This window comes from Arthrobacter sp. TmT3-37 (assembly GCF_054510835.1).
Genome location: NZ_JBTNDU010000014.1, coordinates 1 through 103,913, shown reverse-complemented (window position 1 = coordinate 103,913; position 103,913 = coordinate 1). Strand labels below are relative to the sequence as shown.

General features: G+C 69.2%; 104 protein-coding genes and 1 pseudogene. 42 read left to right on the top strand and 63 right to left on the bottom strand.

Going from position 1 to position 103,913, the window contains the following annotated elements:
• Window positions 1–68: 68 nt before the first annotated feature.
• Entirely contained in the window at window positions 69–893 is an 825-nt protein-coding gene (locus tag ACX80U_RS15430) for a DUF4397 domain-containing protein (RefSeq protein WP_459269066.1), read from the bottom strand.
• A gap of 104 nt (window positions 894–997) precedes the next feature.
• Window positions 998–1,846, bottom strand: a complete 849-nt coding sequence (locus tag ACX80U_RS15425; protein WP_133081475.1) for an HpcH/HpaI aldolase/citrate lyase family protein — start codon at window positions 1,844–1,846, stop codon at window positions 998–1,000.
• 262 nt (window positions 1,847–2,108) lie between these two features.
• Here ACX80U_RS15425 and ACX80U_RS15420 point away from each other — a divergent pair, with 262 nt between their 5' ends.
• Both ACX80U_RS15420 and ACX80U_RS15415 read left to right on the top strand, forming a co-directional pair.
• Window positions 2,109–3,467 carry an MFS transporter gene (locus ACX80U_RS15420; RefSeq protein ID WP_459269065.1) on the top strand — a complete coding sequence of 453 codons (1,359 nt, stop codon included), beginning with the start codon at window positions 2,109–2,111 and terminating at the stop codon, window positions 3,465–3,467.
• Between the two features lie 210 nt (window positions 3,468–3,677).
• A complete protein-coding gene (locus ACX80U_RS15415) occupies window positions 3,678–5,324 on the top strand; it encodes a thiamine pyrophosphate-binding protein (RefSeq protein WP_459269064.1) in 1,647 nt (548 codons plus the stop codon).
• Between the two features lie 19 nt (window positions 5,325–5,343).
• On the opposite strand, the gene ACX80U_RS15410 is transcribed toward ACX80U_RS15415, so the two are convergent.
• From ACX80U_RS15410 to ACX80U_RS15395, 4 genes are all read right to left on the bottom strand, one after another.
• Window positions 5,344–5,964, bottom strand: coding sequence for an alpha/beta fold hydrolase (locus tag ACX80U_RS15410; RefSeq protein WP_459269063.1), 621 nt, complete (start codon window positions 5,962–5,964; stop codon window positions 5,344–5,346).
• A 163-nt stretch (window positions 5,965–6,127) separates the two neighbouring features.
• A complete protein-coding gene (gene paaK / locus ACX80U_RS15405; protein WP_459269062.1) occupies window positions 6,128–7,456 on the bottom strand; it encodes a phenylacetate--CoA ligase PaaK in 1,329 nt (442 codons plus the stop codon).
• A gap of 37 nt (window positions 7,457–7,493) precedes the next feature.
• Window positions 7,494–8,222: an IclR family transcriptional regulator gene (locus tag ACX80U_RS15400; protein ID WP_208739298.1), complete on the bottom strand. Its 729-nt coding sequence runs from the start codon at window positions 8,220–8,222 to the stop codon at window positions 7,494–7,496.
• A gap of 1 nt (window position 8,223) precedes the next feature.
• On the bottom strand, window positions 8,224–10,140 hold the full coding sequence (locus ACX80U_RS15395; RefSeq protein ID WP_459269061.1) for an FAD-binding monooxygenase: 1,917 nt from the start codon (window positions 10,138–10,140) through the stop codon (window positions 8,224–8,226).
• Between the two features lie 179 nt (window positions 10,141–10,319).
• Between ACX80U_RS15395 and ACX80U_RS15390 the strand changes: the two genes are divergently transcribed.
• The 8 genes from ACX80U_RS15390 to ACX80U_RS15355 all read left to right on the top strand — a co-directional run bounded on the left by ACX80U_RS15390 (window position 10,320) and on the right by ACX80U_RS15355 (window position 18,355).
• Window positions 10,320–11,783, top strand: a complete 1,464-nt coding sequence (locus ACX80U_RS15390) for a fumarylacetoacetate hydrolase family protein (RefSeq protein ID WP_459269060.1) — start codon at window positions 10,320–10,322, stop codon at window positions 11,781–11,783.
• The gene (locus ACX80U_RS15385; RefSeq protein ID WP_133081482.1) at window positions 11,780–12,463 is read left to right on the top strand and encodes an FCD domain-containing protein; all 684 of its coding nucleotides are present in this window, start codon (window positions 11,780–11,782) and stop codon (window positions 12,461–12,463) included. The genes ACX80U_RS15390 and ACX80U_RS15385 overlap by 4 nt, the downstream gene beginning before the upstream one ends.
• The gene (gene hpaE / locus ACX80U_RS15380; protein ID WP_459269059.1) at window positions 12,460–14,001 is read left to right on the top strand and encodes a 5-carboxymethyl-2-hydroxymuconate semialdehyde dehydrogenase; all 1,542 of its coding nucleotides are present in this window, start codon (window positions 12,460–12,462) and stop codon (window positions 13,999–14,001) included. Before ACX80U_RS15385 ends, hpaE begins: the two co-directional genes overlap by 4 nt.
• A 36-nt stretch (window positions 14,002–14,037) precedes the next feature.
• Complete coding sequence (gene hpaD, locus ACX80U_RS15375) at window positions 14,038–15,114, top strand: 3,4-dihydroxyphenylacetate 2,3-dioxygenase (RefSeq protein ID WP_459269058.1); 1,077 nt, start codon at window positions 14,038–14,040, stop codon at window positions 15,112–15,114.
• Window positions 15,115–15,116: 2 nt separating this feature from the next.
• On the top strand, window positions 15,117–15,902 hold the full coding sequence (hpaH, locus tag ACX80U_RS15370) for a 2-oxo-hept-4-ene-1,7-dioate hydratase (protein ID WP_133081485.1): 786 nt from the start codon (window positions 15,117–15,119) through the stop codon (window positions 15,900–15,902).
• A complete protein-coding gene (locus ACX80U_RS15365; RefSeq protein ID WP_459269057.1) occupies window positions 15,887–16,690 on the top strand; it encodes an HpcH/HpaI aldolase family protein in 804 nt (267 codons plus the stop codon). The genes hpaH and ACX80U_RS15365 overlap by 16 nt, the downstream gene beginning before the upstream one ends.
• Before the next feature lie 158 nt (window positions 16,691–16,848).
• On the top strand, window positions 16,849–17,190 hold the full coding sequence (locus tag ACX80U_RS15360; protein WP_208739304.1) for an ANTAR domain-containing protein: 342 nt from the start codon (window positions 16,849–16,851) through the stop codon (window positions 17,188–17,190).
• 388 nt (window positions 17,191–17,578) lie between these two features.
• Entirely contained in the window at window positions 17,579–18,355 is a 777-nt protein-coding gene (locus ACX80U_RS15355; protein WP_459269056.1) for an ANTAR domain-containing protein, read from the top strand.
• A 78-nt stretch (window positions 18,356–18,433) separates the two neighbouring features.
• On the opposite strand, the gene ACX80U_RS15350 is transcribed toward ACX80U_RS15355, so the two are convergent.
• Together ACX80U_RS15350 and ACX80U_RS15345 are read right to left on the bottom strand one after the other, a co-directional pair.
• Window positions 18,434–18,703, bottom strand: a complete 270-nt coding sequence (locus ACX80U_RS15350; RefSeq protein ID WP_459269055.1) for a hypothetical protein — start codon at window positions 18,701–18,703, stop codon at window positions 18,434–18,436.
• Window positions 18,704–18,932: 229 nt separating this feature from the next.
• Window positions 18,933–19,196: an HPr family phosphocarrier protein gene (locus ACX80U_RS15345; protein WP_459269054.1), complete on the bottom strand. Its 264-nt coding sequence runs from the start codon at window positions 19,194–19,196 to the stop codon at window positions 18,933–18,935.
• A 172-nt stretch (window positions 19,197–19,368) separates the two neighbouring features.
• On the opposite strand from ACX80U_RS15345, the gene ACX80U_RS15340 reads away from it, so the two are divergent.
• The gene (locus ACX80U_RS15340) at window positions 19,369–20,064 is read left to right on the top strand and encodes an LmeA family phospholipid-binding protein (protein WP_459269053.1); all 696 of its coding nucleotides are present in this window, start codon (window positions 19,369–19,371) and stop codon (window positions 20,062–20,064) included.
• Window positions 20,065–20,202: 138 nt separating this feature from the next.
• Entirely contained in the window at window positions 20,203–21,090 is an 888-nt protein-coding gene (locus ACX80U_RS15335) for a GAF domain-containing protein (RefSeq protein ID WP_459269052.1), read from the top strand.
• Window positions 21,091–21,147: 57 nt separating this feature from the next.
• Here the strand turns inward: ACX80U_RS15335 and ACX80U_RS15330 are convergent, their stop codons facing one another.
• The 4 genes from ACX80U_RS15330 to ACX80U_RS15315 are packed head-to-tail and all read right to left on the bottom strand — an operon-like array spanning window position 21,148 to window position 23,397.
• On the bottom strand, window positions 21,148–21,909 hold the full coding sequence (locus ACX80U_RS15330; protein WP_459269051.1) for an ABC transporter permease: 762 nt from the start codon (window positions 21,907–21,909) through the stop codon (window positions 21,148–21,150).
• The gene (locus ACX80U_RS15325) at window positions 21,906–22,709 is read right to left on the bottom strand and encodes an ABC transporter ATP-binding protein (protein ID WP_459269050.1); all 804 of its coding nucleotides are present in this window, start codon (window positions 22,707–22,709) and stop codon (window positions 21,906–21,908) included. The genes ACX80U_RS15330 and ACX80U_RS15325 overlap by 4 nt, the downstream gene beginning before the upstream one ends.
• Window positions 22,706–23,065 carry a DUF1048 domain-containing protein gene (locus ACX80U_RS15320; protein ID WP_208741789.1) on the bottom strand — a complete coding sequence of 120 codons (360 nt, stop codon included), beginning with the start codon at window positions 23,063–23,065 and terminating at the stop codon, window positions 22,706–22,708. The genes ACX80U_RS15325 and ACX80U_RS15320 overlap by 4 nt, the downstream gene beginning before the upstream one ends.
• A gap of 2 nt (window positions 23,066–23,067) precedes the next feature.
• The gene (locus ACX80U_RS15315) at window positions 23,068–23,397 is read right to left on the bottom strand and encodes a PadR family transcriptional regulator (protein ID WP_208739312.1); all 330 of its coding nucleotides are present in this window, start codon (window positions 23,395–23,397) and stop codon (window positions 23,068–23,070) included.
• 200 nt (window positions 23,398–23,597) lie between these two features.
• Between ACX80U_RS15315 and ACX80U_RS15310 the strand changes: the two genes are divergently transcribed.
• Genes ACX80U_RS15310 through ACX80U_RS15300 form a run of 3 tightly spaced genes read left to right on the top strand, consistent with a single transcriptional unit; the run spans window position 23,598 to window position 25,666 of the window.
• Window positions 23,598–24,017 carry a hypothetical protein gene (locus ACX80U_RS15310; RefSeq protein WP_459269049.1) on the top strand — a complete coding sequence of 140 codons (420 nt, stop codon included), beginning with the start codon at window positions 23,598–23,600 and terminating at the stop codon, window positions 24,015–24,017.
• A 60-nt stretch (window positions 24,018–24,077) separates the two neighbouring features.
• On the top strand, window positions 24,078–24,875 hold the full coding sequence (locus tag ACX80U_RS15305) for a hypothetical protein (RefSeq protein ID WP_459269048.1): 798 nt from the start codon (window positions 24,078–24,080) through the stop codon (window positions 24,873–24,875).
• The gene (locus tag ACX80U_RS15300; protein WP_459269047.1) at window positions 24,875–25,666 is read left to right on the top strand and encodes a hypothetical protein; all 792 of its coding nucleotides are present in this window, start codon (window positions 24,875–24,877) and stop codon (window positions 25,664–25,666) included. Before ACX80U_RS15305 ends, ACX80U_RS15300 begins: the two co-directional genes overlap by 1 nt.
• A 162-nt stretch (window positions 25,667–25,828) precedes the next feature.
• On the opposite strand, the gene ACX80U_RS15295 is transcribed toward ACX80U_RS15300, so the two are convergent.
• Complete coding sequence (locus tag ACX80U_RS15295) at window positions 25,829–26,200, bottom strand: VOC family protein (RefSeq protein WP_459269046.1); 372 nt, start codon at window positions 26,198–26,200, stop codon at window positions 25,829–25,831.
• Between the two features lie 4 nt (window positions 26,201–26,204).
• Window positions 26,205–26,921: an EAL domain-containing protein gene (locus tag ACX80U_RS15290; RefSeq protein WP_459269045.1), complete on the bottom strand. Its 717-nt coding sequence runs from the start codon at window positions 26,919–26,921 to the stop codon at window positions 26,205–26,207.
• Window positions 26,922–27,126: 205 nt separating this feature from the next.
• Here ACX80U_RS15290 and ACX80U_RS15285 point away from each other — a divergent pair, with 205 nt between their 5' ends.
• Window positions 27,127–27,453 carry a DUF1905 domain-containing protein gene (locus tag ACX80U_RS15285; RefSeq protein WP_459269044.1) on the top strand — a complete coding sequence of 109 codons (327 nt, stop codon included), beginning with the start codon at window positions 27,127–27,129 and terminating at the stop codon, window positions 27,451–27,453.
• A 26-nt stretch (window positions 27,454–27,479) separates the two neighbouring features.
• On the opposite strand, the gene ACX80U_RS15280 is transcribed toward ACX80U_RS15285, so the two are convergent.
• Window positions 27,480–28,454, bottom strand: coding sequence for a glycoside hydrolase family protein (locus ACX80U_RS15280; RefSeq protein ID WP_459269043.1), 975 nt, complete (start codon window positions 28,452–28,454; stop codon window positions 27,480–27,482).
• Window positions 28,455–28,486: 32 nt separating this feature from the next.
• Window positions 28,487–29,095: a hypothetical protein gene (locus tag ACX80U_RS15275; RefSeq protein ID WP_459269042.1), complete on the bottom strand. Its 609-nt coding sequence runs from the start codon at window positions 29,093–29,095 to the stop codon at window positions 28,487–28,489.
• A gap of 199 nt (window positions 29,096–29,294) precedes the next feature.
• On the opposite strand from ACX80U_RS15275, the gene ACX80U_RS15270 reads away from it, so the two are divergent.
• Entirely contained in the window at window positions 29,295–29,570 is a 276-nt protein-coding gene (locus ACX80U_RS15270) for a hypothetical protein (RefSeq protein ID WP_459269041.1), read from the top strand.
• 13 nt (window positions 29,571–29,583) lie between these two features.
• On the opposite strand, the gene ACX80U_RS15265 is transcribed toward ACX80U_RS15270, so the two are convergent.
• From ACX80U_RS15265 to ACX80U_RS15250, 4 genes are all read right to left on the bottom strand, one after another.
• Window positions 29,584–29,943, bottom strand: coding sequence for a hypothetical protein (locus ACX80U_RS15265; protein WP_459269040.1), 360 nt, complete (start codon window positions 29,941–29,943; stop codon window positions 29,584–29,586).
• 156 nt (window positions 29,944–30,099) lie between these two features.
• A complete protein-coding gene (locus tag ACX80U_RS15260) occupies window positions 30,100–30,381 on the bottom strand; it encodes a hypothetical protein (RefSeq protein ID WP_459269039.1) in 282 nt (93 codons plus the stop codon).
• A gap of 140 nt (window positions 30,382–30,521) precedes the next feature.
• Window positions 30,522–31,226 carry a Type 1 glutamine amidotransferase-like domain-containing protein gene (locus tag ACX80U_RS15255; RefSeq protein WP_459269038.1) on the bottom strand — a complete coding sequence of 235 codons (705 nt, stop codon included), beginning with the start codon at window positions 31,224–31,226 and terminating at the stop codon, window positions 30,522–30,524.
• 143 nt (window positions 31,227–31,369) lie between these two features.
• Window positions 31,370–31,870, bottom strand: a complete 501-nt coding sequence (locus tag ACX80U_RS15250) for a tetratricopeptide repeat protein (protein ID WP_459269037.1) — start codon at window positions 31,868–31,870, stop codon at window positions 31,370–31,372.
• A gap of 113 nt (window positions 31,871–31,983) precedes the next feature.
• Between ACX80U_RS15250 and ACX80U_RS15245 the strand changes: the two genes are divergently transcribed.
• The gene (locus tag ACX80U_RS15245) at window positions 31,984–32,502 is read left to right on the top strand and encodes a nuclear transport factor 2 family protein (protein WP_133081507.1); all 519 of its coding nucleotides are present in this window, start codon (window positions 31,984–31,986) and stop codon (window positions 32,500–32,502) included.
• Here the strand turns inward: ACX80U_RS15245 and ACX80U_RS15240 are convergent.
• Window positions 32,471–32,650, bottom strand: a pseudogene (locus ACX80U_RS15240) (dihydrofolate reductase family protein); the annotation flags it as partial. The gene ACX80U_RS15245 and the pseudogene ACX80U_RS15240 overlap by 32 nt on opposite strands.
• 144 nt (window positions 32,651–32,794) lie before the next feature.
• Between ACX80U_RS15240 and ACX80U_RS15235 the strand changes: the two are divergent.
• Together ACX80U_RS15235 and ACX80U_RS15230 are read left to right on the top strand one after the other, a co-directional pair.
• The gene (locus ACX80U_RS15235) at window positions 32,795–33,019 is read left to right on the top strand and encodes a hypothetical protein (RefSeq protein ID WP_459269036.1); all 225 of its coding nucleotides are present in this window, start codon (window positions 32,795–32,797) and stop codon (window positions 33,017–33,019) included.
• Window positions 33,016–33,306, top strand: coding sequence for a putative immunity protein (locus ACX80U_RS15230; RefSeq protein ID WP_459269035.1), 291 nt, complete (start codon window positions 33,016–33,018; stop codon window positions 33,304–33,306). Before ACX80U_RS15235 ends, ACX80U_RS15230 begins: the two co-directional genes overlap by 4 nt.
• Before the next feature lie 50 nt (window positions 33,307–33,356).
• On the opposite strand, the gene ACX80U_RS15225 is transcribed toward ACX80U_RS15230, so the two are convergent.
• From ACX80U_RS15225 to ACX80U_RS15195, 7 genes are all read right to left on the bottom strand, one after another.
• Window positions 33,357–33,683: an L-rhamnose mutarotase gene (locus ACX80U_RS15225; RefSeq protein ID WP_459269034.1), complete on the bottom strand. Its 327-nt coding sequence runs from the start codon at window positions 33,681–33,683 to the stop codon at window positions 33,357–33,359.
• 34 nt (window positions 33,684–33,717) lie between these two features.
• A complete protein-coding gene (locus ACX80U_RS15220) occupies window positions 33,718–35,187 on the bottom strand; it encodes an arabinose isomerase (protein WP_459269033.1) in 1,470 nt (489 codons plus the stop codon).
• A 143-nt stretch (window positions 35,188–35,330) separates the two neighbouring features.
• A complete protein-coding gene (gene rhaS / locus ACX80U_RS15215; protein WP_133081511.1) occupies window positions 35,331–36,395 on the bottom strand; it encodes a rhamnose ABC transporter substrate-binding protein in 1,065 nt (354 codons plus the stop codon).
• A 61-nt stretch (window positions 36,396–36,456) separates the two neighbouring features.
• On the bottom strand, window positions 36,457–37,548 hold the full coding sequence (locus ACX80U_RS15210; RefSeq protein WP_459269032.1) for an ABC transporter permease: 1,092 nt from the start codon (window positions 37,546–37,548) through the stop codon (window positions 36,457–36,459).
• 76 nt (window positions 37,549–37,624) lie between these two features.
• The gene (locus ACX80U_RS15205) at window positions 37,625–38,674 is read right to left on the bottom strand and encodes an ABC transporter permease subunit (RefSeq protein WP_133081513.1); all 1,050 of its coding nucleotides are present in this window, start codon (window positions 38,672–38,674) and stop codon (window positions 37,625–37,627) included.
• Complete coding sequence (locus ACX80U_RS15200; RefSeq protein WP_459269031.1) at window positions 38,671–40,224, bottom strand: sugar ABC transporter ATP-binding protein; 1,554 nt, start codon at window positions 40,222–40,224, stop codon at window positions 38,671–38,673. Before ACX80U_RS15200 ends, ACX80U_RS15205 begins: the two co-directional genes overlap by 4 nt.
• 102 nt (window positions 40,225–40,326) lie before the next feature.
• Entirely contained in the window at window positions 40,327–41,379 is a 1,053-nt protein-coding gene (locus tag ACX80U_RS15195) for a substrate-binding domain-containing protein (RefSeq protein WP_133081515.1), read from the bottom strand.
• A gap of 222 nt (window positions 41,380–41,601) precedes the next feature.
• On the opposite strand from ACX80U_RS15195, the gene rhaI reads away from it, so the two are divergent.
• The 3 genes from rhaI to ACX80U_RS15180 are packed head-to-tail and all read left to right on the top strand — an operon-like array spanning window position 41,602 to window position 46,329.
• The gene (gene rhaI, locus ACX80U_RS15190; protein WP_208739169.1) at window positions 41,602–42,768 is read left to right on the top strand and encodes an L-rhamnose isomerase; all 1,167 of its coding nucleotides are present in this window, start codon (window positions 41,602–41,604) and stop codon (window positions 42,766–42,768) included.
• A 2-nt stretch (window positions 42,769–42,770) separates the two neighbouring features.
• Complete coding sequence (locus ACX80U_RS15185; protein ID WP_459269030.1) at window positions 42,771–44,852, top strand: bifunctional aldolase/short-chain dehydrogenase; 2,082 nt, start codon at window positions 42,771–42,773, stop codon at window positions 44,850–44,852.
• 1 nt (window position 44,853) lies between these two features.
• Window positions 44,854–46,329: a rhamnulokinase gene (locus ACX80U_RS15180; RefSeq protein ID WP_459269029.1), complete on the top strand. Its 1,476-nt coding sequence runs from the start codon at window positions 44,854–44,856 to the stop codon at window positions 46,327–46,329.
• A 19-nt stretch (window positions 46,330–46,348) separates the two neighbouring features.
• On the opposite strand, the gene ACX80U_RS15175 is transcribed toward ACX80U_RS15180, so the two are convergent.
• The gene (locus tag ACX80U_RS15175; protein WP_459269028.1) at window positions 46,349–47,191 is read right to left on the bottom strand and encodes a DUF1206 domain-containing protein; all 843 of its coding nucleotides are present in this window, start codon (window positions 47,189–47,191) and stop codon (window positions 46,349–46,351) included.
• Between the two features lie 279 nt (window positions 47,192–47,470).
• Between ACX80U_RS15175 and ACX80U_RS15170 the strand changes: the two genes are divergently transcribed.
• Entirely contained in the window at window positions 47,471–49,030 is a 1,560-nt protein-coding gene (locus ACX80U_RS15170) for a GGDEF domain-containing protein (protein ID WP_459269027.1), read from the top strand.
• Window positions 49,031–49,035: 5 nt separating this feature from the next.
• On the opposite strand, the gene ACX80U_RS15165 is transcribed toward ACX80U_RS15170, so the two are convergent.
• A complete protein-coding gene (locus tag ACX80U_RS15165; protein WP_459269026.1) occupies window positions 49,036–49,800 on the bottom strand; it encodes a MerR family transcriptional regulator in 765 nt (254 codons plus the stop codon).
• Window positions 49,801–49,965: 165 nt separating this feature from the next.
• Window positions 49,966–50,229, bottom strand: coding sequence for a hypothetical protein (locus tag ACX80U_RS15160; RefSeq protein ID WP_133081522.1), 264 nt, complete (start codon window positions 50,227–50,229; stop codon window positions 49,966–49,968).
• 152 nt (window positions 50,230–50,381) lie between these two features.
• Between ACX80U_RS15160 and ACX80U_RS15155 the strand changes: the two genes are divergently transcribed.
• Window positions 50,382–50,837 carry a helix-turn-helix domain-containing protein gene (locus tag ACX80U_RS15155; RefSeq protein WP_459269025.1) on the top strand — a complete coding sequence of 152 codons (456 nt, stop codon included), beginning with the start codon at window positions 50,382–50,384 and terminating at the stop codon, window positions 50,835–50,837.
• A 31-nt stretch (window positions 50,838–50,868) separates the two neighbouring features.
• Here the strand turns inward: ACX80U_RS15155 and ACX80U_RS15150 are convergent, their stop codons facing one another.
• Complete coding sequence (locus ACX80U_RS15150; RefSeq protein ID WP_133081524.1) at window positions 50,869–52,086, bottom strand: PucR family transcriptional regulator; 1,218 nt, start codon at window positions 52,084–52,086, stop codon at window positions 50,869–50,871.
• Between the two features lie 268 nt (window positions 52,087–52,354).
• Here ACX80U_RS15150 and ald point away from each other — a divergent pair, with 268 nt between their 5' ends.
• The gene (gene ald / locus ACX80U_RS15145) at window positions 52,355–53,467 is read left to right on the top strand and encodes an alanine dehydrogenase (RefSeq protein WP_459269024.1); all 1,113 of its coding nucleotides are present in this window, start codon (window positions 52,355–52,357) and stop codon (window positions 53,465–53,467) included.
• A 104-nt stretch (window positions 53,468–53,571) separates the two neighbouring features.
• Here the strand turns inward: ald and ACX80U_RS15140 are convergent, their stop codons facing one another.
• On the bottom strand, window positions 53,572–54,618 hold the full coding sequence (locus tag ACX80U_RS15140; RefSeq protein WP_459269023.1) for a Gfo/Idh/MocA family protein: 1,047 nt from the start codon (window positions 54,616–54,618) through the stop codon (window positions 53,572–53,574).
• A gap of 46 nt (window positions 54,619–54,664) precedes the next feature.
• Window positions 54,665–55,297: a TetR family transcriptional regulator gene (locus tag ACX80U_RS15135; protein ID WP_133081527.1), complete on the bottom strand. Its 633-nt coding sequence runs from the start codon at window positions 55,295–55,297 to the stop codon at window positions 54,665–54,667.
• A gap of 105 nt (window positions 55,298–55,402) precedes the next feature.
• On the opposite strand from ACX80U_RS15135, the gene ACX80U_RS15130 reads away from it, so the two are divergent.
• Window positions 55,403–55,963: an NAD(P)H-dependent oxidoreductase gene (locus ACX80U_RS15130; protein WP_459269022.1), complete on the top strand. Its 561-nt coding sequence runs from the start codon at window positions 55,403–55,405 to the stop codon at window positions 55,961–55,963.
• Window positions 55,964–56,036: 73 nt separating this feature from the next.
• Here ACX80U_RS15130 and ACX80U_RS15125 read toward each other — a convergent pair whose 3' ends face one another.
• From ACX80U_RS15125 to ACX80U_RS15115, 3 genes are all read right to left on the bottom strand, one after another.
• Window positions 56,037–56,207 carry a hypothetical protein gene (locus ACX80U_RS15125; RefSeq protein WP_459269021.1) on the bottom strand — a complete coding sequence of 57 codons (171 nt, stop codon included), beginning with the start codon at window positions 56,205–56,207 and terminating at the stop codon, window positions 56,037–56,039.
• A gap of 61 nt (window positions 56,208–56,268) precedes the next feature.
• Window positions 56,269–57,243 (bottom strand): lantibiotic dehydratase C-terminal domain-containing protein, encoded by a 975-nt coding sequence (locus ACX80U_RS15120; RefSeq protein ID WP_133081529.1) that lies wholly within the window; start codon window positions 57,241–57,243, stop codon window positions 56,269–56,271.
• 83 nt (window positions 57,244–57,326) lie between these two features.
• Complete coding sequence (locus tag ACX80U_RS15115) at window positions 57,327–57,467, bottom strand: hypothetical protein (RefSeq protein ID WP_208739899.1); 141 nt, start codon at window positions 57,465–57,467, stop codon at window positions 57,327–57,329.
• Between the two features lie 372 nt (window positions 57,468–57,839).
• On the opposite strand from ACX80U_RS15115, the gene ACX80U_RS15110 reads away from it, so the two are divergent.
• Together ACX80U_RS15110 and ACX80U_RS15105 are read left to right on the top strand one after the other, a co-directional pair.
• Window positions 57,840–58,808: a LuxR C-terminal-related transcriptional regulator gene (locus ACX80U_RS15110; protein ID WP_133081530.1), complete on the top strand. Its 969-nt coding sequence runs from the start codon at window positions 57,840–57,842 to the stop codon at window positions 58,806–58,808.
• An 88-nt stretch (window positions 58,809–58,896) separates the two neighbouring features.
• Window positions 58,897–60,192, top strand: coding sequence for an aminotransferase-like domain-containing protein (locus tag ACX80U_RS15105; RefSeq protein WP_459269020.1), 1,296 nt, complete (start codon window positions 58,897–58,899; stop codon window positions 60,190–60,192).
• 73 nt (window positions 60,193–60,265) lie between these two features.
• Here the strand turns inward: ACX80U_RS15105 and ACX80U_RS15100 are convergent, their stop codons facing one another.
• The 7 genes from ACX80U_RS15100 to ACX80U_RS15070 all read right to left on the bottom strand — a co-directional run bounded on the left by ACX80U_RS15100 (window position 60,266) and on the right by ACX80U_RS15070 (window position 67,153).
• Window positions 60,266–60,490: a hypothetical protein gene (locus ACX80U_RS15100; RefSeq protein WP_133081532.1), complete on the bottom strand. Its 225-nt coding sequence runs from the start codon at window positions 60,488–60,490 to the stop codon at window positions 60,266–60,268.
• 9 nt (window positions 60,491–60,499) lie between these two features.
• Window positions 60,500–62,074, bottom strand: coding sequence for a dihydrolipoamide acetyltransferase family protein (locus ACX80U_RS15095; RefSeq protein WP_459269019.1), 1,575 nt, complete (start codon window positions 62,072–62,074; stop codon window positions 60,500–60,502).
• Between the two features lie 9 nt (window positions 62,075–62,083).
• Complete coding sequence (locus ACX80U_RS15090; protein WP_133081534.1) at window positions 62,084–63,058, bottom strand: transketolase C-terminal domain-containing protein; 975 nt, start codon at window positions 63,056–63,058, stop codon at window positions 62,084–62,086.
• On the bottom strand, window positions 63,058–64,278 hold the full coding sequence (pdhA, locus tag ACX80U_RS15085) for a pyruvate dehydrogenase (acetyl-transferring) E1 component subunit alpha (protein ID WP_459269018.1): 1,221 nt from the start codon (window positions 64,276–64,278) through the stop codon (window positions 63,058–63,060). The genes ACX80U_RS15090 and pdhA overlap by 1 nt, the downstream gene beginning before the upstream one ends.
• Before the next feature lie 134 nt (window positions 64,279–64,412).
• Window positions 64,413–65,573, bottom strand: a complete 1,161-nt coding sequence (locus tag ACX80U_RS15080) for a histidinol-phosphate transaminase (RefSeq protein ID WP_459269017.1) — start codon at window positions 65,571–65,573, stop codon at window positions 64,413–64,415.
• Between the two features lie 9 nt (window positions 65,574–65,582).
• On the bottom strand, window positions 65,583–66,851 hold the full coding sequence (locus ACX80U_RS15075) for a hypothetical protein (protein ID WP_459269016.1): 1,269 nt from the start codon (window positions 66,849–66,851) through the stop codon (window positions 65,583–65,585).
• Window positions 66,848–67,153, bottom strand: coding sequence for a hypothetical protein (locus ACX80U_RS15070; protein WP_459269015.1), 306 nt, complete (start codon window positions 67,151–67,153; stop codon window positions 66,848–66,850). Before ACX80U_RS15070 ends, ACX80U_RS15075 begins: the two co-directional genes overlap by 4 nt.
• A gap of 134 nt (window positions 67,154–67,287) precedes the next feature.
• On the opposite strand from ACX80U_RS15070, the gene purB reads away from it, so the two are divergent.
• From purB to ACX80U_RS15055, 3 genes are all read left to right on the top strand, one after another.
• Window positions 67,288–68,718, top strand: a complete 1,431-nt coding sequence (purB, locus tag ACX80U_RS15065; RefSeq protein ID WP_133081538.1) for an adenylosuccinate lyase — start codon at window positions 67,288–67,290, stop codon at window positions 68,716–68,718.
• A gap of 61 nt (window positions 68,719–68,779) precedes the next feature.
• Complete coding sequence (locus ACX80U_RS15060; protein WP_459269014.1) at window positions 68,780–69,655, top strand: endonuclease/exonuclease/phosphatase family protein; 876 nt, start codon at window positions 68,780–68,782, stop codon at window positions 69,653–69,655.
• 71 nt (window positions 69,656–69,726) lie between these two features.
• Window positions 69,727–71,169 (top strand): lipase maturation factor family protein, encoded by a 1,443-nt coding sequence (locus ACX80U_RS15055; protein WP_459269013.1) that lies wholly within the window; start codon window positions 69,727–69,729, stop codon window positions 71,167–71,169.
• Here the strand turns inward: ACX80U_RS15055 and ACX80U_RS15050 are convergent.
• From ACX80U_RS15050 to ACX80U_RS15030, 5 genes are all read right to left on the bottom strand, one after another.
• A complete protein-coding gene (locus tag ACX80U_RS15050; protein ID WP_459269012.1) occupies window positions 71,146–71,712 on the bottom strand; it encodes a 2'-5' RNA ligase family protein in 567 nt (188 codons plus the stop codon). The two genes, ACX80U_RS15055 and ACX80U_RS15050, sit on opposite strands and share 24 nt — an antisense overlap.
• A gap of 54 nt (window positions 71,713–71,766) precedes the next feature.
• The gene (locus tag ACX80U_RS15045; RefSeq protein ID WP_459269011.1) at window positions 71,767–72,681 is read right to left on the bottom strand and encodes an FHA domain-containing protein; all 915 of its coding nucleotides are present in this window, start codon (window positions 72,679–72,681) and stop codon (window positions 71,767–71,769) included.
• 15 nt (window positions 72,682–72,696) lie between these two features.
• Window positions 72,697–72,945 (bottom strand): hypothetical protein, encoded by a 249-nt coding sequence (locus ACX80U_RS15040; RefSeq protein ID WP_133081543.1) that lies wholly within the window; start codon window positions 72,943–72,945, stop codon window positions 72,697–72,699.
• A 129-nt stretch (window positions 72,946–73,074) separates the two neighbouring features.
• Window positions 73,075–74,058 (bottom strand): aldo/keto reductase, encoded by a 984-nt coding sequence (locus ACX80U_RS15035; protein WP_459269010.1) that lies wholly within the window; start codon window positions 74,056–74,058, stop codon window positions 73,075–73,077.
• A gap of 8 nt (window positions 74,059–74,066) precedes the next feature.
• Window positions 74,067–75,680 (bottom strand): cryptochrome/photolyase family protein, encoded by a 1,614-nt coding sequence (locus ACX80U_RS15030; protein WP_459269009.1) that lies wholly within the window; start codon window positions 75,678–75,680, stop codon window positions 74,067–74,069.
• Window positions 75,681–75,810: 130 nt separating this feature from the next.
• Here ACX80U_RS15030 and ACX80U_RS15025 point away from each other — a divergent pair, with 130 nt between their 5' ends.
• Window positions 75,811–77,298 (top strand): FAD-dependent oxidoreductase, encoded by a 1,488-nt coding sequence (locus tag ACX80U_RS15025; RefSeq protein ID WP_459269008.1) that lies wholly within the window; start codon window positions 75,811–75,813, stop codon window positions 77,296–77,298.
• Between the two features lie 702 nt (window positions 77,299–78,000).
• Window positions 78,001–78,474, top strand: a complete 474-nt coding sequence (locus ACX80U_RS15020; protein ID WP_133081547.1) for a hypothetical protein — start codon at window positions 78,001–78,003, stop codon at window positions 78,472–78,474.
• An 8-nt stretch (window positions 78,475–78,482) separates the two neighbouring features.
• Here ACX80U_RS15020 and ACX80U_RS15015 read toward each other — a convergent pair whose 3' ends face one another.
• Window positions 78,483–80,084, bottom strand: coding sequence for an esterase/lipase family protein (locus ACX80U_RS15015; protein WP_459269007.1), 1,602 nt, complete (start codon window positions 80,082–80,084; stop codon window positions 78,483–78,485).
• A gap of 642 nt (window positions 80,085–80,726) precedes the next feature.
• A complete protein-coding gene (locus ACX80U_RS15010; protein WP_459269006.1) occupies window positions 80,727–81,521 on the bottom strand; it encodes an AfsR/SARP family transcriptional regulator in 795 nt (264 codons plus the stop codon).
• A 580-nt stretch (window positions 81,522–82,101) separates the two neighbouring features.
• On the opposite strand from ACX80U_RS15010, the gene ACX80U_RS15005 reads away from it, so the two are divergent.
• The 3 genes from ACX80U_RS15005 to ACX80U_RS14995 all read left to right on the top strand — a co-directional run bounded on the left by ACX80U_RS15005 (window position 82,102) and on the right by ACX80U_RS14995 (window position 86,019).
• Window positions 82,102–83,967 carry a M12 family metallopeptidase gene (locus tag ACX80U_RS15005; protein WP_459269005.1) on the top strand — a complete coding sequence of 622 codons (1,866 nt, stop codon included), beginning with the start codon at window positions 82,102–82,104 and terminating at the stop codon, window positions 83,965–83,967.
• Between the two features lie 529 nt (window positions 83,968–84,496).
• Window positions 84,497–84,853 (top strand): YbaY family lipoprotein, encoded by a 357-nt coding sequence (locus ACX80U_RS15000; protein WP_459269004.1) that lies wholly within the window; start codon window positions 84,497–84,499, stop codon window positions 84,851–84,853.
• 236 nt (window positions 84,854–85,089) lie between these two features.
• Entirely contained in the window at window positions 85,090–86,019 is a 930-nt protein-coding gene (locus tag ACX80U_RS14995; protein WP_459269003.1) for a hypothetical protein, read from the top strand.
• Between the two features lie 828 nt (window positions 86,020–86,847).
• On the opposite strand, the gene mscL is transcribed toward ACX80U_RS14995, so the two are convergent.
• Together mscL and ACX80U_RS14985 are read right to left on the bottom strand one after the other, a co-directional pair.
• Window positions 86,848–87,264 (bottom strand): large conductance mechanosensitive channel protein MscL, encoded by a 417-nt coding sequence (gene mscL, locus ACX80U_RS14990; RefSeq protein WP_133081553.1) that lies wholly within the window; start codon window positions 87,262–87,264, stop codon window positions 86,848–86,850.
• 94 nt (window positions 87,265–87,358) lie between these two features.
• Window positions 87,359–87,916 (bottom strand): TetR family transcriptional regulator, encoded by a 558-nt coding sequence (locus ACX80U_RS14985; protein WP_133081554.1) that lies wholly within the window; start codon window positions 87,914–87,916, stop codon window positions 87,359–87,361.
• Window positions 87,917–87,977: 61 nt separating this feature from the next.
• Here ACX80U_RS14985 and ACX80U_RS14980 point away from each other — a divergent pair, with 61 nt between their 5' ends.
• Complete coding sequence (locus ACX80U_RS14980) at window positions 87,978–89,561, top strand: MFS transporter (protein ID WP_459269002.1); 1,584 nt, start codon at window positions 87,978–87,980, stop codon at window positions 89,559–89,561.
• Window positions 89,562–89,613: 52 nt separating this feature from the next.
• Here the strand turns inward: ACX80U_RS14980 and ACX80U_RS14975 are convergent, their stop codons facing one another.
• The 4 genes from ACX80U_RS14975 to ACX80U_RS14960 form a co-directional block, all read right to left on the bottom strand.
• Entirely contained in the window at window positions 89,614–91,329 is a 1,716-nt protein-coding gene (locus ACX80U_RS14975) for an amidase (RefSeq protein ID WP_459269067.1), read from the bottom strand.
• Window positions 91,329–92,354: an agmatine deiminase family protein gene (locus ACX80U_RS14970; RefSeq protein WP_208741641.1), complete on the bottom strand. Its 1,026-nt coding sequence runs from the start codon at window positions 92,352–92,354 to the stop codon at window positions 91,329–91,331. Before ACX80U_RS14970 ends, ACX80U_RS14975 begins: the two co-directional genes overlap by 1 nt.
• 187 nt (window positions 92,355–92,541) lie before the next feature.
• Window positions 92,542–93,132, bottom strand: a complete 591-nt coding sequence (locus ACX80U_RS14965) for a hypothetical protein (RefSeq protein ID WP_208740286.1) — start codon at window positions 93,130–93,132, stop codon at window positions 92,542–92,544.
• Between the two features lie 113 nt (window positions 93,133–93,245).
• Entirely contained in the window at window positions 93,246–94,505 is a 1,260-nt protein-coding gene (locus ACX80U_RS14960) for a GAF domain-containing sensor histidine kinase (RefSeq protein WP_133081558.1), read from the bottom strand.
• A gap of 128 nt (window positions 94,506–94,633) precedes the next feature.
• Between ACX80U_RS14960 and ACX80U_RS14955 the strand changes: the two genes are divergently transcribed.
• Complete coding sequence (locus ACX80U_RS14955) at window positions 94,634–96,247, top strand: peptide chain release factor 3 (RefSeq protein ID WP_459269001.1); 1,614 nt, start codon at window positions 94,634–94,636, stop codon at window positions 96,245–96,247.
• An 8-nt stretch (window positions 96,248–96,255) separates the two neighbouring features.
• Here the strand turns inward: ACX80U_RS14955 and ACX80U_RS14950 are convergent, their stop codons facing one another.
• The 6 genes from ACX80U_RS14950 to ACX80U_RS14925 form a co-directional block, all read right to left on the bottom strand.
• Window positions 96,256–97,131 carry a TPM domain-containing protein gene (locus tag ACX80U_RS14950; RefSeq protein ID WP_459269000.1) on the bottom strand — a complete coding sequence of 292 codons (876 nt, stop codon included), beginning with the start codon at window positions 97,129–97,131 and terminating at the stop codon, window positions 96,256–96,258.
• A 55-nt stretch (window positions 97,132–97,186) separates the two neighbouring features.
• Window positions 97,187–97,309, bottom strand: coding sequence for a hypothetical protein (locus tag ACX80U_RS14945; protein ID WP_459268999.1), 123 nt, complete (start codon window positions 97,307–97,309; stop codon window positions 97,187–97,189).
• Between the two features lie 50 nt (window positions 97,310–97,359).
• Window positions 97,360–98,472, bottom strand: a complete 1,113-nt coding sequence (locus ACX80U_RS14940) for an alanine racemase (protein WP_459268998.1) — start codon at window positions 98,470–98,472, stop codon at window positions 97,360–97,362.
• Window positions 98,469–99,209, bottom strand: coding sequence for an ANTAR domain-containing protein (locus ACX80U_RS14935; protein WP_459268997.1), 741 nt, complete (start codon window positions 99,207–99,209; stop codon window positions 98,469–98,471). Before ACX80U_RS14935 ends, ACX80U_RS14940 begins: the two co-directional genes overlap by 4 nt.
• Window positions 99,210–99,439: 230 nt before the next feature.
• Window positions 99,440–100,093, bottom strand: coding sequence for a DUF3105 domain-containing protein (locus ACX80U_RS14930; protein ID WP_133081560.1), 654 nt, complete (start codon window positions 100,091–100,093; stop codon window positions 99,440–99,442).
• 129 nt (window positions 100,094–100,222) lie between these two features.
• Entirely contained in the window at window positions 100,223–100,882 is a 660-nt protein-coding gene (locus ACX80U_RS14925; protein WP_208741644.1) for a DUF305 domain-containing protein, read from the bottom strand.
• Between the two features lie 141 nt (window positions 100,883–101,023).
• Here ACX80U_RS14925 and ACX80U_RS14920 point away from each other — a divergent pair, with 141 nt between their 5' ends.
• From ACX80U_RS14920 to ACX80U_RS14910, 3 genes are read left to right on the top strand one after another with little or no spacing between them, the layout of a single operon-like run.
• Window positions 101,024–101,353: a metal-sensitive transcriptional regulator gene (locus ACX80U_RS14920; RefSeq protein ID WP_208740288.1), complete on the top strand. Its 330-nt coding sequence runs from the start codon at window positions 101,024–101,026 to the stop codon at window positions 101,351–101,353.
• A 35-nt stretch (window positions 101,354–101,388) separates the two neighbouring features.
• A complete protein-coding gene (locus tag ACX80U_RS14915; RefSeq protein WP_208740289.1) occupies window positions 101,389–101,613 on the top strand; it encodes a heavy-metal-associated domain-containing protein in 225 nt (74 codons plus the stop codon).
• Between the two features lies 1 nt (window position 101,614).
• Window positions 101,615–103,864, top strand: a complete 2,250-nt coding sequence (locus tag ACX80U_RS14910) for a heavy metal translocating P-type ATPase (protein WP_208740290.1) — start codon at window positions 101,615–101,617, stop codon at window positions 103,862–103,864.
• Window positions 103,865–103,913: the final 49 nt, after the last annotated feature.

The window sequence follows — 103,913 nt, the reverse complement described above, 5'->3', positions numbered from 1 at the left end:
TGTTTTTTTTTTGGGAGAGGTGTTTGCGGGGGGGGGGGGGCCCCCCCCCCCCCCCCCACCCCGCACGGCTAGCTGGAGACCCGGACGGCCCGCCGGCGGGAGGCCGCTGCCGCACCGCCGAGCAGCACCAGCAGGAAGGCACCGATGCCGACGGCGGCTCCGTTGTCGTCCTCTGCCGCGAGGCCGGACTGACCGCCGGGGACGGCACCGGGAGCGGAGTGGAGGCCCTCGATGACCTGTGTGGCCAGCGCGAGGTTCCCCGCCTCGAGGCTTCCCCAGGCGTAGACGATCGTCGATGTGCCTTCGGGGAGGGTGAGGTCCGCAGGGCCGATCACCGGAGCGGTGGTGCCCGTGGCAGCCACCGATGCCGACACCGTGCCGGCGTCCGTGGTCAGGGATGCCTCACCCGGATTGCTGAGGTTCTGGAGGATCGGCGCTCCCCCTGCGAGGACGTCGACGGCGGGGGCGGCTGCGACATGGCGGACCGTGACCCTCGTCCTGCCGGCCTCGACGGCGGAGAGGTCGTTGGTGTAGAAATTCGCGGTGGGGTTCCCCTCGGCATCGAGATTGGCCGTCGCGGTGTAGTTCCCGCCCGCCGCCAGGTCGACGTCGACAGGACCGATGAGCGGCGCGCTCGCGTCGGCTGCATCCGCCGCCGTGACGGCCAGCTGGTAGGCCCCCGCCGGCAACTCCAGCGGACCGGCGAGCTCGCCGGGAGCGAAGTCGTCCAGCGTGAGGGCACCGTTGACGTACACATCGACGGTGAGATCAGGAACGCCGTGAAGCACCGACAGCGATGCGACGGCTGGTGTTTCTGCGGCCGTTGCCGGAGCAGCGATGGACGCTGCTCCCACGACTGCGGCGGCTCCTACGGCGTACAGGCTTCTTTGCATGACATCTCCTCGATCCGGCCCCTTCGGGGGCTGTTTCCACTGACATCCGGTAATACCCGGAGGCGCAGCCGTTTGGATGCAGGAGGACGAGGAATCTTTCCGGCTCAGGCGTTCCAGAGACCGTAGGAGTCGGCGAGCGAGGAGATCTTCTGCGCCCGTGCGAGGCGGGGGAGGTAGGAGCCGTCGCCAACCACGGCACCCGCGGCGTGCTCACGCAGCAGTTCAGCAGCCCAGTTGATCTCTGATTCGCTGGGCGACAGTCCCCGGTTGATGGTGTCGGTCGCGTCCGTGAGCAGGCACAGCTTGCCGGTCATGCCCATGGAAGCCGTGACCTTGCAGGCCTCGAGCAGCTCCTCTCCCAGGGCGCCGACCGTCGGGCCGTCGATCGGGCCGGGCAACTGCCCGACGCGCGAGGCGACCACGAGCTTGGAACGCGCATAGGCGAGCGCCATCGGATCATCGGACGCACCGGTGTCGCGACGGAAGTCGCCGACGCCGAAGGCCAGGCGGAAGGTACCGGGCGCGCTGGCGATCGCCGTCGCGTTCTCGATGCCGAGCGCGGACTCGATCAGGGCGAGGACGGGCGTACCCGCCTGGAGGCGCATGGCCGTGTGGGTCACCTGCTCGGGCTTCTCCGTCATGGCCAGCATGACGCCGCGGAGACCCGGTGCCTTCGAGAGGGCCGCGAGGTCCTCGGCCCAGTACTCGGTCTCGATGCCGTTGACGCGCACCCAGGCCGTCATGCCGGTGGACAGCGCCTCGACCACGCGCTCGCGGGCCTCGGCCTTGCCCGCCGCGGGAACGGCGTCCTCCATGTCGAACACCACGGAATCGGCCTCGGACGTGAGAGCCGGGATGAACGTGTCCTCGGAAGCAGCGGACGCCAGCAGCCAGGATCGGGAGAGCTTCGCGGGAAGCGCGGCTGCGCGGCTGTTTCTGAGGGAGGTGGCCATGCTCAAACAGTACTGAGGACTGTGGGGCATTATCCACCGGAGACAGGGTGCGGTCCGTGAACACTACGACCAAAAGGGCTCTCCGGAGCGGCGTCCGGGTTCCCGGCGTCCCGGCGAGCGCGGGGAGGGACCCTTGACCGCTCCCTGCACGGAGCCTACCATTCGTATACGATTTCGTACTCGATGGCGCCCCAGCGCCTCCTCCGGACGTCGACCGCCCGGGAGGATCAGCAGCACGCACCGAAAGACAAAGGGGTTTTTCATGGCATTGGCTTCAGAACGGGCAGAGCCCACCGGACGGCGGGGCATGAGCGCTGCCGACCGCAAGGTCCTCGCGGGGACGATGGTCGGCACCACCATCGAGTGGTACGACTTCTTCATCTTCGCCCAGGCGGCGGGACTCGTCTTCGCGACCGTCTATTTCGGCCCCCTGGAGACGGAGAGCCCCGGGCTCGCACAGCTCGTCGCGTGGGCCACGATCGGTATCAGTTTCTTCTTCCGTCCCCTGGGCGCGGTCATCGCGGGCCGACTGGGCGACAGGATGGGCCGCAAGGCGATGCTCGTCTTCACGCTCATCATGATGGGCGCATCCACGGCCCTGATCGGGCTGCTGCCCACCTACGCGCAGATCGGCGTCTGGGCGCCGATCCTCCTCATGCTGCTGCGCATCCTGCAGGGCTTCTCCGCCGGCGGGGAGTGGGGCGGCGCGGCCCTCATGGCCGTCGAGCACGCACCCGTGGCCAAGCGCGGCTTCTGGGGGGCCTACCCGCAGATCGGCGTCCCGGTCGGCATGATCCTGGCCACCCTGGTCCTGTTCCTGCTGCGCAGCTCCCTGTCCCCCGAGGCGTTCCTCGAATGGGGCTGGCGCATCCCGTTCCTGCTCTCCGTCGTCCTGATCGTCGTCGGCTACTTCATCCGCGCCGCCGTCGCCGAGTCTCCCGTGTTCAAGCGGATGATCGAGCGCAAGCGTGACACCGCCACTCCCCTGCGGAGCCTGCTGAGGACCAACAAGAAGCAGGTCGTCCTCGCCGCGGTCATCTTCATCGGCAACAACGCCGCCGGCTACCTCGTCATCGCCTTCCTCTCCTCGTACGCCCAGAAGAGCCTCGGGATGCCGGCCGCGCCCGTGCTCCTGGCGACGCTGCTCGCCTCCTTCGGCTGGCTCATCTTCACCCTCTACGGCGGCATCCTCTCGGACCGGATCGGACGCGTCCGCACGTTCCAGATCGGGTATGCACTCATCTTCGTCTGGATGATCCCGATGTTCATGATGATCGACACCCGCAACATCTGGGCCTACGGCATCGCCATCTTCATCCTGACCATCGGGCTCGGCCTGTCCTACGGCCCCATGTCCGCGATGTACGCCGAGATGTTCCCCGCGAACGTCCGCTACTCCGGTATCGGCATCGGCTACGCACTCGGCGCCATCCTCGGCGGGGCCTTCGCGCCACTCATCGCCCAGGCACTGCTCGGGAGCACGGGCTGGTCCGGGTCGATCGGCATCTACATCATGGTGCTCTGCGTGATCTCGTTCATCGGGGCGAGCATGGTGAGGGAGACGAAGGGTGCACCGCTCGAGGCGGAGACGGAGGATGCGGACGCCCGCGTCACCCCGTAGCCGATCCACGGGTACGCGGAAGAACGGGTGGGTGCCACCCGTCCTTCCGCTATAGTGGCGAGCGTCGGGCGCCACGGGCGCCGTGCCTGAAAAAGAGGCAATAAGGGCGCCGTCGCCCGAGGCACATACGGAACTCACCCACCAAGTCCTCCGGGTTGACCGTGTGCCTGCACCATCGCCGCTCGGGGACTTCGCCCTGAAGGATTCCCGATGGCCACCGTCTCCGCGAGCATCGTCTCCGCCCTCCTGCCCGTCACCTCCGAGGTCTTCGGCGTCATGGGCAATGGCAACGCCCACTTCCTCGACGCCGTCCTGGCCGCACCGGCCCTGCACTACACCGCCGTCCGGCACGAGGCCGGCGCCGTCGCCGCAGCCGATGCCTACTTCCGTGCCAGTGGGCGGCTCGCCGTCGCGACCACCACCTACGGTGCCGGATTCACCAACGCCCTGACCCCTCTCGCCGAGGCGGTCCAGGCCGGCATCCCGCTGGTGCTCGTGGTCGGGGATGCGCCCACGGCAGGGATGCGCCCGTGGGACGTCGACCAGTCCCAGGTGGCCAAGGGCCTCGGCGCCACCACGTTCACCGTCTCGGCAGGTCGTCCCCGGGCCGTCGCGGCGGCCGCCGTCGACCATGCCCTGCGTCACCGGGAGGCCGTGGTCCTCGCGATCCCCTACGATCTCGCGGCCGTCGAGGCCCTGGAGGAGGACGCCGCTCCCGCACCTGCCGCCGCGCCCCTCGACCCGCCGACCGGGGAGGATGTCGAACGCGTCGCGGCGATCCTCGCGTCGGCCGAGCGCCCCCTCGTCCTGGCCGGCCGGGGTGCGTGGGTGAGCGGAGCCGGAGAGGCGGTACGTGCCCTCGCCTCGAGCCTCGGTGCACTGACCGCGACCTCCGGTCTCGGCGCCGGGTTGTTCGGCGACGACGCGGGGGCGCTGGGTATCGCCGGTGGCTGGGCGTCGGAGCGCACCGCGCACCTCATCGAACAGGCCGACGTCGTGCTGGTGCTCGGCGCGCACCTCAACCAGTTCACGACGCGCTTCGGGCATTCCTTCGGTCCGACCGCCCGGATCGTCCAGGTGGATGTCGCCGCGGGCCCCACCTCACCGGCCGTCACCGATTTCGTCCGGGGTGACGCGAGGCTCACCGCCGAGGCGCTCCTCGCCGCCGTCGAACCCCGGGACGCAGCCCACCGCTGGAGCACCATCGCAGCCGATGCCGCACTGCGCGCCCACGACGCGCGCGACGACGGTGCGCCGACGGCCCCCGACGGCCGCCTCGACCCCCGGAGCCTGTGCCGCATGCTGGACCGGATGCTGCCGGCCGACCGCACGATCGTGCAGGACGGCGGCCACTTCATCGGCTGGGCGCCGGGCTACCTGCACGTTCCCGCGCCGAACCGCCTGATCATGGTGGGCACCGCGTATCAGACCATCGGGCTCGGCTTCCCCAGCGCGGTCGGGGCGGCCCGGGCCCTGCCGGACTCCACGATCGTCCTGTGCACGGGCGACGGCGGCGCCCTCATGGCGCTCGCGGACCTCGACTCGTTCATCCGCACCGCTCGACGCGCGGTCATCGTGGTCTTCAACGACGCCGCCTACGGAGCCGAGATCCACCAGTATGCCGTCCGCGGCATCGACTCGCGGCCCATGATGATCGAGGAGGTGGACTTCGCCGCCGTCGCCGCCGCCTTCGGGGCCCGGTCCGCCACCATCGCCTCCCTCGGCGACCTCACCGCCGTCGAGGACTGGCTCGCCTCCGACGACGACGGCGTCCTCCTGCTCGACTGCAAGATCTCGCAGCAGGTCGTGGCGCCGTACATGCAGGAGATCGTCGCCGTCGCCACCGGGAGCCGCTGAGGCCCAGCGGCGGTGCAGCTCATCCGGTGGGTGCCGGGGCGATCCGGCGGGCGAAGCCGTCGAGCGCCGATGCGACAGCCCGGGGATTGCCGAGGGCCGCGTAGTGCCCGCCGGGGATCTCCACCGGTTCGATCCCGAGGCGCTCGCGCACCTGCCGTCGCATGAAGGGGGCGGGGAAGAGACGGTCGTCCTGGCACAGGATCGCCATCGTGGGGACCTCGGGGTGCCGGCCCGGCCACGGCAGCGACAGCCAGGCGCCCTGCTGGTCACGCTCCCGGGCCCGTGCCTCGCGGGCGAGCTCGTCCGGCACTCCGTTGTAGTACAGCACCTCCGGGTCGTCGGCGATCTCCTCGGAATCGTGCCCGGTCTTCGTCCACCAGTCGGCGAACGACTCACCCGGCAGCGGGATCATCGCGGCGAGGTACACGAGGCCGGCGGCGCCCAGTGCGTCACACACCAACGGTGCGGTGAATCCGCCCAGGGAATGCCCGACGACGACGGCGGCCCGGCTCCCGCCGGCAGCGGAGCCGACAGCGGAGCCGACAGCGGTGGTGTAGTCCCCGAGGGTCGCGCCGGCGTCCTCGGTCGGCAGGTCCACTGCCACCACGTCGTGACCGGACTCCTGCAGCACCGCGCTCACGAGGTGTCAGTCCCAGGCGGTCGAGCCTCCTCCATGGATCAGTACGAACGTCGTCATGGTGTCCACTCCCATCGGCCGGGACGCCCCGGACCGGCGTCGTCACCTGTAGACGTACCGGGGCCCCGGAAACCATCGGTCGGGGTCCCGCATGGAACCGGTGGGATCAGCGGGGCCGGAGATCGTAGATCCGCCTGAGCTTCCCGCTGGACCGCACGAGGGACCCCTGCTCGACGACGGCGACGGCGCACGTGGAGCCGATGTGCGTCTTGATCCGGTGCCGCAGCTCCTCCGCCGCCGCGGTGGCGTCGGCAGCACTGACGCCCTCACGTGGTTCCACCTTGACGGTCAGCTGGTCCATCCGCTGGCCCTCGGGACGCGTGAGCTCGAGCTGGAAGTGCGGGCTCAGGGCCGGGATGGCCAGGGCCAGTTCTTCGACCTGCGTGGGGAAGAGGTTCACGCCACGCACGATCACCATGTCGTCGCTCCGACCCGTGATGCGCTCCATCCGGCGCATCCCCGGTCGTGCGGTGCCGGGCAGCAGGCGGGTGAGGTCGTGGGTGCGGTAGCGGATGATCGGCAGCGCCTCCTTCGTCAGGGAGGTGAAGACGAGCTCGCCCGCCGAACCGTCGTCGAGCACCTTCTCCGTGAACGGATCGATGATCTCGGGGCGGAAGTGGTCCTCCCACACGTGCGAGCCGTCCTTGGACTCCACGCATTCACCGGCGACGCCGGGGCCCATGACCTCGGACAGGCCGTAGATGTCACAGGCGTCGAAGCCCATGCGTCCCTCGAGTTCCTGGCGCATGCCCTCCGTCCACGGCTCGGCCCCGAGCACCGCGGTCTTCAGCGACGTCGTGCGCGGGTCGATGCCCGCGGCGGCCATCGTGTCGAGGATCGTCAGGAGGTAGGTGGGCGTGGCGAGGATCGCGTCCGGTTCGAAGTCCCGGATGAGTTGCACCTGCCGCTCGGTCTGCCCGCCGGAGATGGGGATGACGGTGCAGCCGAGCCGCTCGGCTCCTGCGTGGGCGCCCAGCCCGCCGGTGAACAGCCCGTAGCCGTAGGCATTGTGGACCTTCCAGCCTGCCTTCACACCGGAGGCGCGCAGCGAGCGGGCCACCAGCGAGGCCCAGCGGTCCAGGTCCCCGGCGGTGTACCCGACGACCGTCGGCCGGCCGGTCGTGCCCGACGACGCGTGGACGCGCGCGATGCGCTCCTGCGGCACGGCGAACATGCCGAACGGGTACGTGCTGCGCAGGTCCTCCTTGGTGGTGAAGGGGAAGGCCGCGAGGTCCGCCAACTCGCGGAGGTCGTCCGGGTGCACGCCGGCGTCGTCGAACTTCCGCCGGTACAGGGGCACGTTCGCGTACGCGTGGGCGAGGGTGGACTTCAGCCGTTGAAGCTGGACGGTCTCCAGGTGGTCGCGCGACCACGTCTCCTCGACGTCGAGGGTGGCAGGATCCGCTGCACTCGCGCGGAGTGGGAGGGTGGTCATGGCTGCTCCTTCGCAGATCAGGTCAGGGGGGCGGGCATCAGAGGACGGACTCGACGGCGTTCGCCGCCGCAGCGACGCGGGAACCGATGTCCTCGAGGGGTCGGTCGCCGGCCAGGAAGACGACGGCGAGCGCCGCGGGAAGCTGGCCGCGGACCCGGATGGGGGCCGCGACGCTGCTGACACCCGGGATGACTTCGTCCCGGCTCGTGGCGTACCCGACGGTGGCGGCGGTCCTCGACTCCGCCCGGTACGGTTCGCCCGGCGCCAGGCGCTCCCAGGAGGCCTCGGTGAGCGCCGACTGGATGGCGATGCCGGGCGCCCCCGCGTCGAAGGGGTGGCGTGAGCCGGGGCGCTGGACAAGGGTGCCTTCGCCGTGCGGCGGCTCCACGGCCACGAGCGTGACGCAGTGGCGCCGGTCCCACACGGCGATGAACGCGGTCATCTGCAGCTCGCCCGCGACGGCCGTGAGCTCCGGCAGTGCGGCCGTCTGCAGCCGGGGCGCGACTCCCCGGGCCAGGTTCGCGAGTCCCGGGCCGGCCCGGAACCGTCCACCCGCGTCCCTGACCACCAGGGAGTGTTCCTCGAGCGTCCTCAGGATCCGGTAGGCGATGGAGCGGTGGACGCCGAGTGCCCCGGCGACTTCCGCCGTCGTCCGTCCGTCCGGCGCGTCGGCCAGGAGCTCGAGTGCCCGGATCCCCCGTGACAGCGTCTGGGATGCCGGCGGGGCCGCCGTCGTGGTTCCGTGCTCCGCGTCCGCCGTACGCATGTCAGGCGAACGCCCGTCCTGCGCGCCGGTCCGAGCGGGCCACCAGCAGCGGGGCGAAGAACTCCGCGAGGCCGGCGGTGCCGGCCAGCGGCAGCACGTGCGCGACGTACTGGTCGGGGCGGACCACGACGACGACGCCGGAGCGGTCGAGCCCCCGCAGGTCGAAGATGTCCGCGTGCGGGTCGGCGGCGTACACCCGTTCGTAGTCGGTGAGTCCGAAGGGTCCCACGGCGGGCTTGAATCCCGACGGTACGCGCCCGATGTCCACGCGGGTGTGGTCCTGCTGGTAGACGACCTTCACGTCGAACCACGCATCCGGATCCGCGCCCGGCGGGGTGGCCGCGAGCGGCGAGTCCGGAGCCGTGCGGATCCAGTCGGCGAATCCCGACACCAGGGAATCGGTGCCCGCTTCCGCGCCGTCGGCGAAGACGTAGATGCGCCAGCGGCCGTCCTCCGTGGCGTGGTGGCCCAGGTGCACGGGGACGCCGTCGCAGACCCGGACGACCGGGGCCGATTTGAAGCGCTTGCCGATCGGGAAGCCGGCAGCGAGGTCCTGGTGTGCGGGCTCCGCGACGAGGATGGACGGCGCGTACTGGGTCATGAAGCCGGCGGGGAACTCCGCGGTCCGCACGTAGAAGTCCTCCAGCTCGGAGGGGTCGGCGAACTCCTCCGGCTTCCTCGCCATGAGGGTGGACCACTGCCTGTCGAACGCGATGAGCTCCTGCGCGACGACCTGCCGCTCCGCGGAGTACGTCGCCAGCAGGTCCTCGGGGCTGCGGCCTTCGAGCACGTGGCCGAGCTTCCACCCGAGGTTGAAGCCGTCCTGCATGGAGACGTTCATGCCCTGGCCCGCCTTGGCGCTGTGCGTGTGGCACGCATCCCCGGTGATGAAGACACGCGGTGTGCGGGTTCCCAGCTCCTCCGGCAGGACGTCGTCGAACCGGTCGGTGAGGCGGTGGCCCACCTCGTAGACGCTGTGCCAGGCGACGTCGCGCACGTCCAGTGTGTAGGGGCTGAGGATCTGGTTGGCCTTCGCGATGATCTGCTCCACCGTCGTGGCGCGGACCGCGCCCTTGTCGGCCGGGTCCACCTCCCCGAGGTCCACGTACATCCGGAACAGATGTCCACCCTCGCGCGGGATCAGGAGGATGCTGCCGCCCGCCCCGGACTGGATGGCGCACTTGCGGCGGATGTCGGGGAAGTCGCTGACGGCAAGGGCGTCCATGACGCCCCATGCATGGTTGGCCTGGTCCCCTGCGAGGGTGCAGCCGATCGCCTGGCGGACCCTGCTGCGGGCGCCGTCGGCCCCCACGACGTACCTGGCCCGGACGGTGCGCGCAGCGCCCTCGTGCTCACCCGCGGTGTGCACGAGCGTGACCCGGACGGGGTACTCGGCGTCGTCGTCGACCTCGAGGTCCGCGAACTCGTAGCCGTAGTCGGGCACCATGCGCGTGGGCGCGTTCTTCATGACCTCGGCGAAGTAGTCGAGGACGCGGGCCTGGTTGACGATGAGGTGGGGGAATTCGCTGATCCCGGCAGGATCGTCCTCGGGGCGTGCCGTACGGACGATGCGCGAGGCGTCCTCGGGGTCCGGCTTCCAGAAGGCCATCTCCACGATCCGGTAGGCCTCCTCCGTGATGCGCTGGGCGAACCCGAAGGCCTGGAACGTCTCGACGCTGCGGGCCTGGATGCCGTCGGCCTGCCCGATCGCCAACCGCTCCGGCCGGCGCTCCACGATCCGCGTGGAGATGCCGGGGAACTGGGAGAGCTGGGCGGCGGTGATCATGCCTGCCGGGCCGGTGCCGATGATGAGGACGTCGACCTCGTCGGGGAGTTCCTCCGGCCGGTCGAGCCCGGTGCCGGCGGCAGGCTGGACGCGGGGATCACCCGACACGTAACCGTGGTGGTGGAATTGCACGGGCTGTCCTCACTTCGTCGTGATGGTTGCCAAGCGGCCGGTTCGATAATCGAACGGGCGGTTCTTCTTTCGTGAAGCGATGCTAGCCCCCGATGGCGGGCCCAACAACTCCCCTTGACGCTTCCGCCACGTCCTGCCTAATCTTCGTATACGATTTCGTACTCGATGAGGAGCCACGGGTGGAACTGGTAGACGACGGCGTCCTGGCCGCAGCCCGCAAGGTCATCGCCGTGCACATCAACTACCCCAGCAGGGCGGCGCAGCGCGGTCGTACACCCGACCAGCCGTCGTACTTCCTCAAGCCGTCCTCCTCGCTCTCGCTGTCCGGTGCAGCGGTGGAACGCCCCGCCGGGTGCGAACTCCTCGGTTTCGAGGGCGAGATCGCCCTGGTCATCGGCCGTCCCGCCCGCCGCGTATCCCTCGAGCAGGCCTGGGACCATGTGGCCTGGGTGACGGCGAGCAACGACCTCGGGGTCTACGACCTCCGCTACGCGGACAAGGGCTCGAACCTCCGGTCCAAGGGCGGTGACGGCTTCACACCCGTGGGCCCGGGCCTGATCCCGGCCGGCGATCTCGACCCTGCCGCCCTGCGCATCCGCACCTGGCACAACGGGGAGCTCGTGCAGGACGACACCACCGCGGACCTCCTCTTCCCCTTCGCTCGCCTCGTCGCCGACCTGTCGCAGCTCCTGACCCTCGAGACCGGGGACATCATCCTCACCGGCACACCGGCCGGCGCCTCGGTCGCACAGCCGGGCGACACGCTCGAGGTCGAGGTCTCGGCGTCCGGCGGCACCCTCTCGACCGGCCGGCTGGCCACCCGCGTGGAGGAGGGCACGACGCCGCTCGCAGGCTTCGGCGCCGGCCCCAGGGCCGACGACGTCCAGCGGGAGGAGGCCTACGGCTCCCGGGAAGCCGCCGACCTCCCGGAACCGGCGTCGGTCCTGAGCGCCGGACTCCGCGCCAAGCTCGGGAGCGTGGCCACCGCCACCCTGTCCTCGCAGCTGCGCAAGCGCGGGCTGAACAACGTGAGCATCGACGGCCTGCAGTCGACCCGGCCGGACCGCCGCGTCGTCGGTCTCGCCCGCACGCTGCGCTACGTCCCGAACCGCGAGGATCTCTTCGCGGCGCACGGCGGTGGGTTCAACGCCCAGAAGCGTGCCATCGACTCCGTCAACGAGGGCGAAATCCTCGTCATGGAGGCACGCGGCGAGACCGGCACGGGAACCATCGGCGACATCCTCGCCCTGCGGGCACAGGTCCGTGGAGCCGCAGCCATCATCACCGACGGCGGTGTCCGCGACTTCTCCACCGTCGCCGGCATGGACATCCCGACGTACTACGCCAATCCGCATCCCGCCGTCCTCGGGCGCCGGCACATCCCGTGGGACACCGACATCACCATCGCCTGCGGCGGCACGACCGTGCAGCCCGGCGACATCATCGTCGCCGATGCGGACGGCATCCTCGTGATCCCTCCCGCGCTCGCCGAGGACCTGGCGGACGACTCCCTGCAGCAGGAGCGCGAGGAGGCTTTCATCGCGGAGATGGTCCGGCAGGGTCACGGCGTGGACGGCCTCTATCCGATGAACGCGCAGTGGCGGGCGCGCTTCGAGGAACAGGACGCGGGGAAGCGGGCATGAGCAGGACGGGCACGGCCTCCGGCAGCAAATCCGAACAGGCGTACTCCGCGGTCAAGGCCCGCATCGTCGACGGCACCTACTCCCCCGGTTTCCGCCTGGTGCTCGCGAAGATCGCCGACGACCTCGGGGTGAGCGTGGTCCCGGTGCGCGAGGCCATCCGGCGGCTCGAGGCCGAGGGACTGGTGACCTTCGAGCGCAATGTCGGTGCGACCGTCGCGGGCATCGATCCCACCGAGTACCTCTACACGATGCAGACCCTGAGCATCGTCGAGGGAGCCGCGACCGCGCTCTCCTCGCCGCTCATCGGGCCGGCGGACATCGCACGGGCCCGCGCCGTCAACGAGGAGATGCGCGCCTGCCTCGACCATTTCGACCCCGTGCGCTTCACCCGGCTCAACCAGGACTTCCACTCCGTCCTGTTCGAGAACTGTCCCAATCCGCACATCCTGGACCTCGTCCACCGCGGCTGGAACCGCCTCGCGTCGCTGCGCTCCTCCACGTTCCGGTTCGTCCCCGGCCGGGCCCACGAGTCGGTCGAGGAACACGACGCCCTCCTCCGGCTCATCGAGGGCGGAGCGGAGGCTGACGCCATCGAACGCGCGGCGAGACTCCATCGCAGCGCCACCCTCGACGCCTATCTCGCGCAGACCGGCGCACACACCAGTGAGGAAATGCCATGACCAGCCCCATCGACGCGGCCACGACACACTACGTGCCGGAGGACCTGCCGACCTCCATCCAGCACTACATCGACGGACGCTTCGTCGATTCGGTGGGCGGCGCGACCTTCGAGGTCCTCGACCCGGTGTCCAACACCACCTACGCCACGGCCGCGGCGGGGCAGAAGGAGGACATCGACCTCGCGGTGGCGGCCGCACGGGAGGCCTTCACCAACGGGCCATGGCCCCGCATGAAGCCCCGCGAACGTGCCCGGGTCCTCAACCGGATCGCCGACGCCGTCGAGGCCCAGGAGTCCCGGCTCGCCGAACTCGAGACCTTCGACACGGGCCTGCCCATCACCCAGGCCAAGGGCCAGGCGCTGCGCGCCGCGGAGAACTTCCGCTTCTTCGCGGACCTGATCGTGGCCCAGTTCGACGACGCCATGAAGGTCCCCGGCTCCCAGATCAACTACGTGAACCGCAAGCCCATCGGCGTCGCCGGGCTCATCACCCCGTGGAACACACCCTTCATGCTGGAGTCCTGGAAACTCGCTCCCGCCCTCGCCACCGGGAACACGGTGGTCCTCAAGCCCGCCGAGTTCACGCCCCTCTCCGCCTCCCTGTGGGCGGAGATCTTTCGGGACGCCGGCCTGCCCGACGGCGTGTTCAACCTCGTCAACGGGCTCGGCGAGGAAGCCGGCGACGCCCTCGTCAAGCACCCGGACGTCCCCTTGATCTCCTTCACCGGCGAGACCACCACCGGCCAGACGATCTTCCGGAACGCCGCCGCGAACCTCAAGGGCCTGTCGATGGAGCTCGGCGGGAAGTCACCCTGCGTCGTCTTCGCCGACGCGGACCTCGACGCCGCCATCGACTCGGCCCTGTTCGGGGTCTTCTCCCTCAACGGCGAACGGTGCACCGCAGGCTCCCGGATCCTCGTCGAACGCCCGGTCTACGACGCGTTCTGCGAGAAGTACGCGGCGCGCGCGAAGGCCATCGTCGTCGGGGATCCCCACGACCCGAAGACCGAGGTCGGGGCCCTCGTGCATCCCGTGCACTTCGACAAGGTGGCCTCCTACGTGGAGATCGGGAAGACCGAGGGCCGGCTGCTCGCCGGCGGCGGACGCCCTGAGCACCTCCCGGAGGGCAACTACATCGCCCCCACCGTGTTCGCGGACGTGGCCCCCGACGCGCGGATCTTCCAGGAGGAGATTTTCGGTCCCGTGGTGGCCATCACCCCCTTCGACACCGACGACGAGGCCCTGGCACTCGCGAACAACACCCGGTACGGGCTCGCAGCCTACATCTGGACGAAGGACCTCACCCGCGCCCACACCTTCTCCTCGAACGTCGAAGCGGGCATGGTGTGGCTCAACAGCCACAACGTCCGCGACCTCCGCACCCCGTTCGGCGGCGTCAAGGCCTCGGGTCTCGGGCACGAGGGCGGCTACCGCTCCATCGACTTCTACACCGACCAGCAGGCCGTCCACATCACCCTCGGTACCGTCCACACCCCCAGGTTCGGCAGCATCGACGCCGCCGCCGCCGACGAAGGCTGAGCCCCCACCCCGTTCGCTCGACGAAGAGAGAATCCCATGACGAATCCCGTACCCACGCCCTCGGTTCCCGCTCCGGACATCGTGCGCTGCGCCTACATGGAGATCGTGGTCACCGACCTCGCCCGCTCCCGCGCGTTCTATGTCGACGTCCTCGGCCTGCACGTCACCGAGGAAGATGAGAACGCGATCTACCTGCGGTCCCTCGAGGAGTTCATCCACCACAACCTGGTGCTCCGCAAGGGACCTATCGCCGCCGTCGCCGCTTTCGCCTACCGCGTGAAGTCACCGGCCGAGGTCGACGCCGCCGAGGCCTACTACAGGGAACTGGGCTGCCGCACCGAACGCCGTGCGGACGGCTTCACGAAGGGCGTCGGGGACTCCGTGCGGGTCGAGGACCCGCTGGGCTTCCCCTACGAGTTCTTCTACGACGTCGAGCACGTCGAGCGCCTCACCCAGCGCTACGACCTCTACTCCGCGGGCGAACTGGTCCGTTTGGACCACTTCAACCAGGTCACCCCCGACGTGCCACGCGGCCGGGCGTACCTCGAGGACCTCGGCTTCCGCGTCTCGGAAGACATCCAGGACTCCGACGGCGTGACCTACGCGGTGTGGATGCACCGCAAGCAGACGGTGCACGACACCGCGCTGACCGGCGGCAACGGACCGCGCATGCACCACGTCGCGTTCGCCACCCACGAGAAGCACAACATCATCCAGATCTGCGACAAGATGGGCGCCCTGCGGATCAGCGACCGCATCGAGCGCGGCCCCGGACGGCACGGCGTCTCCAACGCCTTCTACCTCTACATCCTCGACCCGGACGATCACCGCATCGAGATCTACTGCCAGGACTACTACACCGGGGACCCGGACAACCCGACGATCACCTGGGACGTGCACGACAACCAGCGCCGCGACTGGTGGGGCAACGCCGTCGTGCCGTCCTGGTACTCGGAGGCGTCCCTCGTCCTGGACCTCGACGGAAACCCGCAGCCCGTCACCGAGCGCGACGAGCGCAGCGAGATGGCGGTCACCGTCGGCGCCGACGGCTTCTCCTACACCCGCAAGGACGGCGCCGAGGCCGAGGGCTTCAAACTCGGCGCCCAGCTGTAGCCATGCTGGACGACGCGACGATCGAGGCCATCGCCGATGAGCTGCTGGAGGCCGGCCGGAGCCGGGTTCCCGTCCCGCTGCTGACGGCGCGCTACCCGGGGATGACGGTGGAGGACTCCTACGCCGTGCAGCGGTTGTGGCGGCAGCGCAACGAGGACGCCGGACGTACGCTCGTGGGCCGGAAGATCGGGCTCACGAGCAGGGCCATGCAGGCCGCGACGGGCATCACCGAACCCGACTACGGGGCGATCTTCGACGACATGGTCCTCGAGACGGGGTGCTCCGTGGAGTGGGACCGGTACACACACCCCCGGGTCGAGGTCGAGCTGGCCTTCGTGCTCAAGGACGACCTCAGCGGACCGGGCTGCACCATCTTCGACGTCCTGAATGCGACCGACCATGTGGTGCCTGCGCTGGAGATCCTCGACTCGAGGATCGAGATGGAGGGCCGGACCATCGTGGACACCATCTCCGACAACGCGGCCATGGGCGCCATGGTCGTCGGCGGGCGCCCGGTGCGGCCCGACGCCGTCGACCTGCGCTGGGTATCCGCCATCCTCTACAAGAACCAGGTCGTCGAGGAGACCGGGGTCGCCGCCGGGGTCCTGGACCATCCGGCCGCCGGCGTGCACTGGCTCGCCAACAAGATCGCCGCCCACGGGGACGGCCTGAAGGCCGGCGACATCATCCTCGCCGGATCCTTCACCCGACCCATGTGGGTGGACCGGGGGGACACCGTCCACGCCGACTACGGAGCACTGGGAGCCGTGACATGCCGCTTCGTCTAGGACCCACCTTCGCCGAGGCACTGGTTGCTGCAGACCGCCCGCTGGCCGGGATGTGGGTGTGTTCGGGCAGCCCCTTGGTCGCCGAGATCTGTGCCGGGTCCGGGCTCGACTGGCTGCTCGTCGACGCCGAGCACAGCCCGAACGGCCTCGAATCGATCCTCGCCCAGCTGCAGGCCGTCTCCGGGTACCCGGTGCAGGTACTCGTCCGTCCTCCGGTCAACGACACCGTGCTCATCAAGCAGTACCTCGACCTCGGCGTGCAGAATCTGCTGATCCCCATGGTGAACACCGTGGCAGACGCGCGGGCCGCCGTCGCCGCCACCCGCTACCCGCCCGAGGGCGTCCGCGGCGTCGGCTCCGCACTGGCCCGCGCCGCCCGCTGGAACAGGATCCCCGACTACCTGGCCACGGCCGGCGGGACCGTCAGCGTCACGGTCCAGATCGAATCCACGGCCGCCGTCGAGGCGGTGGAGGACATCCTCGCCGTCGACGGCGTCGACGCCATCTTCCTCGGGCCCTCCGATCTCGCCGCATCCATGGTACTGCTCGGCCAGCAGGAACACGCGCAGGTCCGCACCGCCGTCGGGAACTGCCTGCACGCTGCAGCGCTGGCCGGGAAACCGGCCGGCGTCAACGCGTTCACCCCGACCACCGCCCGGCACTACCTGGAATCCGGGGCATCCTTCGTCCTCGTCGGCGCCGACGTCTCCCTCCTCGCCCGCGGCTCCGAAGCCCTCGCCACCGCCTATCTTCCGGCGCCGGAGGACGACTCCCCGTCCAGTTATTGAGCGCCTCCGGACACGTCGGCGCCACGGCCGTCTTGACGGCGGAGCGTAGTGTGAGGGGTACGCGGTCCAGACATAGGCCGTACTCCTGGTTTCTTCTTGACGGTGCCGTAGCAACCGCATCCATGGCAGAGCACGATCCCCGATAGGGGCAGTGCAGCATGAACGACGACGTAGAACCGCACCACCAGATCCCCCACCGCACCGCTCCGGATTCCGGATCCGACGACGCACCTGCAGCACGCGCGAGGCATCTGGTCGATGACTGGGCCCGGCTGATCCACGCCACCCTGTGCCCCGAGCAGGCTCTGCCCCTTCCCCGACCCGTGCAGATCGCGACGGGCATCATCATGGGCAACCAGCACTGCACCGTGCACCAGGCCCATGCCCTGCTGCTCAGCGCGGCGTGCGCACGTCAGGTCCCCGCGGGCCGGATCGCCGAGGACATCATCTCGACCACCCGAAACCCCGTCCTGCCCGGCACCCGCAGCACATCCCCCTGATCGGCCCCGGACTCCGCTCCCCTCCTTCTCCTCCCGGCAGCCAGGTCGTGCGCGTTCGTGCGGGACAGTCCTTCCTATGCCGCACTGCTGCCCCGTACTGCAGGGCGCTCGTAGCCCTGGAGCCCTCACCGCGGACGAGCGTGCGGAACCCGACTTGATCGAAAACTGAGGATTCGTTCCGGGTTGTGGCGAGGGTGGTCCATGAGACTGGAGGAACGCAGCAGGAAGACCCGGAGACGTCCGTCTCCATGCCGTGGATACAGGGATGCTCGTGCGGAGGTGGCATTCTCCTCCTCGGTCAGGATGCCTGCCTCGGCGGACATCGACCCATCGGTAATGCCGCGCCCTACCGCAGGGCCGGCACTGTTCTCACAGGAGTTCGACACGCATGGCCGGGACCACCGACCCTCAGGACTACACCAGCGACATCTACGACCTGATGCTCGCGCACCAGAGTGTGCAGGAGTTCCTCGACGCCGTGGTCCGGCTCTCGGCCACGATCATGGCTCCTGCCGACGTGGTCTCGGGCATCACCTACCGGAACCGCCGGCGCATGGTGACGCTGGTGAGCAGCATCCCCGAGGTCGGCGTCCTGGACGAACTGCAGTACGACGCCGGCGACGGGCCCTGCCTCACCGCCCTGAACACCGGAACCACCACCGTCGTGGATGACACCGATGCCGACCAGCGGTGGCGCGGATACCTGCGAGCGGTCGCCGATCACGGCTATCTCTCGATGATGGGGATGCCTCTTCCCCTGCGTGCCAGGAACGACGGCACGGACGACGGCAGGAGTGAGGGTGCGGCGAGCATCAACTTCTACGGCGCCGAACGCGCGGTGTTCACGCCCGAGCGGCAGCGGGCCGCCGAAGCCTTCGCGACCTCGGCCGGTGCCGCATTGAGCCTGATCGTGAAGGTCGACGACGCCAGGGACCAGACCGCGCACATGGTCGCAGCCACGGAGACCCGTTCTGCCATCGATGTCGCTGTGGGAATCATCATGGCCCAGAACCGCTGCAGCCAGGAGGAGGCATTCCGGATCCTGCGGAGCTCCTCGAACAATCAGAACGTCAAGGTCCACACCCTGGCCCAGCTCATCCTCGAACGGGCCTCGAACCCTGCCCCGGTGGTCCCGCACACCGGGAACACCGCCCCGAACCCCTGACCCCCCTCCTGGCACTGCGCGACAGGTCCAGCACGTCCTGCCGGGATGTCGCAGCAGGACCCGTTGGACCGGGAGCTGTCAGCCGGCGCTCGGGACGCTTGCCGGCGGAACCGCCGGCGTGATGTCGTCGAGGCTGAGCAGGGGCGGCTGGTCGACGGATTCCTTCAGCTCGATAATCTCCTCCGGATCGAGGTCCACCACCTCCGCGATGACCTCCGGGGCCTCGCCGTGCTCGAGAGCGACGACGATGGCCTCCTTGAGGTTCAGCTCAGCATGGTCCAGTTCGAACGCCGCTGCTTCCTTGTCCGCCGCTGCGACGGCGAGTTGATGACGATCCTCTGCTGACATCTGTACACAGTCCTTCTTGAACCTCGGTCGGTGGACACGGCCGCGCCGTCGGATCCGATCTCTCGATCCGCCGTCGCCACGGGTGTCCGGTTGTATCCCCCATTGTGCCTGCACGGCACCGTCACCGCACCGACCTCGCCCGCGACGTCGCGCTCGAACTCACGACGACCGGAGAACCACCCACCTGCACACCCTGGCCGGTCCTCTCGGGCACTCCGTCCCGATGCCGTCAGTCGACATCCGTGAGTACGGCGACCAGGGCGGCCACTGTCTTCTCGGCACCCGGCCCCTCGCAGGTGATGGTCACGACTTCCTCGGTACCGGCACCGAGGCTGAGGACCGACGTGACCTGCGATGCATCGACCGAGTAGTCCGGGTCGGACGCGAGACGGAGGAACACCCTCCCGCTGAAGCTGTCGGCGATGGCGGCGATACGGACTGCGAGCATGGCATGTACGCCGCGCGGATTGGCGACGACGACGCTTCGTTCCACGGCTGTTCCTCCTCCCGCCCGGGATCCTGGCCCCTCGACACTGTTCATCTAATCACCACCGTTCGTGTTCCTCGCGGAATTTCCCCTTCCCGTCTCGAGTGCTGGGTCCGCCGCAGGATGCAGGGTGACAGGATCCACCCCTTCCGGGCCCACCAGCCATCAGACTGTCCCTATGGACTGGACGCGTGCAAGGGATTGGCTGATCGGTGCTACGGGGATGGCACTCGTCCTGGGGGTCGCGCTCGTGATCCTCTGGTGGGGGCTGAGCGAACCGGCGGACGCAGGCGGGCCGGGACCTGCGCCGACAGCGTCGGCGGGAGCTGAGGACCCGTCGACGACGGCAGCACCCCCCGCCACCCTGCTCGAGGACGAGACGTGGTTCGCCGACCTCGTGCTGGAGGCCGGGACGGTCGTGACCCCGGACTCGACGCTCCGCGATGTCCGGGCCGTCGGGCAGGACGTGGTCGTGGGGCCGGACCGGTCGGTGGCCGCGCGGCTGGTCGTGGACGCGACCGTGCCGTTCGAAGTCGTGGCAGACGAGCTCGGCGACGATTCCGTGGTCCGCGCTGCCGGAGGCGGCCAGGCCACGGTGGTCCGCACCGTGAACGCCCTGGGGCGCGAGGTGCGCGTCACGGCGACCGGCACCGTCGACGTCCAGGCCGGCAGGCTCGTGCTGGAGCCGCGCTCGATCGACATCGGTGGCCCGGGTTTCCTCTCCGATGCCACCGCCGCCGTCGTCAGGCGGTTCGTGACCATCGAGCACGATATCGACGGCCTGCCCGTTGGCCTCGTGCTGGAGGGGGTCACCGTCCAGACCGACGGCTTCCGCGCGAACCTCCGGGGCGAGGATGTCAGGCTTGCACCCTAGTCCTGGTCGGCGGCACTCTGCCATCGGCTGTCGAGTACAGGCGCGGGCGACGCCGATGAGCATAGTCTTGGTGGGCGAGGTCGACCCGTCCGGGGTCGACCTGCGATGGCCGAACGGATCAGTGGACGGAGGACGGGCATGCTGGATGGGTACCTTCAGCAGTGGAGCGCCATCCAGACGGTGCGGGCCGCCGGCCTGAACCTCCCTGACGTCTTCCGGACGTATGTCGACCGGGCCGGGGACTCCGACCAGCTCGAGGTCCGGGGCTACCTCTCCGGCCTGGTGATGCTCGAGGTGGAGCAGCGCGACCTGCTCGCCCAGGCCGTCAACGAATGCCTGGACAGCGAGGGATCCACGGCCGATGGTGCGCACTACAGCAACGAGGAGGCCGCCTCCTTCTCCGGCTACGGCGACTACCTCCGCCCCCTCGACCTCTCCCCCGACGGGTACGACTTCAACGCCCCACCCGCCGGGGATCACAGCACCAGCGCTACCTTCGGCAGCGGTTCCTCGTTCGATGCAGTGGCTGCTGCAGGTGGCATCGGAGGTGGATCCGACGCCGACGAGACCGAGTTCCGACGCCTGCAGGCCTTGCACGAGTCCGGCTTGCTGGAGGGTGGTGCGGAGGACCGCTTCGATCGGATCACCCGGCAGGCGCGGGACCATTTCGGTGTCAGCTCGGCCTCCATCGCCCTGATCACCGGCGATTCGCAGATCATCAAATCCGTCGTCGGACCGTTGGGCCAGGATCTTCCGCGGGACCTCTCGCTCTGTGCGACGACCATCGAACAGGACCGCACGCTGGTCATCGCGGATGCACGCGTGCATCCTGAGTGGCGCGATCACCCCCTCGTCACCGGCGCGCCCGGAGTCCGCTTCTACGCCGGTCACCCCGTCTGCACCGTGGACGGCTGGCGTATCGGCACGCTGTGCCTGATGGATGACCAGCCGCGGATCTTCACCGATGACGATGTGCAGGTACTCAGGCGGCTGGCCGGGCAGGTACAGATCGAGATGTGGGTCTGACGAAGGCCCCAGCCGCGCAGGCTTCCCTCCTGCCGGACCGCGCGCTCACGGCCCTGCCTAGCCGGTCCTGCGCCGATAGGTCATGATGGCGACGGCGTAGGCAGCCACCAGGCCCCCGACGCACCAGGCGAGCGCTGTCCAGATGTCGCTGCCGACCGGCTGCTGCGCGAACAGGTTCCGGATCGTCTCGACGATGGAGGTGACGGGCTGGTGCTCCGCGAACCAGCGCACCGGACCCGGCATGGACTCGGTGGGCGCGAAGGCGGAGCTGATGAACGGCAGGAAGATCAGCGGGTAGGAGAACGCTGCGGCGCCGTCCACCGACTTCGCCGAGAGTCCGGCGATCACCGCGATCCAGGTCAGGGCGAGTGTGAACAGCACCAGCATGCCGGCGACGGCGAGCCAGGCCGCAATCCCTGCGCCCGAGCGGAAACCCATGGCGACGGCGGCGAGGACGACGATCACGAGGGAGACCAGATTGGCGACCAGTGATGTCAGGACATGCGCCCAGAGCATGCTGGACCGGGCGACGGGCATGGACTGGAAGCGCTCGAAGATACCGCTCTGCAGGTCGAGGAAGAGCCGGTAGGAGGTGTACGCGACGCCCGAGGCGACCGTGATGAGCAGGACGCCGGGCAGCAGGTAGTTCACGTAGGAGGACGAGCCGGTATCGATCGCACCACCGAGCACGAAGACGAAGAGAAGCATGATGGCGACGGGCATGACCGCCGTCGTGACGATCGTGTCCGCACTGCGCGTGATGTGGCGCAGGGATCGCCCTGTCAGCACGGCGGTGTCGCCGAGGAGGTGGGTGGTCACCGGGAGTCCTTCCGGGTGGGTCCGGACGGGGTGTCCGTCGCGGTGTCGACGCCGATGATCGCGAGGAAGACGTCCTCGAGGGTCGGTTGCTTCTCGATGTACTCGACCTGGGCGGGTGGAAGGAGCTGCTTGAGTTCCGCCAGGGTGCCGTTCGCGATGATATGGCCCTGATGGAGGACGGCGATGCGGTCGGCGAGGTGCTCGGCCTCCTCGAGGTACTGGGTGGTGAGCAGGATCGTGGTGCCCTGCACGGCGAGTTCCTTCACCGCCTGCCACACCTCGATGCGCGCCTCGGGATCGAGCCCTGTGGTCGGCTCGTCGAGGAAGATGACGGGCGGGTGCCCGATCAGGCTCATCGCGATGTCGAGGCGACGGCGCATCCCACCCGAGTAGGTCGAGACCTTCCGCCCTCCCGCGTCCGTCAGCGAGAAGCGGCGCAGCAGGTCATCGGCGATGCCGCCCGGGTCGCTGAGGTGCCGCAGCCGTGCGATGAGCACGAGGTTCTCGCGTCCACTGAGCACCTCGTCGACAGCCGCGAACTGACCCGTGAGGCTGATCGATCCACGCACCTGCGCCGGCTGCGCAGCGACGTCGAACCCGCTGACCGACGCCGTGCCGGCATCCGCGGAGAGCAGGGTCGAGAGGATCTTCACGACAGTCGTCTTGCCGGCACCGTTGGACCCCAGCAACGCGAAGATGCTGCCGCCGGCGACGTCGAAGTCGATGCCGCGGAGCACGTGGAGATCCTTGTAGGACTTCTCCAGTCCCGACACCCGGATGGGGGACGCCACGGCGCTCATCGCCGCTCGTCCCTTTCGGCGTCGTCGATCGCGGAGGCGAGGCGGTTGCGCTCCTTGCGGATCCAGCTTCCACCGCCATAGTTCTGCATGAACTCCTCGGCGAACTCGGCAGGGTCCGCACCGACGACGTCCCGGATGGGCGTTCCTGCGGCGACGCTCTGCTCGAGCAGGTCGGCGAGATCGTTGAGCATGGCGATGAGGCTCTTGCCGTCGTCACTCGGGCCGAGGTTCATGAGGTACCGCTCGAGCGCCGCAGCGGCCTGGCGGTAGCCCTCCGGCAACTGCCGGATGCGCTCCTTGTACTCCCTGTACCTCTTCTTGTCGCCGAGATCCCCGACGATCTTCTCGATCCACATGGTCACACCCCTCCTTGTCGGAGCTGTTCGAGCCGTTCCGAGAGGAAGCTCCATGTCCTCCAGAACTCGTTGAGGTATTCCTGCCCCTGCGCGTTGAGCGAGTACACCTTGCGCGGGGGGCCCTTCTCGGACGGGACCTTCTCCACGTCCACGAGCCCCCGTTGCTCCACCCGCACGAGAAGCGCGTAGATGGTGCCCTCCGCGATGTCCGAGAAGCCCTGCTCACGCAGCCACGTCGTGATCTCGTACCCGTACGCAGCCCTTCCGGCGAGAAGTGCGAGGACGATGCCCTCGAGGGTGCCCTTGAGCATCTCTGTCGCCTGCCTGCCCATGACTCTCCTCTCGCTACTCAGTGTTACTTGATACCGGTACAAAGTAACACTGACTACCAGTACATAGCAAGAGGGAGTAGCAGGATTTTCCGGCCAGCAGTGGTGATCATCCCGGCAGGCGCTTCCCCCGGCGCAGCCGGACCGCGATGTACCCGACCGCATCCCGGGTGGAGCCCTGCAATCCGCGCTAGGCTCCGAGCATGACCCTCAGAACGCCTCCCCCTTCGGCTGCGCACCACGGGCCCGTCGGGCTCGCGACCGCCCTCCTCGCCGTCGTCGCGGCATTCCAGGCCGCCCTGGCCGCCGGAGCGCCATGGGGCGCGGCCGCCTACGGCGGTTACACCCCGGGCACCTTGCCTGCCAGGTTCCGGGTGGCCAGCGCGGTCTCGTCCCTGGCCTACCTCGGGCTCGCCCTGGTCACGACGGACCGAGGACCCGGCACGACGACGAAGCGCCGGATCCTCACGGGCGCTGCGTGCCTGATTGGGGTCGGCACCCTGATGAATCTCGCCTCGCGGTCCGTGATCGAGCGGCTGCTCTGGACCCCTGTTGCGGGAGCCCTCACCGTCGCGCTCCTGCGCATCGCCCGGAAGCTCCCCCCGCACGCGGACCGGCCATGACGTCGACCCACGTGGAAGCACCCGTGGACTCGCCTCGACCTCCAGGTGTACCTTTCAGCTGTGGAAGGCATCGCGCATCCTTCGGACGCCGACCGCGAGTTCGATGAACTGCGTACGAGGGCGTACGGGCCGGACCCCGACATCGGGATCGACCCGCCGGCCCTCGCGAGGTTGCATGAACTCGAGGCTGCGCACCGCGCTGACCTCGAGCGTCGACGTGTCGCCACCACGACGGGAAGCGTGACCGGCGCGGCTGGTGAGCCGACGGCTGCTCCCGCCTCCACTGCCTCAGCTGGACGACAGGTGGCTCGGCAGTCGAACGGTCCGGAAGGGGTCGCGTCGTCCCGGCCGGCAGGGAGGGACGACCTGCCGCGGTCGTTCGTGCACCGCATGATGGCAACGCGGCGCAGTCGCCTCGCGTGGACAGCCGGCGCGCTGGTCGTGGCGGGCGGAGCCGTCGCGACAACACTCCTCGGACAAGCGCCGCGCCCCGATGCCACCCTGCTCCCCACCGGAGCCGCAGCCGGCGACCGGGTCCGCACGCTGGTGGCGATGGAGGGACCCATGTTCGCGATCGACACCACGACCCTCCGCGCGCACGGTTCCTTCCGCGGTCTCACGATCTGGTCCGGCGTGAACGCGTACGACTCGCCCTGTCTCGTGGCCATGCACGAAGCCAGTGGCAGCATGTCGGAAGCGCGCTGCGCTCCGTCTCCGGCAGACCTCGTCATGGACGTCTCGTCGTCCGGCGACGGGTTCGAAGGATTCGAAGGGCTGCCCGGCGTCGGCATCATCCGGTTCATTCTTCACGGCGACGCAGTGGATGCCTACGTCCACCTCATGCCGGAGGCCGGCTGATGGACGGATCCTCGCCCGTGTCGGATCCTGCAGCCGAACTGGACGCGCTGCGCAGGAGGGCCTACGGTCCGCATCCCGATATCCAGGCCGATCCCGCTGCACTGGCACGGCTGACGGAACTCGAAGCGGCACGCACCGCGAGCCGGTCCGGCAGGGCCCGCACTCCGACCCCCGCATCCGGCGCCACCACCGAAGGTGCGCCGGTGGCCGACCCGCCCCCGGCCGCCCCCGAAGCCGAGGAGTCGGACGAAGCCGCCGGCAGGTCGCCCGGGGTGGAGCCCGCCGAATGCCCGCCACGGTCGCGATGGCAGCACCGCTGGCATCGAGCCACCGCCACACGGGCCCGCCGCAGTTGGTTCGTAGCCGGCACCCTGGCGGTCCTCTTCGCCCTCGCGTACATCGTGGGGTGGTTCCTCGGGCCCCGCCCCGATGCCGTCCTGCATCAAAGCGCCGGCGGAGGAGACGAGGTGGTGTTCTCGATGCTGGACTTCCTGGGAGCCGACGTCGACCGTTCGAGCATCCGCGGCTATGAACCGTATCGAGGAGTCGAACCGTGGTTCGCCGTGGACAGGCAAGGTCTGCAGTGCTTCATGATCATCGACCGCTCGGGTCCCATGGTCGACGGCGCCAACTGCGTCCCGCCCGGGGTCGGTCTCTTCGCGGACATCGGCACTCTGCACCTGTCGCGGGACGACACCGGCGCAAGCCTCCCGGACGGGAGTATCATCCGGTTCCACCACCGCGGGGACTCGGTGGACGTCGTCGTCTATCCTGCGTCGAAGGCCGGCTGAGCCCCGACCCCGGAGAACACGACGACGGGCCCTGCCGGGAACACGAGGAGGCGTGCCGCAACCTCGTGTGTGCTCGATGAGTGCCGGGGTGAGGATGTCCGTGCCACGATCACCCTGCTTTGATGCCGGCACGCCCGACGGGTTCCGGCGGGCCGGGTGGGCTCAGGAGTCTGCTCCTGCTGGTTGCCACAGCTGGATACTGTTCCCTTCGGGGTCCAGGAGCGAAGCGAACAGTCCGTTGGGGTAGGCCTCATCGTCACGGTCCACGGTGATTCCTGCTGCTTCGAGCTGCCGGACCATGGCGGCGAGGTCGGCAACGCGGAACGTGACAGCCCACGATTTCCCGGCCGGGATGTGCCCGGAGTCCGCCGACAGACCGGAGAAGACCGTCGCTCCCCCGTTCTGCCGCCATGACGAGGTGTTATAGGACGCCGGCGGTGGATCGATGCCCAGATGCTCGGCGTACCAGCGGGACAGCGCCCCTGGATCCTCAGAGCGGAAGAAAAGCCCTCCGATGCCTTGAACCCGTTCCATGGAGTTACGCGACAGCGGGAACGCCAGGAGCGGACCAGCGATGGATCTGCGGGAGTTCCTCGAAGGCCGGCCTCGCGAACCAATACCCCTGGAACAGGCGGATGCCGGCCGCTTTCAGGACCAGGAACTCCGCCTCGGTCTCGATGCCTTCCGCGAGGAGCGTGATGCCGAGAGCCTCGCTGATGCTCACGATGCCGGCGACGACGGCCCGGCGAGCCGGGCTGGTGTCGATTCCCCGGATGAGCTTCATATCGATCTTGACGAGGTCCGGCTGGAACTCGACGAGGAGCCCCAGACCCGCATGACCGGCACCGAAGTCATCGATGGCGGTGGTGAAGTCGTGCTTGCGATATTCGGTGATGATGTTCGTGAGATGGGCCGTGTCCGACACTTCCTCGTTCTCCGTGAATTCGAACATGATGGCCGACGTCGGGAAATCGAATTGCCGGGCAGCCCGGAGCGTCGCCCGGAGGCATGCGGCCGGCTCGTAGACCGCGTTGGGCATGAAGTTGATCGACAGCTTCAGGTCCTCGCCGGCAGGAAAGAGGCGCGAGGCCAACTCGATGGCTTTGACGCGGCAGTCCTGGTCGAACCGGTACATCTGCTCCGGCGAGATCTTCGACAGGACCTCAGGGGCGCCCTCGCCCGACAGTCCCCTGACCAGCGCTTCGTAGCCCCAGACGCGGTCGTCGATCGCGTCATAGATGGGCTGGAAGGCCATGCTGAAATCGAAGTCGAGCTTCGAAGAAGTCGTGCACCCATCGCAGGCCATGCCTGATTCCCCCTCACCGATTACTTCCACCATAACCACATACGCCGTGGGCGCGCCGCAAGTTCTCATCCCGCATGGAAGGCCAGGGGTCGGCTGGAGAATCGGGTAGGAACGAGGGTTGACGCTTCGGCGCGGGCCCGGGACTCTGGCCCGTATGGAGCAGACCTTCACCGCGGAATTGTTCGAGTGGCGTGGCCCCGCCCCGTTCTACTGGCTCACGGTGCCCGAGGAGGTGTGCGAGTACGTTCGCATCGAGGCCGGGCGGGCGACCTACGGCTGGGGAGTGATTCCGGTATCGGTGCGCATCGGAGGAACCGGATGGGAGACCTCACTGCTCCCCCGCGACGGCGGCTACGTGCTGCCGGTGAAGAAGGTGGTCCGCCTCCAGGAGCGCATCGACGAAGGACGAGCGGTCGCGGTAGCGCTGCAGGTGGCGTCACGCGGCGGTCGAGCCGCCAACGGGACCGGCTCCACGATGTGACACTCCGTCGTCTGGAGGGTCGGTGATCAGCGACCCGCGCTGCTGGGCACGAGGTCGCCGGCGAGGTCGACCTCGAACCAGGCGGCCCGGACATGACTCCTGCGATGTGCCATGCCGGCACCCTCGCCTTCCATGTCTCCCAGGTCCGTACCGGGCCACTGCGGATGGGTGAAGTACACGATGGCAGCGCGGTTCTCCTGGATGACTACGTCGGCATGCCGGGCCGCGACAGGGCGACCCTCGAAGGTCTCCGGTGCGGTGAGGATCAGCCCGTCATCGCGCTTCTGCCGTTCCCATCCGCCTGCACCATCCCTCGACCGGTGGACGGCCAGGCCCCGCCACTCGTCGGTGACCATCCAGTACCACCGGCCGAGCGCGAAGACCTTGGGACCCTCGTGCGGCCTGCCGCCGATCACCAGACCTTCGACACGCCAGGTGGACGCCAGGAGTGGGGTGGCTGTCACCGCGGCGTAGGTGCGTGATCCCCGCGCCTCGTCCTTGTACCAGAGGCGGTACAGGCCATCACCGCACCGGGCCACGGCAGCGTCGATGACCCGTTCGGAATCGAGGTCGAGATAGCCCTGGAAGTCCCACACGTGGAGATCGGCGCTGGTGTACTGGGCGATCCTCGCCGGACCGGTCCAATCCGTCCTCCTACCTCCGAGCACTGTCAGGAACATGACCCATCGGTCACCGATCCGGACGACGTCGGGCGCCCACCGGGTGACGGGCTGCGCCAGGCCCGGTGCGTCGAGTCCCTCGACGACGCCCTGGTACGTCCACGTCGACCCTCCGTCGTTCGACCGGGCGACACCGATCTCGGACTCGTGCACCCAGGCCACGCCGTCGAGCCCGATCTCCGCCGCACGGCGCTGCGTGTAGAACATGGACCAGCCCCCTGTCACTGGATCGGACACGAGGACCGGGTCGGCCGCACCGTCGTGAACAGGGTCGCGGTAGGGACTGGCAAGAAGCCGGCGCGAGAGGATGGGATGGATCATCGTGTCGCCGATCGGGAGCCGCGCCCTCTCGCCTAGGCGGGGAGGACGTCGACGAGTGCGTGCTGCTTGCTCGCCTCGATGTCCTCGGGCCGCATGCCGTCCCGGACCAGGGTGGAGACCCCGTAGGTCGTCGGCGTGACGTCCGGAGCGAGCGTGATCGTGAAGCTGAAGCTACCCGAGGCGTCGGCGATCATGGATTGCTCATCGATCTCTGTCATGTCGGTCTGGTAGATCCCCATGAACATGGAGATGTTCTGGCCGGGCTGGTAACCGGTCCCCGTGAGGACGAACGTCGAGCCCTGGGTGACGGTGATCCGGGGCGCGGCTTCCCAGGTGGTAGCAGTCCCGACGACGATCGGCGCGGGGGCTGGTGCTTCGACGACGGGCTCGGGGGCCGGTGGTTCGACCGGCGTCTCGATGACCGCGGGCGGTGTCTCTACTGGCGCGGCGTCCTCCTGCGTCGGCGCCGGCCCTGCCTCGCTGGATGCGGTGACAGACGCAACCGGAGACGGCGTCGGGGAGGCCGTGGCCGAGGCGGTCGAGGCGGGCTGGGCCGCAGGCTGGTCGGCGGGCGAGCCTGCGCAACCTGCGAGGAGTGCAGCGGCGGCCATGAGGGCGAGGACAGAGGGCGGCTTGACCATGGCGTGGCGCTCCTGATGCAGAGGTTGATTGGACGACGAGGGATCCCTGGCAAGAACCTGCACTGCTTCATCCCCCACCTCGGACGTTATCGGCTGACCGAGGAGAGGAAATACCCGGAAGGCCGTCCTGGCGCGAACTGTGGCCAAGTCGAGACGTACCGTCGACTGCACCGTGACCTTACCGCCGGAGACTTGGAGCATGGCACTCCTGGGGATCGAAACAGCACGGCCGTTCCGATGGATCAAGAACCATCTCGGCGCCTTGCCGTCCATCCTCGCGCTGGTCGTCGTCGCCGCCTCCTGGGTGGTCGGTGCTGCCACCGCCCACGCCTACCTGACCGACGCCGACTCCCCCCTGGCGATGCTCGGCGGCCTCTACGTCGGTCTCGCAGCGGGGGCCGTTTCCATCATCGTCACCACTCTGGCGCTCAATGATCTTGTCAGCCGGTACTCGCGGCCGCGCAGGCGCCGGTGAGGGGTACGGGACCCTACAGGGCTCCGCGACGGAACGCACGGTACGACCGTGTGAAGTGTCGTGCCTGGTCTGTGAGCTGCAGGACGAGTTCGTCCGCGAAACCCCGAGATACACCCGAGCAACGAATGGTCGTCAGAGCTTTGGCGGTGCTGTGCTGCAGTGCGCACGCACCAGCCATGGCCGCGCTGGCGTGAAGGCTGAGCAAGGCCGTCGTCGTTTCCTCACCCTCCCCGCATTCCAGGGCATCACCGATCCTGGATATCCGGCGGGTCAGCATCGCGTCGAAGTCCGCAAGGAATCGAAGTGCTTCGGGGTAGGACCTGAGGTCCTGGGCAAAGGTTGCAAAGACGGCTTCATCGAGTGCAGGCAGCATGCTCTTCCATCATCATCGGAACCGGTGTCAGCGATCGATCGGCGAACAGCCGTCAGGCCGGCGGGGTGAAGAAGAGCGTCCCCAGTGGCCCGGGTCGGTCTTCGGCTGATCGCCATACTGTGCAGGGCAGCACGCGCGCGTGCCGCGCCGGCAGCGCTAGACGTAGGGGCGTGAGGCCAGGCGCTTCCGGATGAGCGCAGTGCGGACCGCTCCGCGGCGCGACGGACCGGTTCTGCCCGCGAGGGGGATCCTTCTGCCGGCGCCCCGGTGGTCGAGTTCGTCGCGGAGCTCCGCGTACCGGCAAGCGACTCCCTCGACGGGTTCATCGGTGTCGAGGTCCTCGTAGAGGCGATCGATCATCCGGTGCAGCGCCCTTGTGGGAAGGTTCGCCATGTCGCCCGTCAGAATGCCCATTCTGGCCGTGGGTGATGTGAGCATGAGCCCGCACTCCAGTTTTCTTGCTGAGAAGAAGAGGCCTGCTTCTGGACCACATCCACAGACTACTGATTACCCCTCGAGGTCACAAACGCCTGGTCGCCGAAGTGGATCGTACGGATCCGTTCAGGTCGCCCGGGCTGTCAGGGCTTCCCGGCCGTGACGTCGGCGGCTGCCTGTCCAGGGAAGTACCGCCAGAGGCCCTCCGTGATGACGTCCACCGCATCATCGGTCACGCTGATGGCCGTCTGGTCGTCGATGGCGTAGGACGGGTGAGGTATACCGGCGGCCCATCTCTCTGCTGCAGCCAGCGAGTTACCGGGTGCACCGTCGGGCGCGAGGTGCGGGCAGATCGAGAAGTGGACCATTCCCAGTGCGCTGTCATCGCCCGTCGGCGAGTTCCAGCCGACGAACTCCCGGCCGATCTGCGGAGTCATCACCATGCTGCCCGCGCTCATCCCGACCCACACGGTGCGTGCCAGCGACGGGAACATGTCGGCCAGTCCCGACTGCCGTATCCAATGGTCGAGGTAGAGGGCGTCACCGCCTGCCGCCAGCAACACGTCGGTCTCGCGCACGAGCGGCTTCCACCGCTCCTCATCGATGCTCGGCAGCGCGGTCAGCTCCAGCACCCCGACGGATTTCCATCCCAGGTCCACCATGGGGTTCTCGGATCTGCCACTGATGAATCTCCACGCCTCGATGCCGGGGCCGAGCCAGGGGTGACCGTACTGGGCGGTGGGGATGCACAGCGCGGTGGACGCGGTGATCGGCTTCCCGAGAAGCGCTTCGAGAGCGCCGAGGATCGTCGGATTGGTGACCCCGGCCGAGGTGAGAAGAAGCTTCACGGTGTGATCCTAACGGCTGCGGCTCATCCTGCCTGTCGCGCGAAAGCGGACGGAGAGAAGTCCGTCACTGGTGTGCCTCCTTCGCTCGGGAGCCTTCACGGCTGATCATCGCAGGCGGACCGGTCGAGCATCGGTACGGTCCACTAGGAGTTCTCGTCGTCGAGCGCACGGATGTGGGCCGCGTTGCCGCTGATGGCTTCCTTGTACCGCTCGATGTCGGGAGCGTGAACGAAGGTCACCACCAGATCGAGCAACGAGGCGACAGATTCATCCGATCGGCCCGCCGCATGGAGGGTGATGGCCTCGAAGGCCCCTAGCGCCGGGGAGCCGGGAAACACAGCGCGAGCTGCCCTGAAGACCTCCAGCGACGCCTCGTACTCGCCGAGGTTCCTGAGCGTCGACCCGTACTGGACATAGCACCGGCGCAGCAGATCACCTTCGAGGCCTGCAGCAAGAGCCTTCTCGTAGAACCCTCGCGCGATGTCTTCCTGTCCCGCCGTGTCGTAGGCCCCGCCGATCTCGTAGAGCACCCGCGCGTTCTCCGGATGGGCAGCGTAGTAGGGCAGCAGGGCATCGATGGTCGGCTGCATGGTGCCGCGGTCTCGACGCTCGAAGATCAGGTCGAGCTCATCACCCAGGGTCATGTCGCCATTCTCGCTCATGACGCACCGAGGCCCGTTCCGTGGATCCGGGGACAGGGTCGGCCTTCCGGCCCGGCGCATCCACCCCGGCACCTGGACGCCCGGCACCTGGCTCGATGCCACCCGGGCTCCCACCGCCGTCCGGTCCTGGCTACGATCTGGGAATGACGAGCTTCCTGGACCAGCCCGAGTGGCACAACACCCCGGTGCCGTCGGAGCGGATCACGAGGGCATCGGCGCAGGAGTGGCTCGATGCGTACGTGACGGCCTGGAAGACGTACGACGAGCAGGCGATCGCGGATCTTTGGTCCGAAGCTGCCGTGTGGCACTACCCCTTCCAGCTGCGGGCGTCCGGACGTCGGGAGATCGTCGCAGAGTGGATGAGCGAGCGCGAGGCATTCATCGGCGAGTCCTTCGACGCCCGGTACCATCCGGTCGCCATCGAGGGTGACCGGGTCGTAGCCCATGGCCGGACGGTGTTCTACGAGCCGGAGAGTGATCGCGTCGTCACGGCGTACGACAACATCTGGTTCCTGCGGTTCGACAGCTCTGGACGGTGCTCCGAGTTCCACGAGTGGTACGCCGGCCGTCCCGAGGATGAGCCGGATCGAGCGGTCCCCGAGCGAGCCGGGTGATCTCGGTGACCGCGTCGCCGGCGACCAGGCCGGTGTTCCGGTCGACCGTGCTGATCGTCGAGGAGAACACCACTTTCGGCATCTCACGCCAGCGGCGGGCGTACTCGATGTGCGCCGGCGTGGCATCGGGCTGCTGGTCGGCGGTCGGTGAGAAAGGCCCCGAGTACCGCGTTGTCCCCGGACGCCGGATGGACGGACACTGTCGGGGCTGACGGGAGCCGGTCGACGCACTGATCCGGGAACGGCCCGCCACGAGGCAGTTCGGTGCTCCTGGCTGTGATTGGGTGGACGGGTGGATGACTACGTAGGTTCAGGCTTCTTCTGGTTCACCGTCGCCCTCATCAACGCCGGTCTCGCCGAGCAGAAGAATCGCTCCCGGTGGGCGTGGTTCCTCATCTCGCTGCTGGTGGGACCGATCGCGACGGCGCTGATCGTCGTCTGGCCGGCACCGGTTGCTCCGTCCATGACCCGCAGCGGCGGACGGAAGGATCCCGAGGAGCAGGAACCGGTCCCATGATCCTTCCGGCTGTTCGCGATGTTCGCCTCGTGTCCGTCCGGCGCGGAGGAACCCTCACCGAGATCGATCACCAGCTCCTGGCACTGTGGGCGGCTACCTGCGCTGAGCATGTCCTGGCCCTGTTCGAGGAATCGAACCGCGGGGACAGCCGGCCTCGGGACGCGATCGAAGCTGCGCGGGCCGAGCGCGACTGGCAGCGCCGGCAGATCCCCGAGCACCTCCGTGCCCTTGTCCTCGAGGACCAGGTCCGCCGCACCAGCATCTGCTGGTCCGTCTTCGACGACTGAGGCGTCCTACGCGAGGAGCGCACGCGACGGCCCGCACGGTGCCCTCCTGATCAGAGCTGGTCCTCCAGGTGGAAGACCTCCTCGAGTCGGAGGAATTCCTCGTCGGGACGCCCCTCGAGCGCCACGAAGAATGGGCCCATCTCCTGCTGCCACCGCGCATTGACCTCGGTGTCGGCCATCGCCGCCTGGGAAGCCGCGAAGTCCTCGCACTCCACGTACCCGATCAGGAGCCCGTCCGGGCGCAGGAACAGGGAGTAGTTGTTCCATCCGGTGTCCTTGAGCGCCCGCGCCATGTCGGGCCAGATCGCCGCGTGGCGCTGCCGGTACTCGGGGATGCGCTCGGGCCGGACCTGCAACTGGAAGCACACGCGTTCCATCGATATCTGTTCCTTTGCTGGTGGTCGATGTGGTTCAGAGAGAGACGTGGCGGTGTTCGACGCCGAGGAGGGACGCCGCGGCCTTCACGTCGGCGGCCCGGTGGCCCACGCACAAAGCCCAGTGGTGGCCGATGCCGGTCTGGCTCCACTCGTCGACCCAGAGCCCGGGGTCTCCCCCGAAGTCCACGCGCGACGTCGTGTTGCCGATGGCCAGCAGTGGGCCGGGCACCACGGTACCTTCCGAGGTGATGAAGACGTACGAGCCGTCGGGATCCTGTCCGATGCCGAAGGTCGTGACCGGCCCGTGCCGCACGTCGAACTCCACCGAGACGCCCCACCCGCGCTTGCCGTGGTAGACCCCGAGCCCGCGCAGCAGTGGCTCGGCGGCGCTGACGGCGAGATGGGCCGGCCCGTCGTGGCCCATCTCCACCACATTGTCGAAGAAGTTCAGCGCCTGGATCTCGGTGAAGGACCCACCGGCCCCCATGGCCTGCGCCGCGAGCATGGCGATCGACGTCCTCAGCTCGTACTCGCCCGCCATCGGGACACCGCGGGCGGTGAGGATGGAGGCGCCGAGGATCATCCCCGCGCCGAGGCGCTCGTGCTGCTCGCCGGCGAGGCCGCGGTGGTAGTACGCCAGGGAGTCGAGGTCGAACTCGGTGACGAGTCGGTCGAGGCCCACGGAGACCTTCGCGCCCCAGGCGAAGTCCTCGTCGAGGACGGACCCGTCCACGGTGAACAGGCTCCGGGCCAGGGCTACGCGCTCGCGCACCTGCTCATCGGTCACCTCGCCGACGAACTCGCGGAGGTCGTCGAACTCGACGACCTCGACGTGCGAGCCGAACGTCGTCGACACCGTGGTGAGGTCGGTGGAGACGTCGAGCATCCCCGGGTAGACATGGCCCATGAGCCCGTGGCGGGCGTGCCGCAGCCGGCCACGGACCCCGGCCGCGTGGACCCACTGGTCGATGCGCTGCCACGCCGATTCCTGCTTCAGGTGTCCGGAGACGGAGCGGAAGGGGATGCCGGCCCGCCGGAAGACGTTGGCGACCTCGGGCACGGGGCACTGGCCGCAGTAGGCGAGCCACTTCCCGGTGTCGAAGTTCGCATGGTCCATGGCCTCGGTGGGCTGCAGGTCGATCACGAGGACCGGCGTCCCGGACCGTTGGGCGATCGGGAGCACCATCGAGGACGTCAGGTACGTGGTCAGGAAGATGACGATCAGATCGCAGTCCGCGCGTCGCAGCTGCTCCGCGGCGAGCGCCGCCTCGCGTGCATCGGAGACGAAGCCGACGTCGGTCACCTCGGCGTCGAGCTCGCCGAACCGGGCGGTGACGTAGCGCGCCGACTCCTGCAGCTGCGGCAGCAGGTCGGGGAACTGCGGCCAGTACGCGCCGAGGCCACCCGAGACGAGACCGAGGCGGGTCGGACGACGACGGACCGGCTCGAGCAGCCCCGAGAGGGCCAGTGGGGCGGTGGGCCCGACCGCGGGATCGGTGGTCATGGTGCTCCTGGGACGACGGGTAGGACGACGGGTGGGACGACGGGTGGGACAACCGGAAGGTCGGCGGGTGCGACGACGGGACGTGGAGAGGACGGGACGGGAATGGGCGGGGCGCCCGCGAAGGCACCCCGCCCGACGGACGACTAGAAGTCGTAGTCGTCGATGTTCTCCGCGTTGAACTGCGTGGGCGGTCCGACGAGGACCACTCCGCCCTCACCGATCTCACGCTCGCCGAGCTCGCCGGCCTCGAAGGTGTCACCGGTCTTCCCGGTGATGTCGCCGTCGGCCAGCGCCTTGCCCGCGAAGGCCGCCACGTAGCCGAGCTGTGCCGGGTCCCAGAGGGCGAACTCGGTGACGGTCCCGTCCTTGACGAACGGGCGCATCTCGTTCGGCAGGCCGAGGCCGGTGAGCGCGACCTTGCCCTTGTACTCCGAGGTGGAGAGGTACCGGGCGGTCGCCGCGATGCCGACCGTGGTGGGCGAGATGATGCCCTTCAGGTCCGGGTACGCCTGCAGGAGGCCCTGCGCCTCCTGGAAGGACTTGGTGTCGTCGTCGTCGCCGTAGACCTTGGCGACCAGTTCGATGTTCGCGTAGTCGGGGTTGGACGCCAGCTCCTCCTCCATGAACTTGATCCACTCGTTCTGGTTGGTGGCATTGGCCGTGGCCGACAGGATGGCGATCTCGCCTTCCCCGCCGATCTGCTCGGAGATCAGTTCGAGCTGGATCAGGGCCACGTCCTTCGCGTCGACCTGGCTGACGAAGAGGTCCCGGTAGTCGGGATTGGTGTCGGAGTCGAACGCGACGATCTTCGAACCCGCGGTGCGGGCTTCCTCGAGGGCCGGTCCGACGGCATCGGGATCGTTCGCGGCGATCACGATCACGTTGGTGCCGCGCTGGGTCTCGGCGTTGATGAAGGACACCTGGCTCGACGCACTGGCGTCCAGCGGACCGACCACCTCGGAGGAGGCGAACCCTGCCTCCGTCGCGCCGTCCTCGCCGCCGCCCAGGACCACGTCGGTGTAGGGGTTGTTGAGCTGCTTGGGGATGAACGTGATCGTCTGCTCGCCGTCCGACCCGCTGCCACCCTCGCTGCCGCCGCCCTCGGAGGCAGCGCCGCCGCCGCAGGCGCTGAGGACCAGCGCGGCGCTCGTTGCCAGGGCCGCGAGAGCCGCCCGGCGTCCGGTGGATCCGGAATGGATGAACCTCATTGTTTCTTCCTTTCGATGGGCGCTGGGAACCAGACGCCGGGTGCAACCCCAGGGGGACGGCCTAGGGAAGTGGAGCAGTGCGGACACGCCTGGCATGGCGGGCCCCCTTGATGGCGGACGCGATGTTCGGCGCCACCACCGAGATGATGAGCAAGGAGCCCGTCACGATGATGAGGACCACCTCGGAGACGCGGTCCAGCTTCAGGGCGTAGTTGATGGTGCCGATCAGCAGCACACCGGCGAGCACACCCGGGATGGAGCCCTTGCCGCCGAAGATCGACACGCCGCCGAGCAGTACCGCCGCGATGACGGCGAGTTCGAGGCCGCTCGCGTTGTCGCTGCGGGCGCTGGAGTACCGCAGGGTCCAGTAGATGCCCGCGAGCGCCGACACGGTGCCGGTGGCCAGGTACAGCAGGAACTTGGAGCGTGCGACGTCGATCCCGACGAACGTCGCCGCTTCCTTGCTGTAGCCGAGGGCGAAGAGCCCGCGGCCGAAGGGCGTGAAGTGCAGGACGACGGCGAAGGCGATGATGAGCAGGACGACGCCGACCATGACGGTGGGGATGCCCGTCCCGCCGATCTTCGAGGTGAAGAAGGCGGTGAGGCCGGGAGGGAAGTTCGCCACGGCGTTGTCGCCGATCACCACGAGCGCCAGGCCCCGGAACAGGGCGAGCGTGCCGATGGTGACGGCGAGGGACGGTAGGCCGAGATACGCGATGAGCACCCCGTTGAAGGCGCCCGCGACGAGGCCTGCCAGCACGCAGATCACCAGGACGAGCGCGATCGGCATGCCGCCCTGCCAGAGGACTCCCATGAGGGCGCTGGTGAGGCCGGCGATGCTCGCGACCGAGAGGTCGATCTCCCCCGAGATGATGACGAGCGTCATCGGCAGGGCGATGAGCAGGGTCGGGATGACATCGAGGAGCAGGAAGCCCACGGTGACCGGCGAGGCGAACCGCGGGATCACGAGGCTCGCGTAGATCACGACGACGAGCAGCACGTAGATCATGACGGCGTCCCGTCCGAGCAGGATCCGGGCGGCACCGGTGCGCCCCTTGGGGACCGCCAGCACCGTGGAGGTGTCGCCTGCGGCCCGCCCCGGCTTCTGGCGCTTCTCCGCCCGCGGCCTGGTGCTTCCGGGTGTTGCGGCCATGCGCCTGCCTTTCATTGGAGAGCCGGTCTCCGGCTCGTGCGCTTCGGGCTGGACGGCGGTCGGTGCACCTGAGGGATCAGACATTGCGGGCCTCCGCGATCCGGAGCTTGCGCGCCGACCGCACACCGGCGATCCGGTCGATGACGACGGCGGCGAGGATCAGGATGCCCACGATGGCCTGCTGCCAGAACTTGTCCACGCGCAGCGCGGTCAGGGCGCTCGTGATGGTGGTCAGCAGTAGGGCGCCGATGGCGGCCCCCACGACGGTGCCGCTGCCACCGAAGATAGCGACACCGCCCACCACCGCGGCGGCGACGACGTCGAGTTCGAGGCCCGACCCCGTCGTCGCACCCACCGAGTTGAAGCGGCTCGCGTACAGCACGCCGGCCAGGCCCGCGAGCAGGCCGTTGACGACGAAGGCGAGCAGCACCCGGCGCGTCACGGGGATGCCGAAGAGCCGTGCGGCGTCGGGCTCGGACCCGATGGCGTAGAGGTCGCGGCCCGGTCTGGTGCCGAGCATGTAGACGGCCACGATCGCGACGACGACCACCGCGATCAGGGTGATCACGGGGAACCCGAGGACCGTGTCCACCGAGAGGTTGCCGAAGGCCTCGGGACGGTCGCCCGCGAAGTACTGTGTACCGCCGGCCCAGGCGTTGTTGATTCCGCGGAAGATGTAGAGCGTCCCGAGCGTGATGACGAGTGCCGGGACCTTCGCGATGGTGATCAGCAGGCCGTTGAGCGCACCGAGCACCGCGCCGAAGAGCATGCCGAGGACGAACACCGCGATGATCGGCAGGTCCGGTGCTGCAACGAAGATGCTCCCCGTCCCGAACGCCACGAGCCCGAGGATGGACCCGACGGACAGGTCGATGTTCCGGGTGATGATCACGAGTGTCTGTCCGACGGCGAGGATCATCAGGATGGTGGCGTTCAGGAGCAGGTCCTTGATGCCCTGCTCGCTGAGGAAGAGCGGATTGATGGCCGCGGTCACTGCGACGAGCACCACGAGGGCGAGGATCACCGGGAGCTCGCGGAGCCGGAGGAAGGATGCGAACGCCGAGGGCCGCCCGTGCCCCGGGGTGGAGTGCGCGGGAGCCGCGCCTACCGCACCGTCGACGCTCATCGTGCGGCCTCCAGGGATGCGGTGGCGGCGTGCATGACGGTCTCGGCGGTGGCTTCGGCGCGGTCGAGGCGGCCGGTGATCCGGCCTTCCCGCATCACCAGGACGCGGTCGGCCATGCCGAGCACCTCGGGGAGTTCCGACGAGATCATGAGGATCGCGATCCCCCGGCCCGCGAGCTCGGAGATGAGGCGGTGCACCTCGCTCTTGGTCCCGACGTCGATCCCCCGCGTGGGCTCGTCGATGATGAGGAGCTTGGGATCCGTGGCGAGCCACTTGGCGAGCACGACCTTCTGCTGGTTGCCGCCGGACAGGGTGGAGACGGCGTGCTCGGGTGAGCCGGCCTTGACCTGGAGCCGTTTGCCCCAGGTCTGGGCGGCCTCGCGCTCAGCCCGTCCACTGATGATGCCGAACCTGGCGAGCGAGTGGCGGAGCGTGAGGGCCGCATTCCGCTCGACGGACAGCTCCATGACCAGGCCCTGCTTCCTGCGGTCCTCGGGGACGAAGCCGATCCCGGCGTCGATCGCGGCCCGGGGGTCCTTGCGGCGCAGCGGGCGACCGGACATCTCGACGGTGCCCGACTCGTACCGGTCGATGCCGAACACGGCCCGTGCCACCTCCGTGCGCCCCGCCCCCACCAGCCCGGACAGGGCGACGATCTCGCCGGCCCGCACCTCGAAGTCGATGTCGTGGAAGACACCGGGGCGTGTCAGCCCGCTCACGCGCAGGACGACGTCGCCGGTCTCGGTCTCGGTCTTGGGGAACAGCGCGTCGATGTCGCGGCCCACCATCTCGCGGACGATCGCCTGGACCGACGTCGCCTCCGTCGCGTGGGTGGCGATGTAGGTGCCGTCCCGCATGACGGTGATGCGGTCGCACAGCCCGAAGACCTCCTCGAAGCGGTGCGAGATGAAGAGGATGCCGCTGCCTGCATCGCGCAGGCGGCGGGCGACGGCGAAGAGGCGGTCCACCTCGACCCCGCTCAATGCGGCGGTCGGCTCGTCCATGACCAGGATGCGCGCATCGAGGGAGATGGCCTTCGCGATCTCGATGATCTGCTGGTCCGCGATCGAGAGTCCCTCCGCCACGCGGTCCGGATCGATCGGGACGCCGAGCTGGTCGAAGAGGTCCTTCGCGCGGCGGCGCATCTCCGTGCGGCTGATGAGGCCCAGGCGCCCCTTCGGCTGACGGCCGATGAAGATGTTCTCGGCGACCGTGAGGTCGGGGAAGAGCGTGGGCTCCTGATAGATGACGGAGATGCCGGCCGCCTTGCTGTCCGCGACGTTGCGGAAACTCACGGGCTGTCCCCCGACGAGGAACTCCCCGGCATCGGGCTGGTGGACGCCGGCGAGGATCTTCACGAGCGTCGACTTCCCGGCGCCGTTCTCACCCACCAGTGCGTGGATCTCGCCGGCGGCGAGGTCGATGGTCCCGTCCGCCAGGGCGACGACCGGACCGAACGTCTTCAGTGCCCCTCGGAGCGTCAGCACGGGCGTGCGTGCCGGTGCGGCGGGGTCAGGGGTCTCCCCGCCGTGGCCATCAGGATGCGTCACTGCAATCTCCTCGGGAAAAATGAATCGTTTCAGAGCAACGGTTCATACCGAATAGTAGGCGTGACCCAGATCACCGTCAACAGCCCGGATCGAACGGCGATCTCATCCTGCGGCCGGTGCCGGCGATCCTGCGGCCGGAGCGAGCGCGGTGGTGCTCCCGCGTTCCACGAGCTCGGGGTCGAAGATCACCTGCCGCCGCCGCGAGGCCGGCCGCTCGATCTCCTCGAGCAGGAGCTCGACGGCCGTGCGCCCCATGAGTTCCGTGGGCTTGCGGACGCTCGTGAGGGGGACGACGGCGGAGGCGGAGAAGTCGATGTCGTCGTACCCGATGAGCGCCAGGTCCTCGGGGATCCGGAGGCCGCGGATCAGCAGGACCGCCTGCATGACGCCGATGGCGAGGAGATCGTTGGCGCAGAAGATCCCGTCGGGCAGCTCCCCCGCCCGGCGCTGCGCGATCGCCTCCCCGACGTCGCGGCCCGCGAGGACCGTCATGGCATCCGCCTCGACGACCTCCAGCACCGCCCCGTCGTGCTCCTCCACGGCCTGGCGTGCCCCCGTCAACCGGTCGGCCACCTGGCGGTAGTCCGCCCTGGTACCCACGAAGACGATCCGCCGCCGCCCTGCCGCCAGCAGGTGCCGCACCGCCATGTACCCGCCGGCGACGTCGTCCACCGACACCGAACTGCAGCGGCGCTGCGGATCGACGCGGTCCACGAGCACCACGGGCATGCCGCGCTTGCGCAGCGCCTCGACGCGGGGACCCACGTCGCCGACCGGGGAGATGAGCATCCCCTGGACGCGCTGCTGCTCGAAGACGTCGATGTACCTCGCCTCACGTCCGGCGTCCTGGCCGCTGTCCCCCAGCACCACCGTGCTGCCGTTCTCGGCGGCGCAGTCCTCGGCGGCACGCGCCAGGGACGAGAAGAAGGGGTTGCCGACGTCGAGCACGATCAGGCCGATGGTGCGGCTCTGGCCCGCCCTCAACTGCCGGGCGGCGTCGTTGCGCACGAACCCGAGGTCGTCGATCGCCCCCTGGACGCGCTCGCGCGTGGCAGCGGAGACTCGCGCGGGGTGGTTCAGCACGTTGGAGACCGTGCCGATCGCCACACCCGCCCGGTCGGCAACGTCCTTGATGCTGACTGGTCGGCTGTCCATGGAATCCTCGAAGCTCGGGTCCGGTCCGGACTGCGGGGCCGGAAGGACTGTTGACACTCGGTCTAGGGCAAGGATAACTTTGAAACGTGCTAATGAAACGATTCAAAGGCACGGCAATTCTGGTTACCTCTCCCGACCCGTCCGGGGTGGAGGAAGATCCCGAAGAAATCGCCGCCCGAGGTGTGATGGAGCACCCGGTCGCCATCACGCTGGAGAGAGTACATGACTGTCATCGACGACATTTCGGCGGAGCTGGAGCAGCTCGCCATCGAGGTGCCCTCCTGGGCCTACGGCAATTCCGGAACCCGGTTCAAGGTGTTCGCCACCCCGGGCACGCCGCGAACGGTGCAGGAGAAGATCGCGGACGCGGGCATGGTCAACAAGCTGACGGGCCTGGCCCCGAGCGTGGCCCTGCACATCCCGTGGGACACGGTGGATGACTACGGGATCCTCGCCGAGCACGCTGCGGAGCACGGCGTGAAACTGGGAACCATCAACAGCAACACGTTCCAGGACGACGACTACAAGTTCGGCAGCCTCACGCACAGCGACGCGACGGTACGGAACAAGGCGATCGACCACATGTACGAGTGCATCGAGGTCATGGACGTCACCGGTTCCCGAGACCTGAAGATCTGGCTCGCGGACGGCTCCAACTACCCCGGCCAGGCCGACATGCGCTCCCGCCAGGACTGGCTGCAGGACTCGCTGCGGAAGGTCTACGACCGCCTCGGAGAGGACCAGCGCCTGGTGCTGGAGTACAAGTTCTTCGAGCCGGCGTTCTACCACACGGACGTCCCCGACTGGGGCACCTCCTACGCACACTGCCTGCAGCTCGGCGAGAAGGCCCTCGTCTGCCTCGACACCGGCCACCACGCTCCCGGGACCAACATCGAATTCATCGTCGCCCAGTTGATCCGCCTCGGGAAGCTCGGGTCCTTCGACTTCAACTCGCGCTTCTACGCGGACGACGACCTGATCGTGGGAGCCGCGGATCCGTTCCAGCTGTTCCGCATCATGGCCGAGGTGGTCCGCGGTGGCGGCCTCTCGCCCGAGAGCGGGATCGCCCTCATGCTCGACCAGTGCCACAACCTGGAGGAGAAGATCCCCGGCCAGATCCGCTCCGTGCTCAACGTGCAGGAGATGACGGCGCGGGCCCTGCTCGTCGACCGTGCCGCGCTGACCGCCGCGCAGGAATCCGGCGACGTGCTGGCCGCCAACGCGATCCTGATGGACGCCTTCTACACCGACGTCCGCCCGGGCCTGGCCTCCTGGCGTGAATCGAACGGCCTCCCGGCCGACCCGATGGACGCCTACCGCGCCAGCGGCTACCAGGACCGGATCAACAGCGAGCGACAGGGCGGCCAGCAGGCCGGATGGGGAGCATGACAGTGACGACGACGACAGGGCCCGCGACCGGCGCCACCACGAACCCGACGGTCAATCAGACCGTGCAGGACCTCATCGAGCGCTCCAACCGCCTGGGCTCGGACAAGCGCACCACGAACTACGCCGGCGGCAACACCTCCGCGAAGGGACTGGGCTTCGACCCCGCCACCGGCGAGGACGTGGAACTGCTCTGGGTCAAGGGGTCCGGCGGCGACCTGGGCACCCTGAAGGAATCCGGTCTCGCCGTCCTGCGCCTGGACCGCATGCGGGCGCTGCGCAGCGTCTACCCCGGCGTGGAGCGTGAGGACGAGATGGTCGCGGCCTTCGACTACACGCTGCACGGCAAGGGCGGTGCCGCACCGTCGATCGACACCGCGATGCACGGCCTCGTCGACGCCGCGCACGTGGACCACCTGCACCCGGACTCGGGCATCGCGATCGCCACCGCGGCCGACGGCGAGGCACTGACCACCACGATCTTCGGGCCGAAGGTCGTCTGGGTGCCCTGGCGCCGGCCCGGTTTCCAGCTCGGACTCGACATCGCCGCCATCAAGGACGCCAACCCCGAGGCCATCGGCACGATCCTCGGCGGGCACGGCATCACGGCCTGGGGCGAGACCTCGGCCGAGGCGGAGGCGAACTCGCTCTGGATCATCGAGACCGCCGAGCGCTACATCGCCGAGCACGGCGCGGCCGAGCCCTTCGGGCCCGCCCTCGAGGGCTACGCCCCGCTGCCGGACGAGGAGCGCCGGGCCAAGGCCGCCGCCCTCGCACCGACCATCCGCGGACTCGCCTCCACCGACAAGGCCCAAGTGGGCCACTTCACCGACGACCCCCGTGTGCTGGAATTCCTCGCCTCCAGCGGGCACCCGCGCCTCGGCGCACTCGGCACGAGCTGCCCGGACCACTTCCTGCGCACCAAGGTCAAGCCGCTCGTGCTCGACCTCCCGGCCGGCGCCGACGTGGAGAGCTGCCTGCTGCGCCTGCGCGAACTGCACACCGAGTACCGGGCGGACTACGCCGCGTACTACGACCGGCACGCGACGCCGGAATCCCCCGCGATGCGCGGCGCGGACCCCGCAATCGTGCTGGTGCCCGGCGTGGGCATGTTCTCGTTCGGCACCAACAAGCAGACCGCCCGCGTCGCCGGGGAGTTCTACCTCAACGCCATCAACGTGATGCGCGGCGCCGAAGCCATCTCCGCCTACTCCCCCATCGAGGAGAGCGAGAAGTTCCGCATCGAGTACTGGGCCCTCGAGGAGGCCAAGCTCGCGCGGATGCCCAAGCCCAAGTCCCACGCGGGACGCATCGCCCTGGTGACGGGAGCGGCGTCGGGCATCGGCAAGGCCATCGCCACGCGCCTGGCCGCCGAAGGCGCGTGCGTTGTCATCGCGGACCTGAACATCGACAGCGCGGGCGCGGTGGCCGAGGAACTCGGCGGCCCCGACGTCGCCATCGGCGTCCAGGCCGACGTCACCGACCCCGCCCAGGTGCTCCAGGCCGTGCAGGCCGCCGTGCTGGCCTTCGGCGGACTGGACCTCGTGGTCAACAACGCCGGGCTGTCCATCTCCAAGCCGCTGCTCGAGACCACCGAGAAGGACTGGGACCTGCAGCACAACGTCATGGCGAAGGGCTCCTTCCTCATGTCGCAGGCCGCCGCGAAGGTGCTGATCGAGCAGGACATGGGCGGGGACATCATCTACATCTCCTCCAAGAACTCCGTGTTCGCCGGCCCCAACAACATCGCCTACAGCGCCACGAAGGCGGACCAGGCGCACCAGGTTCGCCTCCTCGCCGCCGAACTCGGCGAATACGGCGTCCGCGTCAACGGCATCAACCCCGACGGCGTGGTCCGCGGCTCCGGGATCTTCGCCGGCGGCTGGGGTGCCAAGCGCGCGGCGGTCTACGGCGTCGAGGAGGACAAGCTGGGCGAGTACTACGCCCAGCGCACCCTGCTCAAGCGCGAGGTGCTGCCGGAGAACGTCGCCAACGCGGTCGCCGTCCTGACCTCGGCCGAACTCTCGCACACCACGGGCCTGCACATCCCCGTGGACGCGGGCGTCGCCGCCGCGTTCCTGCGCTGACATGGCCGGGAGTCGGAGCGGGACCTCGGCGCAGGCGTTCGCCGCCGTCGACATCGGGGCGTCCTCCGGGCGCGTGATCCTCGGCACCATGACGGACGCGGGACCCGAACTCGTCACGGTGCACCGCTTCCCCAACGGGGTGCAGTTCCTCGGGGGCGCGCTGCGCTGGGACGTCGAGGCACTGTTCGCCGAGGTCCTGACCGGCCTCACTGCCGCGGCGGCTGCCGCGGCAGCGGCCGGGACCACGGTGACCAGCATCGGGATCGACACCTGGGCCGTGGACTACGGGCTCGTGGACGACACCGGAGCGCTCCGGCACCTGCCGTTCAGCTACCGCGACGGACGCACCGAGGCGACCATCGGCGTCGTGCACGCGGCGCTGCCGCCGGAGCGGCTCTACGCCCGCACAGGACTGCAGTTCCTGCCGTTCAACACCCTCTACCAGCTGGCTGCGGAGCGGTCCCTGTCCGGGGTCCAGGCCCTGCTGATCCCGGACCTGCTGGCCTACCGGCTCACCGGCGAGCGCCGCACCGAGGCCACGAACGCCTCCACCACCGGCCTGCTCGACGCCGCGACGGGCACGTGGGCCCAGGACCTCCTCGAAGCGCTCGGACTGTCTCCCGACCTCTTCCCGCTGCTCGTGGAGCCCGGGAGCGTGGTCGGGCACCTGCTGCCCGCCATCGCTGCGGGAACAGGGCTGCCGGAGACCACCGCCGTCGTCGCCGTCGGGTCCCACGACACCGCGTCGGCGGTGGCCGCGGTGCCGGCGGGGTCGACCCGTTTCGCCTACATCTCCTCCGGGACCTGGTCGCTCGTCGGCGTCGAGCTCGACACACCCATCCTCGGTGACGGGAGCCGCGCGGCGAACTTCACCAACGAGCGTGGTGTGGACGGCACCATCCGGTACCTGCGCAACACCGGCGGCCTCTGGCTCCTGCAGGAGTGCCTGCGCGAGTGGAGCGTCGAGGGGCCGGAGCCGGACCTCCTCGGACTGCTCGCCGCCGCAGGGGAGCTGCCCGCGGGCGGGCCCGTGATCGACACCGACAGCAACGACTTCCTCGCGCCGGACGGGATGCCGGCGCGCATCCGGCGGGCCGCGGAGGCCGCCGGCCATGCTGCGCCGTCGTCCCGGGCGGCCGTGGTGCGGTGCATCCTGGACAGTCTCGCGGAGGCCTACGCCCGCACGCTCCGGGACGCCGTCCGGCTGTCCGGACATGCCATCGATGTCATCCACGTGGTGGGTGGTGGGTCGCAGAACGCCCTGCTGTGCCAACTGACCGCGGACCGGACCGGGCTGCCGGTCCTCGCAGGTCCCGTGGAGGCGACGGCGCTCGGCAATGTCCTCGTCCAGGCGCGGGCAGCCGGTCTGGTCGCCGCCGGCCCGGGACTCACCGGGATCAGGGAGGCGGCGCGCGCCGCGGCCCGCACGGTGCGCTACGAGCCCGCGGACCTCGCGGCGCTGTCCCCGGCGGGGTAGCCGGACGGCGGCGGGAACCTCACATCCGGCCGAAGACGGAACGGATGATGGCGAACACGCCGTAGCAGACGAGTCCGATCGCGATCACCGTCAGGAAGGGGACACCGAACGGATGGTACTGGAGCGCCTTCAGGCTGCCATCCAGTCCGGTCGATTCCTGCGGATCGCGGTTCAGCCCCGCAATGACGAAGAGCCCTCCGACGAGGAGCAGAGCGAGTCCCTTGGCCACGTGCCCCACGACGCCGAGGAGGTCGATCAGCCGTCCGCGGGTGGTGTCCTCGAAAGTGCGCAGCTCCGGCCGGAAGCCGCGTCGGATCCCCTTGACGACGAAGTGCGCGCCGATGCCCAGGACGACCGCTGCGGCCACGAACACGAGCACCACACCGGGGCCCGAGGACAGGAGGGACCGCGTGAAGTCGACCGTCGACTCGGAGGAGTCCGGGCCGTCGCCGAGTCCGAACCGCGCGAAGGTCCCCGCCATGGATCCGTAGATGACCACGAGGGCACCCGACGAGATGTGCTTCCCGATCCGCTCGCCCGTCGGCAGGTGCCGCGCGCGCAGGGTGGCCTCGCTGAGCTGCCATAGCGCGAGGCCGGCGCAACCGACCGCGCAGATCCACATGATCGGCGTACCGAGTGGTCCCTCGGCGACCTCCTCGAGCGCGCCGGTCGGCTCGGCCTCGCCGTTGCCGCCGAAGGCGAGGCGCAGTGCGATGACGCCGATCAGGATGTGCACCACGGCGAGTGCCGCGAAGCCGAGTCGTGCCGCGACGTCGAGCGCACGCGTGTCGGACACCTGCTCGACCGCGTCGGCCGCCCGGGCGGTGCGTCCCCGCCCCTCGGCGCGACGGTCCGTCGTCACAGCTCCGTCCTTCCGTGCTCGCGCTGTCATGCCGCCCTGCGGGAGGACAGCCGTGATGGTTGCTCCAAGCATAGGAGAACGGACCGGGCGGGCGATCGGCGGTACCCGGCGTGCCTCGGCCGTGACCCGGCGGGATGTACGGGCGCGGCGCCCTTGAGGCGGGGCCCCCGAGGCGGCACACTGGACAAGCCAGTCCCACCCGGCACGACAGCGCGCACGATGGTCTCTCAACAACTCCTCGGTCAGTCGACAGCGCTGCCTCGACGACTTGGAGCAAGCATGTTGAACGACGACGTCGTGACAGAGGGCGGCTCGCTGCGCCTCGCGCAGGAGCGTGACCTGATCACCGTCCTCGAGGAGGTCGAGATCAGCATCGACCTCGCCGGCGCGATCGCGGAAGCCACCCAGGTCAAGGCCGTCGCGGAGTCGCTGGGGAGGTCCGACGTCGCCTTCTGGGCCGAAGTCACGGCACTCGACGCGCTGGCCCGCTCGAAGGGTTCTCCCGACGCGATGAGCCGGGGCAAGATCATCCTCGACTGGGCGACGCTGCAGGGCGATGCCCGCCTGGCCAGCCGGTGCCATGCGCTCCTCGCGATGATGAACCTGATCGCCGGCTACTCGGGTGCGGGGGCCGAACACGCCACCATCGCGGTCACTCTCCTCGACGGCACCGAGCAGCCGCGCCTGCTGGCGAAGATGCTGACCCGCCAGGCCCTCGGACTCCTCGCCGCGGGACTGCTGGAGCAGGGTTTCGACGTCTCCCGGCGGGCCCTCGCCCTGGCCGAACAGCTGGACGACCAGGAGCTGCTCTCCCGGCTCGCCTCCAATGCCTTCCATTCGGCGCTCGACGAGCTCATGCCGGATGAGGCCCGCTTCTGGCTGCAGCGGCTCGAGGGAGTCATCGCCGCATCGCCGGACCTGGAGGCGGAACTGAGCGACGTCCTCGCGCGCGGGCACCTCGCCGCCGGCCGCCCGGTGGAGGCCCTCGCCGTCCTGGAGCGGTCCGGTGACATCGGTCCGGCCGATGCCCAGCCCGAGACCCGGGCGGGCCGGATGCTCCTGCTCGCGCAGGCCCACCACGGACTGGGGAACCTTCCCGCAGCGGTCGACGCGCTGGACGAGGCCGACCGGATCACCGTGCACCATGCACTCGAGGAGGTCGCGTCCATGGTCCTCGAGGAGCGCGCCTCCGTTGCCGCGTCCAGCGGAAACCACCAGCTCGCCTACGAACTCCACCGCACGTTCCACCAGGCTGCACGGACCCGCTGGATCGAGACGCGGCGCTCGCAGGTGGACCACCTCTTCGCGGAGCAGAACGTCATCGCGGCGCTGGAGCGGGCCGAGCAGGCAGAGGCCGCGGTCGCCATCGACCCGCTCACCAAGGTACGGAACCGGCGGTGGGTCGAGGACTCCCTGCCCGACGTCGTCCGCGCCTGGCAGACCGGCGGCCCCTGGACGGGGTCCCTGGCCATCCTGGACCTGGACCACTTCAAGCAGGTCAACGACCGTTTCGGGCACCACGCGGGCGACGACGTCCTGGTCGCCGTCGCGGGGTGTCTGCAGGAGTGCCGGGGCGTCCGTGATGTCGCGCGCATCGGCGGCGAGGAGTTCCTGCTGGTCCTGCAGCAGCACGCCGACCAGGAGCAGGTGGCCCGGGACGTCCTGTCCGCCGTCCGCGCCCTGCGCTGGCCGCACGTCGATCCCGAACTGCGCCTCACGGCGAGCATCGGCTTCGCGGGGTGCGAGCAGGGGCCGGTGGCAGCCCTCCTGCGCGAGGCGGACCGCCACCTCTACCGTGCCAAGCGGGCCGGCCGGAACCGCGCCGAAGGCCCCTGGTAGTCGCTTCAGGACTGCCGGGAGAGCCACTCACCGAGCGCTGCCCGCACGAGTTCCGCCCCGCGAGTGCCGCCGTAATTGGCGGCGAAGCGCGGATCGGACACGTACATCTCCCCCAGCCCACGGATGTACTCCGCCGACAGGGACCCGTCGTCCCCGGTCGGCAGGCCGGGCACGCTGGAGAGCCAGGCGACGTGGCGCCGGGCGAGGGCCTGTGCCTCATCCCCCGCCGGGGAGACACCGCGCGCGGCGGCATCGGTCCATCCCGCGTTGAGCGCCGCGACGACGTCACCGAACGCGGCCTTCTCGTCGTCGCTCTTGCCGCGCCACCAGGAATCACCCTGCTCGTACGCGTCGCGCCCCCATCGCTGCTCGACCTCGTCCCTGTACTGCGTGTGGTCGAATCCGTTGAACATCTTCTCCGGCATCGGTTCTTCTCCCTGTTCGAGGGCCTCCACCGTGGTGAGGACCGCAGTGATCTGCCGGTCGAGCCGTTGCTGCTCGCCGCGGAGGTGGTCGAGGTGGCGGCGCAGGGCGACTGCCGGTGCGTCCGCGGATCCGTCGTCGAGCACGTCCCGGATGACCGGCAGCGGCAGCCCCAGGGACCGCAGCAGCAGGATGCGCTGGAGCCGCACGAGGGTGTCCGCGTCGTAGTACCGGTAGCCGTTGGCCCCCACACGGGACGGTTCGAGCAGCCCGACGTCGCCGTAGTGGCGCAGGGTCCTGCTCGTCGTCCCCGTCAGGCGCGCGACGGTCGTGATCGGATAGTCCACCTGTTCCCGTCCTCCCCCGGGCGCATCGGGCGCCCGTGGGAACAACGGTAGGAGTTGACGCTGTGTCAAGGTCAAGGGTTCCCCGGACACTTCGCGTGTCCACGCGCGGACGGCCGGCCCACCTCCCGGGGTCGGGCTCCTGCTATCCCTGTCCCGCTGCGCGGATCAGCTGTACCAGAACCACTGCGGCGGGCGCCATGACGCCGGCACCGCATGGGCGTTGAACGTGCCGCACTCGGAGCAGGTGTAGCTGGTGCTCGCGGGGATGAGGTCGGTGGAGTGTTCCGCCTGGCGCGCGGGGACGAACTCCTCGAAGATCAGGTAGTCGTCGGTGCGGCATCGGGGGCAGGAGGGTGCTTCGCCCATCTCGAGGGGTGAGAAGGGCGAACTGCTCGTGCGCAGGCTCCGCCCGTGATCGATTGTTGTCATAGGATTCACCGTTTCGGTCTTGCAACCGGCGCTGGGTGCAAGTAGTAAGGGTACTTATATCTAGAATATAGACGCCGCCTACGCGTTCCGGAAGCACGGAATACGTGCCGGCGGGGAGCTCGTGGAGGCCCGCCGGCTGGCACAATGGCCCTATGACGGCCAGGTCCCCGCGCTCCGCAGCGGCATTGTCCCCCGAGCAGGCGGCCCCCCTGCGGCGTGCCCTCGCAGCGAGCGGGGACGTCACCGTCTTCGTCGACGGTACGGCCCACCGGTTGCCGGACGAGGCCCAGGCAGCCGTCGTCGACCTGCTCGCGCGCCTGTCCGACGGCGACGCGGTCCAGGTGACGTCGGTCGCCGAGCTGCTGACCACCTCGCAGGCCGCAGAACTCGCCGGCATCTCGCACAGCTACCTCCGCAAACTCACCGACGCGGGAACCCTCGCGGTGGAGTACCGCGGGTCCCACCGCCGCATCCGCAGGTCCGACGTCGAGGACTGGCTCCGCAGCCAGCTGCGCCGCAGGGAAGCCTCCGCCGCGTCGACCGCTCCACCGGCAGCAGGGGATGCCACGCGAGAATCCGTGGCCGAGCCCGAGGACCTGCCCGCCTGACGGGACGCCGGCCGGATCCGTCTCCGGCCGGTCAGGACTGCTCGAACCGGGGGCGGGACCTCCACCTCCGCGCCTTCAGCGCCAGGTGCAGCTCCAGCCGCACCATCCCGGCGAGCGGGTCGACGCCGATGACCGAACGGATCCTGCTCAGCCGGTTGTAGACGCTGCTGCGATGCAGGTGCAGCTGGGCGGCCACGTCCTGCACCGAGCCGTTCTTGTCGTAGAGCAGCTCGAGCACCGGCAGGAGCTCGTCCAGGCGGTCGGCCTCGCTCAACTCGGCGAAATGCACGCTGCCGAGGGCGGGGGCCTGCCAGCCCACGGCGCCGAGGAACTGGTAGACGCCGATGTCGGAGTACGGGCAGACCCTGGCGAGGTTGGGATCCACCGCGCCCGCCTGCACCGCATGCTGCGCCTGCTGGAAAGCCTCTTCGAGGCTGCGTGGATCGGCGGCCGGTTCGCTCAGGCCGAGCACCATCCGGCCCGCGGGCCGGCCCGCCCGCTTGGCCACCTCTGCCCGGTAGCCGTCCAGGACGTGCTCCAGCACGCTGCGTCCGACCTCCGGCGCGCAGAGCAGGACGGAGAAGGCAGCGGCCCCTGCACTGAAGAGGACGGGCGCGACGCCGACGGTCGCCTGGAGTGCGAGCGTGCGGTGGAGGAGGGCTGCCTCGTGGGGGTCGTCGCCGACGCCGTCGGACAGCTCGTGCACCACCGCGAGGCGCCAGGGACCGTGCCCGCCGAGTTCGCGCCACCCCCGCAGCTCGTCGACGGCACCCGCGACGCCCCGGCACGCCGCGAGGAAGGTTGCCTCCCGCTGCGTACGCCGCGCCGAGGATGCCGTATCGGTCTCGAGGAGCAGCTCCGCGAGCCGGTCGATGGTCGGCCGGACCGAGGGGAGGACGGCGAGGATCTCGGCGGCGGGATCGTCGGTGGACTGCTGCTGCACCCAGAGGTAGCCCACCCGGAAGCCCCGCACGAGCAACGGGACGCAGACGCGTCCCAGCATGCCGAGATCGTCGTTGGCGGGGACGGCGACGGCACGCACGGCCTGCGCGATGCCGTGGCGGAGCTGCCACTCGCTGACGTCGGCGGGGACCTTCTTGCTCAGCAGGAAGTTCACGCGGACCCGGTCCGCCGAGGTCTGGTGGCTGCTGTAGGCGAGGAGCACGCCGTCGGGATCCTCGAGGGAGAGGCCGCGACCGAGCTTCTGCGCAATGGACTCGACGACATCCTCGATGGCCTGGTTCTGCACAGGCCAACACTAGGCGGAAGCGTCACCCGAAGCGACATCTGCCGCCCCGGGACCCGACATCTGTCGATGGCATTCTCCCGCCTCCGTCTGCTAGTGGCCCAGCTCACAATGCGTCACTGCCCGGGATCCCGGGCTCGACGCCGGTTCCGTCCTGACACCTCCGCTCCGAGCCGTCGGCCTGGGACCCCGGAACCCGCCCACGGGCCCCGGCGCGGTCCCTATTCTGGACCTACCCCCGTCCGCCCGATCGCACCCGTGGAGAACCCAAATGATCATCGGCGTCCCCAAAGAAGTGAAGAACAACGAGTTCCGTGTAGCCATCACCGCATCCGGCGTGCACGAGTTCCGGGCCCGCGGGCACGTCGTGCTCGTGGAACGCGGCGCCGGGATCGGCTCGAGCATCACCGACGCGGAATACGAGGCCGCCGGCGCGGAACTCGTGGAGGCGGCCGACGACGTCTGGGCACGTGCCGACATGGTGATGAAGGTCAAGGAACCCGTCGCCGCCGAGTACCACCGCTTCCGGAAGGGGCTCATCCTCTTCACCTACCTCCACCTCGCGGCGGAACCGGAACTGACCCGGGCGCTCCTCGACGCAGGCGTGACGGCCATCGCCTACGAGACCGTCCAGGACGGTCGGGCCCTCCCCCTGCTCGCACCGATGTCCGAGGTGGCCGGACGCCTGTCCGTGCAGGTGGGAGCCCAGGTGATGACAGCCCCCGCCGGGGGTCCCGGTCTGCTGCTCGGCGGCGTCGCGGGCGTCCGCGCCGCCAAGGTGGTGGTCCTCGGAGCCGGAGTCGCCGGGACCAACGCGACGGCGATGGCCGTGGGCACAGGGGCGGATGTCACCATCCTCGACATCGACATCGCACGTCTGCGCGAGCTCGACGCCCTGTACGCCGGACGCGTCCGGACCGTGGCATCGAACTCCCTCGAGATCGAGAAGTCGGTCCTCGAGGCCGACCTCGTCATCGGCTCCGTCCTCATCCCGGGAGCCCGGGCGCCGAAGCTCGTGACCAATGCGCTCGTGGCCCGCATGAAGCCGGGCAGCGTCCTCGTCGACATCGCCGTGGACCAGGGCGGGTGCTTCGAGGACTCCCGGGTCACCACGCACGAGGACCCCACGTTCACCGTCCACGGCTCGCTCTTCTACTGCGTCGGCAACATGCCGGGCGCCGTGCCGAACACCTCGACCTACGCCCTGACCAACGTGACCCTCCGCTACGCCGTCGCGCTCGCGGACAGGGGGGTGCGGGGAGCCTTCGAGACCGACGCCGCACTCGCCCGCGGGCTGAACGTCGCCGCCGGCAGGGTGGCCCACCACTCGGTGTCCCAGGCACACGGCCTGGAGCTGGCCGAGGACTGGACCCGGCTGGTCTAGTCTCCACGACAGGGTTCCGCAGCGCCGGTCCACCCGGCTCGTCCGGGGACACCCGGAAACCGGCGGGAGCACTGCCCCGGCGGGTCCCGCACGACCGGCGGGAGCTACCGGGGCCGGGCGGGGAACGACGCGTGGACCTGCTCGATGATCCGCACGACGGCGAGCGCGTCCTCGGCCGCAACCGGTACCGGCCCGCCCTCGATCGCCGCTGCGACGCCCTCGTAGAAGGACGGATAGGCGCCGGGTTCGATCGGGACCGGTTCGAGGTGCCCGTCGCGTCCGAGCAGCCCGTGCGCGCCGGCCTGCGCACCGGTCACGGTGCCAGGGGGCATCCCCGCCGCGAGCAGGCCCTCCTGCGGATCCGTGCCGAGGACGGTGAGGCCCGCGTCGTCCCCGGTCACGCGGAAGCGGGAGCGGACCTGCGGCGCGAGCGTCCCGGCGTGCAGGGTACTCGTCACACCACCGAGGTGCTGGAGCACGAGGAAGACCGTGTCGTCCGCCGTTCCTCCCGCCCGGTCGATCCGCAGGTCCGCGAACGCCGGGACGGCGGGGCCGAACAGGCTGAGCGCCTGGTCGATGAGATGCGGGCCGAGGTCGTAGAGGACTCCCCCGCCGGCACCGGGCCCGGCATCCCGCTTCCACGGCTTGGTGATGGACGGCTTCCAGGACTCCATCGCGGACTCGAAGGTCCGGATCCGGCCCAGGGCCCCCGACTCCACCGCGGACCGCACGGTGAGGTAATCGCCGTCCCACCGACGGTTGGAGAAGGGTACGAGCAGGCGCCCGGCCGCCTGCGCCGCCTCGATCAGGCGTTCGCCGTCGTCGGCGTGCACCACGAAGGGCTTGTCGAGCACCACGTGCAGCCCCCTGCCGAGGGCCGAGGCGGCCAGGGCGGCGTGGGTCGCGTTGGGCGTGCTGATCACGGCCAGGTCCAGGTCCGGCACCGCCGCGAGTGCCTCGTCGATGCTGCCGACGACGGCGGCGTCGGGGTAGGCGGTGCGGGCGGCCCGCCTGCGGTCCGCGCTGCGGACCACGACGGCGGCGAGCTCGAAGCGGGGATCGTGGGCGATCAGCGGGGCGTGGAAGACCTTGCCACCGTGGCCGAACCCGACCAGCACGGTGCTGATCGCCCCGCGAGGTCCCTGTACCACGCGACCACCGTCCTCATCTCGCCACCGGACTCGTGGCCGGCGATGTTCAGTGTACGTGGGCTCCGGCCGGGGGCTGCCCGTGCGGTCCTGACGCCAGCGACGTGACCAGCACCCGCCAGGAGGCCTGGAGCCGGGCCGTGGACATGCCCCTGGACTCCTGCAGATGGAGCAGGAGCCCAGCATTGAGGAACGCGGCCAGCTGGTAGGCGCCGAGCTCCGGATCCGGCGCTCCGATCTGGCGCAGCAGCATGGACAGGTGCAGCCGGACGAGCTGCTGCGTCGGATGCTCCAGGTCCGCACCGCCCTGCTGCTCGGCGGCCCGCAGGATCTGTCCGTCGAAGCGCATCCTCTCGATGCTCGCCTCCCCGAAGGCCACCAGCCGATCGAGGGGGAGGGCCCCCGGGCCCAGCGGTGGCGGCCCCGCCATGAAGGCCTGCTGGAACGAACGGCCCGCATGGTCGGCGAGGGCGTGCATCAGGCCCGCCCTGTTCCCGAACCGGCGGAAGACCGTCCCCTTGCCCACGCCCGCCCGCCGCGCCACGGCGTCCGTGGTCAGCTTGTCCGGACCGCAGGACGCCACGATCTCGGCCGCGGCATCGAGGAGGAGCCTCCGGTTGCGCGCGGCATCGGTCCGTTCTCCGTCGTCTCCCGGAACCCGGAGCAATCCCTCGCCCTGCATCCCGCAACTATAGCGGCGGAATAAAACGGACCACGGTCCGCTTGAACAGGACAGACGCAGTACGCGCTCCTCTTTCGTCTCGACCTCACACCCCTGGGAGAACCGATGTCCACCACGATCCTGACCCTGGTCGGCAGCCTTCGCGAAGGCTCCATCAACCGCCAGCTCGCCGAAGCCGCCGTGAAGCACGCTCCCGATTCCGTCGACGTCGTCACCTTCGACGCCCTGAGCGAGGTCCCCTTCTACAACGAGGACATCGACAACGACGTCGACCGCCCGAAGGCCGCGGACGACCTCCGCGCCGCCGCCGCGGACGCCGACGCCCTGCTGCTCGTCTCCCCCGAGTACAACGGCACCATGCCCGCCGTGCTCAAGAACGCGATCGACTGGCTGTCCCGTCCCTACGGTGCCGGTGCCATCTCGAGCAAGCCCGCCGCCGTCATCGGATCCGCCTTCGGCCAGTACGGCGGAGTCTGGGCCCACGATGAGGCCCGCCGCGCCCTCGGGGTGGCCGGAGCCTCCGTGGTCGACGACGCCAAGCTGTCCATCGGCGGCTCGATCACCCGTTTCGCCGAGCTGCACCCGAAGGACGACAGCGAAGTAGCCGGTCAGGTGAGCGAGATCCTCGCCGCCCTGGCCGGTGCCACCACACCTGTGGCGGCCTGATTCCCGTACGACGCGAAAGACGCCGGCGCACTGCGCCGGCGTCTTTCGTCGTTCCTGCCGCTGATCCGTCCCGTCAGTGCCAGAGGTTGTCCGCCCACGCGGCATCACGGAGGTAGTCCCGGGCCGGACCGATCTCCCAGAGCTGGCCCTGCGACTCGAGGACGCCGTCGTTCTGCATCGACTCGACCGCCTCGAAGGAGCACCCGAGGGCCTCCGAGAGATCGGCATCGTCAACGGCTAGCACGATGGTGTTCCTTGCATTCATGGTGCAGTCCTTCGCTCGATGGGTCGTGGCGGGACGGACCCTACTGGGGGTTGCGCGTTCCGTTCATCATGACGACCTGCGGCTTCCAGGTCCGTGCGTACAGTCCCAGTGCGGCCTCTTCGCGGGCCACGAAACCGAGACGATTGAGGGCCATGTGCGCCTGGTAGACCGTGAGGTGCTGGGCACTGCGGCTCACCCGCACCTTGTCGGCGCGGTAGAGGTAGGTATCGAGCGCCCGGTACCAGCGTCGCCGCCAGTTGAGCACCGCTGATTCGGCGGCGGTCGCGGCCATCAGGGCGTGGAATCCCGATGCCTTGGAGGCGACCTGGGCGGTCATCGCCTCACGAACGCCGGCGGCACGGGGGCCCACGTCGGCGGTGCAGGTGCGCAGGTGGCTGTCCCAGTAGAAGTCCCACGAGAGCCGCCGCCGGTCGGGCCAGCCCGCCGATCGGGGACCGCGCATCATGCTCTGGGCGGCATCGAACAGGACGAGCGCGCCGAGCGCCGAGCGGCCGTGGATACGCGGGAAGCGCTGGTTGGCCCAGACGGCGAGTTCGGAGCTGAGCTCGAAGACCTCCTCCGCCAGGTCGAGACCCTCCACGCCGCCGTACTTGACGAGATTCGCCTCCAGTTGCGGATCCGCCATCTCCTGGCCGCCGGAATAGTAGGTGTTGCCCGCAGGGGACGTGAACTGCTGCCGGACCGCCAGCAGCGGAAGGGTCCGTGCACTGCGGACCTGGAGCGCGCGCTGGAAGGCGCGGAGCCGCTCGAGGACCCGGGGATGGGCATGGATGCTGAGCCTGACCTGGCTGACGACGCCGGTGGATGCATCCTCGCACCGGGTGAAGTACCAGCGCTTCGCACCGAGTGCCTGTGCCTGCGCCACCAGCGGGGTGACCAGCTCTTCGATGATGCCGTCCGCTACATCGAAGCCACCCGTCGAGAGGGAGAGATGCCACCATTGAGTGCTGACTGTCGTTCGTGAGGCGGTTCGAACGGCTGTCACCTGACTCATGGCTCTCTCCTTCAGGGTCTGTGGTCACCCCCGCTGGGGCGGGTTCCGGGTGGGGCCGCCGGGCTCTAGTCCGGGGCTCCCTGTTACTTCGGCCAGTCCCAGCTGCTCGCCGTCGGCTGGCTCTTCGGCCAATCCCAGCTGGCTGCGCTGACGGACTGGCCTGCCGGCACAACAGCCCCCACCAGGATCAACAGGCCTGCCGTTGCGCCGAGTACCTTCTTCATGGCGATCCTTCCTTGCCCGCTGTCCGGGAGGTCGAGCTGTCCGGCACTGCGACTCCGCAGTACCCGTTTCCTTCGGGGAGCCCTCGGGCTTCCCTCTGAACCGGCTCAACCAGAATGTCCGCCGGCGGCAGGTGGTGTCCAGCGGTACGGGTGGCCGTTTGTGGACATGACGCGAAGCGGACTCGGGCGCCCGGACCGGGCGGTCGACCGGTGCGGTTTCGCGCCGGGATTCCGCGGAAAGACGGTGGAATTGTCCTCCTACGGCACGGCGGAATTGCCAGCCGCACCGAACTGTCATTAACTGGACATGTCATGTTTTTCAAGACATCGTGATGCTGCCGGCCGCCCGGTGGCCGGGGACGAGGACTGCTCATGCTGGATGCGACGTCGCTCGAGGTCTACCGGTACGCCGTCGGGCATCCCGGCTGGACGCGCGCCGATGCCTCCGAAGCGCTGGGCCTGACCCTGCGCCGCATCGACACGGCCATCGGTGAACTGTCCGGGCGGCGGCTCCTCAGCCCGCAGGCGGGCAATGGGGAGGGATTCGTGGCAGTGTCGCCCGACGTCGCCCTGGCCGATCTCGTCGACGCCGACGAGCGCGCCCTGCAGGACCTGAGGGCCCGGATCAGCGGCCGGCGCCGTGAACTCTCGAGCCTCCTCCCCACGTTCCTCGAAGCACGGAAGAGTGTCCTCGCCAGCACCTCCGTCGAGACGCTCGAGGACCCCCACCTCATCCACCGGGTCCTCATCGACTACGGTCGCGATGTCACGGAGAAGGTCTACATCGCCCAGCCAGGGCAGGGTTCGACGGCGGACGTCCACGAGGAGAGCGTGCGCAAGGACCTGGAGCTGCTGGAGAACGGGGTGCGGCGGCGGACGCTCTACGACACGAGCACGCGTGACCACGTGCCCACTCGCAAGGCCGTCGAGGCCATCGCGGCCGGCGGCGGCGAATTCGGCGTCCTGCCCTTCATCCCCCTGCGCATGCTGATCTTCGACGACAAGCTCGCCCTCGTGGGCCGCCAGCTGACCCGCGACGACAAGGCCGCCCTGGTCATCCGGGACCACAGCCTCATCAACATCTTCACGCACCTGTTCGACATCGCCTGGGAGGTCAGCGAGTCCTTCCTCGCTCCCCAGCAGGTCGAGTCACCGCTCAGCAGCATGCAGCGCTCGATCATCCAGGGCCTGGCCAACGGCCTGTCCGACGAGTCGATCGCCCGCCGCCTGGACATCAACGTGAGGACCTGCCGACGACACATCGCGTGGATGCTCGAGACCCTCCGGGCCGACAGCCGGTTCCAGGCTGCGCTCAAGGCGCGTGAGGCCGGCTGGGTCTGATCGGCACCGGCATCGGCAGCATCGGCGGGGAACGCACCATCGGTCAACAGCTGTTGCCTGACGGTGAACCCGGGCCTAGACTCTGGGCGTGACATCCTCCAGCGAAGCCTCCGCCGACCTCCTGCCCGCCGAGACCGAAGCCGCCCTCGAACGAGCAGTCGATTCCGCCAACCGCCACGATCAGCTCTTCTCGCTGCGGGCGGCCAACATCAAGCAGTCCGCGGTGCGCGATGTCTTCGACATCTCGATCCGCCCGGGCCTGGTCTCCCTCGCGGGAGGGAGTCCCTACCTGAAGTCCCTGCCGCTCGAGGACCTCGGGCGCACCGCCCAGAAGATCATCGCCGAGCACGGCCTCGAAGCCCTGCAGTACGGCGGCGGGCAGGGGATGACCGAGCTGCGCGAACTGGTCTGCGACGTCATGGCCGCGGAGGGCATCGACGGCGCCCACCCCGACGACGTCGTGATCACCACAGGCTCGCAGTCGGCGCAGGACGTCGCCGCGAAGGTCTTCTGCAATCCCGGCGACGTGATCCTGTGCGAGGACCCCACCTACGTGGGCGCCCTGAACACGTTCGAGGCCTACGAGGTCGACGTCGTCACCATCCCCATGGACGACGCCGGCCTGATCCCGGACGAGCTCGAGCGCGTCATCACCGAGCTCGAGGCGCAGGGCCGCGCCATCAAACTGCTCTACACCATCCCCAGCTTCAACAACCCGAGCGGCATCACACTGGCTGCCGAGCGTCGCCAGCGCGTCGTCGACATCTGCCGCGCCCATACCATCCTCGTGCTCGAGGACAACCCCTACGGCATGCTCCGGTTCGACGGCGAACCCCTGAAGCCCATGCGCGCCGACAACCCCGACGACGTGATCTACCTCGGCTCCTTCTCGAAGATCTTCGCCCCCGGGGTGCGGCTCGGCTGGGCACTGGTGCCCAAGCACCTCTACCGCCGGTTCTACCTCGCCTGTGAAGCCGTGGTGCTGTGCCCGTCCCCGCTCACGCAGATGCTCGTGACCGCCTACCTCACCGAGTACGACTGGCAGGGACACCTGCGCACCATGCGCAGCCTCTACCGCGAGCGGTGCGACGCCATGCTGGGCGCGCTCGCCGAGGAACTCCCGGAGGGGGTCCACTGGACCAACCCCGACGGCGGGTTCTTCGTCTGGGTCACCCTGCCGGAGGGCATCGACACCTATCCCCTGCTGTACAAGGCGATCGACGCCGGCGTCGTGTTCATCCCCGGAGCCGCATTCACGCCGTCGGACGATCCCTCCAACAAGCTCCGCCTCGCCTTCAGCGCCGTGGCGCCGGAGGACATCGTCGAGGGCGTACGGCGCCTCGCGCCGATCCTGCGCGAGGCGATCGAGGACAACCGACGCTGATGCGGTAGCGCCGGCGTCCGGTCCTTCGACCGCCGACGGTACGCACGCGCCCGGCCCTCCCGACGCGGGACCGTCAGCGGGGCGGGCGCTTCTGCTGGCGCAGCGTCACCGCGATCGAGATGAGGGCGGCTCCGATCACGAGGATGGACAGCCGCGCCACGGTGCCGAGACCCGGGAAGGCCAGCTGCAGGACGGTCGACGCTAGGAACCCGAGTGCGACGACGAGCAGGAGCCGGCTCAGCGGATAGCGCGCGCGGGGCCGGCGGCCGGGCCCCTCACCGGGCAGCTGCTGGTTCATGAGCCCACCCTAGTCGAGCAGCAGTGCCGGCTCCTCGAGGATGGAGGCGACGTCGGCCATGAACCGTGCGCTCAGGTCGCCATCGACCACGCGGTGGTCGAAGGACCCTCCGAGCGTGGTGATCCAACGGGGGATGACCTCGCCGTCGAGGACCCAGGGCTTCTGCTTGATGGTGCCGAACGCGACGATCGCCACCTCCCCCGGGTTGATGATCGGCGTTCCCGTGTCGATGCCGAGGGCACCGATGTTGGTGATCGTCAGCGTGCCGCCCTGCATCTGGGCCGGCTGTGTCCTGCCGGCGCGCGCCGTCGTCGCCAGGTCGTTCAGCGCCAGCGCCAGCTCCTTGAGCGAGAGGTCCTGCGCGTCCTTGATGTTCGGCACCATGAGGCCCCGGGGCGTGGCGGCCGCGATCCCGAGGTTCATGAAGTGCTTGACGAGGATCTCGTCATCGGTCCAGGTCGCGTTGACGGAGGGATTGCGGGCCGCAGCCCAGATGACGGCCTTCGCGAGGATCAGCAGCGGCGAGACCTTGATGCCCTCGAAGTCACGCGACGCCTTCAGCCGCTTGACGAACTCCATGGTGCGGGACGCATCGACGTCCACGAAGATGCTCACGTGCGGAGCCGTGAAGGCGCTCTGCACCATCGCCCTCGCCGTGGCCCTGCGGACGCCCTTCACCGGGATGCGCTCGATGCGCCCTCCGCCCAGGAGCTTGCGGTCGGCCCAGAAGGACGGGGCGCCGTCCTGTTCGGCGTCGCGCTGGGACTGGTAGCTCATGAGGTCCTGCTTGGTGACCTCGCCCGCCGAACCCGTGGCCGGGACGTCGGCGAGGTTGATCCCGAGGTCGCGCGCGGCCTTGCGGACCGGAGGCTTCGCCAGCACGCGGTTGATCAGCTGGTTGAGCGGATTCGTCCGAGCGGCCGGCTCGGCCTCCGGCCGATCCTGGCTGCCGGCCGGAGGCTCCGGCGGCGCCTGCGGGACGGGTCCCGGTCGTGCGGGGGCCTGTGCGGGGCTGGGCGGCACCGGAAGGCCCGCAGCGGGCGCCTGTGCTTTCCGCGGCCTGCGCTTCACCGCGTCGGCCTTCGGGCCGGTGCCCACGAGGGGACCCGGTGCCGCATCCGGTGCCGCGGCTCCCGGTCGGTCCGCGTCGGCGCCCGGGCGCGACGGGTGGCCCTGTTCGAGCCCTCCGAGCTCCCCCGGCATGCCGGGTACCGGCACGTCGTCCCCGGCTGCCGATTGCTGGTCGCCGTCGTGCCCTGCCGCGTCCGTACCCGCGCCGGCACCGTCGCGCTGGGGCGCACCGGTGCGCTCTCCGCCGTCGCTCCCGACGCCCGGGCCGGAGGCCGCGTCCTCGACCGAGATGATCGGCGTGCCCACCTCGATGGTCTCGCCCTCGGCCACGAGCAGCTCCGACACCGTTCCCGCGTAGGGCGAGGAGAGTTCGACGAGGGACTTCGCGGTCTCGATCTCGCAGATGATGTCGTTGACGGACACCGTGGCGCCGGGGGCCACCTTCCACTGCACGATCTCTGCCTCGGTGAGGCCCTCACCGACGTCGGGCAGGTTGAACGTATTGAGGGTCATGATGGTCCTTCAGTATGCGAAGGCACGGTCGAGTGCCTCGAGGATGCGGTCGATGTCCGGCAGGTACTGCTCCTCCACGCGGGCCACGGGATAGGGCATGTGGAAGCCGCCCACGCGGATGACGGGTGCTTCGAGGGAGAGGAACGCCCGCTCGGAGATCCGTGCGGCGATCTCCCCGCCGATGCCGCCGAACGTGGGGGCCTCGTGCGCTACGACCAGCCGGCCCGTCCGCGTCACCGACTCCGTGACGGTGTCGAAGTCGATCGGCGAGATGGAGCGGAGGTCGATGACCTCGATGCTCCGGCCGTCCTCCTCGGCAGCGGCGGCCGCCGCGAGGGCCACGGGCACCAGCGGCCCGTAGGCGACGACGGTAGCGTCCGTTCCGCGGCGCAGGACCTGGGCGGAGAACGGGTCCGCGGTGGGAGCCGCGGTGTCCACCTCGCCCTTGAGCCAGTAGCGCCGCTTCGGCTCGAAGACGATCACGGGGTCCTCGCAGGTGACCGCCTGCTGGATCATCCAGTAGGCGTCCTGTGCGTTGGACGGCGTGATGATCCGCAGCCCGGCGGTGTGGGCGAAGAGCGCCTCGGGCGACTCGGAGTGGTGCTCGACGCTGCCGATGCCCCCGCCGTAGGGGATCCGGATGACCACGGGCGCGCTGAGCATGCCGTCACTGCGGGTGCGGAGCTTCGCGAGCTGCGTGGTGATCTGGTTGAAGCCGGGGAAGACGAATCCGTCGAACTGGATCTCGCAGATGGGGCGGTAGCCGCGCAGGGCCAGCCCGATCGCGGTCCCGATGATGCCCGATTCCGCCAGCGGCGAGTCGACGACGCGCAGGGCCCCGAAGTCCTTCTTGAGGCCGTCTGTGACGCGGTACACCCCGCCGAGCTCCCCGATGTCCTCGCCCATGAGCAGGGTCTTCGGGTCGTTCGCGAGCGACGCGCGCAGGCCCTCGTTGATCGCCTTCGCGATGGTCATCGTCGCCATCAGGCGTGCTTCCCTTCATCGGCGAATCCGGCTTCGTACTGCTCGAAGAAGCGCAGCTCCTCCTGGATCAGCGGATGCGGTTCCGCGTACACCGCGGCGAAGCGGTCGGCGAGATCCGGAGCCGTCATGGACAGCACCGCCTCGCGCAGCCCGGTGGCCATGGTGCGGGCCTCGGCGCCGAGGTCCTCGAAGAACGCGTCGTCGGCCATGCCGGTCGAGCGGAGGTGGGCCTCGAGGCGGACCAGGGGGTCCCGGGGCTGCCATTCCTGCTCGTCGTGCGACAACCGGTACTTCGTGGGGTCGTCCGCCGTGGTGTGCGCGCTCATGCGGTAGGTGTACGCCTCGATCAGCACCGGCCCCTTGCCGGACCGCGCGTGCTCGAGCGCCCACCGCGTGACCGCTTCGACGGCGACGACGTCGTTGCCGTCGACCCGGATGCCCGGGAACCCGTAGCCCTCGGCCCGCTGCGCGAGGGGCACCCGGGTCTGGACCGTCGAGGGGACGGAGATGGCCCACTGGTTGTTCTGGCAGAAGAACACCACGGGCGCGTCGAAGGACGCGGCGAACACCATGGATTCGTGGATGTCACCCTCGGAGCTCGCGCCGTCGCCGAAGTAGGCGATCGAGGCCGCGGGCGGGAGGGAGGGGTCGGCCAGCTGGTCGCGCTGCATCCCCATCGCGTAGCCGACGGCGTGCAGGGACTGCGCCGCCAGCACCAGCGTGTAGAGGTGGAAGTTCCGCTCCCGGGGGTCCCAGCCGCCGTTGGTCACGCCCCGGAACAGGCGGAGGATCTCGGCGAGTTCGACGCCGCGGGTGAGGGCGACGCCGTGCTCCCGGTAGGTGGGGAAGGCGTAGTCCTGCGGCTCGAGGGCACGGCCGGAGCCGATCTGTGCGGCTTCCTGGCCCGTGAGCGGCACCCAGAGGGCCAATTGGCCCTGGCGCTGCAGCGCCGTCGACTCCTGGTCGAAGCGCCGGATCAGGAACATGTCGCGGTACAGGGAACGCAGGTGGTCGGGGTCGGACGTCGAGAGGTAGGGGGAGAAGTCGACCGGACGGCCGGCGACCTCTGCGCTCAGTCCTGCCGCCATGGTGCCGTCGGCCGCGAGGACCTGGAGCATGTCGATGCCCGGCTCCCGCCGGCTGTCCGCCTCCGCGGGATGCGCAGCCCGCACGACTTCCTCGACCTCGAACTCCGCTGTCGGCAATCGGTTGCCGTTCATACTGCTCCTTACCCGACGCTGTACATTCCTCAATGAGAATGTATGTAGCAAGTCATACATCGGAGAACATATCTTCCGACGACATACTGACCAAGACTAGTCAGCACGTGCCCTCGGGCCTATTTAAGACGACCTCAACCGGCAGCGGGTCGATGCGTGTAGCCTCTGCACAGTTCCAGGAACCGCGTGTTCGCGGCCTCCTCGCCGATGGACACCCGCACTCCCTCCGAGCCGAAGGCACGCACCGACAATGCCTGCTCGCCGGCTTTGGCGGCGAAATCCTGCGCGTGCTCGCCGAGCGCCAGCCACACGAAATTGCCCTCGGCCTCGGGGATGCTCCACCCCAGCCCGCGGAGCCCGTCGACCACGCGGTCGCGTTCGTCCACGATGGACTGCACGCGCGCCTCGACCTCGTCGATGTGGCGCAGCGAGGTCACGGCGGCGTGCTCGGCGATCTGGGAGACGGCGAACGGGACGGCGCTGACCCTCAGGTGCTCGGTGAGCGCCTGCTGCGAGACGGAGTAGCCGACCCGCAGGCCTGCCAGGCCGTGTGCCTTGGAGAACGTCCGGAGCACGATGACGTTCGGGTGGTCCCGGTAGAGGGCGATCCCGTCGACCGCGTCCGGGCGCCGCACGAACTCCTGGTACGCCTCGTCGATGACGACCACGATGTGCGCGGGGACCTTCCCCAGGAAATCGACCACGTCCTGGCGCGTCAGGATGGGCCCGGTGGGGTTGTTCGGCGTGCACAGCAGGATGACGCGGGTGCGGTCCGTGACGGCGGCAGCCATCGCGTCGAGGTCGTGCGTGCCGTCCGCCCGGACCGGCACCTGGACGCCGGCTGCTCCGGCGAGCCCCACGCTGATGGGATAGGCCTCGAAGGAACGCCAGGCGTACACCACCTCGTCGGGGGCGTCGAAGTCGTTCTGGCCGGCGAAGGTCGCGAGGATCTGGTTGAGGGCGCCCAGGCTGCCCGCCCCGGTCACGATGTCGGTGGCGGGAACGCCCAGATAGCCGGCCAGCTCGGTCCGGAGGGCCGTGGTCAGCGGATCCGGGTAGCGGTTGATCGCGGTCTCGGAGGCGATCGCCTCGAGCACGGCGGGCAGGGGCGGCAGCGGGTTCTCGTTCGACGAGAGCTTGAAGCTCTCCATCCCCTCGACGACGACGGGGGGTTTCCCGGCCACGTAGCGGGGAAGCCGTCCGAGGACGCTTCGGGGATGGACGGCGGCCGGCGCGCGGTCCGCAGCGGACAGGTCATCGGAGGGCGTTGCCGGCAGGTCATCGATCGACGTCATGGAGACAGCCTAGACCGGGTGCCTGCGCCCCGCGCGGGACCTGGGAGGCTTCGCCGGTCCGGGACGCCGGGCCGCTGTGAAGGACGACCGGCCAGCCGTCCCTGCGGCGCCGGCGGTGGCGAGCAGGGCCGCGGCGGGGACCAGGGACGGTGCGTCACTCGAATCCACGAACCGCGCCCCCGCCGCGTAGTTCTCCAGTTTGTGCGCCGGGCCGAGGCCCCAGGGTTCGGAGGAGCCGTCGTCCCGACGGGTCAGGGCCGGCACCGGATTGCCGAGCGTCACGGTGGTGCGGTGGCGGCCCTCCTCGTTCGCCGTCATGTCGAGCTCGGGCACGGCATCCGCGCGGTGCTCGAGGTGGAGGTACTCGCTGTCGCCGGATGCATGCCATCCCGTGGGAGAGCCCGCCGTCAGGACGAGCTGGACGTCGTAGCGTCGGTCCACCGCCCCCGGCCCGGCCAGGTTCACGGCGTGGAGCCCGCCCTGGCTGTAGCCCGCGATGATCAGGGCATCGCCCGACGCCGCGCCCGCCCGGTCGAGCGCTTCCAGGACGGCCGCCTCGGTGAAGCGGCTGTCCTCTGCCAGGGCTTCCGCGATGCCTCCTTCATCGAAGGGATTGCTGCCGGCGGCACCTTCGGCCGTTCCCACCTGTGTTCCCGGCAGGACGACGACGTACACCGGCCGGTCCTCCCTGCCGGCACGGAGCACCTCGAACGTCCCGGGTTCCTCGGCCTCGACGGCTGCCATCCGGTCGATGATCCCTTCCACGGTCCCGTCGAAGGGGACGGTGTCGCCGACCGCCCCGGCTCGCAGCGAGATGGGGCCGACCTCCAGCAGGTCCGCGTCGATGGCCGAGCGTGCCGCAGCCCGTGCCGCTGCGCCGCTCCCGGCCCGGACGGCTTCGAGGGCCGCGACGGCAGCTCGGTCCGCGACGGCATAGGCGGTCAGGCTCGCCCGGAGCCGTTCCTCGGTCGAGGCCAGGGCGCGGCCGTTGTCCGTCGCGGCGGTCCACGCCGCGTCGAGGGAGGCGAGCGCGTTCCCGTAGTGGTGGCCCGCCAGGCTCCCGAGAGGCTGGAGGTGCAGGACCGACCGGGGGAGCTCGCTGACATCCCACCGGAGGTAGCCGAGAGCCGTGGCCACGTCCCCTGTATCCGTGGCGAGCAGCGAGAGGATCCGCGCAGCCTCCTCGAGCTCCTCCCACTGGAACCGGATCCCGCCGACACCGCCCCGGACGGTCAGCGGGCCGTCGTTCCCCTCGACGGGACGGAGCGCGCCGGTCACTGCCCCGCCTGATGGCGGAGCATCTCTGCGTCGCGGACCAGCCGCCCGCACTCACGGAGGTCAGCGGCTGCAGACTCGAGCAGGTCGATCGTGCGGGACAGCTCGAGGCAGCGCTCGGACAGGTAGGACCTGAAATTCCTCCCCGCCGGGGATTCCCAGGACAGCAGGCTGACGGCCAGCGCATGCCGACGGATCTCTCCCAGGTCTGCCGCGTGCCGCCGCAGGGCGCCCTCCATCGCGGGAATGTCCGAGCCGGCCGTCACCGGTCCGCCTCGCGTGCCCGCCTCCGGCCGACCGTCCATCGGAGTCCCCTCCCGTCACCGTGCCCCTGCGGTACGCCCAACGCTAGGAGCGCGCCGTGGCGGCATCGGAGCGCCGTCCCGGTATGTGGACAGCGGGGTGAGGACCGCTGCCCGCTCCGTGAAAGAATGGCGCAATGGCTGACTCCGCGCTCTCCCGGGTTGAATTCGCTGCACTGTCCCGAGGGGAGGGGACGTCCCTGACCCTCGGCCCACTCGACGGCCGGTACCGCGAGGCGGTCGCTCCCCTGATCGACTTCCTCTCGGAGGCGGCACTCAACCGCGACCGGGTCCACGTCGAGGTCGAATGGCTGATCCACCTGACCCGCCGGTCCGTGCTGCCCGGGACCGAGCCGCTGGGCGAGGAGCAGGAGGCCCGGCTCCGGGCCATCGTCACGTCCTTCGACGCCGACTCGGTCGCCGAACTCGGCGAGATCGAGGCCGTCACCGTCCACGACGTCAAGGCCGTGGAGTACTTCATCGGGCGGCGGCTCGAAGGGATCGGCATCGGGCACCTGAAGCCCCTCGTCCACTTCGGCTGCACCTCCGAGGACATCAACAACCTCTCGTACGCCCTCGGCATCAAGGGCGCGGTCCTCGACATCTGGCTTCCCGCCGCACGGAGCCTCGTCGCGTCCGTCGCGGACCTGGCGCGGACCTCGAGGGACACCCCGATGCTCTCCCGGACGCACGGCCAGCCCGCCACGCCCACCACCCTGGGCAAGGAGATGGCCGTCGTCGCGCACCGGTTGACCCGCCAGCTCGACCGCATCGCCGCGACGGAGTTCCTCGGCAAGATCAACGGTGCCACCGGCACCTACGCGGCGCACTACGCCTCCGTCCCCCAGGCGGACTGGCAGGACGTCTCCCGGTCCTTCGTGGAGGGACTCGGACTCGACTGGAACCCCCTGACCACGCAGATCGAGTCCCACGACTGGCAGGCGGAGCTCTACTCGGACGTCGCGCGCTTCAACCGGATCCTGCACAACTTCTGCACCGACGTCTGGAGCTACATCTCCATCGGCTACTTCGCCCAGGTCCCGGTGGCCGGAGCGACGGGCTCCTCGACCATGCCCCACAAGGTCAACCCGATCCGCTTCGAGAACGCCGAAGCCAACCTGGAGATCTCCTCGGCCCTGCTCGACGTCCTGGCGTCGACCCTCGTGACCTCGCGGTGGCAGCGGGACCTCACGGATTCCTCGAGCCAGCGCAACATCGGCGTGGCGCTCGGACACTCCCTGCTCGCCATCTCGAACGTCGCCAAGGGACTCGCCCGCCTCGATGTGGCCGAGGACGTCCTCGCGGCGGACCTCGACGGGAACTGGGAAGTCCTCGGCGAGGCCGTGCAGATGGTCATGCGGGCAGAGGCGATCGCGGGTGTCCAGGGGCTCGACGATCCGTACGAGCGGCTCAAGGAGCTCACCCGCGGGCACCGGGTGGACGCCGGGCGCATGCGGGAGTTCGTCAGCGGCCTCGGACTGAGCGAGGACGCCGAGCAGCGGCTCCTGGAGCTCTCCCCCGCCCTCTACACCGGCATCGCCTCCGACCTCGTGGACCATCTGGGCTGACCGACGCCGGCGCAGGAGCCGGGCAGCAGTTCCGATCCACGCGCCCCACCGGGAAGGCTCCATGCCAAGCACACCAGCACCACTGATCCGGGCCGACCGGACACTGCTCCATGTCATGAGCTTCAACATCCGGTACGACCGCCCCGCGTCCGAGCCGGGCGAGGTGGACTACTGGCCGGACAGGATCGCCCCGCTGCAGGACCTGCTGCGCCGGGAGGTCCCGGCGGTCCTCGGGGTGCAGGAAGCCCTCCACCACCAGCTGGTGGTCATCGAGGCCGCCCTGCCTCCGCACTACCGCCGGATCGGCATGGGCCGCGAGGGCGGTAGCCGCGGGGAGTACTCGGCGATCTTCTACGACGCCGCGCGGCTGCAGCTCATCGAGTGGGACCAGTTCTGGCTCTCCGACACCCCGCGGCTGATCGGCTCGTGCACGTGGGGAAACGGTGTCACGCGCATCGTCACCTGGGGGCGGTTCCATGATGCCGTGGCGGACCGCGAGGTCCTCCTGGTCAACACGCACTTCGACCACGAGTCCGACTCCGCGCGGGTGCGCAGCGCCGCCGCCGTGCTGGACCTCGTGACCTTCTTCCGCCCACGGCTGCCCACCATCGTGCTGGGGGACTTCAATTCCGACGCCGGCTCGTCCCCCGCGTACCGGAGCTTCCTCCAGTCCGGTGTCCTGGGCGACGCCTGGGTCCTGGCGGACGAGCACCTCACCCCCGCGTACGGGACGGTCCCGCGCTACGGGCACCCGGTGGAGGGCGGCCGCCGCGTCGACTGGATCCTGACGACGCCCGACGTGCTGGTGCGCCAGGCCGCCGTCAACACGTCGACGCTGGACGGCACGTTCCCCAGCGACCATCTGCCCGTCCAGGCCCTCGTGGACATACCCCGCCGCCGGACGCCGACCGTCTCCTCCACCGCCGCGATCCTCTAGCACGCCGGCACCTCCCACGGCGGCCCGTCGTGTCCTTGACGCCTCCTCTCCGGGAACAGGACGCTGATGGGATGGAGTGGTGGACCGACGTCCTGACCGCCGAGGACTACGAGGTGGGCCGGCAGATCGTGCAGCGCGGGGTCGCGGCGGTGTACCTCGTGGCGTTCCTGTCCGCGGTGGCGCAGTTCCCCGCGCTCCTCGGCGAGAAGGGCCTCCTGCCCGTGCCGGCGTTCCTCGACCGCGCCGGCGGACGGGCCGGCCCCTCGCTCTTCCACCGGCGCTACTCCGACCGCCTGCTGCTCGCCGTCGCCTGGGCCGGCGCCGCCGTCTCGGCCCTGCTCGTGGTCGGACTCCCGCAGGCCGGTCCGCCGTGGGTGCCCCTGGTGGCGTTCCTCGTGATCTGGTGGCTCTACACCTCGATCGTGAACGTGGGCCAGACGTTCTACGGCTTCGGGTGGGAGAGCCTCCTGCTCGAGGCAGGTTTCCTCGTCGCGTTCCTCGGATCGGACGAGGTGGCTCCGCCCTTCCTCGTGCTGCTGATGATCCGCTACCTCGTGTTCCGCCTCGAGTTCGGCGCGGGCATGATCAAGATGCGCGGCGACCGTTCGTGGCGCGACCTCACGGCGCTGTACTACCACCACGAGACCCAGCCCATGCCGAACCCGGCCAGCCGGTTCTTCCACCTCCTGCCGAAGCCGCTGCACCGCATCGAGGTGGCGGGGAACCACGTCACCCAGCTCGCGGTACCGTTCCTCCTCTTCGCCCCGCAGCCCGTCGCGGGATTCGCCGCACTCGTCATGATCCTCACGCAGGGCTGGCTCGTGGTCTCGGGCAACTTCGCCTGGCTCAACACCCTGACCATCATCCTGGCGTTCGCGGCCGTGCCCGATTCCTTCTACGCGGCGGTGATCCCCGCCGTCGATCCCGCCGGCTCCTACCAGCCGACCCCGCTCTGGTTCACGATCGTCATCGTGCTCGCCATGCTCCTGCTCGCCTATCTGAGCCGGCAGGCCCTCGCGAACCTGTTCGCCCGGCACCAGCTCATGAACGCCAGTTTCAACAGGTGGCACCTCGGCAACGCGTACGGGGCGTTCGGGAGCGTCACGAAGGTGCGCTACGAGGTGATCGTGGAGGGGACGGTCGACGAGGTGGGACCGGGGGCACGATGGCTCGAGTACGAGTTCAAGGGCAAGCCCGGGGACCCGTCACGCATGCCACGGCAGTTCGCGCCCTACCACCTGCGCCTGGACTGGATGATGTGGTTCCTCGCGCTCGGCTCGGAGCGCGGCTGGTTCACCCCGTTCCTCGTCAAGCTCCTGCAGGCGGATCCGCTGATCCTGAAGCTGCTGCGCAAGGACCCGTTCCGCGGCGCGCGACCCCGCTACGTGCGGGCACGGATCTTCCTCTACCGCTTCTCCACGCGGGCCGAGAAGCGTGCGACGGGTCTGTGGTGGATCCGCGAGCCGCAGGGCGTCCTGGTCCACCCGGCCTCACTGCGCGCCGAGGTCTCCTGAGGCCGGGCGCCACTCGACTCCCCCTCCGCCGAGCAGGAGGAGCCGCTTCTCCTGGGCATCCCAGCGACGTACGGGCCCGGTGGAGAGACGTGCCGGGGGACGGTTCCGCAGGAGGCCGAGGGCAGCGGCCAGTTGCTCGGCGGTGAGCCCGTGCGCCAGCGTGATGTGCGGCGTCCATGCGCCCGGCACCGTCGTGGGCACGGCATCGGCGACGCCGTCGAGCACGGACCACACGCGCCGGTGCAGGGCGGCCAGGGCGTCGTCCGCGACGACGTGCCGGGCGAGCACGTACTTCCGCCGGGTGGGGAAGACCAGGAGTCCCGCCGTCGTGAGTCCGAGCGCGTCCCCTTCCGCGACGGCGGCGAGGTCGTCGTCGTACCGGCCGTCGATCCGCGCGGCGGCCGCGAGCGTGATGTGCGGGCTGTTGCTCGACGACGGGTGGCGGGACTGGTTGGGCAGGTCCCCTGCCTCCAGTGCCGCCCAGTCCTCGAGCAGGAAGAGGTCCGACGCCGGGTCCAGCAGGAGTTCGACGCTATCGGCCATGCCGGTCGCTCCCCCCTGCCGGGACCGGCTGCGGATCCCGGAAGGGCACCGCGGTCAGCGCGGCGGTCGCCGGAAGTCGCCGACGCCCTCGGAGCCGTCCACTTCGGTGGCGCCCGTGCGCGGGTTGCGCTGCGGCCGCTGGTAGGCGAGCTCCCCGCCGTTCCGTCCGCCGAAGGGCCGGCCGTGGTCCGCGTACTCCTCCCGGAAGAACGCCAGCGCCCAGTCGCCGAGCCGGATGCGGGCACCCGTCCGGAGGACGGACTCCTCCCTCCCGTTGACGCTCCCCGTGATGGCGCCGTGCGGCACCAGCACGTACTCGTCGTCGTCCGTGTGGCGGATCTCGGCATGCAGGTCGTCGAGGCCGCTCAGGTTGAGCATCGCCCCGGCTCCGCTGCCGATGGTGGTGCGCTCCTCGACGAGGGCGAACTCCCGCGGCACCTGTCCGTTCCACGCGTCGGAGTTCTGCACGAAGATCAGTCGTGGCCGGCCGCCGCCGTGCTCGTAGTGCGTCGTCGTGATGGTCCGGCGGATGCGGCGGTTCACGGTCGGGACGAGCGGGAACGGAGTGGACGGCGGAAGGAGCGACGGCGCATCGCTCTTGTCGAGTGCGCGGCGGCCGACGCCGAGCAGGGGCGCAAGGGTCCCCGGGGAACCGAGCCGGATGTGCGGCGAGCGCGTCACGAGCCGCTGGGCCATGGAGGTCCGCACCGCGCCGATGCTGACCAGGAGGCCCTTCGGGCTGCTGACGGACACCGAGAGGCCGCGGGCCGCCAGCTGCTTCGCGGCAGCACGGACCTGCCCGACGCTGGGGAGGTTGGTGCCCCGGAAGGACGCCGGATCGTCGAGGAAGATCTCCACCGCGGTCCCTGCGGCCTTCACGGTGCCGCTCAGCCCTGTTTCCGGCTTGCCGTCCGCGGCCGGTTCCCCGAGCGAGAAATCGATGTCGATGTCGAGCCTGAGTGTGGCCATGTCGCTGGTGACGCGTCAGCCCGCGTAGGGATCTGATCCGCCGGCGGCGTTGTCACTCGTGGTGATGCGCAGGGTGCCGTTGAACTTCCAGGTGGCGCGGGGAGCATCCGGGCCGATGTCGCGCGGGACCTCGATGGTCATGTCCTGCAGCGTGTAGTTGATCGCAGCGCCCCTGCCGGTCAGGTAGGACCACATCTCCTCCGCGAGGTCGGTCCAGTCGCGGATGGTGTGGGATTCGCCGGCGGTCGAGGTGTTCTCAGTCATGTCGATTCCTTCGTGGGTGATTCAACAATGACAGACGTCCTCTAACCCGTCTGACTTAGGTACTGGCCACCTTAGCCGAGGCCCGCGGCTACCGGAACCCGTCCGCGGCGGACGGGTCCCGGTCGGCGGTCACCACTTCGGGTGCACGGTGGCCCGGAAGTGGCGGTCGTAGATGGCGGCGACGGCGGCGCCGATCTCCCGACCGAGGTCCGCGTGGCCGGCGGCCGCCGCATTCGCCCTGGCCTGGTCCGGGGTGCGGGCTCCGGGGATGACCGTGCTGACGCCGTCCTGCGCGATGATCCACGCCAGTGCGGCCTGGGCGGTCGTGACGCCCTCGGGGACGAGCTCCGCGAATTCACGGGCGGCCTGCAGCCCGGTCTCGTAGTCGACGCCGGAGAAGGTCTCGCCGACGTCGAAGGCGGCGCCGTTGCGGTTGTAGTTCCGGTGGTCGTTCTCGGCGAACGCGGTGTCCTTCGTGTACTTCCCGGACAGCAGGCCCGAGGCCAGGGGCACGCGTGCGATGATGCCGACGCCGGCGGACTTCGCCGCGGGCAGCACCTCGTCGAGCGGCTTGAGGCGGAAGGCGTTCAGGATGATCTGCACGCTGGCGGTGGTGCCGCGTGCGATCGCCGCGAGCGCCTCGTCGGTGCGCTCGACGCTGACGCCGTAGTTCCTGATGACGCCGTCGTCGACGAGGGTGTCGAGGGCGTCGTAGACCTCGTCGGAGCTGTACACGGCGGTGGGCGGGCAGTGCAGCTGCACCAGATCGAGGGCGTCGACGCCGAGGTTGGTGCGCGAGCGGTCGATCCACTGGCGGAAGTTGGACAGGGTGTAGTTCTCGGGGGTCTGGTCGACGCGGCGGCCCATCTTGGTGCCCACGAGGATGTCGAGGTCCGGGTTGTCGGCGAGGTAGGAGCCGATGGTCGTCTCGCTCCGCCCGTCGCCGTACACGTCGGCGGTGTCGAAGAAGGTGACGCCGGCTTCGACGGCCGCATCGAGGACGGCCACGGCGTCCTTGTCCTCCACCTCGCCCCAGTCGGCGCCGAGCTGCCAGGTGCCGAGGCCGACGACGGAGACGGGACGGCCGGTTCTTCCAAGGGTTCGTTGTTCCATGGTTCCGACTATAGGCCGGGGAGCGTCGGCGCCGCCGCCGGAACTACCGGCGTCGGGTGCTCCTCCGGTGTCCGGCGTTCCTCCAGCGGAGCGCGCGCCTGCGTCCGCGTGCGCTCCGCCGTGCGGGCGGGGCGGTCCTCGTCCACCGTCGTCGACCCCTTGCCGGGGATCCAGCGGGCGGCCTCGTGCCGCAGGTCCCTCTGCCGCTCGCTGTCCATGCGGTCGAGGAGTGCCACGACCATGTTCGACCGCGGGTTGCGGGCGAACAGGTCCCGGTAGTCCCTGATGAACTCCCAGTACAGCGCGTCCCAGCTGAACCGCCAGGGGCCGTCCCTGAAGTCGCTCATCTTCCTGATGTAGTTGCTGCCGCTCACGTAGGGCTTGGTGGTGATCATGCTGCCGGCCGCGTACTGGCTCATGGCGTAGACGTTGGGCACCATCACCCAGTCGTAGGCGTCGATGAACATCTCCATGAACCACTCGTAGACGGCGTCCGGCCTGGCGCGCATCAGCAGGGCCGCGTTGCCGAGCACCATGAGGCGCTCGATGTGGTGTGCGTAGGCCGTGTCGAGGATGCGCGTGATGACGGAGTCCACCGGCGCCAGTCCCGTGTCCCCGGTCCACCAGCCCTCGCCCAGGTCCGCGGTGAGCCGCAGGGTGTTGCCGGTCCGCATCTCGCGGCCGCGCAGGACGTACGACGCCCGGATGTATTCGCGCCAGCCGATGATCTGGCGGAGGAAGCCCTCGACGCTGGCGATGGGCGTCCCGTGCCGTTCCGCGAAGTCGAGGGCGAGCTCCACCACCTCGGCAGGGCTGAGCAGGCCGGTGTTCAGGCTCGAGCTCAGGGCCGAGTGGAAGAGGTACGTCCGGCCCTCGGCGATCGCGTCCTCGTACGGTCCGAAGAGCTCGAAGCGCTCCGTGAGGAAGGCTTCGAGGGCGTCGGACGCCTGCCGGTGGGTGACGGGCCAGTTGAAGGACTCGGCGTTGCCGGGGTTGTCCGGGAAGGCGGTCCGCACCCAGGCGATGGCGTCCTCCACCTCCGGCAGTCGTTCGAACTGCGGGAGGTCCGGCACGGTGATCCTCCTGGGGAGCTTCTTGCGGTTCTCGGCGTCGAAGCTCCACTTCCCGCCCGTCGGCGAGCCGTCGCGCTCCACCAGGATGCCCAGCCGCTTGCGCTGCCATTCGTAGAAGGTCTGCATGCGCCAGTTCGCGGAGGAGAAATAGCCGGCGATCGTGTCCCGCGGGGTGAGGAACTGCGGAGTCCCGAGCACGCGCCCCTCGACGCCGGCATCGGCCAGCGTGCGGCTGAGCCGCCCCTCGAGCCAGTCGTCGACGACGTCGTAGTAGCTCACCACCGTGGCACCGCATTCGAGGAGCAGCGCGTACAGCCGCTCCTGACTGGTGGCGTCCGCGGACGTCTCCACGTAGTGCACCGCATAGCCCGCGCCCTCGACCCGGCGGGCGAGGAGCGTCATGGCAGCACGGTGCAGGACGAGTTTCTGCTGGTGGAACCGGAGGCTGCGGAAGAGGAGGTCGTCCTCGAGGAACACGAAATGCGTGTCCGGGGACGCCTCGAGGTGCTCCTCGAACAGCTGGTGGGGCAGGACGAGCCGGACGTGCACGGAGAGTGCCTTCCTGGGAGGAGACGGTCGACGGGCGCAACCCTAGCGCGCGCCGCCGATAGGCCTTGCGATGCTTGACTGTAAGCATGCTTAGTGGTTGCGTGGGGGACATCGATTCGAAGGGACCACCATGAGATCACTCTGGCTCGACACCGCGCCGCACATCCCCTCCGACACCCTGCCGGACGGCGCCTCCTTCGACTCGGTGGTGGTGGGAGCCGGATTGACGGGCATGACGACGGCGCTCCTCCTGGCGCGTGCGGGTCACCGCGTGGCGATCCTCGAGTCCAGGACGGCAGGGGCAGTGACCACGGGGAACACCACGGCGAAGCTCTCGCTCCTGCAGGGCACCAGTATGTCGATGATCCTGAAGCACCACGACGCCGAGCTGGCACGCGCCTATGTCGTCGGGAACCGTGAGGGCCAGAGCTGGCTGCTGCGGTTCTGCGATGATCACGGCATCGGCTACGAGACGCGGGACGCCGTGAACTACGCGACCACCGATACCGGGGCACGGAAGCTGGTCTCCGAGCACGAGGCGTGCACCGAGTCAGGGCTCGCTACCGAGCTGGGCACCGCGGCCACCCTCCCCTTCCCCGTGCGGAGGACGCTGCGGCTGAAGGACCAGGCGCAGTTCCACCCACTGGAGGTCCTGGCGGGGCTGGCGTCGGAGTTCCGGCGGCACGGTGGTGCGCTGATCGAGGGCGTCCGTGTCGAAGGAGTCGCGAAGACGGGCGCCGATGGTGTCGAACTGAAGACCAGCGCGGGCGCCGTGACGGCGTCGAACGTGGTCCTCGCCACCGGCATCCCCATCCTCGACCGCGGCGGCTACTTCGCCGTGCTGCAGCCGATGCGTTCCTACTGCGTGGCGCTGACAGTGGACGACGACGTCCCGGAGGATATGTTCCTCAGCGCCGATTCGCCCACCCGCTCCCTGCGGACCGCCACCGTGGACGGCACGAAGTACCTGATCGTCGGCGGCAACGGCCACAAGGTGGGCCATAGCTCGAACACGCAGGCCAAGGTGGACGACCTCACGCGCTGGGCTCAGGAGTACTTCCCGACAGCACGGCCCGCCTACGCCTGGTCCGCCCAGGACTACACCCCTGCCGCCGCCGTCCCGTACGTCGGCAAGGTGCCCGCCGGCGGCGGGCACATCTACGCGGCGACGGGCTACAACAAGTGGGGCATGACCAACGCCGTCGCGGCATCCATGGCCCTGTCCGGTGAGATCCTGGGCGGCAACATGCCCTGGGCCGAGACCCTGTACCGGACGAAGGTCAGCCCGTCCGACGCGCTCCAGACCGTGCAGGCGAATGCCGTGGTCGGCATGGACATGGTGACGGGCTGGCTGTCCGGTCTCGCGAAGACCGGGGAGACGGCTCCTGGCGAGGGCGAGGGCCGCGTCGTCCGGGAGGGTGCGCGCCCCATCGGCATCTGCACGGTCGACGGCGTGCAGCACCGCGTCTCGGCCGTGTGCCCGCACCTGCGCGGGATCCTCAACTGGAACGGCGCGGAACGGTCCTGGGACTGCCCGCTGCACGGGTCCCGCTTCACGGCCGACGGGAAGCTGCTCGAAGGACCGTCGACGTCGGACCTCGCGGACACCCGGCGCTAGCCCCCCCCCTTCCGCGAAGTCCCGGGAAGCCTCACTTCCGGCACGCCCGGTCGCGCCGGTCGGGAGTGATGCAGTCGTATCAGAGACTGAAGCCCACGTTTGCGCGCCAGCTGCGCCGCCAGGAACTGCTGGTCAGCGCTCGATCCGCGTTCATGTGGAAGTCGCGAACGGCGTACCCGTGCGTGCTGTTCAGCGATGACCGCCGAGAAGGTGCTCACAGTCATCGCAGCCGTTGATCGCGACCGGTTCGCCCGTCGGGCTGGTCGGCCCTTCCGACAAAGGCCACGATCGACGGTGCGACCCCGATGACGGTGCGGGCCCTGCTGTCCGGGGTCAGCCTTACCTCCACCGTCATGTCGTGCTCGGCGTCGGGAATTCAGTGTGGATAACACTCCAGTAACGCCCCGCTCGCAGAATGGTGGGCAACCGAAGCACCGCCGCTGCTGATCGGTCAAGAAAGGGTCTTCTTCGTCAGGGAGAAGCCATGGCAGGAAAGCACGCTGAAAAGGTGCGTGTTCCTGGGGGACGAACGCGTCATCGCCGGTTGCTGGGTACGTCCTCAGCAGCAGGTCGGCGTCACCGTGCGTGATCAGGGAAACAATCGAGTGGGTGTCGAGCCACCTTCTTGTTCCGTTGGCGGCGGGCTCCGAAGACGTGATGCCGGCACCGAGCCGGCCAAGAAGATGAGACCAAGGAGCAACCATGAATCACTACGCATTGCTGTCCCTGATTGCCCGCATCCATCCTGCCGTCTGGGACCTGATCGATCTGCAGGGGCCACTTGTCCGGGGACGCTATTCCGCGGTAGCCCTGAACCCCCAGCCGTTACCGCCCAGGCTGCAGCCGGATGGATTCCTCATCGATGCCGGCCTCATGGCCACGGAGGCCACTCGGCTGGCGGTCGAGGCCGATGTCCGGGGGGAATCTCCAGCGCGAATTCTCAGCGAACTCGTCGATGACTGGTGCGCCACTCCATGGCCGCGCAAGTGGCCATGGCCCTGGCCCGGCCCGCGTCAGGAGGAAGGACCCCGGCCGGAACCATGGCAGATGGACACCGCACGCGTCGTGGGTGCAGTCGTCTTTGCGTCCTACGCCTCCCGCCTGGGCGAAGGGGAATTGTCCGTCGCACTCGCCGAGGGCGCGGAACGCCTGGCCGAAACGGCTCTGGGCAGCTAGATGTATCCCTATTCCCAGTGTCCGATGCCGACGCTGAGGTGCGCCTTCGGTCCCAGGACGCTTTCGGCCACAGGAGGTATGTCGACTCGTGCGACAAAACTCGGCGAAGCGGCGGTGTCGTCCGGGGCCCGACGCCACATGAGCTCTCTGTCCAACATGCCGGCCTTCGCTATCGCTCCCGCGAGGGTGGAGTTCCACTGGTAGCGCGCACTCCCGATCGTTCCGTCGGCCTGGGTGGAGACGTCGACCAGCAGGGCGTCCTGCCAGTCGGCTACTTGCTCGAGGTGGGAACCGAAGGACAGGAAGCCCCTGTCCTCCCGAAGGGAGTACACACGCAGATCCAGGGCATATCGACGCGGCTCTGCGGGGTCCTCCTTCGGCAGCAGGAAGGCTGTCACCAGCGGCACCGGGTTCAGCGGCGTATCCCGGTTCTCCTCGCTGAGAACAACCGGACAGTGGGCGGTCGCGGACTGGTAGTGCATCAGCACTGGGACTCCACGGATCGCGAGTCCCACGTCTGCCTGCCAGACTGCTCCATCCGTCAGATCCAGGTCCAGATCCGACAGGCTGATCGCAATCTTGAGGTTGCCGAAAAGGAAACGCTGAAGGTTCTGATAGCCCTCCTCCGAATTGACCAGCCCGTAGCGCCCGGAATGGGAGCGGTGGATGTAGGCCCGGTTGGAGCCTTTCACGTAGGCATTGCGGATCTGCACGAGTCCGTCGCTCTTGACGCCCACCGCGCGCGAGGACCACCCCAGGGCGACGTCGTAGTCTCCCGGGTTGGTGCCCACCAGTGACAGGTACCGCTCAGCCGGAAGCGCGCTGAAATATGGAACACGGGGGTCCCAGCCTCCGGGAGGATGAAAGTCCTCCTGCCCCTCGGGGGACAGATATTCCCTCATGCGGGGTTCCTTGAAGATATCTGAGCCGTTGGGCCCGAACGTCTCTACGAACCAGTCTCCGATCGATCCGCCGAGATCGATGTCGATCCCTCCGTGGGGGGTTCCATACGTGACGACTTTTGAGACAGGGAACGGCGGTGTCACCTTCCCGGACAGGTTCACGTGCTCCTGATGAGCAGGATCCGGGGCGAAACCTTCCCCCGCGGCGACTTCCTCGGGGCCCAACGCCTGGTTCGGCGTGTACATGAAGCGCTGGATGGCCGACCGGCACACAAGGCCCCCCATGGAATGCGCCACAAGATACACCTGGTCCGCGTCCTTCGTCTTGTCCAGGACCTTATGGATGTAGTCCGCCAGTCCTCTGGCGGCGTCTTCTATCCGGTAGGGCAATGGCGGGTGATCGAAGGTGGAGGCGCTCGGGTCGTAGAAACGGTACACCCAGATCGTCCGAGGTGGCATCGAGTCACTTCCGGCCTCGTTCAGCAGGCGTTGCTGATCACCGCGTACCTTCAGCTCGTAGCCGTAGTCCATCATCAGTCGAAGCAGGGGCGATTCGAACTGGTAGAACAGGGCATTCCCATGGGCGCCGACACGTACGTGAGTGGAACCTTCATTGAAGCCGTAGAAGGGATCGTCCACCGCTTTGTCGATTCCCCGAGTGCCACCGGCGAACCCCCGGACATAGATGATCGGCAGGAACTGAGTCATGAGGACTCCGCACCTGAACGGATATCGGGGAACGCGTGGGTTTCGTCCTGTGTCATCACATACTTCTCTTCATTGCCCAGTACCGAGATCGTGGAGCACCGGGAAGGGTCGGGCCCCTTGGTGCTGCGAGTGGAGTAGACCTCCCACCCCGTTACTACTGCGTTACAGCCACCGGGCCCGGATGACGCCGTCTCGGTCAGTGGTTCTGGACCAGGCTCATTCCCAGCTCGGCACCCATTTCCCGTGGACCGGAGATCCAGGCAGGCGTCTCTCGCCGGCGGCGTGAGCCATCGTGGCCGCCCGACCCGGCGGCCCGTAACGCCGCCGTAACGGGGGCTTTGTTGCACTAGGGCTGAGCGCCATCATCCGCTAGGAGGCTTTCGTCTCGTCGTCGTCGGCGTCGGCGGCGACTACGACAGCGGCGACGACCGGGAGTAGGTGGACACCATGGTGACAGGCCGCCATTGGCCACGATCTACTGGTGGTTCCGGAGCAGGTCCGGAGGCCCCAGCAATGGAAACCATGATCATTCGCACATGGTTCGAGGCGGGTCACACCCAGAGTTTTCGTGCACGGATAACGTACGGACGATCACCGGGAAACGAACAGCGCACTGCATGTGTCGCTGATCATGCGGAGGTCCTACAGGTGGTGGAGAAGTGGATAGCCGCTCAACAAGGGGTCACCGGCAGGAACAACTAGGTGCTTTTCACTCGCTCGGACTCGACCCTCGATGGCATCAGTAATGAGCCTGCGGAGAGCTTCGGAAGGCTTCAGCCCCATGTCCTCCTCGAGTCTTTCCCGATACCGTTCGTAGTCGCGAAGCGCAGCGGCCGGATTGCCGTGCTGCAACTCGGCAGCAACGAGGATCCGGACCGCAGCCTCATACAGCGGCTCCAACTCCAGTGCCGCCTCGGCGGCCGCCTCTGCCCTGTCACAGTAGCCCTGGTCCAGTGAATGCCCTGCAAGGATGGTGAAAGCGCGGAGCCGGTCCTGCTGCAGCCGGCTCTGTTCGAAGACAACCCAGTCCTCGTACCAGCCGGGTAGCAGGTCCGCGTCACGCAATTCGTACAGCACAGGAGCCCAGTCCTCCTCAGAAGCAACCGTGCTCAGTCTCTGCGTCTGAGTCCGAACGCGGTACAGATCCACCTCGACGCGGTCGTTCAAGGCCAACAACGCGCCGTGATTGACGAGCAGCCCGGGTACCTGACGTGAAATCAGGTGCACGCTGACCCGCAAACTCTCCAGTGCCCGGGGATCGGGGTACTCCGGCCACAGCAGGCCGACAAGATAGCTCCTGAGGCAAGGACCCTTGACCGCAAGCGCTGCAATGAGGCGCTGCTGACGTGTTGCAACGTGTACGACAACGCCGTGCCGGTAAAGCTGCCACGCCCGGAGCAGTTCGAGTTTCAATTCACCATAGTCGTCGTAGCCCATGGGAACCTGGTTTCAGTTCATCTAGCCGATGCCTCATGCAAAAGCAAGCATCCTCAGCTTGCCGAGGCATGTCAATCAACAGGCACTTTATGTTATCGAGGAACGAAAAGGTGACGCCCTCACCACAGCCGCTTCCTCCACAGAGGGTACTGGTGCGTCACCATCACTCCCACGTACCGGCGTGCAGCGTTGCGGCGCGGGACGCTATCCGATGACGGAGCTGTCGCCGTTCCTGTAGTCGTACGAGGTTCGGGAGTCCGGCTTGCCTCCGGAGCCCGTACCCGACCGCCGCCCCGATGGACGCCAGCCACCCGCCGGCGAGGCTTGAACCCGGTTGAAATGCTTCCACGACGCGCTCATGAAGCAAGCGCGCCAGACGACCCCTGGACTACTCCTACGGCCGTGCGGCCGGGCTGCCGCCACAAAGGACGACATCCGGTAATGGGTTGGTAACGCCCATTTCGCTAGCCTGCGCTGCATCACTGCAAGCGCATCCTTCTATCTGGGAGACACCATGAACGAGAACACGGGACCTGCCCCGGAGGGCGGGGGCGCGGCACGCTCTGAATGTGAGGAGTTGATGTTCAGGTCTTCCGAGGACGTCCGCACATCCTTCGTATTCGGCATCCAGGCCTTCCAGGTGAAACCGGTTCAGTACGCCGCGATCGACGGAGTCGGCTTCTTCGAGGGCGACATCCGGCTCGGAACAGTCGACGAGCTCGAGGCGTTGCGTGCCGAATTCGAAGGGATCACGACGGGACCACTTTCTATCAGCGGCCACGCCGAGGAGCCACTGGACTTCGCCGAAGGAATTGGGATCACAGGTCAGAGGTTTCGCTGGCCGAACGGCGTCGTCCCCTATGTCACGGTTCCCGAACTACGGGATCGGGTCAGTGCCGCGATCGAGCACTGGGAGGCTCCTACCTGGATTCGTTTCGTCGAGCGGACTGCGCAGAATGCCGGTTCATGGCCGAACTGGGTGTCGTTCCAAGTCCGGGACGGCTGTTGGTCCGGTGTCGGCATGCGTGGCGGCGAGCAAGTCATCTCACTGGCTGGAGGGTGCGGGTTCGGGGCTGCAGTGCACGAGATCGGTCATGCTGTCGGGTTGTGGCACGAGCAGAGCCGGGAAGACCGGGCCCGCTTCATCCGTATCCACTGGGAACGGATCGAGGCCGGCAAGGAGCACAACTTCAATCAGCACATCGCCGACGGAGACGACATCGGCCCCTACGACTTCGAGTCGATCATGCACTACGGCCCCACTGCCTTCGGCATCAGCGGTCAGGTGACGATAACGGCTGTCAACGGCGAGCCCTTCGGCCAGCGGTCAGGATTGAGCGACGGAGACATCGCCGCCGTCCACGCGATGTATCCCAAGCTCGAGCCCAGACCTTTTCCATGGGCTTACATCACGTATTCGACGGATCTGACCGGTGATGGGCGGGCGGACATCGCCGGCTTCGGTGAGTCCGCCGTCTGGGGAGCATTGAACAAGGGGGCCGGCACATTCCACTCCACGCTGAAGGTACTCGATGGGTCCTTTGCGTACACCGCCAGCGCAGGAGGATGGCGGGTGGGAAGGCACCCCCGTTTCCTGGCGGATCTGACCGGCGACAAGCGGGCGGACATCGTGGGGTTCGGTGAATCCGGCGTCCGTGTGGCGCGCAACAAGGGCGACGGAACCTTCCACCCCCCGCAGACCGTACTGAACAGTTTCGGTTACGTCGGTGGGACGTGGCGGGTCGAAAGGCACCCCCGTTTCCTGGCGGATCTGACCGGCGACGGCACGGCGGACATCATCGGATTCCATGGGGATGGCACCTGGGTGGCCCTGGGCAAGGGTGACGGCACGTTCCAGGCTCCGGTGAAGGTGGTGGACAACTTCGCCTACACGGCCGGCGGGTGGCGGGTCGAGAAGCACCCCCGCTTCCTGGCGGATCTGACCGGAGACGGGCGGGCGGACATCGTGGGGTTCGGTGATGCCGGGGTGTGGGTGTCGCTGAATAACGGCAACGGCACGTTCCAGGCTCCGGTGAAGGTGGTGGACAACTTCGCCTACACGGCCGGCGGGTGGCGGGTCGAGAAGCACCCCCGCTTCCTGGCGGATCTGACCGGGGACGGGCGGGCGGACATCGTGGGGTTCGGTGATGCCGGGGTGTGGGTGTCGCTGAACAACGGCAACGGCACGTTCCAGGCTCCGGTGAAGGTGGTGGACAACTTCGCCTACACGGCCGGCGGGTGGCGGGTCGAGAAGCACCCCCGTTTCCTGGCGGATCTGACCGGAGACGGGCGGGCGGACATCGTGGGGTTCGGTGATGCCGGGGTGTGGGTGTCGCTGAACAACGGCAACGGCACGTTCCAGCCTCCGGTGAAGGTGGTGGACAACTTCGCCTACACGGCCGGCGGGTGGCGGGTCGAGAAGCACCCCCGCTTCCTGGCCGGCTGAGGTCGAGTCGTTCTGCCGCAGAACCGCTTGATACTCCGGCCCGGACGTTTTGACAGTGCTGGGCCGGGGATATGCGCGGTCGGTGGATGAACTCGGAAGCCCATGGCTACGGGGAGCCCTCACGAGACGCAGCAGATGCCGCCTTTCCCTGGCACGAGGATCTGCGTCCGCGCCGGCAACGGGAGCGGGGGCGGGGGGCGGGGGCGGGGGCAGACTTCCTCGTTCGCACCACCGAAGGGAAATCCTTCGCCCACGGGCCCACCCAATCCAGGTGGCGTGATGCCAAGGGCTGGTTCACTTCCCCCATGGCCCTCTCCGGTGAAGGACCTTGGGTAGTAGGTGTCGTCCCTGCGCTCACCTGAACGACTGTTCAGGTGTTGGATGGTTGCGGCTGCCTCGCCGCGGAGGGGAGAGCCAGAGGTGCCAGGCCCACCCCCGGAAGGACGGCAGCCGTGGACACTGTCCAGCCGGCGTGTGCCTCGGATAAGCCTTCACAGACATCACGGCCCTGGTTCTGGAGGATGTTCCCATGTCACTGATTCCCATGTCGCTCTCCGGCACAGTTCTCTTCGACCCAGCGCGGGCAATACCATCGGGCACGGCACTCCACGTGATCGTCGAGGACACCTCCCGCGCAGATGCGGCCGCAGTGGTGGCGGCCCGCCTCTCCCTTACTGCTGAACATCCACCAGGCGTCACGAGTCTGACCTTCGTACTCTCCGTGCCCGAGGTGGACCCCACGAGCCGCTACGAAGTTCGCGTCCACGCCGACCTCGACGGAGACGGCCGCATCAGTCGGGGCGACCAGATCTCCACGGTAAGCACCCCGATCCTGACCGGAGGCCACCCCCGCAACGTGACGATTCGCCTCTCCTCCGTGCAATGACTTCGTGGTCGGCCTGAGCTTCACCTGGGAACGCATGACATATGCAGAAATCATGCACGAGCGACCTGACCGCTGAAGCGCAGTAACGGAGTGGTAACGCTCAGGATGGGGAAATAGGTAGTGGCACCATTCTGTCCGCCCGCGTCGGTCGAACGACGGGAGTGAGGCATTGGAAGGAGGCGCGGACGTTGAGCAGAACTCCGGGAGGCCCCGACAACGCGCAGCGCAGGCGCCTGATGAACACATCCGAATCGGAAAGACTACGGGCCGCGCCACGTAGGGGGGCAACTACAACCGCGAAGGGGGCAGATCTCAGCCACTCGCTGTTGCAGTGGTTTGCCATTATCGCGCCCCTGACCACCGTCGCCACTGCTTTGTCATTCTGGTTCGGCTGGACGATGACGGCGACGCGGACCGCTTATTTCGGCATCGATCAGAGCATTCTGGAGTACTCGACAGTCGATTACCTCCTGCGAAGCGCCGATGCGATAATCGTCCCAGCGATATTGATCCTGCTGGTAGGTGTTGTCTGTATCGGAGTGTACGCCGTGACGGCAAGTATGATCAGGCGGCTGACTGGTCTCGTCCCTTTGAGGATCGGCGCATGGCTACTCCTCCTGGTGGGAACCGTTGTCACATTGCTCGCAGTCTGGTCCATCTTCGAAGAACCACCCTTCGCCACTTTCTTCCTGTTCGAGCCCGCGGTCCTGGGCGGCGGAATCGGGCTTTGCGCTTACGGTTTCTGGGTGCTGCGCTGTCTGTCTGCGCTGAACAATCGAGAAACCAGGCACTTACCCGTGTGGGAGAAGCTCGGCTATGTGTCCGTAGTTCTCCTGGTGGTCGTGGCCCTCTTCTGGGCGTGCTCCTTATATGCAGGAGCGCTGGGTACCGGCCGATCCAGGGAGTACGCCCGAGATTTGTACAAGCGTCCCTCGGTCACTGTTTACAGCTCTCAGTCCCTGGCCATAGGAAGCCCCGTGAAAGAAGAGGTCATATCTTCTCCGGACGGAAAGTATCGTTTCAAATATACGGGACTGAAATTTGTCACCCTGAGTGCGGGCAAGTACTTCCTTCTGCCGGCAGGCTGGTCGAGAACGTCTGGTGTTGCGATAATCCTGGACGACGACGCCGAGAATCGAATCGAATTCAACCCGGGAGGTGGCTAGTCCGATGGAGCCACGGTCGATCGCGAAGTCGGCGGCATTATTCTTGTGCGTCGTGATTGTCGGCGCCTGCGCACCGGAACCGGAAGTCGAGGCTACCGGAACCGATGGTCCCGAGGGTGTCGTGAACCGTGTGAAGATCGGGGAGAGCAGCTGGGTGGTCGACTTCGATGATGGCGGGCCCGTCGCGGAAGCTGGGGCAGTCGAGTCCATCGAGATAAGCAATGACAGCAGTCAGGACATAGTCCCTGACGTAGGTCTGAGTGGGAACGTGTCGTTCATCTTGATCTCGGATGAATGTCTCGAGGTTCTGAAACCAGGAGAGTCCTGCATAGTGCGCGGGCAGTGGGTGGAAGAGAGCGTGCGACAGGCAAGCGTGGTTGTTACTGCGTCCACACAGGACGGGGATGCGGAACCGGTAACAAGAAGCATCTCGGTGCCGCTTGAGGCGAGCGCCGATAGTCCCTCCGACAAGACAGTCCCACCTTCGCCGTCCACAACTCTCGATCCGTCGCCTTCACCAACGCCGCCCACGACTCTCGATCCGTCGCCTTCACCGACGCCGCCCACAACTCTCCAGCCGTCGCCGCCTACACCGTCCGGGCCGCCGGCGTCCTCGTCGACAGGGCTCCCTCCGCAGCCTGTTCCTGCGGACCCGAGCCCGACTGTCCAAGCGCCACCTATCACCTCGACTCCCAGCAACTGACCTGGCGTCGGGGATGTTGATCCCCCCGACACCGCGGGCGCACTGCGTGACCGCATCAGCCCGGGGCGGCGCCGGCAACGGCGCACAGGTCCGTCGCCGCGCTGCGTCGCCGTCCACCTGCGCCGTCAGTGCCGGACGTCCCGGGCGGCCAACTCCTTGAGGAGGTCGCGCATCTCTGTGAGCAGCGCCGTGTCGACGGGCAGGGGCTCCTCCGCGGGTTCCTCGGGTGCTGCGAGCGCGCGCAGGCGGGCGGTCGCCCGGTTCATCGGCATCACGAAGAGGAAGTAGACCACGGCTGCGGTGATGAGGAAGGTGACCGCGGCCGTGATGACGGCTCCGATGTCGACGAAGGTGGCGTCGTTCCCCGGGCGGATCCGGAAGCCGAGGCCGACGTCGACCCCGCCCGCGGACGCGATGACCGGCTGGATGATGTTCGCCGTGAACGCGCCGACGAGCGCGGTGAAGGCACTGCCGATCACCACTGCGATCGCCAGTTCGATGACGTTCCCGCGCAGGATGAAGTCCCTGAAACCCTTGATCACGTGATCGTCCCTCTGGTCGGTGGTTCTGCCGGATGTGGCTGTACGGCCCACTCTAGTGAGGCGTCCGGGCGTCCGGGACCACCCGGCATCATGCCTACTCCTGTGAGGCGCCGGCTCCGCGTCCCGAGACGATCAGGTCGACGACGTCGAGCAGTTCGGCGATCTCCTCGGGACTCGTCCGCCCAGAGCCCGCCGAGGCGAAGAAGGCGGCATCGTAGTAGAGCCCGTCGCCGAGCAGTTTGACGGCGCGCGCCGTCGTGCGGTCACCGAGCTGCGCCTCGAGGGCGTCCAGCCATCGCTCCTGGATCTCGGCGAGCGAGGCCTTCGCCGTCGGATGGCCCTGCTGCGCGAGGCGGGCCATCGAGACGAGGGCGCGGTCCAGGGCGCTGTCCTCGAAGACGGAGGTCCTGACGTAGTAGCGTGCCGCTCCGTCCGGGGCCGAGGCCATGGACTCCCGGTCCCGGTCGGCGAGGCCGCGGAGCCGGTCGGCAAGGCCCTCCACCAAGGCTTCCTTGGAGGGGAAGTGGTACAGGAGGCCGCCCTTGGAGACGTCGGCGGCGGCGGCGACCGCCTCCATGGTGGCGGCCCGTTCGCCGTCACGGATCAGCGCGTTCTCGAAGCTGTCGAGGATGCGCTCGCGGGAAGTTGACACCCCACGATGATACCGGTCACTTTTGTTGTACTGTACCGGCCGGACGGTATAGCTTAGAGGGATGACAACACCCTCCCCCTCCGCACGTGTGTCCGAGGTGAACCCGCGTGCCGTTCCTTCCTCCCCCGTATCCCTTGCCGGCCGCCGCGAATGGTTCGCCCTTGCCGTGCTGATGCTGCCGGTGCTGCTGGTCTCGGTCGACAACACCGTGCTGAGCTTCGCGCTGCCCGAGATCTCCCGCCACTTCGCGACGAGCGGCACGACGCTCCTCTGGATCGTCGACAGCTACCCCCTCGTCCTGGCGGGACTGCTCGTGGCGATGGGCAGCTTCGGCGACCGCTTCGGCCGGCGCCGCCTGCTCATGATCGGAGCGGCCGGCTTCGCCCTCTTCTCCGTCGTGGCCGCCTTCGCACCGACCGCCGGATTCCTCGTCGCGGCACGCGTGGGCCTCGGCGTCTTCGGTGCCATGCTCATGCCCTCGACGCTCTCGCTGATCCGCAACATCTTCACGGATCGCAACCAGCGGCGCGTCGCCATCGCCGTCTGGGCCGCCGGCTTCTCGGCCGGCGCGGCCCTCGGCCCGCTGCTCGGCGGCGCCCTGCTCGAGCACTTCTGGTGGGGCTCCGTGTTCCTCCTCGCCGTGCCCGTGCTCGTGCTCATGCTCGCGCTGACCCCGGCCGTGGTGCCCGAATCCAGGGACGCCACCCCGGGCCGCGTGGACTACGCCGGCATCGTCCTGTCCATCGCGACCATGCTGCCGGTCGTCTACGCCATCAAGAACCTCGCGAAGGGCGGACCGCTGCTCGTCTCGGTGACGGCCGCGTTCATCGGCCTCGCTGCCGGCACGGCGTTCGTGGTGCGCCAGCTGCGGCGTCGCGATCCCATGCTCGACGTCCGCCTGTTCAGGGTCCGCGCCTTCACCGGGGCCGTCCTGGTCAACCTGCTCGCGATCTTCTCGCTCGTCGGCTTCCTGTTCTTCGTCTCGCAGCACCTGCAGCTGGTCCTCGGGTACAGCCCCCTCGATGCCGGGCTCGTCCTGCTGCCGGGCCTCGTGGTGACGATCATCGCCGGCCTCGCCGTCGTGCCGCTCGCCCGCAGGCTGCCCCCGCACGCCGTCGTCCCGGTGGCGCTGCTCTTCTCGGCGGCCGCCTACTCGATGATCGCCCTGCTGGGTGAGGGCGGATCGGCAGGGTTCCTGATGATCGCCTTCGTCATCCTCGGCATCGGCGTGGGCGCGTCGGAGACGGTCTCGAACGACCTCATCCTGTCCTCGGTGCCCGCCGCGAAGGCGGGTGCGGCGTCCGCCGTCTCGGAGACCGCCTACGAGGTGGGCTCGGTCCTCGGCACAGCCGTGCTCGGCAGTATCCTGCTCGCGTCCTACCAGCAGAACCTGCGGCTCCCTGCGGGCCTCAGCTCGACGCAGGCGGACACGTCCACCGAGACCCTCGGCGGCGCCGTCGAGGTGGCGACGCAGCTCGGCCCCACGAGCGCGTCCCTGCTCCGGGACTCGGCCTTCTCCGCCTTCGACAGCGGCGTCACGGTGACCTCCGGGATCGCTGCCCTGCTCATGGTCGGGGCATCGGTCCTCGCGGCGTGGAGCCTGCGCGGCGAGGCCAGGGCCGCGGCGGTCGAGCCCCGCCCGTAGGACGACGGCGGCGGCGCCGGTGCTTCCGGCGCCGCCGCGAGCCTCCCCGCCCCTACAGCGGCGGGGTCCGCGGCGGGGCCGAGCGTCGCGACCCCGTGGCCTCGAAGGCGGCCGCGAGGCGCAGCAGTTCCGTGTCGCTGTAGGCGGGGCCGGCGAAGGTCAGCCCCACGGGCATCCCGAGGTCCTGCGCCACCCCCATCGGCACGGTGACCGTCGGTATGCCGAGGTGCCGGGGCACGAGGTTGCCGTTCGACACCCAGACGCCGTTCCGCCAGGCGATGTCCGCCGATGCCGGATTCGTATCGCTGTCGGACGGTCCGACGTCCGCTGCCGCCGGGAAGACGACGGCATCCAGCCCGAGACCGGCCATCCACTCGTCGAGGTCCACGCGGCGTGTCTCCTCGAGGCCCCGGAGACCCTCCTCGAGGTGCGGGATGTCCACGAGCTTCACCGCACCGTGCCGCCGGATGAACTCGGGATATGCCGCGATGTCGTCGTCGAAACCGCTGTACCGGTCCGGAAGTGCCCCGCCGTCCGGCGGGAAGATCGTTGCACCGTCGACGTCGGCGAGGGAGTCCAGGGCCGGGTCGCCGTTCGCCTGCAGGAAGTCGTGCCAGGCCCACGCGGACAGGTCGAGGATCTCGCTCTGCAGGAACTCGGAACTCACCAGCCCCCGAGTCGTGATCGTGGGAGCACCGGGACGGTCGCCCTCGTAGTTGGAGACGACGGGGAAGTCCACCTCGACCACGTCCGCCCCGGCCCGCTCCAGGTCCGCCCGGGCGGCCGCCCACAGGTCGAGGACGGAGGCCCGGGTGCGGATGGCCCGGCCCGTGGGCCCTCCGATGTCGGCGGACGGGCCGGTACCGGCCTCGGGGTCCCCGTTGATGTACATGCGCGGCACGCCGAAACGCTTCCCGGCGAGGTGCCCGCGTGCCTCGTCGGCGTCGCGCGGAGCGAGGGAGACGTACGAGTCGGGCCGGAGGGCCGACGCGGCGGGGATGTCGATCCACGGCTGGGCGCGCCAGAAGTCACCGCGTGCATCGTCGTCGTCGGCGACGACGACGTCCAGGATCTCCAGGAGGTCGGCCATGGTGCGGGAGTGCGGCACGACGACGTCCATGGTCGGCACGAGCGGCCAGTTCCCCCGGACGGAGATCACGCCGCGGGAGGGTGTGTAGGCGCAGAGGCCGTTGTTCGAGGCCGGTGACCGTCCGGAGGACCAGGTCTCCTCCGCCAGCCCGAAGGCCGCGAAGCTCGCGGCGGTCGCCGTCCCGGAGCCGTTGGACGACCCCGAGGCGAACGCGGCAGTGAGGTAGCCGGCGCTGTAGGGGCTCTCCGCCCGCCCGTAGAGACCACGCTGCATGCCGCCGTTGGCCATGGGCGGCATGTTCGTGAGGCCTACGAGGACGGCTCCGGCGTCGCGCAACCGGCCGATGGTGAAGGCGTCCTGCTGCGCGACCAGGTCGCCGAAGGCGGGAGAGCCGGCGGCGACGGTCAGGCCCTTCACCTTGTAGCTGTCCTTCGCGGTGTACGGGACACCGTCCAGCGGCCCCCGCACCGTTCCGCGTGCCCGCCGCTCGTCCGAGGCCCGGGCCTCCTCGAGGGCGTGCGGATTCAGGACGACGAGCGCATTGAGGCGTATCCCGCCCCGGTCGTAGGCCTCGATCCGGCGCAGGTACTCGGTGACGAGCTCCTCGCTGGTCGTCCGGCCGGCGGCCAGGGCCTCGCGCAGGTCCCGGATGGTGGCTTCGACGACATCGATCGGCATCACTGCTCGCCCCCTCGCGCTCGCGGCTGCTGCTGCGTGATGCAGTGGATGCCGCCGCCGAAGGCGAAGATGTCGCGGGCGTCCACCAGTTCGATCGTCCGCCCGGGGTAGGCCTCGGCGAGGATGCCTGCCGCCACCTCGTCCCGGGGATCGTCGAAGGCGCAGAGGACGACGACGCCGTTCGCGACGTAGTGATTGATGTAGGACCAGTCGACGAACTCCCCGTCGTCCCGGATCGCGGTGGGTGCGGGCACGTCGACGATCCGCAGGGGGGCGCCGTCGGCGTCGACGGCTGCGGCGAGGACGGATCGCAGCCTGCGCGTCACCTCATGGTCCGGGTGCTGCGGGTCGTCCTGCCGGTGGAGGAGCAGCGTCCCGGCGGCCGTGAACGCGGCGACGATGTCCACGTGGCCCCGCGTGCCGAACTCGTCGTAGTCCCGCGTCAGCCCGCAGGGCAGCCAGACGGCGTGCCGGGTGCCCAGGCGGGCGTGGAACTCGGCTTCCACCGACTCCTTGGTCGCGGTCGGGTTCCGGCCCGGGTCGAGCTGGACGGTGTCGGTCAGCAGGACGGTGCCTCGCCCGTCGACGTGGAATCCTCCGCCCTCGTTGACGAGGTCACTCGTCGTCGCGCCCACCCCGGCGAGCCGTCCGACGGCCGCCGCGACCTTCGCGTCCTCGGTCCAGGCGGCCCAGTGCTGCGCTCCCCACCCGTTGAACACCCAGTCGACCGCCGCCACTCCTCCGCCCGGCTCCTGCACGAAGGTGGGGCCGGAGTCGCGCAGCCACGCATCGTCGAGGGGCACCGCCTCGACGGTGATGTCCTCTCCCAGCATGCCGCGCGCCCGGTCCAGGTCTGCCGGATCGGCGAGGACGGTGACCGGCTCGTACCGGGCGATGGTCTGCGCCACGCGGACCCAGGCCCTGCGTGCCCGGTCCAGGCTAGCGCTCCCCTGCTCCCCGAAGGTGTCGTTGGCGGGCGGGAACGCCATCCACGTCCGGGCGTGGGGCTCCCATTCGGCGGGCATCGTGGCACCCGGCGCTGGAAGGGTCCCGGCTTCCTGGGGGACGGTCGAGGAGGGGGAGGAGCCCACGGGATCTTCCTTTCGGGGTGCGGACGAATGACCTGCGCCACAAAATGAATGGCGTTCATTATTGCGGCAACTCTAGAGGACGTGGTCGAGGGTGCACAAGCCGGAGATACCCGGTGAAGCCTCACCGATAGCGGCGGGCGTCCGCGGCCTCGGGCGCGAAGACGCCGACCTGCAACCCGATGACGGGGGCATGCCAGTCCGAGACGGGGGACACCTGTCCGGTCAGCCGCTCCCTGAGCCAGCCGCTGAGGTCACCCGTCGCCCGCGTGCCGTCGATGACGTCGGCCAGGGGGTAGCCCCCGGTCCGGGGGACCTGGACCTTGGTGCCGTCGAGGAAGGAGACGATGACCTTGACCCTGGCATGCCCACGGCACTCCCGCTCGGCCTGATCGGCCTCGTGCCGCAGGGCGGTCAGGGCGTGGTCGAACACGATGCTCCCGCGGTCGAAGGACGGGTGCGCCGGCCGGGCGACCGAGTGGAACGCGACCCAGTGGAGTGGATGCACGTCCGAGACGACGGTCACCGCTCCTGCCCGTGCCCTGATCTGCAGCCACACGAGGTCGTCCGGGACACCGTTCAGTTCGGCGAGGACGGGACGTACGCCGCAGGCCTCCCAGAGCGACGCGATGCGGTGGTGGAGCGCCGGGACATCAGGGCAGGTCACCGTGAACCCGTCCTCAGCTGCCTCGACATCCACCTTGAAGACCAGCATGCCCTACCACCTACGGGACGCGGACGACGTCCCTTACGTCGAAAATAGGCTCCTGCGGGGCGTGGGTCCAGTACTTTGGCGGGTCGGCTTTCCGATTGAAGCCCGGCGGGGTCCTATCCGACGGGACCGGGGCCGAACTCGACCTGTACGGTGAGGCCGCCGCCGGGGGTCCGGGCGAAGGCGAGGCGTCCGCCGTGGGCCTGCGCTATCCGCATGCAGGTCGCGAGGCCGATCCCGGTGCCGGACGGATCCCCGTCACGGTCGAGGCGCACCAGCGGCTCGAGGACGCGGTCGTAGTCCTTCGGCGGGATGCCCTTCCCGTTGTCGGCCACCTCAAGGCGCCAGGATCCGGGCGTGGCGATACCGCTGATGCGTACCTCCGGTGGGATGCCGGGACGCGCGTAGGCGACGGCGTTGGCCACCAGATTCTGGATGAGGACGCGCAGCTGCTCCCGATCGGCGCTGGCCGAGAAGTCCTCGGTGTGGATGCGCACGCCGTCCACGTGGTGCCCCAGGTCGTCGACGGCGGCCTGGACCACGGCCGCGAGGGAGACGGTCTCCGGATGCGCGGCCCCGCCGACCCGCGAATAGCCGAGGAGGTTCTCCACCATGGAGGACATGCGGAGGGCGCTCGCACCGATGCGCTTGAAGTACGTGCCCGCAGGGCCCTCCTGCAGGTCGGGCTCGTCCTCGGCGAGCTCCGCGAGTCCGACGACGTTGGTCAGGGGTCCACGCAGGTCGTGACTGATCCGGCCCGCGAATTCGCCGAGCAGTTCATTGCTGCGCTGCAGCTCGGAGATCGTCGCGTCGAGCTGGCGTGTCCGCAGCTGGAGGTCGAGGACGTCGACCACCTGGGCGGCCAGGGTCTCGAGTCCCGCCGTCTGCTGTCCGGTGAGGCTGCCCGGCTCCTCGTCGAAGATGCAGAGGGTGCCGAGGGGTACGCCGTCCGTCGTCAGGAGAGGCGTGGTGGCATAGAACCGGACGGCCCCGAAGCGACCGTCCACGAAGGGGTTCGCCCGGAACCGTACGTCCTCGCTGCAGTCCTCCACCACGACGGTGGAACCGTACTTGAGCACCTGCCCGCACAGCGAGTCGTCCCGCGCGCACATGAGCGGCTCGAGTCCCAGCGCGGCGATCTGGTGGAACTCGTCCTCGGTGATCACGTTGATGGCCCCGTACCGGGCGTTGCAGAGCTGGACGGCGAGCGCCACGAGGTTCTGCAGGGCGGCCGGGGCGTTCGAGGCAGCGGCCGGCTGCGGCAGGGAACCGGCGGGCGCCACCTCGCCGAGGGCCACGCCCAGCCCGTACCGCGAGAGCAGGTCGGCGTGCCCGGAGCCTCGGTCAGCCTTCTGCAGGGATGCCTGATCGGTCATGTCGCGAACGTCCTCCCAGTAGCAGCGCGCGGTGATCTGCCTCCTAGGGTAGTCCCCGGCATCCACGCGCACAGCGAACACGCGGCCTCCCCGGCCGGCTGCTCACCAGGATCGGGGACAATAAGGATGTGGCCCTGTTAACCGAATCCCCCGTCCTCGACGCCGACGCCGTCCGCCGCGAGGCCGGACGCCGTCGCACCTTCGCCGTCATCTCCCACCCCGACGCCGGCAAGTCGACCCTCACGGAGGCCCTCGCACTCCTCGCCCGGGCCATCCAGGACGCCGGTGTCACGCACGGCAAGTCGAGCCGCCACGCGACCGTGTCCGACTGGATGGGCATCGAGCAGGAGCGCGGCATCTCGATCAGCTCGGCCGCGCTGCAGCTGACCTACCGCGACACCATCCTGAACGTCGTGGACACCCCCGGCCACGCCGACTTCTCCGAGGACACCTACCGCGTGCTCGCCGCCGTCGACTCCGCCGTCATGCTGATCGACGCCGCGAAGGGCTTCGAGCCGCAGACCGTGAAGCTGCTGGCCGTCTGCAAGGCCCGCAACATCCCGATCATCACCGTCATCAACAAGTGGGACCGGCCGGGCCTGGACGCGCTCGGGCTGATCGACGACGTCGGCGAGCGCACCGGCATGACGCCTGTCCCGCTGACCTGGCCGGCCGGGATCGCCGGCGATTTCCGGGGGCTGCTGGACCTCCGGGCACAGCGGGCCATCGCCCTCGAGGCCGTCGAGGCGGGCGCCCAGGCTGCCGAGGAGACCGACGTCGACATCGACACCCTCGACCCGCGTGATGCGGGTCCGTGGGTCGACGCGCGCGAGGAGTCCGGCCTGGTCGAGTCCTCGAACGGCTCCTTCGACCGCGAGGAGTTCGAAGCCGCGCGGCAGACGCCCGTCCTGTTCGCGGCGGCCGCCAAGAACTTCGGCGTCTCCCAACTCCTCGACATCCTCGTGGATGTGGCACCCTCGCCCTCGCCGCGTCCCTCCAAGGAGGACGAGCCCCGGCCCATCGACGCGCCCATGTCCGGTTTCGTCTTCAAGGTGCAGGCCGGCCAGGACAGCGCGCACCGCGACCACATCGCCTACCTGCGCATCTGTTCCGGCACGTTCGAGCGCGGCATGGTCATCACCAACCAGCGGACCGGCAAGCCCTTCGCCACGAAGTACGCGCACCGCGTCCTCGGCCGCAGCCGCGAGGTGGTGGACACCGCGTGGCCGGGCGACGTCGTCGGCCTCGTGAATGCCACGAGCCTCCGCGTGGGCGACAGCCTCTTCGCCGAGCAGCCCGTGCAGTTCCCCGACATCCCCCGCTTCTCCCCCGAACTCTTCGCCGTCGCCCGGGCCAAGGATCCGGGACGCTACAAGCAGTTCCGCCGCGGCATCGAGCAGCTCGAGCACGAGGGTGTGGTGCAGGTGCTGCGCTCGGACCTCCGAGGCGATCAGGCGCCCGTCCTGGCCGCCGTCGGTGCCCTGCAGTTCGAGGTCGCCGCCGAGCGGCTCGGCACCGAGTTCAATGCGCCGACGTCGCTGGACCACCTGTCCTACACGCTCGCGATGCGCGTGGCGCCCGAGAGCCAGGGCGTGCCGCAGACCTTCCGCGGCGGTGAGATCATGTTCCGGTCCGACGGCGAGATCGTGGCCGTCTTCGGTGACAAGTGGAAGGTCGGGCACTTCAGGAAGGACTTCCCCGACGTCGTCCTCGAGCCCATCGGTGCCGCCGTCGACCAGTAGAGCGTCGGTCAGTAGCTCCCGGACGCTCCGCCGCCGCTGAAACCGCCGCCGCCGTTCATCGAGGAACCCGACGAGTGGCCAGCGGTGCCGCCGGAGTAGAGCGCGGGGTTCGCCACGTAGAGGGGCAGCCAGAGGGCCGGGTTGCTCACGGCGTCACTGCCACGGTTGCTGTACCGGTACTTCCGGTAGGCGTCGCGCTGCTCCTCGGTGAGCCGGAGATCGGGGTCCGATTCCTCGGCGGCCCGGAGTTCCTCGTCGGCGCGTCGACGACGGCGGCGGGAGTCCGCGACGATCCACCCGATGACCGCTGACAGCAGGAGGGCGATGCCCCCGCCCACCCGGGCGAACAGCACCCAGTCGAAGGGCTCCTCCTCCGGTTCCGAACCCTCCGCGTACAGGTACACCTGGTCCACGGCCTCCGTGAGCCCCCGGGCGTAGTCCTCATCGGCGAAGGCCGGTTCGAGGACGTCCTCGACGACGTCCTCGGCGTCGTCGTCCGAGAAGGCCTCCCGCACGCCGTCGGCCGTCTCGATGCGCAGTTCCCGCTCACCCGTGTCCGCGACCAGGAGCACGCCGTTGTCGGCGCCCTCGTCGCCCACCTGCCAGGCGGTGGCCACCCCGCGCGCGTAGTCCTCGATGGACCCTCCGGCGCCGTCGACCGTCAGGACGGCGACCCGCGCGGCACCGGTGGTGCTGTTCCGGCGATCGATGAGGGCGTCGAGGTCCTTCTCCTCGCCCGGCGTGAGGATCTCGGCGGCGTCCAGCACGTTGCCCTGGACCGGGCGTTCGGGGACATCGGCCGGCCGGCTACCACCGCACCCCGTCACCAGAAGCACCAGCACCGCGGTCACCGCGCCGGCCCGCCGTCGTCTTCCCGGAATCATCAGCACTCCCCCACGGTGTGGCCCTTCGATGTCTCCATTATGGACCGGCATGCCGTCAGCGCGACCCCGTGGAGAGCAACCCGTTCCGGATACCCGGGAGCACGGCGTGCAGCCGGTCGCGCGAGCCGGTCTTCTGCAGCAGCCCGGCGAGGTGGTAGGTGATCGTCGTCTGCTCCACGAAGCGCCGGGCGGAGATCCGGCCGGAGGGACAGTCGGCGCGGGCAGCGCCTAGCTGTTCCGTCCCCGCGCCGTGACCGCCCAGCGTCCCTGTGCGGCGCCGTCGCGCACCACCTGCACCTCGTCCACGAGGTTGATCGTCATGCAGACATGGTTCGGGACCACCCGCAGCCGCGAGCCCAGCGGTGGAAGCTCCCGGCCGATGGGCCACTCGACGGTGGCGTGGTGCTCGGACAACGCCACGATGCGCGCGTCGTGGTGGTCGAGCAGCCTGCCGTGCCCGGTGGCCCAGGCGGCGCGGTCGCTGCCCAGTACCTTGCTGCCGGCATCCAGGATGAAGCGGTCCGGGCCTCCGTCCGCGCCCCGCCGGTGACTCGCCACCGTACTCTCGATGCTCAGCGCGATGTCCGTCGGCCGGCAGTTGCCGAGCTCCCACTGCTGCGCGTCGCCGAAGACGTACACGCCGGGCCGCAGTTCCGTCAGGGTGACGCCCGAGGACAGGGGCGCCGACGGCGTGGACCCGCCGCTGACGGCGGGATCGCTGAAGCCTGCGTCGAGAAGGGCCGCCGCGGCGGCGGACAGGGCGGCCTGCTCGTCGGCGACCGCGGGACCCGCTGCTCCGGGGCCGTAGCTGTGGCCCGGGAAGGTGAAGACGCCGCGGACCTCCAGTCCGGCGGACGCGGCGGCCCTGGCGACCCCGACGGCCTCCCCCGGCAGGACTCCGCTGCGGTGGTGTCCGCTGTCCAGCTCGATGCGGACGCCGATGCGGGCGGCACCGGGCCCGAGGCTGCGGGCCAGCTGCAGGGCGCCCTCCGCCGAGTCGACGCCGACCTGGACGCGGGCGCGGTCGGCCAGCGCGAGCAGGCGCCCGGCGTCCCGCTCGTCGACCCACAGGGGGTAGGCGATGAAGACGTCCTCGATGCCGCGGGCGACGAAGGCCTCGGCCTCGCCGATGGTCGCGACGGTCAGGCCGACGGCACCCGCGGCGACCTGCAGGTGCGCGATCTCGGCGATCTTGTGAGTCTTGGCGTGCGGGCGCAGCGCGATCCCCCGCTCCCGCGCGGAGGTCGCCATGGCGGCGATGTTCCGTTCCAGGACGTCGAGATCGACGACGACGGCGGGCGTTGCGACACTGCCGGTGGCCGGCGGGATCCTGCCGCTCACGAGTCGAAGTGTGTCTCTGGGAGTTCCTGCCCGATCGAGGTGACCACCGCTGCTGCGACGTCCGCGAGTTTCTTGTTCCGGCCGCTGGACGCAGCCTTGAGGATGGTCATCGCGGTGTCGTGGCTGCACCGGTTCTGCCCCATGATGATGCCCGCCGCGACGTCGATCGTGGTGCGCGAACTCATCGCGGCCCGGAGCTGGTCACCGGTGTCGGAGAGGTGCGCGACGCGGACAGCCATGCGGAGGGATTTCGAGGCCTCCCGTGCGAGGTCGACGGCGGCGGCGATGGCGGCCTCGTCGAAGGCGTTCTCCCGGGTCGAGTACAGGTCCAGGCCGGCTGCGGCGAGTCCGTCGAGCGGGATCGGCACTCCGATCGCCGAGCGGACACCATGGTCGGCGATGGCCCTCGTGTACTCGCCGAAGCGGGACTCGCTGCGGAAGTCCGGCACCACGTAGACCTGGCCCTCGCGTGCGGCCCGGATGCACGGGCCGTCGTCGAACTGGTACTGGACCTCGTCCATCAACCGCGCCTGCTCGCTGCTGCTCGCCACGTTTCCCTTGGCGCGCGGCCGGAGGAGGGTCACCCCGCAGAACACCTCGCTGCCCTCCGAGGACAGCGCGTCCGCAGCGAGCTTCGCCAGCCCGTCGAGGAACTCGTTCACGTCGGAGCTCTCCAGCACCATGTCCTGCAGCATCCCCGGCAGGGACACTTCGCCGAGTATCTGGTCGTCAGCCACCGGGATCCACCTTCTGCTCGCATCGGGCCGCCGGTACACGGCCCATCGTCCGCCACGCTACCCGCATGGCAGGCCCACGGGAAACAATCGTCGACCTTCCGCATCCGGTCGTCAGGCGGGCCGGGATCAGGGTGGGGCGGAGTCGGACCGGGCGGACCCAGGACCGACGACGGCGGCGCGACGAGCCGCTTCCGGCCCGCCGCGCCGCCGTCGGACGCGGATCGGAGGAACTAGGAGGCGCGACCGGCCGGGGTGATCCCGCCGGAGCAGGCAGCGCCGGGCTCGCGCGTCTGCTCGCCCTGGATGTACTTGTCGAGGAAGGTGGCCAGACGCGCATCGTCCGCGGAGTCGACCTCGAGCTGCAGGCCCCAGGCACTGGCGGCGATCGGGGTGCCGAGGTCCGGGTAGGGGCTCAGCAGCACGTAGGAACGCGTCCCCACGAGTTCGGTCAGCTTGTCGATCTCCTCCTGCCCGATCTCCGGGTCGTAGGTGATCCAGACGGCTCCGTGCTCCATGGAGTGCACGGAGTTCTCATTGGGCACGGGCTCCGTGTAGACGCCGCAGTTGGTCCAGACGGGGCTGTGGTCCCCGCCGACGGGGGGCGACTGCTCGTACTCGACCGGGCCGTCGACGTGGTTGAACGTCACGTCGGGATATTCCTGGATCCCCTCGATGGGCTGCGAGGCGGCAGCCTCACGGTCCCGGTTCACCTGCACCTGGTTCACGATGACGAGGGTCACGGCGATGATGACCGCGAGGATCACGGCTCCGATGCCACCGAAGATCAGGGCGTTGCGCTTGCGTTCACCGGCCCGCTGCTGGGCCTGGATGGCGGCCAGGCGCGCCTGGCGGTCCTGGTTCTCCTGGGAACGTTTCTTGTTCAACGAGATGTCCTTCGGTGCTGGAGTGGCTGCGGCGTACACCGCGGATCGGATTGCGCCGGAAACAAATGTACCGGCGGGTCGCGCCAGTCCTCGAACCCGACCCAGCGGGTCGCGGCCCGGACGGGCGGCCTAGAGGGCGTCGAGCATGCCCTGCATGAGCGTGATCTCGGCCTGCTGGCCGGACTGGATCTTGGTGGCCAGTGACCGGACCTGGCTCGTCTCCGCGAGTTCGGCACCCGCCTCGGCCATCTCGACGCCGGCCGTGTGGTGGTTGATCATCAGCGTGAGGTAGAGCCTCTCGGCGTCCTCGCCGTCGGCGGCGCGCAGTTCCTCGAGCTGGGCCTCGGTCGCCATCCCGGGCATGAGGCCGTCGGCTGTGAGCATGGACGCGCCGTCCCCCGAGCCCATGTCCATGCCGCCGTGGTCACCGGATCCCGCGGCCATCCACTCCATGCGGGGTTGCGGGCTGCTCTGGCCCAGCCCCCACTCCTCGAGCCAGGCGTACATCTGCCCCGCCTGCTGCTGCTGGGTGAGTGCGATGTCGTAGGCGATCGCACGGAGCGTCTCGTCGGTGGCGCTGTCGCGCACGATCATCGACATCTCGACGGCCTGGTTGTGATGCACCTGCATGTCCCGGGCGAATCCCGCATCCGCGCTGTCCGTGCCCGGATACGAGGGCCCTGCCGAGATGCGTCCTGCGGTGAAGGCCAGCGCGAAGAGGGCGAGTACCGCGATCGCGGCGAGGATCAGGAGCACTCGTTTCTGCCAGCCGGACAGCGAGAGGGTCATGGACGTCCTTGGATTCGGAGGTGTGCCGGTCAGCCACCCTACGGTGTCCAGCTGGGCGTTCCCTCGACAGGGGAATATCCGGTCGGAGTGGTGGCTTATACCCCCTGAGGGTATCGTAGACGACATGCGAGGAGCGAATCGATGACCACCGAGACCACAACGGACGCGACCACGGCACCGCACGGCTACACCGCCGACAAGGACGCCTACCTCAAGCGGCTCCGCCGTATCGAGGGCCAGGTGCGCGGCATCGCGCGGATGGTCGACGAGGACAAGTACTGCATCGACATCCTGACCCAGGTCGCAGCCGTCAACAAGGCACTCCACGCGGTCTCCATGGGACTGCTCGAAGAACACATCTCACACTGCGTCGTCGGGGCAGCCCAGGAGTCCCAGGTCTCCGGCAACGACGACGCCGTCCAGGAGAAGGTCCAGGAAGCGACGGCCGCGATCGGCCGGCTCCTGCGCTGATCCGCCACCATCCACCCCGATCCGAGGAGAACACCATGACCACCACCACGATCAACATCACCGGCATGACCTGCGGCCACTGCGTCAGTGCCGTCGAGAGCGAGCTGTCCGGGCTCCCCGGCGTCGAGACCGTCGACGTCGACCTCGTCAACGGCGGGACGTCGACCGCCACCATCTCGTCCTCCGCACCACTGGATGCCGCCTCGATCGACGAAGCCGTCGCCGAGGCCGGTTACACCGTGGTGCCCGCCGGGTCCTGACATGGCCACGCAGCAGATCCCGGCGCAGCGCGCCGACCAGGAGCAGCGCGTCGTCGAACTGTCCATCCAGGGCATGACGTGCGCGTCCTGCGTGGGCCGTGTCGAGCGGAAGCTCGGCAGGCTCGACGGCGTCGAGGCGAGCGTCAACCTGCCACTGGAGAGCGCCGTGGTCAGGGTCCCCGCCTCCATCAGCGACCAGGACCTGATCGACACCGTCACAGCCACCGGATACGGAGCCCACGTGGTGCATCCCGACCGACCGGGCGGGGACGCGCACGACCATGAGCACACGCCGTCCCTGCTCGGGGCACGGCTGGTGCTCGCCGCACTCCTGTCCGTGCCGGTCCTGTTGATCTCCATGGTGCCCGCACTCCAGTTCGCGAACTGGGGGTGGGTGGTCTTCGCGTTGTCCGTCCCCGTGGTCACCTGGTCCGCGTGGCCGTTCCACCGGGCCGCCGCCGTCAACGCACGGCACCTGTCCTCCACCATGGACACCCTCGTGTCCATCGGCGTCACTGCGGCCTTCCTCTTCTCGGCCTGGCAGCTCGCCGCCGATCCCACCCTGACGCAGCACCCCGGCATGGCCGGCATGGACGCGCATGCCCTCTACTTCGAGGTGGCCGCCGTCGTCGTGACGTTCCTGCTGCTCGGCCGCTTCCTCGAGGCGTCGGCGAAGCAGCGGGCCGGGAACGCCCTGAAGTCACTCCTGAGCCTCGGCGCCAGGGAAGCGCATGTGCTCCGCACCGTCGACGGCGAGCGCATCGAGGTCACCCTGCCCGCCGACACGCTGATCCCGGGCGACGAGTTCGTGGTCCGTCCGGGCGAGAAGATCGCCACCGACGGCGTGGTCACCGAGGGCGCCGGCGCCGTCGACACCGCACTGCTCACGGGAGAGAGCATCCCGGTCGAGGTGACCGCGGGCGACGCCGTCACGGGCGCCACGATCAACACCTCGGGCAGGCTCGTGGTCCGCGCGACGCGCGTCGGTTCCGACACCGTGCTCTCGCACATGGGCCGCCTCGTCAGCCAGGCGCAGAGCGGGAAGGCCCGGATCGCCCGGCTCGCGGACCGCATCAGCGCCGTCTTCGTCCCCGTGGTGCTCGTCCTCGCGATCCTCACCTTCGTGCTCTGGCTCGTCCTCACGGGCGACCTCGACGCGGCCTTCACCGCGGCAGTCACGGTCCTGGTGATCGCCTGCCCCTGCGCCCTGGGCCTCGCGACGCCCACGGCTCTGCTCACCGGCACGGGCCGCGGCGCGCAGCTCGGGATCCTCATCCGCGGACCCCAGGTCCTCGAGGACACCCGGACCGTGGACACGATCGTGCTGGACAAGACCGGCACGGTCACCACGGGTGCCATGGCCGTGGACGACGTCGTCGTGCTGTCCGACATGGACGCCCCCGGCCTGCTGCGCCTCGCGGGCGCCGTCGAGGCCGCGAGCGAGCACCCCATCGCCCAGGCGATCGCCCGGCACGCCGCCGCGCGGGGCAGGCTCCCGGAGACGACGGGCTTCTCCAGCGCTCCCGGCGGCGGCGTGCGCGGCGAGGTCGACGGCGTGACCGTCACGGCCGGCCGGGCAGCCTGGCTGGAGGAGAACGGGATCCGCCCCACCGGTGAGCAGACGGCGGCCTTCGGCACCGCCGAGGACGCGGGAGCGACGGCGGTGTGGGTGGCCGTCGACGGCGACGTCGCGGGCATCATCACCCTGTCCGACACCGTCAAGGAGGGTTCCGCGGCCGCGATCGGACACCTGCGCCGGCTCGGGCTGCGGCCCGTCCTGCTCACGGGCGACAACCGTGCCGTGGCCCTGCAGGTGGCTGCCGCGGTGGGGATCGACGCCGTGGACGTCCGCGCCGGGGTGACTCCGGCGGGCAAGGTCGACGCCGTGCGCGAACTGCAGGCGGCAGGGGCGACCGTGGCCATGGCCGGCGACGGCGTCAACGATGCCGCAGCGCTCGCCCAGGCGGACCTCGGCATCGCGATGGGATCGGGTACCGACGTCGCCATCGAGGCGGCGGACCTCACCGTGATGGGCAACAGTCTGGAGCAGGTCGCCCAGGCGATCGAGCTCTCGCGCCGGACGCTGGGCACCATCAAGGGCAACCTGTTCTGGGCCTTCTTCTACAACGCCGTGGGCATCCCCGTCGCTGCACTGGGCCTGCTCAACCCGATGCTCGCGGGGGCGGCGATGGCGGCGAGTTCTGTCCTCGTGGTCGCCAATTCACTGAGGCTGCGCAGCTTCGGGCGGTGATCCCGCCGGCCCGTGCCGGCACCCGATCGGCTCCTGCCGACCGGGTGCC

Coding starts and splice junctions, on each gene's coding strand:
- hpaE (WP_459269059.1), top strand. CDS start 12,460: ATGACCAGCCCCATCGACGCGGCCACGACACACTACGTGCCGGAGGAC.
- rhaI (WP_208739169.1), top strand. CDS start 41,602: ATGACTGTCATCGACGACATTTCGGCGGAGCTGGAGCAGCTCGCCATC.
- ACX80U_RS15355 (WP_459269056.1), top strand. CDS start 17,579: ATGGCCGGGACCACCGACCCTCAGGACTACACCAGCGACATCTACGAC.
- ACX80U_RS15055 (WP_459269013.1), top strand. CDS start 69,727: ATGGAGTGGTGGACCGACGTCCTGACCGCCGAGGACTACGAGGTGGGC.
- ACX80U_RS15245 (WP_133081507.1), top strand. CDS start 31,984: ATGCCACCCGGGCTCCCACCGCCGTCCGGTCCTGGCTACGATCTGGGA.
- ACX80U_RS14950 (WP_459269000.1), bottom strand. CDS start 97,131: ATGATTCCGGGAAGACGACGGCGGGCCGGCGCGGTGACCGCGGTGCTG.
- ACX80U_RS15325 (WP_459269050.1), bottom strand. CDS start 22,709: ATGAGCGCCGTGGCGTCCCCCATCCGGGTGTCGGGACTGGAGAAGTCC.
- ACX80U_RS15070 (WP_459269015.1), bottom strand. CDS start 67,153: ATGGACGGTCGGCCGGAGGCGGGCACGCGAGGCGGACCGGTGACGGCC.
- ACX80U_RS15180 (WP_459269029.1), top strand. CDS start 44,854: ATGGCCGGGAGTCGGAGCGGGACCTCGGCGCAGGCGTTCGCCGCCGTC.
- ACX80U_RS14965 (WP_208740286.1), bottom strand. CDS start 93,132: ATGCTGGTCTTCAAGGTGGATGTCGAGGCAGCTGAGGACGGGTTCACG.
- ACX80U_RS15130 (WP_459269022.1), top strand. CDS start 55,403: ATGTCCACCACGATCCTGACCCTGGTCGGCAGCCTTCGCGAAGGCTCC.
- ACX80U_RS15430 (WP_459269066.1), bottom strand. CDS start 893: ATGCAAAGAAGCCTGTACGCCGTAGGAGCCGCCGCAGTCGTGGGAGCA.
- ACX80U_RS15170 (WP_459269027.1), top strand. CDS start 47,471: ATGTTGAACGACGACGTCGTGACAGAGGGCGGCTCGCTGCGCCTCGCG.
- ACX80U_RS15415 (WP_459269064.1), top strand. CDS start 3,678: ATGGCCACCGTCTCCGCGAGCATCGTCTCCGCCCTCCTGCCCGTCACC.
- ACX80U_RS15275 (WP_459269042.1), bottom strand. CDS start 29,095: ATGGTCAAGCCGCCCTCTGTCCTCGCCCTCATGGCCGCCGCTGCACTC.
- ACX80U_RS15195 (WP_133081515.1), bottom strand. CDS start 41,379: ATGGACAGCCGACCAGTCAGCATCAAGGACGTTGCCGACCGGGCGGGT.
- ACX80U_RS15340 (WP_459269053.1), top strand. CDS start 19,369: ATGGACTGGACGCGTGCAAGGGATTGGCTGATCGGTGCTACGGGGATG.
- ACX80U_RS15080 (WP_459269017.1), bottom strand. CDS start 65,573: ATGACGTCGATCGATGACCTGCCGGCAACGCCCTCCGATGACCTGTCC.
- ACX80U_RS15285 (WP_459269044.1), top strand. CDS start 27,127: ATGGAGCAGACCTTCACCGCGGAATTGTTCGAGTGGCGTGGCCCCGCC.
- ACX80U_RS15320 (WP_208741789.1), bottom strand. CDS start 23,065: ATGTGGATCGAGAAGATCGTCGGGGATCTCGGCGACAAGAAGAGGTAC.
- ACX80U_RS15015 (WP_459269007.1), bottom strand. CDS start 80,084: ATGACTCAGTTCCTGCCGATCATCTATGTCCGGGGGTTCGCCGGTGGC.
- ACX80U_RS14910 (WP_208740290.1), top strand. CDS start 101,615: ATGGCCACGCAGCAGATCCCGGCGCAGCGCGCCGACCAGGAGCAGCGC.
- ACX80U_RS14995 (WP_459269003.1), top strand. CDS start 85,090: ATGAACACATCCGAATCGGAAAGACTACGGGCCGCGCCACGTAGGGGG.
- ACX80U_RS15110 (WP_133081530.1), top strand. CDS start 57,840: ATGCTGGATGCGACGTCGCTCGAGGTCTACCGGTACGCCGTCGGGCAT.
- ACX80U_RS14920 (WP_208740288.1), top strand. CDS start 101,024: ATGACCACCGAGACCACAACGGACGCGACCACGGCACCGCACGGCTAC.
- ACX80U_RS15045 (WP_459269011.1), bottom strand. CDS start 72,681: ATGGCCACACTCAGGCTCGACATCGACATCGATTTCTCGCTCGGGGAA.
- ACX80U_RS15020 (WP_133081547.1), top strand. CDS start 78,001: ATGAATCACTACGCATTGCTGTCCCTGATTGCCCGCATCCATCCTGCC.
- ACX80U_RS15025 (WP_459269008.1), top strand. CDS start 75,811: ATGAGATCACTCTGGCTCGACACCGCGCCGCACATCCCCTCCGACACC.
- ACX80U_RS15120 (WP_133081529.1), bottom strand. CDS start 57,243: ATGAGTCAGGTGACAGCCGTTCGAACCGCCTCACGAACGACAGTCAGC.
- ACX80U_RS15005 (WP_459269005.1), top strand. CDS start 82,102: ATGTTCAGGTCTTCCGAGGACGTCCGCACATCCTTCGTATTCGGCATC.
- hpaH (WP_133081485.1), top strand. CDS start 15,117: ATGCTGGACGACGCGACGATCGAGGCCATCGCCGATGAGCTGCTGGAG.
- ACX80U_RS15100 (WP_133081532.1), bottom strand. CDS start 60,490: ATGAACCAGCAGCTGCCCGGTGAGGGGCCCGGCCGCCGGCCCCGCGCG.
- ACX80U_RS15425 (WP_133081475.1), bottom strand. CDS start 1,846: ATGGCCACCTCCCTCAGAAACAGCCGCGCAGCCGCGCTTCCCGCGAAG.
- ACX80U_RS15210 (WP_459269032.1), bottom strand. CDS start 37,548: ATGGCCGCAACACCCGGAAGCACCAGGCCGCGGGCGGAGAAGCGCCAG.
- ACX80U_RS14975 (WP_459269067.1), bottom strand. CDS start 91,329: ATGCCGATCGATGTCGTCGAAGCCACCATCCGGGACCTGCGCGAGGCC.
- ACX80U_RS15295 (WP_459269046.1), bottom strand. CDS start 26,200: ATGGAACGGGTTCAAGGCATCGGAGGGCTTTTCTTCCGCTCTGAGGAT.
- rhaS (WP_133081511.1), bottom strand. CDS start 36,395: ATGAGGTTCATCCATTCCGGATCCACCGGACGCCGGGCGGCTCTCGCG.
- ACX80U_RS15220 (WP_459269033.1), bottom strand. CDS start 35,187: ATGACCACCGATCCCGCGGTCGGGCCCACCGCCCCACTGGCCCTCTCG.
- ACX80U_RS14980 (WP_459269002.1), top strand. CDS start 87,978: ATGACAACACCCTCCCCCTCCGCACGTGTGTCCGAGGTGAACCCGCGT.
- ACX80U_RS15225 (WP_459269034.1), bottom strand. CDS start 33,683: ATGGAACGCGTGTGCTTCCAGTTGCAGGTCCGGCCCGAGCGCATCCCC.
- ACX80U_RS15250 (WP_459269037.1), bottom strand. CDS start 31,870: ATGACCCTGGGTGATGAGCTCGACCTGATCTTCGAGCGTCGAGACCGC.
- hpaD (WP_459269058.1), top strand. CDS start 14,038: ATGACGAATCCCGTACCCACGCCCTCGGTTCCCGCTCCGGACATCGTG.
- ACX80U_RS15420 (WP_459269065.1), top strand. CDS start 2,109: ATGGCATTGGCTTCAGAACGGGCAGAGCCCACCGGACGGCGGGGCATG.
- ACX80U_RS15300 (WP_459269047.1), top strand. CDS start 24,875: ATGGACGGATCCTCGCCCGTGTCGGATCCTGCAGCCGAACTGGACGCG.
- ACX80U_RS15270 (WP_459269041.1), top strand. CDS start 29,295: ATGGCACTCCTGGGGATCGAAACAGCACGGCCGTTCCGATGGATCAAG.
- ACX80U_RS15095 (WP_459269019.1), bottom strand. CDS start 62,074: ATGACCCTCAATACGTTCAACCTGCCCGACGTCGGTGAGGGCCTCACC.
- ACX80U_RS15385 (WP_133081482.1), top strand. CDS start 11,780: ATGAGCAGGACGGGCACGGCCTCCGGCAGCAAATCCGAACAGGCGTAC.
- ACX80U_RS14915 (WP_208740289.1), top strand. CDS start 101,389: ATGACCACCACCACGATCAACATCACCGGCATGACCTGCGGCCACTGC.
- ACX80U_RS15280 (WP_459269043.1), bottom strand. CDS start 28,454: ATGATCCATCCCATCCTCTCGCGCCGGCTTCTTGCCAGTCCCTACCGC.
- ACX80U_RS15040 (WP_133081543.1), bottom strand. CDS start 72,945: ATGACTGAGAACACCTCGACCGCCGGCGAATCCCACACCATCCGCGAC.
- ACX80U_RS15260 (WP_459269039.1), bottom strand. CDS start 30,381: ATGCTCACATCACCCACGGCCAGAATGGGCATTCTGACGGGCGACATG.
- ald (WP_459269024.1), top strand. CDS start 52,355: ATGATCATCGGCGTCCCCAAAGAAGTGAAGAACAACGAGTTCCGTGTA.
- ACX80U_RS15090 (WP_133081534.1), bottom strand. CDS start 63,058: ATGGCGACGATGACCATCGCGAAGGCGATCAACGAGGGCCTGCGCGCG.
- purB (WP_133081538.1), top strand. CDS start 67,288: ATGGCTGACTCCGCGCTCTCCCGGGTTGAATTCGCTGCACTGTCCCGA.
- ACX80U_RS15365 (WP_459269057.1), top strand. CDS start 15,887: ATGCCGCTTCGTCTAGGACCCACCTTCGCCGAGGCACTGGTTGCTGCA.
- pdhA (WP_459269018.1), bottom strand. CDS start 64,278: ATGAACGGCAACCGATTGCCGACAGCGGAGTTCGAGGTCGAGGAAGTC.
- ACX80U_RS15160 (WP_133081522.1), bottom strand. CDS start 50,229: ATGACAACAATCGATCACGGGCGGAGCCTGCGCACGAGCAGTTCGCCC.
- ACX80U_RS15360 (WP_208739304.1), top strand. CDS start 16,849: ATGAACGACGACGTAGAACCGCACCACCAGATCCCCCACCGCACCGCT.
- ACX80U_RS15205 (WP_133081513.1), bottom strand. CDS start 38,674: ATGAGCGTCGACGGTGCGGTAGGCGCGGCTCCCGCGCACTCCACCCCG.
- ACX80U_RS15315 (WP_208739312.1), bottom strand. CDS start 23,397: ATGGGCAGGCAGGCGACAGAGATGCTCAAGGGCACCCTCGAGGGCATC.
- ACX80U_RS15135 (WP_133081527.1), bottom strand. CDS start 55,297: ATGCAGGGCGAGGGATTGCTCCGGGTTCCGGGAGACGACGGAGAACGG.
- ACX80U_RS15155 (WP_459269025.1), top strand. CDS start 50,382: ATGACGGCCAGGTCCCCGCGCTCCGCAGCGGCATTGTCCCCCGAGCAG.
- ACX80U_RS15230 (WP_459269035.1), top strand. CDS start 33,016: ATGATCCTTCCGGCTGTTCGCGATGTTCGCCTCGTGTCCGTCCGGCGC.
- paaK (WP_459269062.1), bottom strand. CDS start 7,456: ATGACCACCCTCCCACTCCGCGCGAGTGCAGCGGATCCTGCCACCCTC.
- ACX80U_RS15060 (WP_459269014.1), top strand. CDS start 68,780: ATGCCAAGCACACCAGCACCACTGATCCGGGCCGACCGGACACTGCTC.
- ACX80U_RS15290 (WP_459269045.1), bottom strand. CDS start 26,921: ATGGCCTTCCAGCCCATCTATGACGCGATCGACGACCGCGTCTGGGGC.
- ACX80U_RS15035 (WP_459269010.1), bottom strand. CDS start 74,058: ATGGAACAACGAACCCTTGGAAGAACCGGCCGTCCCGTCTCCGTCGTC.
- ACX80U_RS14925 (WP_208741644.1), bottom strand. CDS start 100,882: ATGACCCTCTCGCTGTCCGGCTGGCAGAAACGAGTGCTCCTGATCCTC.
- ACX80U_RS15000 (WP_459269004.1), top strand. CDS start 84,497: ATGTCACTGATTCCCATGTCGCTCTCCGGCACAGTTCTCTTCGACCCA.
- ACX80U_RS15350 (WP_459269055.1), bottom strand. CDS start 18,703: ATGTCAGCAGAGGATCGTCATCAACTCGCCGTCGCAGCGGCGGACAAG.
- ACX80U_RS14960 (WP_133081558.1), bottom strand. CDS start 94,505: ATGACCGATCAGGCATCCCTGCAGAAGGCTGACCGAGGCTCCGGGCAC.
- ACX80U_RS15400 (WP_208739298.1), bottom strand. CDS start 8,222: ATGCGTACGGCGGACGCGGAGCACGGAACCACGACGGCGGCCCCGCCG.
- ACX80U_RS15265 (WP_459269040.1), bottom strand. CDS start 29,943: ATGCTGCCTGCACTCGATGAAGCCGTCTTTGCAACCTTTGCCCAGGAC.
- ACX80U_RS15335 (WP_459269052.1), top strand. CDS start 20,203: ATGCTGGATGGGTACCTTCAGCAGTGGAGCGCCATCCAGACGGTGCGG.
- ACX80U_RS15050 (WP_459269012.1), bottom strand. CDS start 71,712: ATGGCCGATAGCGTCGAACTCCTGCTGGACCCGGCGTCGGACCTCTTC.
- ACX80U_RS15310 (WP_459269049.1), top strand. CDS start 23,598: ATGACCCTCAGAACGCCTCCCCCTTCGGCTGCGCACCACGGGCCCGTC.
- ACX80U_RS15115 (WP_208739899.1), bottom strand. CDS start 57,467: ATGAAGAAGGTACTCGGCGCAACGGCAGGCCTGTTGATCCTGGTGGGG.
- ACX80U_RS14970 (WP_208741641.1), bottom strand. CDS start 92,354: ATGCCCGCCGAATGGGAGCCCCACGCCCGGACGTGGATGGCGTTCCCG.
- ACX80U_RS15010 (WP_459269006.1), bottom strand. CDS start 81,521: ATGGGCTACGACGACTATGGTGAATTGAAACTCGAACTGCTCCGGGCG.